The organism is Arthrobacter dokdonellae (genome assembly GCF_003268655.1).
Taxonomy (GTDB): Bacteria; Actinomycetota; Actinomycetes; order Actinomycetales; family Micrococcaceae; genus Specibacter; species Specibacter dokdonellae.
In genome coordinates this window covers 967,088-1,082,430 of the sequence record NZ_CP029642.1, presented here as the reverse complement: position 1 = coordinate 1,082,430, position 115,343 = coordinate 967,088, and the positions used below count along the sequence as shown (strand labels likewise).

Below are 115,343 nucleotides of genomic sequence, written 5' to 3'. Positions count from 1 at the left end.
GGAGATGGCCCGGCAGGACACCGTCATTGCCCGCAAGGTCTGCGAGCTGCTGGACTCGCGGGACCTGGAACTGGTCAATGACATCACCGCCGCCAAGTCCGAGATCAACGCACTGCACAAGGCGGTCTTCTCCGCCATGGGGGCACCGGACTGGGCCGAAACCCCCGCCACCACCGTGGACGTCACCCTAGCCAGCCGCTACTTTGAGCGCTTCGGGGACCACGGCGTTTCCGTTGCCCGCAAGGTCTCCTACCTGGTGACCGGGGAATGGCAGCCCGAGGACTTCCTGGCCGGCTAGGCGCTCGTTGAGCCCGTAGAACTCCGGGTCTCGACGCCCTCGCAGCACTCTCTGCCCGACCACCGGGACGACGGCGGCCGGTGACCTTTCGCTTGAAAGGTCACCGACCGCCGTCGTACTTGTCCCGGTGAGGTTCGAGATAACGACGGTCATTATCTCGAACCTCACCGGGAGGGGCTATTTCTTGCCCTGGTTGGCCACGGCCTGGATGGATGCTGCGGCGGCCTCCGGGTCCAGGTACGTGCCGCCGGGGGTGACGGGGGCGAAGTTCTCATCCAGTTCGTAGACGAGTGGGATGCCCGTGGGGATGTTCAGCCCGGCGATGGCCTCGTCGGAGATGCCGTCCAGGTGCTTGACCAGTGCACGCAGGGAGTTGCCGTGGGCCGTGACCAGGACCGTCTTGCCGCCCTTGAGGTCAGCCTTGATGTCCGACTCCCAGTACGGCATCAGGCGGACCAGGACGTCCTTGAGGCACTCGGTGCGGGGCAGGGCGTCGCCCAGGCCGGCATAGCGGGGGTCGTCGGCCTGCGAGAATTCGCTGTCGTCGGGAAGCGGCGGCGGCGGGGTGTCGTAGCTGCGGCGCCATTCCATGAACTGCTCCTCGCCGAACTCGGCGAGCGTCTGGGCCTTGTCCTTGCCCTGCAGGGCGCCGTAGTGGCGTTCGTTCAGACGCCAGTCGCGCTTGACGTCGATCCAGCCCCGGTCGGCCGCCTCCAGCGCCAGGTTGGCCGTGTTGATGGCCCGCTTCAAGCGCGAGGTGTAGAGGATGTCCGGGAGGAGGTTGTTCTCCACGAGCAGCTCGCCGCCACGCACGGCTTCCTGCCGGCCCTGGTCGTTGAGGTCAACGTCCACCCAGCCGGTGAACAGGTTCTTGGCGTTCCACTCACTGTGGCCGTGGCGGAGCAAAATCAGGGTATAGGTCATGATTTCATCCTAGCGGCCGGGGCTGCGCGGGCCGGAAGCGGTGCGAAATGCTACGCGGACTTTGCAGCTGCGCACGCCTGCCGGCCGGCAGCCAGCCGTGCGCTGCAGCCAGCCGTGCGCTGCAGCCAGCGACGCCGTGAGGCTCGACACCTTTTTTCAGCCGGACGCGGACCGGCATTTACTGTTAGTCAGTGGTTCAACGTGCCCAAAGGGTCGAAACAGCTTCCACCGGCCCTGCACAACGCGTCAACGTTCCGCGTGGTGCCGGCCGGGCGCGCAGCAAACCCTTTGGCAATCCCACCCGCGGCACCACCAACCCAAACCGCCTGCGCCGCGTGGACCGCTGGCTCGCCGGCCCCGAGGCCTGGCGGCTGCGCCGGGACGGCACCGCCGCCGCCGGTCCGCTGGTGGTGGACCTGGGCTACGGCAGCTCCCCCACCACGGCAGTGGAACTCCATCACCGCATCCGCGCTGCGTGCCCCGACGCCCGCGTGACGGGCATTGAAATCGAGCCCGACCGCGTGCGCGCGGCCAAGTCCCTGGAACACGACGGGCTGGACTTCCGGGTGGGCGGCTTTGAAATTCCCGTCCCCGGGCACGCGACAATGGTCCGCGCCTTTAACGTCCTGCGCCAGTATGACGAAGCCGATGTCCGCCTCATTTGGGGCACTGTCTGTTCCCGGCTGACGCCCAACGGCATTTTCGTTGACGGCACCTGCGACGAGATCGGCCGCCGCAGCACGTGGGTGGCGCTGGACGCCTCGGGCCCGCAGAGCCTGACCATCTCCATGCGGTTCGGCGACTTTGAGCTGCCATCCGACGTGGCCGAGCGCCTGCCCAAGGCCCTGATCCACCACAACGTGCCGGGCGAAAGGGTCAACGACTTCCTTCGGGCCCTGGACCAGCATTGGCTGGCGGGTGCGCAACTGGCTCCGTTCGGGAACCGCCAGCGCTGGCTGCTCATGTGCCAGCGGATGTACGACGCCGGCTGGCCCGTGACGCGCGACCCCTCGCGCTGGCGCTTGGGCGAGTTGACGGTGGCCTGGTCGGCCGTGGATCCCCGCCAGGGAGCGGACTCCGGCTAGGAAGCGGATCCAGGCTACGGAGCGGACTCCCGCTAGGGGCGCGAAGCTACCAGGAAGATCCGCGGCTTTGGTTGCCACGGCCGCGTCCGCGGACCTCGGCCAGGGCGGGGCGGACATCCGCCAGATACACGCCGGCCACCGTTGCGCCCGCCATGTTGATGAGCATGAGCATGCCCATGTCCGGCGCGGTGAGGGATGCCGCGGCGGGCAGCAGGTACAAGAAGCCGAAAAACGCTGACACGCCCGTCAGCCCACCCCAAAACTGCTTCGAGCGCTTGTAGACGCGCTGGAAATCAGCCGCCGGGGTGCGCAGGCAGTCGCTCACGGCCCAGATTTGGACGCCAAGGGCCACGGCACCCAGCACCACCAGGATGAAAAAGGTCGCAGCATAGAGGAAGAAGCTCACATCACAAGCCTAGCCGGTGGAGGGGCCGCCCGGCACGCGGCAACAGCAGCAACGGGTCCGGGAGCCGCTCCGGCCGCTTCCTACCGGGCCGCCGCGTCCAGTGCCTGCGCCAGATCGTTCCAGAGGTCCTCGACGTTTTCAATCCCCACGCTCAGGCGCAGCAGGTTCACCGGCACCGACTCGGGCTCGTTGGCGTGGCGTCGTCGGCGTTCAATGAGCGATTCCACGCCGCCGAGCGACGTGGCCGGCGTCCACAGCCGCAGCGCCGCAACCAATGCGTTCGCCGCGGCTTCGCCCCCCGCCACCTCGACGCACAGGATGGAGCCGAACCCCTGCATTTGGGCTTCCGCCCGCTCATGCCCGGGATCGGACTCCAGGCCGGGGAACAAAACCCGCTCAACGCCGTCGTGCACGTCAAGACGCTTGGCCAATACCAGCGCGTTGGCCTGCGCGCGCTCCACGCGCAGCGCCAGGGTGCGCAGTCCGCGCAGCGCCAGCCACGCCTCGAACGGGCCGGCGATGCCGCCGTGGATGGAGCGGTGATGGAGGAGCTTGTGGCGCAGCTCCTCATCCGAGGTGATGAGCGCGCCGAGGATGACGTCGGAATGTCCGGCCAGGTATTTGGTGACCGAGTGGAGGACGATGTCGCTTCCCAGTTCCAGCGGCTTTTGGACCAGGGGCGTGCTGAAGGTGTTGTCCGTGACGACGACGGCGCCCACGGCCTTGGCGGAGCGGCACAGGACGCGGATGTCCGCCACTTCCAGCATCGGGTTGGTGGGGCTTTCCAGCCACAGCATGTCCGCGGCCTTTTCGCCGGCGCCCGTCAGCGCCGCAATGACGCCGTCGTTGTTGGCGATGTCCACGGTGCGCAGCGTGAACAGTCCCTTGTCAGCGAGTTCCTGCGCCATGACCAGGGCGCCCTGGTAGGAGTGCCGCGGCATGACCAGCACGCCGCCCGCTGGAATCAGGGACAGGGCCGCCGACGCTGCGGCCAGCCCGGAACTGAAGACCAGGGCCGGCAGGCTGGCGCCCTCCAGCTCCGCGAGGGCATCCTCCAGCGGGTCCCATGTGGGGTTCGAGTAGCGCCCGTACGCCCTGTCGCCGTCCACGACCTGGCCCGTGCCCACATAAGTGGAGGACAGGACGATGGGCGGGTTGACGGCGGCGTCGTGCTCGCGGGCGGGCCGTCCCGCGGCCACGACCACTGTTTCCGGGCTGAGCTGGCCGGGGTGGGAGGAAGGTTCAAGGGTCATGTCCTCCAGATTAGTGCCCTGGGTCACCGCTGAAGAAACGTCGTGACCCTCCGGTCCGGCACGCGGCCCGTGGCGCCGCCCCGCCCGTGATGGCGCACCCTGTGGATACTGCCGGGAGGCTTCCAGCGTTGGCCGGTAGGCTGGGGTGGTGACTTTCCCACCTGCCGACGCACCCGGACTCTTCATCGCCTTCGAGGGCGGGGACGGGGCCGGAAAATCAACCCAGGCCGCGCTTCTGGCCCAGGCCCTGTCCGACGCCGGACGCACGGTGCTGCGGACCCGTGAGCCGGGCGGCACACCTGTCGGCGAAAAGCTGCGCTCCCTGGTCCTGGACCACGGGCAGGGCGAGATTGACGCCCGCTGCGAGGCCCTGATCTTTGCCGCGGCCCGCGCCGCCCACGCCACCCAGGTCATTGCCCCGGCCGTCGCCCGGGGCGAAGTCGTCATCACGGACCGCTACATTGACTCTTCCATCGCCTACCAGGGCGTCGGACGCGGGCTGGGTGCGGCCGAGGTCCAGCAGCTGAATGTCTGGGCCACGGCCGGGTTGTGGCCCGAGCTGACAGTGCTGCTGGATGTCTCCGCCGAGGAAGGCCGCTGCCGCCGCACGGCAACCGAGGCCGCCGAAGACCGGCTGGAATCGGAACCCGACCACTTTCACGCCGCCATCCGCCAGGCCTTCCTGGACCGTGCGGCGGCACGCCCGGAACGCTACCTGGTGCTTCCGGCCGGCCGGCCGGCCGGCGAGCTCGCCGCAACGGTCCGCACCCGTGTCCTGCAGCTGCTGGCCGCCCGGGAAGCCGGCGCCGCATGAGCGTCTGGGTCGACCTGCAGGGACAGGGGCCGGTGGTGGGACAGCTGCGCCGCGCCGCCCAGTCCAGCAGGCCGACTCACGCCTGGCTGCTCACGGGCCCGCCGGGATCCGGGCGTTCCAACGCCGCCTTGGCCTTTGCCGCCGCGCTGGTCTGCGAGCGCGAGCAGCTGGCGGAGCGCGGGTGCGGCCAGTGCAAGGCCTGCCACACCACGCTGTCCGGCACCAACGCCGACGTGACCTTCATCGCCACCGAAAAGACCACCATCACCATTGAGGAGGCGCGGGAGCTGGTCCGCAAGGCCCACGACAGCCCGTCCTCGTCCCGCTGGCGCGTGATGATTGTGGGCGATGCGGACCGCATGGCCGAGCGCACCACCAACGTCCTGCTCAAAGCCATCGAGGAACCTCCGCCGCGGACCATCTGGATCCTGTGCGCCCCCAGCCCTGCCGACGTCCTGGTCACCATCCGTTCCCGCTGCCGCACGCTGACCCTGCGCCTGCCCCCGGTCGAGGACGTGGCGGCCCTGCTGGTGCGCCGCGACGGCATCGACCCGGACCTGGCCCTGCACGCCGCCCGCGCCGCCCAGAGCCACATCGGGATTGCCCGCCGCCTGGCGTCCGACGCCGGCGCCCGGGAACGGCGCGACACCATAGTCCGGCTGCCGTTTTCCCTGCGCGACGTCTCGGCCGCCGTCCGTGCCGCCGCCAGCCTGCTGGAACTGGCCCAGGCCGAGGCCGCCTCCTCCAACGAGGAACGCGACGTGGCGGAAAAGGCCAAGCTGCTGCTTTCCCTTGGCGCCCCCGAGACGGGGACCCTGCCGCCGCCCATGCGCGCGCAGGTCCGGTCCCTCGAGGAGGACCAGAAGCGCCGCTCCAAGCGCTCGGTCACCGACCAGCTGGACCGGGCGCTGACGGACCTGCTCTCCTTCTACCGGGACGTGCTGGTACTTCAGCTGGCGGCGCAGGGAGGCACCGGCGTCGTGCCTTCCGGCGCAGCGGCGGAGCTGGTCAACGAATCCCTGCGCGAGCACCTGGCCGCGTTTGCCGCCCGAGGCCGCCCCGAGGCGACCCTGGCGCGCATGGACTCGATCAACGCCGTGCGCCGCCGCCTGACCACCACCAACGTCTCCCCGCTCTTGGCCCTTGAAGCCATGGCCGTCAGCCTGCTCTAGCTCCGCAAAGGACCCCCATGCCCCACGCACCCGTACGCCGGCGGCACCGCCTCCGCCTTTCCCTCACCGTTGCCATGGCGGCGGTGGGCGCGCTCCTCCTCAGCTCCTGCGCGTTGCTCGCCCCGGCACAGGACGCGGGAGTTGTTTCCAGCGCACAGGCGTCGGTCATCGGCGACGTGCCGGCGGAACTCAGCAGCTACTACACGCAGGCTGTGACGTGGACGTCGTGCAGCGGCGGCTTCCAGTGCGCCAAGGTCGCGGTGCCGCTGGACTACTCCAATCCGCGGGGCGCGTCGATCAAGCTCGCCGTCACCCGCCTGCCCGCCACCGGTAAACGGCTGGGCGCCCTCTTGACCAACCCCGGCGGGCCCGGCGGGTCCGGTGTGGACATGGTGGTCGGCAGCGCGAAGACGTACTTCTCGCCCAAGATGCGCGCCGCCTACGACATTGTGGGGTTCGACCCGCGCGGGGTGCAGCGTTCCGACCCGGTGAAGTGTCTGGACGACGCGCAGATGGATGCGTCCCGGCAGACATCATACGACCCGTCCACCGCGGCCGGGCTGAAGGCTGCGGAGGCGGAAACCAAGACGCAAACCGAGTTGTGCGTCAAAAACTCCGGCCCCATCCTGGCCCACGTGGACACCGTCAGTTCAGCCCGCGACATGGACATCCTGCGCGCCGTCGTGGGGGACAAGAAACTGAACTACATGGGCTTTTCCTATGGCACGAAACTCGGCGCCACCTACGCGGGCCTGTTCCCGAAGCGCGTGGGCAAGTTCTCGCTCGACGGGGCACTGGACCCGTCCCTGGACATTGACCAGGTGTCCATGGGGCAGGCCGTCGGCTTTGAAAACGCCCTGCACGCATGGGCGAAGAACTGCCTCGACACCAAGGAATGCCCCGTCTCCGGGAGCGTGGACGCCGCGGTGCAGCAGATCCGCGACCTGAACGCGGTGTACACGAAGACGCCGCAGCAGACATCGGAGGGACGCGTGGTGACCGGAACCGAGTTCACCAACGCGGTGGCGTTTGCCATGTACTCCACGGACCTCTGGGAGCCGCTGGCCGGCGCGTTGAAGCAGGCCTTCGCCGGCGATGCCTCCGGCATGCTGATGCTGGCGGACTATGCCTCCGACCGCGGCTCGGACGGCAAGTACAGCTCCAACACGGCGGCGGCGTTCACCGCCATCAACTGCCTGGACTACCCGATGAACTCGGACACCGCCCACATGCGGTCCGACGCTGCTGCCCTGGAGAAGGCCTCCCCCACGTTTGGCGACCTGCTGGCGTACTCCGGGCTGGGCTGCAAGTACTGGCCGTTCCCGGCCACCGGCGCGCCGAAACCGATCGCGGCGCCGGGGGCGGGCCCCATCCTGGTGATTGGCACCACCGGCGACCCGGCCACACCGTACCCGTGGGCGCAGTCGCTGGCCAAGCAGCTGGACTCCGGCGTTTTGGTGACCTGGAAGGGCAACGGACATACCGCCTATGGGCGGGCCAACGCGTGCCTGACCTCCACCGTCGACAAGTACTTCGTGGATGGGACGGTGCCGGCCGCAGGGACCACCTGCTAGAGGGCGCGGTAGGGGCCACGGCCGGGACCACGGCGAGGTCCCGCCAGAGGGACCCGCCGGTAGGGGCCACGGCGGGGGCCTACGGCGCAGCGTGGGGGCCTATGGTTAGGGCCCGCTGCGTCTGGGCCTACGGCGCCGATTTTGTACATGGGGCCGGGCATATTAGAGTTGTTTCTTGTGTTCGGTGAATGACTCCGCAAGGCGTTCTTCGACGATCACAGGCCTCCATAGCTCAGTTGGTAGAGCGTTTCACTCGTAATGAAAAGGTCAACAGTTCGATTCTGTTTGGAGGCTCCACAACCTCTGGAATCCGCGGATTCCAGAGGTTTTTTGCTGCCCGGCGCGCGCTTCATCGCCCACTGTCGCTGAATCACGACACGTTTATCGATCGCGGCACGGTCGCTGAATCGCGGCATGATGGTCGGAGGGTGGCGGCGCAAACGGACACCCGCCGCCCCGCCGCTGCGGCACTTTGCTGACCTGACCCCGTCCAGGATGACGAAATGGATATTTGAGGCTGATTTATCAGCCTCAAATATCCATTTCGTCATCCTGGACGCCCGCGGGGGCCGCCACGGGCACGCCACGGACGCCCGGCGGTGCCGTCACTGAGACGCCTGCTTAGCGGGATCCCCGGCCGGAAACGTCGTTTCCCGCGTGGGTGCGGCTGCCCGGTTCCACCAGCGCGCCCATCTCCTCGGCGGAATGCTGCAGCATCAGGTCCACTTCGGCGCGCGAGGCCTCGTCGTCGGCCGCTTCCTGCAGCGCCGACTTCATGCGAAGCGGCGGTGTCTTGAAGAACAGCGCCAGCACAAACCCCAGCAACACCACCATGAGGGCCACCCAGTAAATGACGATCGTCGAGGCGGTGAAGCCTGTCAGGAACGGCTTGCTCAGGGCCGGATTGGCACCCTTGAGGAACGACGTGTCATTAAGTGCGCTCCCACCAGCCGTTGAAGAACTCGATGCCGACTTGAGCTTCTCCGCAACGGTGGGCGCCACGCTGGTGACCACCTGGGTGCGGACCGCCGGGTCGGAGAAGTCCAGGGGCTTTGTGGGCACCTTGGTCTCCGCCACCGACTGCGGCACACCCTTGGCGACGAGCGCCTTCACTCCTGCCGTGTGGGCAGCCTGCTGCGCACCGGTCTCGATGGGGGTCACCATGTTTGTATAGATCAGGCCCATGATGGCCCTGTTCTCCGGGGCGGTGGCGATGGATGGGGTCAAGGCGGCGTCGAGGGCACCCTCCAGGGTGGGTCCGTCGGAGAGGGAGTTTTGGATGTTCAACGGCATGATCGTGAAGAGCAATGACAGCATGACGGCCGTGCCCAGCGTTCCACCGATCTGGCGGAAGAACGTCGACGCGCTCGTGGCCACGCCCATGTCCCGCAGGCCCACGGAATTCTGGCTCGCGATGGTCAGGGTCTGCATGAGCTGGCCCAGGCCGAGCCCGATCAGCAGCATGCCGACGGCAACAAACCAGAAGCTGGAGTTGTACTTCATGAACGTGAGGTAGAGGAATCCGGCTGACATCAAGCCCGTGCCGAGGATGGGGAACATCCTGTACCTGCCGGTGCGGGCGATCAACTGGCCGCTCCCGATCGAGGCGATCATCAGGCCCAGGATCATGGGCAGCATCTGGAAGCCGCTCTCCGTGGGTGTGGAGCCGAGGACGATCTGCAGGTAGAGCGGGATGGTCATCATGGCACCGAACATGCCAAAGCCCACCAGCACGCCGATGATGGTGGCCATGGAGAACGTGGAGGAATGGAAGAGCTTGATCGGGATCAGCGCGTCGTCCTTCATCCGGACTTCAATGGCGATGAACGCGATCACGCCGACGACGCCGACCACATAGCAGGCGATGGAGGCCGGGCTGCTCCAGCCCCAGGTCTGGCCTTCCTCGGCCACCAGAAGCAACGGCACGAGGGCGACAATGACGGCGGCAGCGCCCCACCAGTCGATGCGCACCGAATGCCGGTCGACCTTGGGCAGGTGCAGGAAGCGAAGCACCATGGCCAGGGCCGCAAGCCCGATGGGCACGTTGATGAGGAACACCCAGCGCCAGCCTGCGATGAACAAAATCTCGTTGGTGCCGGCGAACAGTCCGCCGATGAGCGGGCCAATGACGCTCGAGACGCCAAAGACCGCCAGGAAGTAGCCTTGGTATTTTGCCCGCTCGCGCGGCGCGAGCATGTCGCCCATGATGGCCAGCGGCATTGACATCAGGCCACCGGCGCCGAGCCCTTGAACGGCACGGAACGTGGCAAGTTCAATCATCGACGTCGAGAAGCTGGCCATGACCGATCCGACGATGAAGACGACGATCGCGAATATGAACAGCGGACGCCGCCCGAAGATGTCGGACAGCTTTCCATAAATGGGGGTGCTGATCGTGGAAACGATCAGGTAGGCGGTGGTGACCCAGGCCTGGAGGCTGAGGCCGTGCAGGTCGTCACCGATGGTGCGGATGGCCGTGCCGACCACCGTCTGGTCCAAGGCGGAAAGAAACATTCCCGCCATGAGCCCGAAAATCACGAAGAGGATTTGGCGGTGGTTCATGACGGCGCTGCCGGCGGGACTGGACCCCGATAGGGGCGGTAGAGATTTTTCGCTAGACATGCGTCCTCAAGTGTTTGTGCAGGATGCCGCTGGCATCGGCATCACGGCGGCGTGGACGCAACGAAGAATGTTGCGCAGAGTGGAACGCTACTCCCCTCAACCCGTCCGGGCAATACAGTTACCCCCAGCAACGGTTCTTTTTCGCGCACGGTGAACACGAACCCGGTCCGGCGCGGACCTATCATGGGGCCATGACCGCGAGAGTGCCGCCCCTCCGACCCCGGCATGGTGCTGCCGCACGCGAGCCCAGCCGGGTCCACTGGATGGAGCTGTTCTTCGACCTGGTCTTTGTGGCGTTTGTCGCCCAGCTGGCACACGGCATCCACGGCAATCCCGGTTGGGCCGCGTATGGCGCCTTTGTCCTGTTGTTTTTCCCGGCCTGGTGGGCCTGGGTGAACATCGTCTCGGTGATCAACCTGCTTCCGGGCCTCTCGGCACGCGGACTAGGCGTGGCGATGCTGGCCGGAATGGCCGCCGCCGGCCTCATGGCCGCCGCCGCGCCCGAGGCCTTCGGCGCGAGGGCCTGGGCGTTCTCACTGGCCAATGCCGCCATGCGCGTGGTGTTGCTGGTTCTCTGGCTGTACCAGCACCGCCAAAATTCGGCCGGCGCGCCCCTGCGCATCTGGCTGTACAACGGGGGGACCGCCGGGCTCTGGCTGCTCGCCGCGCTGCTGCCGCTTCACGGGGCCATAGTCCTGTGGGCGGCCGCGATCGCGGTCGAGGTCGCCATGGTGCTGCTGAGCGCGCGCCTGTGGCCCGAACGCGGCATCAGCGGCATCAACATTGAGCACGCTTCAGAGCGGCTGGGTCTCTTTGTGGTCATTGTCCTGGGCGAGTCCATCTTCACGGTCGTCAGCGAACTCTCGTCGGACTGGGGCCGGGGCGGCGGGCTGGCCGCCGGGCTGGGATTCCTGGTGGTGGCCCTGCTCGGCTGGTCCTTCTTCCAATACGGCACCGGCACGGTGAGCGCCGGGTTGGAGCGGCTGCAGTCCCGCGCCGACTACAGCGGAATCCTGCAAACCACGCTTTTCATGCCGTTCCTGCTGGTCGTCGGCGTCACCGCCATGGCGGCGGCGATTGCCACTGCCATCCCGGCGCCCGGGCAGCCCCTGCCGCCTGGCGCCGGCATTGCCTTGGGCGGCGGGCTGGCACTTTTCTACGGCACCAACGCCATGGTTTCGCTCCGCTACGGCCGGCCGCCGCGCACCGTCCTGCCGTGGGCCGTGCCGGGTGTGGTGGCCGCCGCCTTGCTCATTCCGGCAAGCGCCGCGGTGCCAGCCGCCGTCGCGCTGGCCCTCGCGGTGGTGATCCTGCTGGCGCTCACCGGCTACGTGGAGATTCAGCGACGACGGCGGTAGCCGGGTCTCGCCCATGCCCAACGAGGCGGCTCAGCCAGTCAGGCGTCCCAGGGGAAGACGACGCCCTCCCCCACCACCTTCAGCGACAGCTCCGTCCCGGGCCGGGCCAGCATCGCGTTCCAGTGCCGGATGTTGATGATCTCCCCGCCCACGGGCTGGTGCGGATCCACCGGGCCCGTCGGGTCGACCTCGATGGGGGCGAGTTGAATCCGGACGGTGGTTTCGGGGCCGAAGTAGTCGGTGTCCACGACGCGGCCCCGGATCTTCCCGCCCTCGCTGATGCGGATCTGCTCCGGGCGCAGCATGAGGCGTGCCCGGCCCTGCACCGCCGGCCGGCGGACGGGGATGCCCCCCAGCGAGCACAGCGCCAGCGATCCTTCCATCCAGGCCTCCAGGATGACGGCGTCGCCGAGGAATTCCGCCGTCGCCCGGTCCGACGGACGCGTGTACACCACGAAGGGGCTGCCAATCTGGGCCAGCGTGCCGTCGCGCATGACGGCCACCTGGTCGGCGAAGCTGAGCGCCTCGGCCTGGTCGTGCGTGACGAGGATGGTGGTCACCCCGGCGTCGCTGAGCGTCTTGGACACGGCCCGCCGCGTGGCCACCCGCAGCCCGGCGTCGAGCGCGCTGAACGGTTCATCGAGGAGCATCAGCTGCGGCTGGCGGGCCAGCGCCCGGGCCAGGGCCACGCGCTGCTGCTGCCCACCGGAGAGCTGCGACGGCTTCCGCTTCGCGTAGGAGGGATCCATGGAGACCATCTCCAGCAGTTCGGCCACGCGGGGCGCCGCAGCCCTCCCCCGGACAGGCAGCCCGAATCCGATGTTCTGCCCCACGGTCAGGTGCGGAAACAGCGCCCCGTCCTGCGCCACGTAGCCGACGCTGCGTCTGTGCGCCGGCAGCCAGGCGGACGGCCCTGCCACCTCCACCCCGCCCAGGGAGACGCTGCCGGCGTCGGGCGCCTCAAAGCCGGCGATGACGCGCAGCAGCGTGGTCTTGCCGGATCCGGAGGCGCCCACAATCGCCGTCGTGCGCCCCTGCGCGACGGTCAGGTCCACGCCCTTGAGCACTTCCGTGCCGCCAAAGGACTTCCGCGCCCCCGCAACCATGAGGTGGTCGGTGACGTGATGCGGATCCGGCGCGACGGCGGGAACGGGAGACGCTGCCGGTGCCGGCCTGCGTGGTGTTGTCACTGTCCGGCTGCTTTCTTGGATTGGGCAAAAAGAAGATACGTCATCGGGGCGGACAGCACGATCATCAGCAGTGCATACGGCGCGGCGCCGGTGTAGTTGATCTCGCTGCTGAGCGACCAGAACTCCGTGGCCAGCGTGTTGGTGCCGTTGGGCGCCAGCAGCAGCGTGGCCGTCAGCTCGTTCACGATGCCCAGAAACACCAGCGCGGCCCCGCCGGCCGCGGCCGGGGCGGTCAGGCGCAGGGTGACACGCAGGAACGCCACGAGCGGCGGCTTGCCCAGCGCCTGGGCGGCCTCGTCCAGCTCCTTGGGCGCCTGCGCCAGACCGGCCCGCAGGTTGACCAGCGCCCGGGGCATGAACAGGAGCGCGTAGGCCGCCACCAGGACGACGGCGGTCTGGTAGACCGCGGGCACGTTGTGGATGGTGATGGTCACCAGGGCGAGGGCCACGACAATGCCGGGCATGGAGCTGGAAATGTAGTTGGCGCCCTCGAGCAGCTTGGTCACGGGGCCGGGGTGGCGGATCACCAGGAACGCGAGGGGGAACGCCAGGACGGTGGTGGCCAGCGCCCCGGCCAGTCCGTAGCCAAGTGTCTGCAGAAGGGCGTTGGCCAGGTCGCTGCCCGTCCAGATGGCGGGGCCGCCCAGAATGAGCCAGCGGAACACGTGGAAGAGGGGGACCCCCAGCGCCAGCGCGGTCAGGGCGGCCAGGCCCACCTGGCCGGGAATCTCCAGCCAGCCCATCGCCAGGCGCGGAGGGTTGGCCTGCACGCCCGACCCGACCCGGGCGTAGCGGGCGTTGCCGCGCGTCTTCGACTCGCCCAGCAGCAGCAACAGGCAGAACAGCACCAGGACACTGGCCAGCATGTTGGCCGCCGCGCCGTTGAACGTGGACCGGAACTGGTCGTAGATGGCGGTCGTGAAGGTGTCGAACTGGATCATGGCGAAGGCGCCGTATTCGGCCAGCAGGTGCAGGGAGACCAGCAGGGCCCCCCCGGCGGTGGCAAGCCGCAGCTGCGGGAGCACCACCCGGAAGAACACCTTCCACGGGCCCAGGCCCAGCGAGGAGCCGGACTGTTCCAGGGCAGGGTCCATGCGGCTGAGCACGGCGGCCACGGGGATGTACACCAGCGGAAAGTACGACAGCGTGGAGATCAGCACGCCGCCAAACAGCCCGCCCAGGGACGGGACCTCGCTGACCCAGGCGTAACTGTTCACAAACGCCGGGATGGCCAGCGGCGCCGCCAGCAGGACGGACCAGACCCTGTGCCCGCGCAGCCGCGTCCGCTCAACCAGCCACGCCCCCGCCACGCCAAGGACCACGCAAATCGGGACGGTGACCACCACCAGGCCCACCGTGTTGAGCAGGAGCTCACCGACGCGCGGGCGGAAAACCAGCTTTTCAATGGTGTCCCAACCCGCGTTGCCGGTCATGACCACCACGTATGCCAGCGGCAGCAGCGAAAAGGCGGCGATGAGGACGGAAAGGACGACGACGGGCCAAGGGCCGGAGCGTGTGCCCCGGCCCCCAGCAGCGTGGCGCAAGCCGTCTGTGCGCGGCGCGCGTGCCGCCGTCGTCCTTTGTGGAAATACCATCAGTACTAGAGTAGACCGGCCTCGGTCATGAGGTCGGTGACCTTCTGGGAGTTCAGTTTGGCCGCGTCAACCTTCGGCGCGTCCAGGTCCTTCAGCGGAACCAGCTTGGCGTTGGCGGCAACGTCGCTGGCCACCGGGTATTCGAAGGACGTTCCCGTCTGCAGGATGGTCTGGCCGGCCTTGCCCGTGATGAATTCCAGGAACTTCTCAGCGCTGGCCTGGTGCTTGCTGGAGGCCAGCACGCCACCGCCCGAAATGGACACAAACGCGCCGGGGTCCTGGTTCTTGAAGTAGTGCAGGGCCACGTTCTTGGAATTCTCGCCGGTCTTGGCCTGGTCGCCGAACCAGTAGTAGTGGTAGATGACGGCGCCGTCCACCTCGCCGGCATTGACGGCCTTCATGGCGGTGCTGTTGCCCTTATAGGCCTTGGAGTTTTCCTTCATGGCCTTCAGCCACGCCAGCGTGGCATCCTGGCCCTTGATCTCCAACATGGCCGACACAATGGCCTGGAAGTCGGCGCCGGACGGCGACGCGGCCCACTTGCCCTTCCAGGCGGGGTCGGCCAGGTCCATGATCGACTTGGGCAGCTGCGCTTCCGTCAGCTTGGTCTTGTTGTAGGCAAAGACCGTGCTGCGGGCCGCGATCCCGGTCCACTTGTTGGTGGACGGGCGGTATTCGGCAGGCACCTGTGACTGGATCTTGGCGTCGATGCCCGTGAACAGTCCGGCGTTCTCCACCTGCGTCATTGCCGGGGAGTTTTCAGTCAGGAACACGTCCGCCGGCGACTTGGCACCCTCCGCGATGATCTGGTTGCTGAGCTCGGAGTCGTCACCGTTGCGCAGCGTGACCTTGATGCCCGTTTCCTTGGTGAACGCGTCGACCCAAGCCTGGGTGAGTTCCTGGTGCTGGGCGTTGTAGACGGTGATGGCGTCGGTTGCCGAGCCTTGGGCACCCTCTGATGCGGCGGGCGTGGTGCTGCCGCCACACGCGGCGAGTGCGAACACCGACACTCCGGCGATCGCCGTCAGCGCCGTCCGGCTGATCGCAGTCTTGTTGAACCAGGTTTTCATGGGGGCCTTTCGGCAGAGGGAAAATTAGCGAACTTTTATTGATCGTAATGCAACGATAGGGCAGGCTACCCTCACAACACCTAATTTGTGACGCAGCTCTCCCGAATTCCGTTACATTTGTGTGTCCAAAATGGACCGAGTCCAGCTACGGCTGCTTTGATTCCAGCAGTTCCGCGGCCCGGGCGACGTGTTCGTGCACCAGCGCAGCCCTGCGTTCGACGCCGGACACCGCCCCCGCACCGAGCCTCACCATCGCGACGGCCTCCGCTGCGGCGGCAAGCGCATTGCCGGCGCGTGAGAGCTCGCGGTGCACGTCGTTGAGGTAGCCGCCGGTGCCCGTGGGGATTTCCATGCCTTCGCTGGGGGCGATGGCATGCGCCCGGGCGGCAATGCTGCGAACCAGCGGCAGGAGGTCCGCCAGGGCGTCGGCGGTTGGCACCAGGGCCACATAATTATCAGCCGCGTCGTTGCGGGATGCGGCCCCTGGTCCGCCGTCACCTGCCGGCGCGTCACCGGCCGGCGCGTCACCGGCCGGCGCGTCACCTGCCGGGGCGTCACCGGCCGGCGCCGCGCGCATGGACTCCTCCTCGACGCCCTCGAGCATCTGGTGGAACCTGTCCAGGCCGCGGCGGAACCTGTCGTGGGCGCGCCGCCAGACGCCTTTGCCGAGTTCGGCGTCGTCGCGCCCGCCTTGGCGGCCGGCGCCAAAAAGTCCCTTGAGCATGGTGGCCGGCTCCGGTGACGTCAGTGGTTGTGTGGTGGTCAGAGGTACTGGCCCGGACCGCCGGCGTCGGTCTGGCCGGACTGCCCCGGACGCTCCTGCGCCCGTGGGACACGGGCGCGTTGCGGTTCGCCGTTGTCGCCCACCACCACGCCGGGCGCGATCACGGTCCCCGGCGGCAGCTGGCGCATCTGCAGCCGGGCCGCCACCTGCTGGTTGGCCATGGCCTGGGCCGCTATGGCCGTCTGGATGCCGTGGAAGAGGCCCTCCAGCCAGCCGACCAGCTGGGCCTGGGCAATGCGCAGTTCAGCATCCGACGGCGCCCCCGCGTCGGCGAACGGCAGGTTCAGCCGGTGCAGTTCCTCCACCAGGTCCGGCGAGAGCCCGTCCTCGAGTTCGGCGATGGAGCGTTCGTGGATTTCGGCCAGGCGCGCCCGGGCTGCGTCGTCGAGTGGTGCGCTCTTCACCTCGTCGAGCAGCTGCTTGACCATGGTGCCGATGCGCATCACCTTGGCGGGCTGGTCCACCATGTCCGCGACGGTGGACTGCTTCGCCTCCGCCGTGCCGGCCCCGGTCTCCTCCTGGCCGCGCCCGGTCTCCTCCTGGCCGCGCCCGGTCTCCTCCTGGCCGCGCCCGGACGACGCCGCGAATCCGTCGGCGTTGAGAATCCCGTGGACGGATTCGTCGATCAGGTTTCCTTCAGCCGCAGTTCCGGCGGCCTGGATGTGCGCCTTTTCAGTCATACGGCCAGTCTCTCACGACGCCTCCACAAATGTCCGGGCCAACCGGGCCATGGCGGCCGCATGCCAGCCCATTTCCTTGTTGTCCGGGCCGGCCCGGCCCCGGTTTCCGCGGGTCCCATTTTCGTCGAGAGTGCAGCTCTGGTGACCCCGTCAGGCCCGGATTCTCCGAGAGTACGGCTCTGGTGACCAGCGCATCCGCCGGCCCGCCAGAGCCGTACTCTCGGCGCGGAGACCAACGCTTTGGGACGCCCGCGGCCGCGTTCAGCAGCAGCGGCCCTCCGGGTTGTCGTCCTGGCGGTCCGTCTTGTCCCGCCAGAATTCCTTGACGGTCATCGGCGGAGTGGTGCAGCCGGTGCCCTGGTGGTGGTCCAGGTACTTCTCATAGGAGTCCTCCCCCAGGACGCCCTTGAAGTACCTGTTCATGGAGCCCAAAGCTGTTGCGGCCCGCCGCAAGGTCTCCATGGCTAATGGCCCGCCCGCGCGGTTTCCCTGCCGGAGTCCTCCCATTCCTTCATGACGGCCCGTCCGGCCGCCGTCGGTGCAATGCCTGCAGGCGCGAAGATGCGCGAGGCCACGGCCGGATCCTCCATGCTGAGGCCGCCGCCGGCACGGAGCGGGCGGATCGAGACCAAGACCGCCGTCGTGATGCCGATGATGGAGAGCACCACGAAGATGATGGACAGCGTGTCCTGCACCGAGGTGTTGCGGACCACGGCCTCCATGGCCGCCGGATCGGCTGGCGCGTTTGAAGGCATTGTCATGGTGCCTTCCTTGTCAATGGGGGTTGGGGACAGCCCCCCAAGGTAGCAGTGCGCCCCGCCCCACACGGCGGGATGTGGGGCGGGGCACGGCTTCCGTCGACGAACGGCGCCCACCGACCCCGCAGCGGCACACCGCTCCCAACGCCCCCACGCCCCCACGCTCCCACGCTCCCAACGCTCGATCACTTTCGGGGCGATTATCGCCAACGCTCCCTCACCCAGGTGAGGGAGCGTTGGCGATAATCGCCCCGAATCTGCGGGAGCGTCTGAAGGGTGGGGGTCAGGCCAGCGTCTGCCTCCTCGTCATGGGCAGCTTGCCCCTGGTCAGCACCCATGCCGCGGCCGCCCCGAAGAGGGGCACAAGAATCACCAGCGCCCCCATCTGCAGCCACGGCAGCACGACGGGGAAACCGCGTTGCAGGGACAGCACGACGACGGTCGGCACGGCCCCGGCGAACAGGCCCAGGACTGCGCCAAGCAGCGCCGTCATGAGGGTCTGGGAACCTGCAAAGGCCTTCCGAAGCCGGGTGTCGGCGCCAATGCTGGCCAAGGTGGCGTGGTCGTTGCGGCCGTCGGCGAGCGCCAGGCCGGCCGTGATGCCGGCGGCACTGAGCGTGACCAGGGCGCCGCCGCCGACGATGAGCCACAGGATGAGCCCAATGGGGGTGTCGAGTCCCCGCTCTTGGTAGAAGTGGCTGTATCCGCCATAGAACGGTGCCAATGCCGCGTTGACCTTGTCATTTTCGGCCTGGCTGAGCAATTTCGGGGGTGAGACCAGCATGTATTTCTCGCTGACCGGCAGCTTCAGCCTGGACGCGGTCTCCGGAGACACCACGCCGTAGAAGCCAATGTTCTTCTCTGGCGCGTCCACCATGGCCGGCAATGTTTGGGCTGTCAGCGGCTTGTACACGGTGCGCAGATACTGGTGGCCGGTGCTCCCCGGGCCCATGGTGTAACTGGGTTGGTCGTGCGCGTCGTGGCTGATGATCGTGGCGGTGCCGTCCTCGGACAGGTAGATCTCGTTGGTCAGCACCATGCCGCCGTCGTGCAGCATCGCCCGCGCCTCCGGGCTGGGTGCCCTTCCCAAGAGGGCGTTGAGCTCCGCCTCGCCGCCGACGACTATTGGCGGGAGTCCATAGCCGTAGTTGGGCTGGCTCATGGATCCCTTGCACCGCCAGTCGTCGAGGTTGGCCGGCAGGTAGTCCGCGGCGAGCGCGCAACGGTTGGCGGGCGGCTCTGCCAAGTCCCAGTCAATGCACGTGGCCCCCTTGTCCCCGGCTGCCATGTCTTCATAGCAACCATCCGAGCGTTGGACGCCCTTCAGGACGAGTGTTCGCGTTTCCGGGCCCATCTCCTCCACGACGGCTTTCGCCAGAAGACCGGCGTCCACCTTGACCGGGACCGGGGCCATTGGTGTGGCGGAGGCAGTGCCCGGCACTGGGCCATCAGTCGGCTTGAGGTATTCCAATTGCAGGGACGTCTGGTTCTGGTTGTACTGCCACAAGTGCTCGTCGTTCATTTTTTGGGTCATGCTGGCGACGCCCACGATGAGTGCGCCGGCCAAGGTGGCGGCGGCCAGCACGGACGCCACGGCAGGTACCGTCCGGCCGCGGTTGCGGGCCGCGTCCCGTGCCGCCAGCCTCAACGGCACGGGCAACCAGCCAGTGTGCGTCGTCAGGACGGCAATGATCCTGCCGGTAAGGAAAATCAGGCCGGCCACCAAAAGGACTGCTCCGGCAATGATGAGGCCGCCGATGAGCGGGAACAGCTCATGCGATTTCACCGATCCACGGACCAGAAACGCAACAATGCCTGCGGCAACCATGGCCAGTGCCGACAGAAGCAGCAGGCCGGCGCCAATGCGCGGTGTCCACTTGGACGGGACATCCGCCGTGCGCCCTGACTTCAGCGCGGCCAGCGTCGCTTGTTTGGCCACGGCCCGCGCCGGGACCATGGCTGCCACGAGGCCTGCGGCCACGCCCAAAAGGACCAGGCCGACGGCGGGCAGCCACATCAGGTGCAGGCCGGGGAAAATGGCCAGGCCCTTGGTCCGCATCACGAGCACGGTGGCCACCGCGGCCACTGTGCCCAGCACGGCTCCACTGGCGCCTCCGGCCAGGCCCATCCACAGGCCGCCGGCCGTGACCGTGGTGCGGAGCATGCTCCCTTCCGCGCCCGAGGCTGCCAGCAGGGCCAGGTCACGTTGCTGCTTCCGGGCGCCCACGGCGAAGGCCGCACCGGCCAGCAGCCCGACTTCAAGAAGCGCCAGGACACCGATGAGCGCGCCCACGAGTGCATAGCCGGCAATCATTCCTTGGCGCCCGTTGTCATACTGGAACTGCGCGTCCGCCCCGAGTTCGACCTTGCCCGGCGGGTGAAGGATCAGGTCCCGGGACGTGAGCATGACGCCCTTGGCATTGAGGCCCTTGGCGTCGGCCCAGGCCAGCGGCCTCTCGCCCACCAGGTAAGGAATTGCTTCAGAGGCATTCGCCATGACGGCGGCGGGGACCTGGCCGGGCTGCAGGAACACCGTGGACTGCCCGTCTCCCTGGCGCTCGACACGCAAGGTGCCGACCAACTCAAAGGTGCCGGCCGACGTCGTCAGTTTTTCGCCGAGGTGCAGGCCGAAGCGCTTGAGCAGCCCGGGCGTTCCCAGGGCTTCACCGGCGGCGGATGGCGCCCGCCCTTCCAACAGCGTGTATTTGCCCTTGAATGCGGGGTTCAGGGCGTCCGTTACGACGACGTCGAGGGCCACGTGGGCCTTGCCGACAGGGGACGAAAGGTTGACCGTTTGCCAGGGGATGGTCGTGAACCCGGCAGGTACGGCGTCGATCGGGGCGGCCGGCACGAAATTGGGGTCAGCATCACCGTCGCCGCCCCAGCTCCCGGACAGGTCACCCTCGACGGTCTGGACCGCGTGGGAATTTTGTGCGTGCAGAGCGCTCAGTCGGCCCTGCGTCTGACCAAGTTCCATGGCGACGGTTTCGGCGGGCGTGGCCACCATGGACATCCCGGCCGTGGCCGCGAACGACAACCCGAAGATGGGCAGGGCGATCAACGCGACAATCAGCGCCGAGCGGCCCTTGTGCCGGCGGATGTCCCGCCACGCCATGGTCAGCGCCAGCCGAAGGCGCGGCTTTCGGCCCCCCTTGACGGGGGTCAGGTCCAGCGCCACCTCAGTGCGCCGAACCGGTCAGCAGCACCGACGGGTCGTGCTGGGAGGCGGCCTCGTCCACGATGCGCCCGTCCTTCAGGAACACCACGCGGTCCGCCCAGCCGGCATGCCTGGCCTCGTGCGTGACCAGCACGACGGCGGCACCGGCGTCGGCCCGTCCCCGCAGCACCTCCAGGATGCCGTCCCCGGTGGCCGAGTCCAGCGCCCCGGTGGGCTCGTCGGCCAGGATCAGCCGGCGCTGGCCCACGATGGCGCGGGCTATCGCCACGCGCTGCTGCTGGCCGCCGGACATCTGGTCCATGAACCTGTCAGCCAGGTCCTCGATGCCGACCAGGCGCAGCGCGTCGTTCGCCTGGCGGCGGGCCTTGCGTGCCGCGATGCCGTCCAGTTCCCGCGGAAGGGACACGTTTTCGGCCGCCGTCAGCGTGGGCACCAGGTTGAAGTCCTGGAACACGTATCCCACGGCGCGGCGCCGGAGCCGCGCGAGTTCGTTGATGCTCAACCCGCCCAGCGGCGTGCCCTCCACGAAGATCTCGCCACCGGTGGCCTTGTCCAGACCGCCCGCGAGCGTCAGCAGCGACGACTTGCCGGAGCCCGAGGGGCCCATGACGGCCACGAACTCCCCGGCGTTGACGGTCAGGTTCACGTTGCGCAGCGCCGCGACGGCCGTGGCGCCCTCGCCGTAGGTGCGGCTGACGCCTTCCAGCTGGAGGACCTCGCTGCTCATCGGGACACCGCCGGCGTGTGGGTTTCGGAGGCCGCGGCACCGGCCGGCCGGGCCGCCGACGTGCGGGTGCCGGCACCGCGCTTGGCCATCCAGCCCTCGCAGTGGTCCAGCCAGCGCACCTCTGCCTCTGCGGAGAAGATCAGGGAGTCCAGCACCAGCAGCCAGGCGTCGTCACGGCCGCCGGTTCCGGCGGAGCCGGGGCCCGCCGCGGTTGCGGCGCCACGGCGCTGGCGGGTGTAGTCCTGCAGCTGGCGCATCGAGGCGGTCCGCTGGGCCTGCACGACGGCGGTGACGTCAACGCCGTCAAGCGTCAGGGCGAGCGCCAGCTTGATGGCGAGCTCGTTGCGCGGCGGGTTGGCCTGGGCCACTGGCTGCGCGAACCAGCCCATCACCTCGGCGCGCCCTGCGGCAGTGATGCTGTAGACCACGTGGCCCTCGCCGTCGTCCCCTTCTTTTTTCACAAGGGCGTCCCGCTCCAGCCGGTCCAGGGTGGTGTAGACCTGCCCGATGTTCAGCGGCCAGGTGGCGCCCGTCCGCTCCTCAAACTCCCCGCGCAGCTGGTAGCCGTAGCGCGGCCCCTCCTGCAGCAGGGCCAACAGTGAATGCCTGATTGACATGTGAGACTCCCCAAGTTTGGCGCGGGCGCCCCCAATGGCCGGCCGCGACAACGGCATACATACCGCGTATGGCTAACTTTAGCTACGGGGTATGCAATGCGCAAGGGGTCGCTGCCGGGGCTAGTCCCGGGAATTCATGGGGGTTCGGCCTGACGGCCCGATCTCAGGCGTTGCGGGCCGATTCGATAGTGCACATAACGCGGGCTGCCGCCACCCTCGGGAATCGATGGCGCAGATAATGCGGGCTCAAGATGGTCCAACCCGCAGGAGCTGCACCACCGAATATGGCAGGTCGCAGAAGCTGCACCACCGATCTGTACGGGGCTACAGCGTGAGCAGCACCTTTCCCACGTGGGAGCCGGAATCGAAGTATTCGTGCGCCGCGGCGGCCTGCGCGAACGGAAAGGTCTTGTCCACGATGGTCTTGACGGCACCGGAGGCCACCAGCGGCCACACGTTGCTGCGCACGCCCTCCATGATGGTCGATTTTTCCTCCACCGGACGGCCACGCAGCGTGGTGCCGATGATGGCGGCGCGCTTGGCGAGGAGCACGCCCAGGTCCAGTTCCGCCGTCGTTCCCCCTTGCAGACCGATCACCACCAGGCGGCCGTACAGCGCCAGGGCGGAGAGGTTTTGGGCCAGGTACTTTGCGCCGACGACGTCGAGGATCACGTTGGCGCCCCGGCCGTCAGTGTGCTCCCTGACCAGTTCCACAAAGTCTTGGGTGCGGTAGTTGATGGCCGCGTCGGCACCGAGCCAGCCGGTGAGCATGGCGGCCTTCTCGTCGCTGCCGGCCGTGGCGATCACCCGGGCGCCGGCGGACTTGGCGAGCTGGACGGCCATCACTCCGATGCCTCCCGTGCCCCCGTGGACCAGCACGGTCTCTCCTGGCTGCAGCTGGGCGGTCATGAAGAGGTTGGAGTACACGGTGGCGGCAACCTCCGGCAGGGACGCCGCGGTGACCACGTCAACACCGTCCGGGAGCCGGAGCACCTGCCCGGCCGGGACCGCCACCTGCTGCGCGTACCCGCCGCCGGAAAGCAGGGCGACCACCTTGTCCCCGATGGAAAACGGCCGCGTGACGTTGGTGCCGAAGCCGGCGATCCGCCCCGAGACCTCCAGGCCCAGGATGTCCGAGGCGCCGGGCGGCGGCGGGTAGAAGCCGCGGCGCTGCTGGACGTCGGCCCGGTTGATGCCGGCGGCGACGACGTCGATGAGCACCTCGCCCGGTCCGGGGACCGGTGCGGGCACATCCGCCAGGGTCAATACTTCCGGGCCGCCGGCCTGCGGTGCGACTATCGCCTTCATGACTTTCTCCACTTGCTTGGTCCACTGACAAAAACTGTGTTCGAGGGGCGGGCCGCTTTGGTGGCGCCGCCCTGCTTATGAAACACTACTAGCGTAGGGAAGGTTGTCCGAGCGGCCGATGGAGCTGGTCTTGAAAACCAGTGTGCGGTGACCCCGTACCGCGAGTTCGAATCTCGCACCTTCCGCGCAGAAAATAAGGAAAGCGGCCCCGTCACCGGTGCCGCTTTCCTTATTTTCCTGCATCCCACCAGCCCGGCTGAAGTGCCGCTTGCTACTTGGAGACCTTGCCCATCAGGGATGCAACGGGCCGCAGGAAGATCGGCCGGGCCAGGAAGCACGCACCGACCATGGCGGCCAGGGAAACCGCAAAGATGCCAAAGCCCAGCCATCCGGCGTCCTGGCGTGCGGCAAACATGTGGTTCAGGTTCGCCAGCACGCCCGTGGTGAGCACCAGCGCCACGTGCATGATCACGAAGCCCGTGAAGAACACCATGACGGGGAAGTGGATCTTGCGGGCCACCTCAATGGGGTAGGCCTTCTCCAGCGCCGCGTTGCCCTTGGGCCAGGCCGGGCTCATGCGGACACCCGTGATGGCGGCCAGCGGCGCAGCGATGAACACCACGGCAAAGTACGCGAGGACCTGCAGGGCGTTGTAATAGGCCCAGCCGTTCTCCACCGGCCAGTTCAGCGACGCATATTGCAGGCCGGCGCTCAGGGCGTTGGGAATGATGTCCCAGCTGGTGGGCACGATGCGCATCCAGGCACCCGTGGCGAACAACAGCACCACAAAGACGGCGCCGTTGAGCAGCCACAGCACGTCAATGCTCAGGTGGAACCACAGTTCCAGGCTGATCTTGGCCGGCGTGCCCTTCGTCTTCAGCAGCCCCGTGTTTTTCCGCGTCCAGTACGCCTTGGGCCGGGCCGTGGTGCGCACCTGCCAGCCCGAACGGATGATGAGCACCAGGAAGAACGCGTTGAGGAAGTGTTGCCAGCCGAGCCATGCGGGAATGCCCACGGGCGCGTTTGCGGGCAGTTCGCTGTGCCCGGGGTACCGGAGCAGGAAGTCCTGGACAGGCTCCAGCCCGCGGGCCCAGCGGGCGGCCAGCACGACGGCGGCCAGCGCCACCACCGCGATGGCGACCCACTTGAGCAGTCCCGCCCAACGCCTTGGTTCGCCCTGGGATCGGGGTTTGGGCTTCGTCAGCAGCGACACGTCACAGCCTCCCTACACGCCCGCGGGCACGCCGGTGCGGGCTGCAATGGCTTCCCGCAGCTGGGGCAGGACCGTGAACAGGTCCCCGACGATGCCGAAGTCGGCGATGTCGAAGATCGGCGCGTCGGCGTCCTGGTTGATGGCCACGATCCGCCTGGCCGTCTGCATGCCGGCCCGGTGCTGGATGGCGCCGGAGATGCCCACGGCGAGGTACAGCTCGGGCGAGACGCTGACACCTGTCTGGCCGACCTGGCAGCTCTGGGGAACGTAACCGGCGTCGACCGCCGCCCGGGAGGCCCCCAGACCGGCCCCTAGCGTGTCGGCCAGTTCCTCCACCAGCACAAAGTTTTCCTTCGAGCCCAGGCCGCGTCCGCCGGAAACGACAATTTTGGCCGACCGCAGCTCCGGGCGCTCCGATGCGGCGGCGGCAACTTCGGATCTGGTGATGGCGGCGGCGCCCTGCGTGGGGACCTCCAGCCGGCGCACCTCCACCACAGGCGCGGCAACGGCCGGCGCGGGCTCGGCGCCGCTGGAGGAGACGGTGACCAGCGGAATGCCGGCGCCAACGCCGGATTCGGTCACGTAGTTTCCGCCAAACACCGAATGGCTGGCCACGATCCGGCCGCCGTCGTTCGTGACACCCACGGCGTCGACGACCACCGGGTTGCCGGTGCGGGCTGCCAGTCGCCCCATGACCTCGCGCGCCGTCGGGCTCGTGGAGGCCAGCACGGCGGCCGGGGCATGGCTGGCGATGGCGCCGGCCAGCGCCGCCACCGCCGCCGCGGCCACGTGGCTGGTTGACGCAGGGCTCTCCCCGACCACGACCGCCCCGGCCCCCAAGGCCCCCAGTTCCCTGACCAGTTCCTCTGAGGCACCTGCGGGTGCGGCCACGACGGCGACGGGCTCGCCCAGGCGTGCAGCCAGGCTGAGCAGGTGGGCGGTGCTGGAGCGCAGCGATCCGTCCGCTGCCACCTCAATGTTGACAAGAATGTTGCTCATGGCGGGCAGTCCTTTCAGATCAGGTTTTCGGCGCTGAGGTAGGCGGCGAGTTGTGTGGCGGCCGTTCCGTCGTCGACCACCTTGATCCCCACGGTTCGGGCGGGTCTGCGGCTGGAGGCCAGCACGACGTTGCCGTCGGCGTGGCGGGCGGCCGAAAGTCCCACGGCCGCGGCCGTGACCACGGCGACCGGCTTTCGCTTGGCGGTCATGATGCCCTTGAATTTCGGGAAGCGCGCCTCAGCGGAGGCTTCGGTGATGGAGATGACGGCCGGCAGGCCGGCGGCGAGTTCCTGGAGGCTCTCAGAGTCCTGCCGCTGCCCGGATACCGCGCCGGCGCTGATGGCAACGGTGTCCAGGGAACCCAGGAAGGGGTGGCCGAGGAGTTCGGCAACCATGGCCGGCACCACCCCGCCGCGGCCGTCTGTGGATTCATTGCCGGCGACGACCAGGTCAAAGTTTCCGCCCTGCAGGGCGCCCGCCAGCGCCGCAGCCGTGGCCGGGGCGTCGGCGCCCGCGAAGGCGTCGTCAACGAGGTGGATGGCCGAATCGGCGCCCATGGACAACGCCTTGCGCAGCGCTTCCATGGCCGTCCCGGGACCCATGGTGACGGCAACAATTTCCACCGACTTGTCGGCGTCCTTCTCGCGCAGGGCAATTTCCAGTGCGCGTTCGGTGATTTCGTCGGCAACCCGATCGGCGGATGCACGGTCCACGGCGCCTTTCGCCGTGAGGTGTCGGTCTTCCCCCGTGTCGGGGACCTGCTTGATGAGAACTGCAATCTTCATGGGTGTTCCTCCGGCTGGGGCGGCGCTAGGCCGCGGACGTCTCAAGGTCGTGGTTGGTTTCGCCTGTTTCGCCGGCCCTTTGCGCATAGGTGCCGCGGTCAAGGACCACGGCGTCCCCGACCCGAACCTGGAACACGGCGCCGGTTTCGGTCTTCCAGATGCTGGTGGTCAGCTCGTCGCCGGGCACCACGGGCGAGGCGAAGCGGACGCTGAGCGATCCGAAGTTGTCCGGGTCGGACCCGGCCACGTGTTCCAGGACCGCCCGGCCGGCAAAGCCCATGGTGCACAGGCCGTGGAGGATGGGCTTGTCGAATCCCACCATCCGGGCCAGCTGCGGGTCCGAATGCAGCGGGTTCCTGTCGCCGTTGAGACGGTAGAGCAGGGCCTGGTCAAGGGCGGTTCGCTCAACGACGGTGACATCGGCGGGACGCTCGGGCGCGTCCCATGTTTCGGCGGTGCCCTGTGGGCCGCCAAAGCCGCCCTCGCCGCGGATGATCATGGTGGTCACGCTCGTGGCCACCGGTTCGCGGGTCTGTGCATCCAGCAGTTCGGTGCTGAGCTCGATGACAGCGTGCTTGCCCTTGTCATGGACGGCACTCATGCCGCTGACCGGAATGACGGTGCCGCTGCTGTCCAGCGAACGGTGCAGCGTGATCCGCTGTCCGCCGTGCAGGATCTGTGAGAGCTTGAAATCGCCCAGCTCGTCCATGGGCCCGGCCGACGAGCCGAGCAGCACGGCAAACGTGGGCAGGACCTTTTGGGCAATGCCGCGCGAGTTTTCCGTCGTAAAGGCCAGGTCCTTCTTCTGGTCACCGGCGCCGGCACCGACACTGAGCGCGTACAGCAGCGCATCCTTCGACGTCCAGGAGAAGGGCTCGCCCTCGCTCATTTTCCCTATGTTGTGCATGTGGATCGCCACAGCCCTGCTCCTTTCACGGGGACGGACCCCTGTGATTCAGATGACCACCCGGTGGTGGCGCGGATCACTACGTCTTAAATACTATAACGAGATTCTAGTTCTTGTCTATGGCCAGGACGGGTCGCTTCTCCGCTGTGCGGCTCTGGCCGGACGGACGCGCGCGCCCCAAGGCGACCTGCCGGTCCCTGGAAGGGAGGGCCGGCAGGTCGCCTTGGGGCGCAACATGCAGGGGGTCTGTCAGTCGGCGGCCATCACCGGGACTCCCGGCGGTGTGCCACGCCGGTTTGCCCGCTCCTGCGCGGTTTCCGGCGTCCACTGCACTGGATGGCGCTTCAGGAACAGGGCAACCCCAACGGCCAGGACCGCGAACACGAGGACAAAGGCAAAGCTGGCGCTGATGCCCCCCTGCGCCACGATGGTGGTCCTGGGGTCCTGGTAGCTGGCAAGGATGATGGCGCCGACGGCAGTGGCCGTGGACTGGCCGATGTTGCGGACCATCGTGTTGGTGCCGGCCGTTTCCGAGGTGTGGGATTCCGGGATGGCTTCGATGAGCACATTGGGCAGCGCCCCGAAGGTCAGCGAGATGCCGATGCCGTTCAGGGTCATGGCCAGGCAGAACACCACCACGTTCCCGTAGCTGAGAAGGATCATGGGAATGACCGCCGCCATGAGGGCCAGCCCGCCGATGAAGACGGTGCGTGCCCCGAAACGCAAGGCCACCTTGCCCCCCAGCGGCGAGAACAGGTAGCCGACAACAGCGGTCAGGGCGCTGAAGATGCCCGCTGCCGCAGGGGTGAAGCCGAGGCCAAAGCCCAGGGCCGTCGGATACTGCAGGACCATCTGGGTGGGGACAGACATGCCGCCAAGGGGGCCGATGGAAGCGAAAATGGAGGCCGTCATGACGAGGGCGATCTGACGGTTCTTGAACATCCTCAGGTTCACAATGGGAGACTCAACGTGCAGTTCCCACCAAACCCACACGGCCGCGACGACGATGCCGCCGGCGATCAGGCCAAGAAACTCACCGGATCCAAAGCCCGTCTTCGAGACGCCGGAAAGTGCCAGCAGGATGGCGCTGACGGCAATCGGCAGCAAGACGGCGCCAAGGTAGTCGGGCTTCTCCTGGCCCGGGACCAGGGTGTCGCGCGGAATGACGGCCATGACGGCCACCGCGGCCACCCCGGCAAGCACTGCGGAAAAGATGAAGATCAGGTGCCAGGAAGCCACCTGGATCATGAACCCGGCAATGAACGCCCCTCCTGCACCTGCAATCAAGGCCGAGGCGCCGATCATGGCGACGCCCACGGGGATGCGTTCCTTGTCCAGGTGTTCACGGGCCAGGCCAAGGGCCAGGCTCATCAGGGCACCGGCCGTGCCCTGGATCGCGCGGCCCAGGATGACCATGCCCAGGCTGCCGCCGATCAGGGAGACCAGCGAGCCCACGCCCGCGATCATCAGGACGATGATCATGACCTTCCGCCGGCCGTACATGTCGCCAAAGCGCCCGCCCATGACGCCGGCGGAAGCGGAAACCAACAGGTAGGCCGTGACGACCCAGGCGACCGTGCCGGCATCAACGTGGAATTCCTTGATCAGCGTGGGCAGGGTCACGTACATCATGGACAGCTCAAAGGCCGAGACAATTTCGGCCAGGATGAGCACTGTCACCACGGCGGCAAATCCGGGTCGCTTGAGGCTTTGAAGGGTTCCGGAATTCCGGAGGTTAGCTGAAGACATCATTGTCCAGACTTTCGTTTGGGTGCAGAAAAGAAAGTGATTACGCCCCACACGGGTTGGGCAACGGGCGGTAAAACAAACGATCTTTGGGCTCGGCAGGCACTCGAGGGTGTTGAGGGCCCCAATCCCCCGGGGTGCCGCTGAAATGGGCGGCACCCCCGGTCTTGAAACGCTGTCCGGCGTGGCTAGCCGTTCCCGTAGGCGACGGACTTGGTCCAGAAGAACTCCTCCAGCCCCTCCAGGCCGCCCTCATTTCCGGTCCCGGAATGGCCGATCCCGCCAAATGGGCGTTCGGCGACGGCGTTGGGTGCGCCGTTGACCACCACTTCGCCGGTTTCCAGCTGCTCGACCAGCCGGACCGCCCTGCGGGCGTCCGACGTCCAGATACAGCCTGAGAGGCCGTAGTCGGTGTCATTGGCCAGGAACAGGGCGTGGGCCTCGTCCGTGAACCGCGTGACGGCCAGGACGGGGCCGAAGACCTCCTTTTGGGCCAGTTCGCTGGCAGGATCGACGTCGGCCATGACCGTTGGCGGGTAGTAGAACCCCGCGGCCAGGTCGCCAGCCAGCCGGGCGCCGCCGGTGACCACCCGTGCGCCGTCGTTTTGGGCCTGTGCCACCATGGCCTCAATGCGGTCGATGGCACCCTGGTTGATCACGGGCCCGCAGACGGTGTCGGGCTCCTGCGGGTGGCCCACCTTGAAGGACCCGGCGATGGCGGCAACCTTGGCCACGAACTCGTCATGGATGGAGTCTTCCACCAGCAGGCGCGTGGGCAGGGCACAGGCCTGGCCTGTCATGATGCCAAAGGCCATGAACGCCGCATGCAGGGCCGCGGCGTCAAGGTCGGCGTCGGCAAAGACCAGGTTCGCCGACTTGCCGCCCAGCTCCAACACCACGGGCTTGAAAGTTTCGGCGCAGGCCGCGGTGATCTTCCGTGCGGTCTCGGGGCCGCCCGTGAACGTCACCTTCTTCACCAGGGGGTGCGCAACGAGCACGGCACCGGCCTCGGCGCCTCCCGTGACCACGTTGAAGACGCCGTCGGGGATGCCGGCCTCGCGGACCAGGTCGGCGAAGAGCATGGCGCTGAACGGTGTCAATTCACTCGGCTTGACCACCACGGTGTTTCCTGCCGCCAGTGCCGCCGGCACCTTCATGGCCAGCGACATCAACGGTGCGTTCCAGGTGATGACCACCCCGATCACCCCGTAGGGCTGGCGCAGGGTGTGGCCGAAGGAGCCGCCGGCTCCCGCCACGGAGGTGACCCGGCCCAGGGGCAGCTTGTCCGCCCAGCCGCCGTAATAGCGGATCCATTCGGCCGCCGCACCCACCATGGCGCCGGCGGTGGCCTGTGGCGTGCCGTTGTCGGCGGTCGCCAGCGCGGCGAATTCCTCCGTGTGCCCCTCCACGAGGCGGGCCAATTCCAGCAGCGCCCGTGCACGTGTCCCCGCCCGTGTCGCCTTCCACACGGCAAAGGCCTGGTGGGCGGCGTGGACGGCTTCATCGACGTCGTCGACGCCGGCCATCGGGACCGGGGCGTCGAAGGCGCCGGTGGCCGGGTTGACGTGGTGGTGGACGCCCGCGCCGGATGTCCGCGATGCGGCGCCGATGCGCAGGGAGACCTCGGGCAGCGCGCTTTCGGTGGCGAGACCCATCCTAGTTCGCCGCCTCGTAGCGCAACATCGTGATGCCGGCCTCGGGGTAGTCGCAGAACACGGGCCTGACGCGCATGCCGATCTGCAGGTCCTCGTGGGCAATGTTCACCATTTCGGTGGAGAACCGGGGCCCCTCGTCCCACTGCACGACGGCCAGGATCATGGGCCCGGCCGCGGCAAAGTGCGGGGAGACCGGTCGCGTGGTGATCGTGTACGTGTACAACGTCCCGGCGCCGGAAATTTCACGCCATTGCAGGTCGTCGGCCAGGGTGCGCGGTGCCAGCGGGCGAGGGTAGAAGATGTACTCACCCAGGGACGGCGAATACTGGATGCGGATCTTGTGCTCGGCCAGCGCGTCCCAGAACGGCTGGGTCAGCGGGGTGGGAACGGGCAAGGGCTGGTCAAAGACCGGAGGGGTGTGTGTGGTGGTCATGGTGTGTTCCTACTCTCCTTCAAAAATCAGTGCTGTTTGCTCGCTCATGATGCCGCCGTTGCCGGAGACAAAGGCCCTGTTGCAATCGGCAACCTGCGCCTCGCCGGCACGTCCCATGACCTGGCGGGCGCCGTCGATCACGTGGTGCATGCCACCGGCAATGCCGGCCTGGCCGAAGGACAGCTGGCCGCCGGCGGTGTTGACGGGGAAGTCGCCGCGGAAGGTGAGGTCGTGTTCGTTCACGAACTGCATGCCCTTGCCCTTTTCGGCAAAGCCGGCATCCTCCAGGCTCATGAGCACGGTGATGGTGTAGCAGTCGTAGATGGAGACCATGTCCACGTCCTCACGCGTGATGCCAGCCATCGTGAAGGCCTGGTCGGCGGCGTGCACCATGGGCGAATACATCAGGTCCCGGGCGTAGGTGGGCGTCTTGTAGGGCACGCGCTCGCCGAATCCCTTGATCCAGACGGGGCGGTTCTTGGACTTTGCGGCCATGTCCTTGTTGCCGATGACGACGGCGGCGCCGCCCTGGCAGGGCATCACGATTTCCAGCATGTGCAGCGGATCCGCCACCATCGGCGAGGCAAGGACGTCCTGCGCCGTGATCGGCTTGCCGTGGAACACGGCACCGGGAGTGGCGCAGGCGTTGGTGCGCTGGTCCACGGCAATCTTGGCCATGGCCAGTTCGTCATAGCCAAATTCGTGCCCGTACCGCTTGGCGATCTGGGCGTAGGGGCCGTTCTGGCCCAGGTTCGCGTACGGGATCTCAAACTCTGCCTGGGGGGAGCCGTAGCTGTTGGAGGAGGCGCCAAAGAACATCTGGTCTTCCATGACGAACGGGCGGCGCTCGTGGGTGGGGACGTCGTGGGCACCCGGGAAGGTGACGAGAACGGCGTCGCACAGGCCAAGTTCGACGGCGGCCGCGGCCCGCCAGACGGCTGCGGCCGAGCCTGCACCGCCGAGGTCCACGATCTCGGCGAAGTTGGCCTCGATGCCGAGGTATTCGGTGATGGTGGAGGGAACAAACATGCTCGCCTCCCCGATCATCGGGGTCACAATGCCGTTGACATCGGTGGCCTCAAGTCCGGCGTCGTCAAGGGCCGCCTTGGACAGCCTGGCCCACTGTTCCAGGTTGAACGTCTTCTCGCGGGCAAGCTTGCGCTGCGGCGGCAGTTCGTAAAAGCCAAGGATTGCGGCTTCTCCTCGAAGTCCCATGGTGTTCTCCTTTGATGGTTGTGAATGGTGCGGGCGCACCCGTCCAGGGGGCGCCGGGTCAGGATGGTGGTTGTTGCGGGCGGCTAGGGGCCGGGCGGCCCGGGCGGTGCGCCCACGGTGGCGATGCGCAGGCCGATCTCGGGGTGCGCCGTGCCGGCTGCCAGGAGTTCAGGCAGCAGGGCCAACTGCCCGCGGGGGTGCCACGGCCCATCCGCGGGGACGGCCAGGATGGTGTCGATGCCGTGCGGTGGGGGCGGCCCGGCCTGGCCGTCCGCCGTCTGTGTCAGCACCAGCCAGGCGCCCTCGGCCCAGTGGAAGGCCGCAGCCTCGAGATTGTCCCCCACCGGCGTTTCGCCGGCACCGAGCACCCCGCACAGGACGCGCCGGGCCTGCTGAAGGTTGGCAACGGTGCCGTGGATCAGGGGAACCCGAAGGGGTTCCGGGCCGTTTTCCTGCCACGGGCAGGGGGGCCCGCCGATGGTTTCGCCGGTGATGTCCTCAACGCTTTGCGGGGCCTGCACCATTTGGGCCAGGAATCCCAGGCCGGTGTCCCGGGGGTGCAGGAACGCTTCCTTCCATTGGGGATGGTCCAGGCGCAGCAGGATCGGTTTGATCCCGGCCTCCTGCGCGGCGGTGATCGCCGCGTGGATGTCGTGGACCTTGAACGTGATGTGGTGGGGTGCGGCAGCTCCGTTGCCCTCGGAAAGGAAGCGCCGGATAAACGACCGTTCCCCGCTGCCCGGTTCCAAAAGTTCCAGGCGCATGTCTTCGGCAACGGCCAGCTGGCACGGGTTGAACGCTTCCATCCGGAAGCCGCTGGCCCACCGCGCCCCGAGCTCACGGTTCAGGAGGGATCCTGCCGGCGCCCACGCGGGGACCGCGATGGCCAGGTGGTCCAGCTCGTGGGCGCTCATGCCGCCGCCCCGGCGGTCGAGTGGGGGGAGGCTAGGCCTTTTCCGCCTCGAACTGCTCCAGGCGCAGGCCGACCATCTTGACGAACCTGTCCGAGATGCGCAGTGCCTCGTCCATGGTCTTGTCCCCGGACAGCAGCCTGGCCACCAGGTCCATCAGGACGCACCACACCATGGCGGTGATGTCCGCGGCCTCGTCCGCGGGCAGCATCGAGAAGTCCGAAAGGATGGGCTCCTCGAGCACGGCTCCGAGCTGTTGCATCAGCGACGAGACTTCCGGATCGTTCGTTGAGCGCAGCATGAGAATCGCCTTGTAGAAGTTCGGCTGCCTTTCGAATGCGGCCAACGCCATCTGCAGCCGCCGGGAGATGCACTCGATCGTGCCGAGGTTTTCCGCCCAGGTTTGGTCGGCCGAGTTGAACGGGACGCTCCAGTCGTAGACGACGTTCGCGTACAGGTGTTCCTTCGAGCTGAAGTACCTGTACAGGGTGCCCAAGGCGACGTTCGCTTCCGCGGCCACGTCGCGTATCTGGATCGACTCGTACTCGTGGCTGCGCAGCAGCGACTTCGCGGCATCCAGGATCCGTTGCCGCCGCAGCTTCTGGTATGCGGGAAGCTCGGTCCGTTCGCCAGAGAGTAGTCCGGCCATGGTTCGCCTCCTGCTTGAATATCCGGTGGTTTAGCAACGCTACCACCGGGACCCGGGGTGCTTGGCCTGCGCGGCGTTCATCACTGCCGCTTCCAGCGAATCAAGGCGTCAAGGGCCTCGATCTGGTCGCCGGCCACGCGCAAGGGGTTGATTTCCAGCTCCTCAAGCTGCTCCCCGAGGCCGACGGCCACCTGGGATATCCGGAAGATGACCCGGGCCAGTTCGTCCAGGTCCGTTGCGGCATTGCCGCGGAACCCCTTCAGAAGCTCGATTCCCTTCAGGGAGTCGAGCATGCGGCGGATCTCGGCCGGCCCCACGGGCAGCAGCCGCAGTGCGGAGTCCTTGAGGATTTCCACCATGACGCCGCCGAATCCAACGGCGAGGACCAGTCCCCATTGCGGGTCCCGGACAATTCCCACGAGCAGTTCGTTCCCGGCGGCCCGCATGGGCGAGACGGCGACGCCCTGGATGTGGGCGTCCGGGGCCAGGGCGGCGACGGAGGCAACGATGAAGTCGTACGCCTCGGTGACGGCCTCGGCGTCGCGCAGCATGAGCCGGACGCCGCCCACCTCCGTCTTGTGCGCAATGTCCTCGGAGGCGACCTTGAGGACCACGGGGTAGCCCATGCCCTCGGCCGCTGCGACGGCTTCCTCGGCGGAGGTGGCGACGGCGGCGGGAATGTAGGGAACGCCGTGCTCACGCAGGAACGCGCCGGCCTCAATTTCGGTCCAGTGCTCGGCGCCGGCGGGCTTCTCGATCGCTTCGGCCGGCGGCACCACGGGGTCGGTGGCGAGTTCGTCCGAACGCTTGCTCCACCAGGCGCTGCGGGCCACGGCCGGGATGCCGCGGTCAAAGGAGTCCGGGGCATGGGGCAGGCCGTGTTCACGGGCAAAGCCGCGCCCAAACTCGGTGACCTCGGTGGGCAGGAAGCTCATGCCGATGACGGGTTTGGCGGATGAGGTGAGCTGGCGGTGCAGTGCCTCCTGGTTGATCCGTCCCATGTCGGCCATGGCCTGGCTGACCGGCCAGGCACTGTTGATGACGATGAAGTCGAAGTTGTCGTCGTCGATGAAGCACTGGTTGGCCTTGGTGATGATGGTGGGGTCCACGGAAATGTAGCCGGTGGTGTCCATGGGGTTGTTGACGGTGGAGAAGGTGGGCAGGCCGGCATCGTGCAGGGCCCGCACCGTGCGTTCGGCGGGGGCGGGCATTTCCAGTCCGACATCCTCGGCCTTCTCGGCGATCAGTGCGCACATGGCACCGGAGCCGGTCACGACACCCATGCGGTTCCCGGATATCCGCCCGTGGGTTTCCATGATGCCGGCCGTCGCCACCAGGTCCTCGATGTTGTCCACGCGGACCACGCCGAACTGCCTGCAGGCGGCGTCGATGACTTTGTCGTCACCCACCAGCGAGCCGGTGTGGGCGGCGGCCACGCGGGCGGAAGCTTCCCCACGCCCGGCCTTGAACACCACGATCGGCTTGCCGGCCTGTCGGGCGCGTTTGGCCACGGACAAAAAGTGCCCCGGGTTGGAGATTTGCTCGAGGTAGGCGGCAACGACACGGGTGTCCGGGTCGTCGACGAGCATGTCCATGACGTCGATGGCGGTGATCATGGCCTCGTTGCCGACCGTGACGGCCGTGGAACAGCCGACGCCGCGGGAGGCCATGTGCGGGAGCAGGTAGATGGCCAGCGCGCCGGACTGGCTGGCGACGCCGACGCCGCCGGAAACCATGGGCATCTGCGTCATGTGGCTGAACGCGGCCACCTTGGCGTGGGCGTTGACGAAGCCCAGGTTGTTCGGGCCCAGGATGAGCTGCCCGGCTTCGCGGGCCCGCTCCACCAGCCGCGCCTGCAGTGCCTGGCCTTCAGCCCCGGCCTCGCCGAGACCGGAAGCCAGCATGATCAGGTTGCGGATGCCCTTGACGCGGGCCTCTTCCAGAATGGTTTCCAGCGAGTTGGTGCCGGTGAGCACAATGGCCAGGTCCGGCACGGCGGGCAGTTCGGCGATCGAGGTGAACGAGGGCTGCCCGTGGCAATCCTCGCCGCGCCGGTTGACCATGTACAGCTCGCCGTCGAAACCGCCGGAGCGCAGGTTGGAGTGGGTGTAGTGCGACCAGCTGGACTTGGTGTTGGCGCCGATGATCACAATGCTTCGGGGTTCAACAAGTTCACGCAACCGGGCCGGGTCCAGGGTTTCCAATGTGGTGGCCTCGCCTGTCATCGTTGTCATTCGAAAAGGGTTCCTTTCGGTGAAACATAGAGTACTGAAGGATTCTTGGGGCCACCGGGTGCCGGTGGCCCGCCGGCGTCTAGCCCCGGGGCAGTCCGAGGATGCGTTCGGCGATCACGTTGAGCTGGATTTCCACGGTTCCACCGCCGATGAGGACCTGCGGAACTCCGAGCAGCCCCGTCACGGCATCGGCCGGCGACTGGGTAAACAACGTTGCGGGCCCGGCCAGCTGCAGGACCTCCGTGGCGGCCCGCCGTGACAGGCGTGCGTGGGCCACCTTGGCAAGGGAGGAGCCCACGCCCGGCTGGAGTCCGTTGACCTGGCGCAGGGTTTCGCGCAAATTCAGGGCGCCGATGGCCGAGCTGACCGCGACAATGCCGCCAAGGGCCGCAAATGCCTCATCCGCGCTTCCCGTGTAGCCGCCCTCCCGGATGAGCCGGCGCAGGGATTCCTCGGTACCGGCCGAGACGCCGGAGGAGATCTGCGTGCGCTCGTTTTGCAACGTCGTTGCGGTGATGCGCCAGCCTTGGCCCGGCTCCCCCAACAGGTATGCGTCGGGCACGAACACGTCATCAAGGAACACCTCGTTGAACTCGGCGTCACCGGTTGACTGCGTCAGGGGCCTGACGACGACGCCCTTGCTGCGCATGTCCACCAGGAAATAGCTCAGGCCCCTGTGCTTGGGCGCGTCGACGTCGGTGCGCGCCAGGCAGATGCCCCAATCGGCCTCGTGGGCACCGGAAGTCCAGACCTTTTGCCCCTTGAGTTCCCAGCCGCCGTCGATCTTGGCGGCACGGGTGGACAGGCCGGCCAGGTCGGAACCGGCACCGGGCTCGGAGAACAGCTGGCACCAGATGAGCTCCCCGCGCAGCGTGGGCAGCGCGAACTGGTCCTTAACCTCGTCGCTGCCGTAGGCGAGGATCGTGGGCATGGCCCATTCGCCAATCACGGACGAGGGCTGCAGGAGGTCCCGGCGGGCATATTCCTGGGCGATGACGACCTGCTCGGCCGGGCTGGCGCCGAGGCCGTACGGGGCCGGCCAGTGTGGCGCTGCCAGGCCGTTTTCGGCGAGGAAGGTCCGCCGTGTTCCCCGCGTGTTCCAGCGGCCGCCGTCGTGCTCGTTGGCCAGGGCGGCGGCCTCGTCCAGGAGCTTGCCAATGCGCTCGCGGAAGGCTGGGTCCTCATCCGGCAGCTCGATGTCGATGCGGCGGTCCAGCTCCAGCGCCACGCGGCCCAGGGCGGTGGCGCGGGCACGCGCCGGAGCCACCTGGGCGGCAGCGGCAATGGCGCGGCGCAGGTAGAGGTGTGCGTCGTGCTCCCAGGTGTAGCCGATGCCGCCAAAGATCGTGACGGCCTCGGTCAGCGCATCCACCGACGGCACGATCGCGGCCTCAATGGCCGACCCGGCCGCGAGTGCCTGCTGGTCCGGGTCCTGACCCAGGGCCACCAGGGCGGACCAGGCGGCGGCCGTGGCCAGCTCGGAGGCGATGAGCAGGTTCGCGCACTTGTGCTTGACGGCCTGGAAGGAGCCAATGGGCGTGCCGAATTGTTCGCGGATCTTGGCATAGTCGGTGGCGGCTTCCACGGCCCAGCGCATGACGCCGGCCGCCTCGGCGGCGAGCAGGCCTGCCTGCAGGGATTCGACGTGGGCGGCACCGAGACCGGCCAGGACTGCGTCGGCCCCGATGGCCAGCCCGTCCAGCACCAGCGTTCCGGCATCGCGGGTCAGGTCGGTGCACGTGCCGGGGACCTTTGACACGCCCGCGCTTTCGGCATCGACCAGTGCATAGCGGCTGCCCGCCCCGTCGTCGAACCCGATCACGAGCCATTCGGCAGAGAGCAAGGAGGGCACCCCGACACTGCCGTGCAGCGTCCAGCCGTCACCGGCGGCGACGGCCCGGACCGCCGGGTCGGCCATGACGAGGGCACCGGTCGCTCCCCCCGCGAACACGTCCAGCCCTTGCGCGGACGCCTTGCACTCGGCCGCACCCGCCACGGCCGCGCTCGCCAGCATGGTGGCGACGTAGGGGCCGGGAACGAGCCGGCGGCCGAACTCTTCAACCACGACCGCCGTGTCGAGGACGGAGCCGCCCTGTCCGCCGCGCGCCTCGCTGATGTGCAGGGCATGCAGGCCGTTGTCCACGAGCTCCTCCCAGAACGGCGGGCGCCCCCCGGCGCCGTAGGCGTCCAGCCGTTCGCGGGTCTGCAGGATGTCGGCAAACCGGTCTGCGAATTCTGCAACGGCGGCAGCGAGGTCTGTTTGCTCTTCGGCGAGGGACAGTGGCATCAAATCACTCCAAAATCACGGACGGACCGTTCCCGGCAGGGAAGGCAGGACGTCCAGCGGCTCAAACAATAACTGAAACTAGACTCTAGTTTAATTTTGTGACCCATGCAACAACCCTTTTGAAATCTGGTTTCAAAACTTTTCGGCGGCCCCGATGCGGGCGTGAACGGCGGGTGCTTACCACCATTTCCTGTATAAAGGCTGGGTTTCCTTGACCAACACCCTGTGTTCATGGTTGATTCACACCTATGTGTTTGGCTCAAACACGTTCCTGCAGGAGTCCAGGGACCGGCTTTCGGCTTTGGCTGGCTTCCGAGGCAGGCAGTTCATCATCACCGGCAGCACAAAGGTGTGCCAGAATCCGAGAGTTGGAAACATGACGAGCAACACCCTTATGAAGGCGGGACTCGGTGCCTTCGTGGCATTCGGACTCGCCGCGGCCCCGCTGGCGCTTGCGCCGGCGCAGGCCGAGCAAGGATCCGCCACAGCGGACCCCAGCACGACGGCGGCGCTTGCGCCCACAGGAACTCTTCCGGCCGCCGTCACCGCCCAATCCCATGTGGTCATCAACGAGGCCTACCTCAACGGCGGCAGCGCGGGAGCCAGCTACAAGAACAAGTTCGTGGAACTGTACAACCCCACCGAGGCGGACATCAGCCTTGCCGGCTGGTCGCTGCAGTACCGGTCGGGCACCGGACTGGCCGCCCCCAGCAACGTGGCGCCGCTGGCCGGCACCATCAAGGCCAAGGGCTTCTACCTGGTCAACGGCGGTTCCAACGGCGCCAACGGCCGGGACCTGCCGGCCACCGACTACACCGGCACCACCATCAACCCGGCCGCCGGGGCAGGCACCATCATCCTCTCGGACCAGGCCGCGAAGCTGCCGGCAGACCTCCCCACGGGATCGCTGGTTGGCCAGTCCGGCGTCGTCGACGTGCTTGGCTACGGCACGTCCAACACCTATGAGACCGCCGCCGCGACAGCTGCCGGCGTCACCACTTCACTGAACCGCACCGGAGCCGCCGACACGGACAACAACGCCGCCGACTTCACCCGCGACGATCCCACCCCCACCGGCACCGGCGGCGGGGATGAGCCGCCGCCACCCCCACCGGATGCCGGTGACAAGACGATCGCCGAGGTCCAGGGAACAGGCGCCGCGAGCCCGCTTGTCGGCTCCACCGTCACCACCCAGGGCAAGGTCACGGCCGTCTACCCCGACGGCGGCTTCAACGGCTACTTCATCCAGACGCCCGGCACCGGCGGCGATCTGGACCCCGCCACACACAAGTCGTCGGACGGAGTCTTTGTTTACTCGCCCGCCACGGTCCGCAACGTCAAGATCGGGGACCACGTCCGGGTCTTTGGCCTGGTCTCCGAATTTGGTTCGGCACCGGACGCGAACAAGACAACGGAGATCAACGTTGCCGCCGGGGACATGACGCAGCTGGCGGAGCCCGCCCCGGAGGTCAAGGCGACGGTGCTGAAGACGCTGCCGGCGACTGACGCGGAGCGCGAAACCCTTGAGGGCATGCTCGTATCCCCGCAGGGCACCTTCACGATCACCGACAACTACTCGCTGAGCAGCTACGGCGAGATCGGCCTGGCCGCAGGCACGACGGCGCTTGTCCAGCCCACCGCCGTGGCTCCGTACGGCTCGGCGGCCTACGCCGCCGAGGTAGCGGCCAACGCCGCCCGCGGCATCAAGCTCGACGACGGCGCCAGCACCAACTTCTCCACCACCGGCTCCTCCATTCCGCTGCCGTGGCTGGGCGCCGGCACCCCGATGCGGGTCGGCTCGCAGGGCGAGTTCAGCTCGAACGTGATCATGGACAACCGGAACGACGCCTACAAGTTCCAGCCGCTGGAACCGCTGACGGCTGCCAACGCCGCCGCGGTGCAGCCGATCGCCTTTGGAAACTCCCGCGCCGCCACGCCCAGGGACGTGGGCGGGAACCTCAAGGTGGCCTCCTTCAACGTGCAGAACTACTTCCCCACCACGGGCGACCAAGACCCCGCCTGCCAGTTCTACGCCGACCGTGACGGCAACCCCCTCACCGTCAAGGGCGGCTGCCGGCAGCGCGGCGCGGCAAATGCCGAAAACCTCAAGCGCCAGCAGGACAAGATCGTCGCCGGCATCAACGCCTCCGGCGCGGACGTCCTCTCGCTGGAGGAAATTGAAAACTCCGCCAAGTTCGACAAGGACCGCGACAACGCCCTGTCCATCCTCGTGGCTGCGCTGAACGCCGCAGCCCCGGGCACATGGGACTACGCCCGCTCCCCCGCTGTCCGTCCGGCCGTGGCCGATGAAGACGTGATCCGCACAGCCTTCATCTACAAGTTGGCCGTCGCGGAGCCCGTGGGCAATTCGGTGATCCTGGACGATGCGGCCTTCACCGGCATTGCCCGTCAGCCGCTGGCACAGTCGTTCAAGCTTGCCGGCGCCCCGGACGCGTCCAAGGTCCTGTTGATCGTGAACCACTTCAAGTCCAAGGGTTCGGCCCTCCCGGGCGACACCGACCAGGGACAGGGAAACTCCAACCTGGCGCGCACGGCCCAGGCCCGGGCCTTGCTGGCATTCTCCACCACCCAGCAAAAGGCGCAGGGCACCGACAAGGTCATGCTGATGGGCGACTTCAACGCCTACCTGCACGAAGACCCCATCAACGTCCTGACCTCCGCGGGCTACGTGGACCAGGACACCAAGACCACCAAGCACTCCTACAGCTATGGCGGCATGGTCGGATCCCTTGACCACATCCTGGCCTCCCCCGGAGCCGAATCCCTGGTCACCGGCGTGGACATCTGGAACATCAACTCGGCCGAGTCCATCGCCATGGGCTACAGCCGCTACAACAACAACGTCACCAACTTCTACGATGCCTCCCCCTTTGCGGCCTCCGACCACGACCCGGTGGTGGTGGGACTGAAGATGCCCCCGGCGGCCGGAAGCACCCAGGAGGTCAACCTCCTAAACATCAATGACTTCCACGGGCGCATCGACTCCAACACGGTGAAGTTTGCCGGCACCGTGGAGCAGCTGCGTGCGGCTTCGGGCGACGCGAACACGGCATTCCTCTCTGCCGGTGACAACATCGGCGCGAGCCTGTTCGCCTCCGCCTCACAGAACGACCAGCCGACGCTGGACGTGCTGAACGCGCTGGGACTGGCGGCATCCGCCGTCGGAAACCACGAGTTCGACAAGGGCTATGCCGACCTGGACGGGCGGGTCCGCACGGCCGCGAAGTGGGACTACCTGGGCGCCAATGTCTACGCCAAGGGCACCACCACCCCGGTGCTTGACGAGTACAAGGTCCTCAACGTCAACGGCGTGAAGGTGGCCGTCATCGGCGCCATCACGCAGGAGACGCCCGCCCTTGTGACCCCGTCAGGGATCGCCAACCTTGACTTCGGCGACCCCGTCACGGCTGTCAACCGGGTGGCGCAAAAGATCACCGACGGCAAGCTGGCCGATGTCATCGTGGCCGAGTACCACGAGGGTGCCGGCGCCGGCACGCCCGACGGCGCCACGCTGGGTCAGGAAATCGCGGCAGGCGGAGCGTTCGCCGAGATCGTGGACAAGACTTCCCCGTCGGTCAACGCCATCTTTACCGGCCACACGCACAAGCAGTACGCGTGGGATGCACCCATCCCAGGCGTATCCGCGGACGCCGCGCTGAAGACCCGCCCCGTGCTCCAGACCGGCAGCTACGGCGAGTTCATCGGCCAGGTCCGACTGTCCGTGGACGCCACCACCCACCAGGTGAAGTCGTACACGCAGCGCAACGTGGCCCGCACGACGGCCGACGACGCGGCCCTGGTCGGCGCCTACCCGCGCGTGGCCGCCGTCAAGGCCATCACGGACAAGGCCCTGGCCGACGCCAAGGTGGCCGGCAGCGTGCCGGTGGGCCGGATCGCCGCGGACATCACCACGGCACGGACGTTCAACGCCGAGACTGGCCAGTACGTCCGTGACGACCGCGCCAGCGAGTCCACCCTGGGCAACCTGGTGGGCAACGCCCTCCTCGATGCATTGAAGCCGGCGCAAACCGGCGGTGCGGAGATCGGCGTTGTCAATCCCGGCGGCCTTCGCGCGGACCTGCTGTACAGGAATGCGGGCATCCCGGACGGCGTGGTCAGCTACGCGAACGCCAACGCGGTGCTGCCGTTCGTGAACAACCTGTGGACCACCACCCTGACGGGCGCCCAGGTGAAGACCATGCTGGAGCAGCAGTGGCAGACGAACGCGGACGGCAGCATCCCCAGCCGCCCGTTCCTGAACCTTGGCCTGTCCTCCAACATGTCCTACACGTACGACGCCACCCGGAAGCTCGGGGACCACATCACCTCGGTCACCATCAACGGCGCACCGCTGGACATGTCCCGCGGCTACCGCGTGGGCACGTTCAGCTTCCTGGCCACCGGCGGGGACAATTTCCGCGTGTTCACCGAAGGCACCCGCACCAAGGATTCCGGCCTCATCGACCGCGACGCCTGGATCAAGTACCTCGGCGAACAGTCCGCCAAGGCTCCGATTGCCCCCGACTTCGCACGCCGCGGCGTCGAGGTTGAGGGCAACCCCGCCACGGTGGATGCCAAGGGCGCCGTCAGCTTCCAGGTCAACAAGCTGGACCTGACGTCGCTGGGCAGCCCGAAGAACACGGCCGTCAAGGTCGAGTTCACCGATAGCAAGGGCAAGCGCACCGTGGTGGACACGGCGGGCGTGACCAACGGCTCCGCCAAGGTCGCGTTCAAGATGCCGGCGGACGCCCGCACCAGCGGCACCATCGCCATCACGGCGGCCCCGAGCGGGACGACGGTGGAGCTGCCCGTGCGCATCATCAACCCGAATGAGCAGTGCAAGCCCAACCCGGGCAAGAAGGCCTGCGTCTGACGCCGGCCGGCACCTAAAAATCTGACCCGCAGTAGTCGTCGAAAAAACGCGATTTCGAGGCGTTTTTCGACAACTACTGCGGGTCAGCTGCCGTGGTGGGGGCGCTACGCCAGGATGTCCGCGGCGATGGCGTCGGCGTCGAGCACGGTGCGGTAGCCGCTGCGGTATTCCGCATTGGCCTGGGCCGCGATGGCGGTCCCCCACTGGACCGAGGAAAGCTGCAGCCCCAGCGCGTACATCCCGGCAACCGGCAGACCCGCGCCGTCGAGCGGGCGGTATGGCGGCGCGGTGACGTCCAGGCCGCTCGTGACGACGGGCCCGCCGTCGGCCGCCAGCATGACGCGGGGCCGGACCAGCCCGTCGGCCTGCAGGTTGTTCAGCAGCCGGGACGCGGTGCCCTGGATGCGGTTGGCCGGGGCCAGGGCCTCGACCAGGTGCCGGGCGTGCCACGAATCATCCGCCACCCACGGGGACCTGGCGGTGAAGAGTCCGTCGTGGATCCGGAACACGGGGTCCGGGCCGGCAAAGTGGACCACCCCGGCGCGCACCAGCGCGGCCAGCTGCTCCACGCGAAGCGCCGGCGGCCCGCTGGCCAGGCCTTCAACGAACCCTTCAAACCAGCCGCGCAGCTCGCCCAGCCACGACTCCTGGGTGATGCCCCCGTCCGCGACGAGGGACTTGATCACGGCGCGGCCGGCGTTCAGGGCACCAATGGCCATCTTGACCGGGTCGTCCTCGCCGCGGGCCGAGCCGGCGGCGTCGTCGGACAAGTAGGCCAGCACGGCGGCATCCAGCTCGGCCTGCGAGCCGAAGCGATGCTTCCCCCCGGGGCGCAGTGGATGGCGGGACAGCGGCCGGGCCAGGGCAGGAAGGTCCAGGGCGGAGCCCTCGGCCACGTGGCGGGCCTCCAGTGACTTGAGGTTTTCCGCCCAGTCCCGGGCATCGGCGCCGTGCCCGGCGTGCAGCAGCGCTTCCAGCTCCGGCAGCAGGTCCGGGCTCACGGCACCGGGGCTGGTCCGCGCCAGCGTGGTGTAGTACGCCCAGAGCGCGTCACGGTGCAACAGCGGCCAGATGTCATGGTCAAATCCTGCCGTCGCGCCCATGTCGCGGATCCGTGTGACGGCCTCCTCGCACAGGAACCGCAGTTCCACCCCCGCGGGGTAGTTGCTGGCAAGCTCCGCCTTGGCACGGTACGGCGTCCCGCGCCGGGAAGCGCCGACGATGACCGGCTCCCGGCCACTGGCACGGTACACCAGTGCGTCGCCGGGGCCGCGGCCGGTCGCCTCAAAGCGGCCGCCCCGGCCCTCCGTCAGCTGGCCCAAGACGTCAAAAAAGTTCAGCCCCATCCCGCGCACCAGGACGGTTCCACCTGCGGGAAGCTGGTCCCAGTCCACGTCGTTGGGCACGGCCGGCGGCAGGTACGTCAGCCCGTGCCTGCGCGCCTCGTCCCGCAGTTCGCGCTGCGCCGGGCTCAGCCGCGATTCCACATGCCCCAGCGCCAGGACCACGCTGTCCGCGCGCAGGGTGTCCCCGCCGAGGAGTTCGACGCCGTACCCGCCCTGTTCATGGTCCCTCGCCACGCGCTTGGCCTCGTCCGCGTGGACGGTGACCTGGACGCCGTCGGGCAGCTTTTCCAGCAGCCGTGTGAAGCACCAGGACAGGTAGCGGCCATATAGGGCCCGGCTGGGGAAGCCGGTGGAGGCGAGCGCGGCGAGTTCGGTGCGGTCGCCGTCGCTGAGCACAGGGTCCGGCGCAGCGCGCATCTGCTCGCGCCAACCGTCAAAGCTGCAGCCGGCCAGCGGCGCCGCGGCAACGCCCTGGTCCGGGATCAGCGTGGGAAAGAAGGACTGCGTGTTCATCAGGTACAGCCGCGATTGTTCCGTGCGCCAGACGTGGCCCGGTCCCGGCGGGAACGGATCTACCAGGTGAATGTGCAGGGGGCGATGCGGCGATGCGGCATTTCTGGCATCCCGTGCACTTTCCGCCGCCGCCGCGTGCCGAGCCAGCAGCCGTTCCATGACGGACGTGCCGCGGGGACCCGCCCCCACAATGACCACTGCCTGCCCGCCCAAGGAATCCACCCCTTGAGCTTAACTGATGGCCTAGACCGCCGCCGCGGCGCTTCTGCACCGCTGCCTCCGCGGCGGCACTGCGGGACTGCGCCGCGCCGCTGCCTAGGATGGGGCCATGACCCAGCTGAATAGTGACGCCACGGCCCCGTCCACCCCTGCCGCGCAGCCTGCCGGGGCCGTGGTCGAGCCCGCCCGGGCCGGTGTGGCTCAACAGCCCTTTGATGAGAACCTGTGGTTGGAGGACATCCAGGGGGACGCCGCGATGGCGTGGGTCCGGGAGAGGAACGCCCGCACCGACGCCGCCCTGGTGAACCCGGCCTACACCGCGCTGGAGGCTTCCGTGCTGGAGGTGCTCGACTCCAAGGACCGCATTGCCATGGTGTCCAAGCACGGGGACTGGTACTACAACTTTTGGCGGGATGAGGCGAACCCGCGCGGATTGTGGCGGCGCACGGACTGGGACAGCTACGCTTCCGGCAGCCCGGACTGGCAGCTGCTGCTGGACGTTGATGCGCTCAGCGAAGCCGACGGCGCGGAGTGGCTGTGGGCGGGGGCGTCGCTCCTGCGTCCGGCGGCAGGGGAGGAATACCGCCTGGCCATGGTGGCACTCTCCCCCGACGGCGGCGACGCCGTCACGTATCGCGAATTCGACCTGCAGGCGCGCACCTTCGTGCCGGACGGCTTTGAACTGCCGACGGCGAAGACGCGTCTGAGCTGGCTGGATGCGGACACGCTCTATGTGGGGACGGACACGGGTCCCGGCTCCATGACGGCCTCCTCCTATCCGGCGGCTGCACGCGTGTTGCGACGCGGCGAATCGCTGAACCAGCTGGCGGCGAAGGAGCCGCTGTTCTCCGTGCCGCTGGACCACCTCAGCGGCGGGGTTTCGCACAGCAGCACGCCCGGATTTGAGCGCGACGTGGCCTACGACGTCCTGGACTTCTTCAACTCCCGCAGCTACCTGCGGGTGGGGGACAACTGGGTCAACATCGACGTCCCCGACGACATGAACGTCTCGCTGCACAAGGAGTGGCTGCTGCTGCGCCCGCGCACGGACTGGGCCGTTGACGGTGCCGTCCATGCCGCCGGGACGCTGCTGGCCATAGAACTCGATGCGTTCCTGGCCGGCGACCGCGGCGTGCGCACGATCTTCGCGCCCACGGCCGCGCAGTCGCTGCAGTCGTGGAGCTGGACCCGGGACTTCCTGCTGCTGAACCTGCTCGAGGACGTCTCCTCCAAGATCCTGGTGCTGGACCCGGCGCACGGCTGGGCGGCCACCGAGTTGGACGCGTGCCCGGCGCTGCACTCCGTTGACGCTTATGCCGTCGACGACGAGGACGAGGAGTCCGGAAACGACTACTGGCTCGTCGCCACCGGCTTCCTCACCCCGTCCACGGTGTACCGGGGAACGCTGCCGGGCGGCGTGCGGGCAGCGGCGGTGCGGGAGGCGCCGTCGTTCTTCAACGAGGCGCGGTACTCGGTGGAGCAGCACTTCGCCGTGTCCCTGGACGGGACGCGGATCCCGTACTTCCAGGTGGGCCCGAAGGAGTTGGTGCTCGACGGCGGCAACCCCACCCTGCTGGGCGGTTACGGAGGCTTCGAGGTCTCGCGGACGCCGGCGTACAGCGGGGCCGTGGGGCGCAGCTGGCTGGAGCGCCGGGCCGTGGTGGACGGGCTGGAGCGCGGCGGCGTGTACGTGGTGGCGAACATCCGCGGCGGCGGCGAGTACGGGCCGGACTGGCACACGGCGGCGCTTCAGGAAAAGCGGCACAAGGCCTATGAGGACTTTGCCGCCGTGGCCCGCGACCTGGCGGCCCGCGGCGTGGCCCGGCCCGGACACCTGGGCTGCGCGGGCGGCAGCAACGGCGGGCTGCTGGTGGGCAACATGCTCACGCAATACCCTGAACTGTTTGGCGCCGTCTCCTGCGGGGTGCCGCTGCTGGACATGCGCCGGTACACGAAGCTGTCCGCCGGGGCGTCCTGGACTGCCGAGTACGGCGACCCCGACGTGCCGGAGCAGTGGGAGTTCATCAGGACGTTTTCGCCATACCACCTGCTGCATCCCGGGGTCCACTACCCGCCCGCGTTCATCTGGACGGCGACGTCGGATGACCGGGTGGGGCCCGTGCAGGCCCGCAAGATGGCTGCCCGGATGGAATCGCGGGGGATTCCTGTGTGGTTCCACGAGGCGCTGGAGGGCGGGCATGCGGGTGCCGGAAACAATGCCCAGGCGGCCCGGCTGCACACGGCCTCCCACGAATTCCTCTGGCGGGCGCTGACCGGCGGGTTGTAGGAAATGGGTCCCTTGTCCGGCGCGGCCCCCGTTTTGCTTTGTACCCCTTCCACTAGGTAAAGTTTGGGATGCTGGCCGGGGGCTTCTACCCCGGCCAGCGCTGGAGACGTGCCAGAGCGGCCGAATGGGCTTCACTGCTAATGAAGTGTGGGGCACAACTCCACCGGGGGTTCAAATCCCCCCGTCTCCGCTGTAAAAGCGCAGGTCAGAAGGGGGTCGGCGGTAGAAAGTTACCGTCGGCCCCCGATGTGTTACCGCGTCCTGTCAAGGGGTCACTGGGTAGCAATTGGTGAGTGGCAGTGAAAGCGCACGTGGGGACGGGTATTTAGAACCCCAGTACCACAAAATTACACTGTGGTTTTTCCGGCGTGTCTGATTATTTGGGGTGCCAAAAATGTTTGCTGCTACCCGGTCACGGCTGGGATGGTTGACCCATGAGCACAAACAACAGAGACCGGATGCTGGCCCACATTGGCCGGCTCGCACGCCAACGACGCGGAGAGAGGGGCATGGGGCGCGCCCCGTTCGCCTTCGAGGCGGGCATCGGGTCCGATTCAACAGTGAAGACGTTCGAGTTCGGGCGGACTGAGCCGTCGATCCCTACGCAGCTGAAGATGGAGAAGGCGCTGGCCTGGCGGCACGGCGTCATCCATGACGTGTTGGATGCTGCGGAGGCGGGGCAGACTGACCCGTCGGAGATTGACATGGATTACATGGACGGGCGGGAAATTCCCGAGCCGGCGTCACGCGCAGCCGAACTAGACGATCTGGAGTTGTTGACGGAGGTTATCCGGCGCATGGAGGGGTGGCGTGAAATGCTTGCCGAGCCGCGTAACAATGAGCCGGGGAAGGTGCTGTCACCGGTGCCGTCCCGTTGGGATTGCGGGCTGGCGGCGGCACGGGAGATCAAGGACCCGAAGACCCGCAAAAGTTAATGCCGTTTCATTGCCCGAATAGGCCGGTATTGTCAGTGTCCTGGCACACACTTATTCCAGCGTTCCACTGGGGGCCGCTGGGGATTTGTGGGATGTTATGGGCAGGGTCTTATACAAGGACTTAGCAGGGGATCAGTGCGGGTATTTTGACCCGGACAGTGGCGCGGTCGTGGTCGACCCTCGGGCGACGCGGCAGACGCAGCGGAACACGATTGCGCCTGAGGAGATTCACCGGATATTGGGGCATGGGCGGGGCGCCGTCGTTGGCGGTGCAAGTGGCGCGGGAGGTGATGGTGGATCGGTTGACGGCGCGGCGGTTGATTTCTTTGCCTGCGTTGCTGGCAGCGTTTGTGTCGTGTGGGTCGACGGCGGAGAAAGCCCGTGCGTTGGGTGTGTCGGAGAATATTCTGTTGGCGCGGGTGGTGGGTTTGGAGTCGGCGGAGCAGCTGTTCATGGATGTGTGTGCGCGGCGGTGTATCGGCGTCGCGTGGGACGTTTGACCGCGTTACCGTCGGTAACACTTGCTGTCTAACGAAGTGGACACTCTCTAACGTAGTAGACGGTAGTCTTATCGACACCCTACAAAAACCGCGTGTTTTAGGGGTTTCGTGGGGGTCAAATCCCCCCGTCTCCGCATCATCAAGGCCCCCCTGACTGGTTCAGGGGTGCCTTTTGCTCGCCGGCTTCCGGCGGTCGAGCAGCGAGCCCTGCGAGCGAGTCGACACCCCGTGGGCCGAGTCCGGCGCGGGCCGCCGCTGCTGCCGCCGGGTCCCTTCAGCCCCGCGCCTGCACCCCGAATAAACATCGGACCAATAGACTGGGCCCATGGCTGTAACCGACGAGGCAATCACGAAGATCAAGGACATGATCCTCTCCGGCGAGCTGGGCGCCGGGGACCGGCTCCCGCCCGAGAAGGAACTGAGCGAAAAGCTGGGCCTTTCCCGCAGCTCACTGCGCGAGGCCGTCAAGGCCCTGGAAATCATCCGGGTGCTGGACGTGCGCCGCGGGGACGGCACCTATGTGACCAGCCTGGAGCCCAAGCTGCTCACCGAGGCCATGACGTTCATCGTGGACCTGCACCAGGACAAGTCCATCCTGGACATCTTTGAGGTGCGCCGCATCCTGGAACCGGCAGCAGCGGCAATTGCCGCCGGACGCATCACGGCAGACCAGCTTGCCGCCCTGCGCGCCACGATGGCGGACATCAATGACGACACCAGGGTCGAGACCCTCGTCGAGCACGACCTGGTCTTCCACGGCCTCATCGCCGCCGCGGCCAACAACTCCTACCTGGCCAGCGTCCTGGACGGGCTCTCCAGCAGCACCGTCCGGGCCCGCATCTGGCGCGGCCTGACACAGGAAAAGGCCGTGGACCGCACGCTCGCCGAGCACGCGGCCATCATCGAGGCGCTCGAACGCCGGGACGCCGAGCTGGCCCGCGCCCTGCTCACCGTGCACATCAGCGGCGTGGAGCACTGGCTCCGGCAGGCGCTGTAGACCCGTCTGCGGCAAACGCACGACGACGGCCGTCCGGCGCCGCCGGCATGCGAAGCCGGCATCCGGCAGGGACTCCAAACAGGCCGTCACATTGTTGCCCACGTCACAATCACCGCCTAGGCTGGCGGTAGCCGCAGCGTCGCGGCCACCGATGGACGGAAGTTGGATCATGACCCCCAAAATCCATGTGCTCGTGCGGATCGACCATGACAGCGCCAAGGTCCAGGTTCAGGCGCGGGGCGCCGTGACCGGGAGCAACGTCCAAGCGCTCTACGTCGTTGCCAGGCGCGCCAAGTCGCTGATGCCCACGCTGGCCCTGATCCTTGACGTCAGCCACGCCCGGGTCGCCGGGGACGTCCTGGAAGAGCTCCATGCCTGCTCAAAGGAGGGCCGCCTGCCGGTCCGCATCGACCCGCTCCAGACCGATTGCCGGATCAGTGTCCTCGAACCGGACGCACCGCGACTGCTGGCAGCCTAGACGGACGGCTTCGCCCCCGGGGCCTCACCTTGTATAGACCCGCTGCGCCGTGCCGGCCCAGACCTGGCCCCTTTCGGACGCCGACAGTGTTGCCGTGAGGGCGGACATGGTGCCGACGGTGTCCGCGTAGCTCGCCCCGAGCAGGCTGACCGGCCAGTCCCCGCCGAACATGAGCCGGTCGGGTCCGAATGCCTCCAGCGCGGCCGTCCACACACGCTCGAGCGCGGCGGCGGAGAACTCCGTCCCGGCGCAGTGCAGCCCGGAAACTTTCGCGACGGTGTTGGGCAGGGTGGCCAGGGCTCGCAGCTGCCGTTCCCACTCGACCATGTCCGCATCGGAGCCGGCCCGGGGCGGCTTGCCCAGGTGGTCAAGGACCACCGTCAGCCCCGGGAAGTCACGGGCCACCGTGGCCGCCTGGCCCAGATGCCGCGGGAACGCGTCGGGGACGTCAAACGCCAGCCCCGCCGCAGCCAGCAAGCCCAGCGACTGGCGCACGGCGGGACGGTCCAGCACGTCCGGCCGCGGGTCGTCGTGGATGAGCGTGCGGACACCGCAAAAATGCGGGTTCTGGAGCATCGCACCCAACGTGTTTTCGAACGCTGACGGATCCTCCAGCGGCAGCCACCCGACCACACCGGCGATGAAGTCATGCGCCTCCGCAGTTGCCAGCATGGCCTCGGTGTCCGCAGCCGTGTCGTCGGCCTGGACCAGGATGGCCCGCCCCACGCCGGCCGCGGCCAGCGTCTCCCGGGCCTCCTCGGCCGTGAACGTGCGGTACAGCGGCCCGTGCTCCGGCGCAAGCCACGCGTAGCGCCCGTCAGCCAGCTCCCACAGGTGCAGGTGTGCGTCCACGCGCACGACGCCGTCGCCCGCCCCGCGCGCCCGGGGTTCGGCCGCGGGATCAGGCACGGTCCGGCCCCCCGGCTGTCAGCCCTCTTCTAGCCAGTTCGTCCCAGAGCGCGGCGGGGACGGGCTCCGCCATGCGCTCGGCGGTCTGGGTGATCTGGGCGGGGGACGTCGCCCCCACGACCACGGTGCGCACCACTGGGTGGTTCGCGGCGAACTGGAGCGCAGCCGTCGGCAGTTCAACGCCGTAGTCGGCGCAGCACGCGGCCAGCGCGCGGGCCTTGGCCAGGATGTCCGCCGGGGCCGGGGCGTAGTTGTAGTTGGCGGTCTCCGGGACCACGGGGCGGGCCAGCAGCCCCGAGTTGTAGACGCCCACGTTGGCCACGCCCACCCCCCGCTCGGCGCACAGCGGCAGCAGGTCCGCTGCGGCCGGCTGTTCCAGCAGCGTGTACCGGCCGGCCAGCATGACCAGGTCCAGGTCCGCGCCGCGGATGCAGGCGGCGAGCGCGTCGGCGGAGTTCGCGCCGACGCCGATCGCGCGCACGAGCCCCTCTGCCCTCAGCTTTTCCAGTGCCGGCAGCGCCTGGGTGATGCCGGCGTCAAGGTCATAGACGTCGGGGTCGTGGAGGTAGGCGATGTCGATGGTTTCCAGGCCCAGGCGATCCAGCGAGTCCTCGATGCTGCGGCGGATGCCCGCCTCGGACGGGTCCCAGCGGCGCACGGTGTCGGCGGGGACGTCAAAGCCCTCGCTGTCCCTGGCGCCGTCGGGGTTGGCCGCGGGTTCCAGGATGCGCCCCACCTTGGTGGAGATGACAAACTCCCAGCGCGGCTTGGCGGCCAGCACGGCCCCCAGCCGGCGTTCGGACAGGCCCAGCCCGTAGTGCGGCGCCGTGTCAAAATACCTGATGCCCGCGTCCCAGGCGGCACCCAGGGTGGCGGCAGCAACGTCGTCGTCCATGGCGCGGTACAGGTTGCCGATGCCCGCGGCACCGAAGCCCAGCCGGCCCAGGTCGGGGAGGCTCATGGCAGTTCCCACACCTTCGCCAGGCCCATGTCCTCGCCCGAGTAGTCGTCCTCGACCTCGAGCAGCCCAGCCATGACGGCCTGCCAGGCGATGTTGACGGGGTTGGCGGCGAGTTCCCGGCGCATGGCCTGGTAGTCGGCGACCTCCACGACGTGGAAAAGCTCCCGGCCGCTGCGCCAAATGTTCCAGTTCGCCACGCCCGCGGCGCGCAGGGCGGCGTCCAGCTCGTCGCTGATGCGGGCATGGACGGAGTCGTATTCGGATTCCTTGCCCGGCTTGAGCCGGGTGTGCAGGGCGATCGTCTGCATCAGGACTCGCTTTCGTCGTTGAGGAACAGCTCGATGACCGGCACCACAACGTTGGGCCGCTGCACGGGGAGCTTGAGCGTCAGGGTGCCGGCGGGCTGGCCGCCGGGCTGGGTGTTCTGTGCCGCCTGGGACGGATCCAGTGCTTCCATCGTGATCTCGGATCCGTCGTTGAGCAACTGGGCGTAGCCGACCTTTCCGGCGAGCCCGGGCAGGTGCACCACCTTCAGCGGCCAGGCGAAGAGGTGGAGGTAGAGGCGGTTTCCGCGCCGGGTGTAGCGGCAGTCGGCCGGCGGCAGCAGGGACGTGCTTCCCGCACCGCGGATCGAGCGGTCGTGGGCCCGCATCCACTCCCCCATGCCGGCCAGCGCCCCGGCCGCACGGGGGTCGATCTCACCACGGGCGGTGGGACCCACATTCAGCAGCAGGTTCCCGCCCTTGGCGACGCCGTCGATGAGCATGCGCACCAGGAGGTCCACTGACTTGCAGTCCAGGTTGTCGCGGTCATAGCCCCAGCTGCCATTAAGGGTCTGGCACGCCTCCCACGGCACTTCCCTGCCGCCGCTCATCATGGCGCCGGAGGGCTGGTACTGCTCGGGCGTGACGAAGTCGCCGGGCACGTCCAGGCGGTCATTGACGATGATGCCCGGCTGCAGCTCACGGACCATCTCCAGGAGTTTCCCCGAGTCCCAGTCGTCCCGTCCCTTGCCCGGGTAGCGGGCGGCCATGGGGCCCGTCGCATAGGAAAAGTCAAAGAACAGGTAGTCGATCTGGCCGTAGTTGCTCATCAGTTCGCGGACCTGGCCGTGCAGGTAGTCGCGGTACACGGCCATGTCCCGGCCTGCGTTGAGCTCCTCGACATTGGGGGCGTCCCGCAACGGGTGGATGTCGTCGATGGTGAAGTCCGGGTGGTGCCAGTCGATGAGGGAGTGGTAGAAGCCGACGTTGAGCCCGGCTTCACGAAGCGCCTCAACGTACGGGGCAATCAGGTCCCGGCCGGCCGGCGTGTTGGGTGCCTTGTAGTCCGTCAGCTTGGTGTCCCACAGGCAGAATCCTTCGTGGTGCTTGGTGGTCAGCACCACGTACTCCATCCCGGCGGCCTTGGCCTGCCCGGCCCATTCGCGCGGATCGTACAGGTCGGGGTCAAAGTGCTTGAAGTAGGCCTCGTAGTCCCCCACGGACTGGCGTTCAAAGCTCATGACCCATTCGTGCCTGGCGGCCATGGCATACAGCCCCCAGTGCACGAACATTCCGAGCCTGGACTCCGTGAACCAGGGGGCGTGGTCGATGTGGACCTGTGAGGGCATGCGCTTACACCTTTTCCTTGGTGGGGATTGAGCTGGACGTTGCACGGGCGTCCCCGGCCGCGTCGGCGGCCCAGAAGCCGCCGTCGGGGAAGCTGAACTCGGCCAGCGAGGCAGCATGCATTTCGCTGCCGCCGCCGGGCGCGGACGGCGGCCAGTAACACCCGGCGTGGACGTCGATGGGGGTGATGAAGTGTTCGTGGAGGTGGTCGACGAACTCGATCATGCGGTCCTCCTTCCGGCCGGAGACGGCCACGAAGTCGAACATGGACAGGTGCTGGACGGCCTCGCACAGCCCGACGCCACCGGCGTGCGGGCACACCCGCACGCCGAACTTCGCGGCCAGCAGGAGGATGGCGATGTTCTCGTTGACGCCGGCCACGCGGGCGGCGTCGATCTGCAGCACCTGCAGCGCGTCGGCCTGCAGCATCTGCTTGAACACCACGCGGTTTTGCGCGTGCTCGCCGGTGGCCACGGGGATCGGCGCCACGCCTCGGGAGATCGCGGCATGGCCCAGGATGTCGTCCGGGCTCGTCGGCTCCTCGATCCAGGCGATGTCGAACGGTGCCAGGTGGCCCATCCATTCAATGGCCTCGGCCACGTCCCAGCGCTGGTTCGCGTCCACCGCGATCTTGATGTCGGGCCCGACGGCGGCGCGTGCGGTGCGCAGGCGCCGAACGTCATCTGCCAGGTCGGCACCGACCTTGAGCTTGATCTGCGTGAAGCCGTCGGACACGGCTTCCCGGGCCAGGCGCGTGAGCTTTTCGTCGGAATATCCCAGCCAGCCGGGCGTGGTGGTGTAGCCGGGGTAGCCTTCGGCCAACAGGGTGGCGGTGCGTTCGTCTCTGCCGGGCTGCGCGGCGCGCAGGATTTCCAACGCCTCGTCACGGGTCAGTGCGTCGCTGAGGTAGCGGAAGTCAACGAGGTTGACGAGTTCCTCGGGCGTCATGGAGGCCAGCAGCCGCCACAACGGCAGGCCCGCGCGCTTGGCCTTCAGGTCCCACAGCGCGTTGGTCACCGCCCCGATGGCCATGTGCATGACGCCCTTCTCGGGCCCGAGCCAGCGCAGCTGGGAATCGTTGATGAATTCCTTGTACGTGGCCCCCATGTCGGCGAGCAGATCCTCGACGTTGCGGCCCACCAAATACGGCGAGAGCGCCGCAATGGCCGCCGTTTCGACGTCGTTTCCGCGGCCGATCGTGAAGACGAAGCCGTGCCCTTCCAATCCGTCGTCACCGTCCGTCACGACGCGAAGGTATGCCGCCGAGTAGTCCGGGTCCGGATTCATGGCATCCGAGCCGTCCAGTTCGCGCGACGTCGGGAACCGGACGTCGCTGGTCTCCACGGCGATGACTGTGCTCACTGGGGTGCTCCTAAAAATGGTTGCGGGAATTACAACAGGCTTGAACTCAGCTAAACATCTGATGTTTCGCATGTCAATATGGTCATAATTGACGATTAAGTGCCAAGGAGCGGGTATCGTTGCTCAAAAGCTCAGATGTTAGCGGGCCTTTTGGTATCACCTTCGAACCAAGGCCGCCTGTTCGCGGCCGCAGAGGAAAGAAACCCATGAAGATTGCACGTCTTGGCGAGCCGGGACAGGAAGTCCCCGTCGTCATTGTCGCCGATTCCACCGGAGTGGAGCGCACCTATGACGCCCGCCCCCTGACCGCCGAAATCGATGGTGATTTCCTGGCCGGCGACGGGATCACGAAACTGCGCGCCGCCGTCGTCCGCGGAGAACTGCCGGAGTTGGCGGGCGCCGACGCCCTCCGGGTCGGCACCCCGCTGTCCCGGCCCAACACGGTGGTGTGCATCGGCATGAACTACGCCGCGCACGCCGCCGAATCCGGCGCCGAGCCACCCGCCATCCCCGTGGTGTTCCTGAAGCCGAACAGCACCGTGGCCGCCCCGTTTGATGCCTCGCCGATCCCGCCGCTTTCCGCCAAGTACGACTGGGAGGTGGAACTCGGCATCGTCGTCGGGCGCCAGGTCAGCTACCTGGACAGCGTGGAGGCGGCGGCCTCGGCCGTGGCCGGCTACGTGCTCGCCAACGACCTCTCCGAACGCGAATACCAGCTCCCCGGCGCCGCGGGCCAGTGGACCAAGGGCAAGTCGCTGCCTAAGTCGACCCCCATCGGACCCTGGCTGGTCCCGGCCGCCGACGTCGACGCCGGCAACCTGCGCCTGCGCAGCTGGGTCAACGGCGAGCCCCGCCAGGACTCCAACACCTCCGACCTCATCTTCGACGTGCCCACCGTGATCCACCACCTGAGCCAGTACATGGTGCTGGAGCCCGGCGACGTGATCCTCACCGGCACGCCCGAGGGCGTGGCGCTCTCCGGCCGCTTCCCCTACATCCAGGACGGCGACGTCGTGGAGGTCGAGATTGCCGGGCTCGGCCGCCAACGCCAGGAATTCTTCCGAGCAGGAACCACCGCCAAGGAGGCACAATGAGCCAGGACATGAAAGGCCTCACGGCCGTCGTCACGGGCGGGGCCTCCGGCATCGGCGCGGCCATTGCGGCCAAGCTGCAGGGCCAGGGCGCACAGGTTTCAGTCCTTGACCTGAACCCCGCCGACCTCCCCGAAGGCCAGCTGGGCTTCGCCTGCGACGTCTCCGATGACGCTTCCGTGCGCGCCGCCATCGACGGCACGGTCGCCGCCTTTGGCGGCATCGACATCGTCGTCAACAACGCCGGCATCGGCGCACAGGGCACCGTCGAGTCCAACGACGACGAGGAATGGCACCGCGTCTGGGACATCAATGTGGTTGGCATGGTCCGCGTGTCCCGCGCAGCACTGCCGCTGCTGCGCAAGTCCGCCTCCGCCGCGATCGTGAACACCTGCTCCATCGCGGCTACGGCCGGGCTTCCCCAGCGTGCCCTGTACTCGGCCACGAAGGGCGCCGTGCTGTCGCTGACGCAGGCCATGGCTGCCGACCATCTGCGCGAGGGCATTCGGGTGAACTGCGTGAACCCCGGCACGGCGGACACCCCGTGGATCGGGCGCCTGATGGACTCCGCCCCGGATCCCGCGGCTGAGCGTGCGGCGCTGAACGCCCGCCAGCCGCACGGACGCCTGGTCAGCGCCGAGGAGGTGGCCGGTGCCGTCGTGTACCTGGCCAGCCCGCTGTCCGGTTCCACGACCGGCACCTCCATCGCCGTCGACGGCGGCATGCAGGCCCTCCGCCTGCGCCCCGCCGGGCAGTAGCCGCACCGCGGCGGCCCAGTCTGCCGCCGCGGGCCGGGGGAAGCGTCCCCTCAACGGGAGGGTGGTTACCCGGCCTGGGCGAGGACCAGCGGCAGGACCTGCGTGGCGCCGGCCTGGCGGAGGGCGCGGCCGGCGACGGTGATCGTCCAGCGGCTGTCCACGAGGTCGTCGATGAGCAGGACGGGCCCTCCGGGGTAGGCGGTGATGGCGGCGGCCAGCTCGGGGCCCACGCTGAACCTGTCCCAGACACCGGCCAGCCGGTAGGCGCTGTTGCCGCCGCGCTCCCCGGTGGGACCGCCAAACTCGAGCGACAGTTCACCCAGGTAGGGCAGCCGGCCGATCTCGCACATGGCCTGCGCCAGCGAGCGCACAAGCTGCGGCTTGCCCCGCGAGGGCATCGACACGAGCGCCACAGGACGGCCCTGCCCGGCCCAGCGAGCCTGACCCCAGTCGCGCAGCACAGCCACCACGGCCTTCGCCATGGCCGGATCGAGCGGGGCGTCCGCGCCGCCGGCGGCAAACATGGCCCGGAGCGCGTTGCCCCAGCCGAGGTCGGTGAGCCTGGCCAGGGCCCTTCCCGGTGCCACCTGCTCCTCCGGCTTGAGCTTGCCCTTGACCGGCACGCCGAGCCTGTCCATGCCCGTAGGCCACAAGGTCCGTGGATCGACGGGCAGGCCCGCATGGCTCAGTGATTCGCTGGCGGCGGCGACCGCACCGGATCCGATGTCCGTCCGGAACCAGCGTCCGGCACACCCGTCGCAGCGGCCGCAGGGCGCCGCCGTGGAATCGTCCAGGGCCGCGGCCAGGTATTCCATCCGGCAGCCGGTCATCCGCTCGTACTCGACCATCGAGTCTTGCTCATCTACCCGGGCCTGGGCGATGCGCCGGTACCGATCGGCGTCGTAGGTCCATGGCTGCCCGGTGGATTCCCAGCCGCCAGACACACGGCGCACGGCACCGTCCACGCCCAGCACCTTGAGCAGCAGTTCCAGCGGCGTGCGACGCAAGTCCACGCGGGCCTCCAGCGCGGGGGTGGACATGGGCCTGGCCGCCTCCCCCAACGCCTCCAAAACGGCCGTCGCCTTTTCCGCCGAGGGCATGGACGCCGTGGCAAAGTACTGCCAGATCTCCGCGTCCTCCGTGCCGGGAAGCAGCAGGACGTCGGCGTTGGCGCTGCCACGTCCGGCACGGCCCACCTGCTGGTAGTACGCCACCGGGGACGACGGCGCCCCCAGGTGGACCACGAATCCCAGGTCGGGCTTGTCGAACCCCATGCCCAAGGCGCTCGTGGCCACCAATGCCTTGACCTGGTTGTTCTTCAGCGCCTCCTCAAGCGACTCACGGTCCATGGGGTCCGTGCGCCCGGTGTAGGGGCGAACCACATGTCCGGCCTCGGCCAGCAGCCGTGCCGTGTCTTCGGCTGCCGAAACCGTCAACGTGTAGATGATGCCGCTGCCCGGAAGGTCTGCCAGGTGCGTCAGCAGCCACCCCAGGCGGTCGCGGGAATCAGCCAGTCTCAGCACGCCCAGCCGCAGGGACTTGCGTGCCAGGGCTCCACGGATGGTGAATACGCCGGCGCCCAGCTGGTCCTCTATGTCCGCAACCACGCGTGAGTTGGCCGTGGCCGTCGTGGCCAGCACCGGCACCGAGGCGGGCAACTGGGCGATGAGGTCGGCAATGCGGCGGTAGTCCGGGCGGAAGTCGTGGCCCCAGTCGGAAATGCAGTGGGCCTCGTCAATGACCAGCAGGCCCGTGCGCCGGATCAACGTGGGCAGCTGGTTTTCCCGGAAGGACGGGTTGGTCAGGCGCTCCGGCGACACGAGCAGCACATCCACCTCGTCAGCCGCCAGTGCAGCTGAAATCGCGCCCCACTCAGTGGCGTTGGCGGAGTTGATGGCCATGGCCCGCACGCCGGCCCGCCCGGCGGCGGCCACCTGGTCCCGCATCAGGGCCAGCAGCGGCGAGACGATGAGCGTGGGCCCGGCGCCACGGGCGCGTAGAAGCAGCGATGAGACAAAGTACACCGCCGACTTCCCCCAGCCGGTGCGCTGAACCACGAGGGCCCGGCGCCCGGCGTCGACCAGCGCCTCGATGGCCTCAAACTGCCCCTCGTGGAAATTGGCGTCCGCGCGGCCCACCAGCCGGCGAAGGATCTCCAGCGCCTCGGCACGGGTGGTGACAGGCTCGGCCATCCGGACGGCAGTCGGGGGGTTCGTCTCCTGGGAGTACTCGCTAGGTGTCATGCCATCCAGTATCCCAGTGGCCACCGACGCGCAGGTCCGCTGACAGCAGCGGGCCGCCACCCTGTGGACAGCTCGTCGGCGCGAAGACCTGTGGAGGAACCGCTGCTCAGAAGGCCCCGCGGAGGACCTGCATGCAGAGCCTGTGGACAACCGGCCCGGACGGATAGGGCAGCCGGTAGCATGGAGGCGTGACTAGCGCAGAGAATGTACCCGTTGACCTGTCCCTGTCGTTCAAGGCCTACGACGTGCGGGGCATTGTGGGCGAGACCATTACGGCCGCGTCCGTGGAAGCCGTGGGCGCGGCTTTCGTGGACGTGCTCGAACTTGCCGGGCAAACCGTGCTGGTGGGCGGGGACATGCGCCCCTCCTCCCCCGGTTTCTCCCAGGCCTTTGCGGAGGGCGCATCGGGCCGCGGCGCCAACGTGCAGCTGTTGGGGCTGATCTCCACCGATGAACTGTACTTTGCCTGCGGCGCCTTGAAAGCCGCCGGTGCCGTCTTCACGGCCAGCCACAACCCGGCTCAATACAACGGCATGAAAATGGCCAAGGCCGGCGCGGTGCCCGTCTCCTCCGAAACCGGACTGATGGACATCCGGGACTTGGCCCAGAAGTACCTCGCCGACGGCATTCCCGCCGGCGAGAAAGGCACGATCGCCGACACCGACGTCTTGGCAAAGTACGCCGCGTACCTGCGCACCCTGGTGGACCTCTCCGGTTCACGCCCCCTGAAGGTCGTGGTGGACGCCGGCAACGGCATGGCCGGCATGACCACGCCCGCCGTCCTGGGCGACACCCTCCTGCCCGGCCTGCCCTTTGAGATCGTGCCCCTGTATTTTGAGCTGGACGGCACCTTCCCGAACCACCCCGCCAACCCGTTGGAGCCGGCCAACCTGCGCGACTTGAAGGCAGCCGTCGTCGAGCATGGCGCGGACATTGGCCTGGCGTTCGACGGCGACGCGGACCGCTGCTTCGTCATCGACGAGCTCGGCGCGCCCGTCTCGCCGTCGGCCGTCACCGCGCTCGTGGCGCGCCGGGAAATTGCCCGCGCCAAGGCCGGCGGCGAGGAACATCCCGCCGTCATCCACAACCTGATCACCTCCCGCGCGGTGCCCGAACTCATCGCCCACGACGGCGGCCGTGCCGTCCGCACGCGGGTGGGCCACTCGTTCATCAAGGCCACGATGGCTGCCGAGGGAGCCGTGTTTGGCGGGGAGCACTCGGCGCACTACTACTTCCGGGACTTCTTCAACGCGGACACCGGCATGCTCGCCGCCATGCACGTCCTCGCCGCCCTGGGCGAGCAGGACGGACCGCTCTCCGAGCTGGGCCGCGAATACGAGCCTTATGTCTCCAGCGGCGAAATCAACTCCCAGCTGGCCGACGTCCCCGCCGCCGTGGCCCGGGTCCGGGAAGCCTACACGCGCGACGACGTCACCATCGACGAGCTCGACGGCCTCACGTTCACCGCGGCGGACGGGCGCTGGTGGTTCAACCTGCGCGCGTCCAACACCGAACCGTTCCTGCGCCTGAACGCCGAGGCCGTGGACGCCACCACCATGGCGGACATCCGCGACGACGTGCTCGCGCTCGTGCGCCAGTGACTTACACCCTTCCAGGAGCAACGCATGCATGAGAGCACCACCGACGGGCCCGACGGCGGCGCCGTTGACAACGCCGTCGACAAGCAGGTCCGGGACGACCTCAACAAGCTGATCGGCACCGCCCTGGGCGTTGCCGGCGACCAGATCGAAGCCCACGGCGCGTTCGTGCCCGTTGCCCTGGTGGTCGGCAACGACGGCGATATCAGTCTCGTTGCGGTGTCGCCCAACACCGTGGACGGCGAACAGGAGACCGAACTGGACGCGGACGCGATGATCGCCGACCTTTTTGAGGCGCTGGCGCAACAAAAGGACCAGAACCGTGCCGCCGCCGTCGTCTGCGACATCCACCTGCCGGACGATGCCACGGATGCCATCCACGTCATGGCCGAGCACAGCGGCGGCGTGAGCGTCTCCGCCGTCCGACCTTACCGCCAGACGCCGGGCGGATGGGACTTTGGCAACCCCTTCCTGGAGCCCGGGGAAAAGCAGATCTGGGCCTAGACGTTGCGCATCAACGCCTTCTCAGACGTCAGCCTCCGCCTGCTCATGCTGCTCTCCGCCACCTCGGAGCTGCAGACCACCCGTGAGCTGGCGGAACTGGTCGACACCCCCTACAACCACGTGAGCAAGGCCGTGCTGAGGCTGCGGCAGATGGGCATGCTGGTCGCCGTCCGAGGCCGCAGCGGAGGCGTACGCATCTCCGACGAAGGCCTGCAGGCAACGGTGGGCGGCGTCCTGCGCGTCCTGGACGACCGCGCGGATGTCGCCGCGTGCGAGTCCGAAAGCGGCGACTGCCCCCTGGCTCACGGTTGCGGGCTGCGCGGAGCGCTCAACCAGGCCCGCGAGGCATTTTACGCCTCCCTCGACACTGTGACGATTGCCAGCCTCGCCAGGTCCCGGCAGGCCGGCCCCGTCCCCGTGACCTTGCACACACGCCGGGCGGGCTGAACCGCGCCATTCCGCGGATTTTTCTACACATTGTAGAACTCGCCGGACTTGCCGGTCTTAAATGTCGTATTTCAAATGCTACTTTGGGGTTGTCACCACGGATTCCACCCAAGGAGAACAGATGCTTTCGGACAAGTCCCGCCCGTTGATTGAGGCCACCCTCCCGCTCGTCGGGTCCCGCCTCGGCGCCATCACCCCCAACTTTTACCGCCGCATGTTCGCCGCCCACCCGGAACTGCTGAACGGGCTGTTCAGCCGCGCCAACCAAAACAACGGCGAGCAGCAAAAGGCCCTGGCCGGCTCCATCGCCGGCTTCGCCTCCGCCCTCGTGGCCAATCCGGACCTCATCCCCGAGCAGATGCTCAGCCGCATCGCGCACAAGCACACCTCCCTGGGCATCACCGAGGACCAGTACCAGATCGTCTACAAGTACCTCTTCGAGGCCATCGCCGAGGAACTTGCCGACGTCATCACCGCCGAGATCGCCGAAGCCTGGACCGAGGTCTACTGGCTCATGGCCAACGCGCTGGTCAAGATCGAGAAGGGCCTGTACGCGGCCCAGGCCAATGACAAGATGTGGATGCCGTGGACCGTGGTGGAGAAGCACCCTGCCGGCACCGACTGCATGACATTCGTCCTTGAACCGGCGGATGACACTCCCGTCACCGTGGCCCGGCCCGGCCAGTTCGTCTCGGTCAAGGTGGCCCTGCCCGACGGCCTGCTCCAGTGCCGCCAGTACTCGCTCTCCTCCGACGTGGAATCCACCACCCGCCGCGTGTTCACCACCAAGCGCGACGACGGCGGCGAGGTCTCGCCGGTGCTGCACCGGAACGTGCAGGTAGGGGACGTCGTCGAACTTTCCAACCCGTACGGCGACGTGACCCTGGACGACGGCGACGGCCCCGTGGTCTTTGCCACCGCCGGGATCGGCTGCACCCCCTCGGCGTCGGCCCTGCGCCATCTGGCGTCGACTGGGGCGGACCGCGAGGTCATGGTGCTGCACGCCGAGAAGAACCTCGAGGCGTGGGCGCTGCGGGAGCAGATGACCTCCGACGTGGAGACCATTGACGGCGCCCGGCTGCAGCTATGGCTGGAGGAGCCGGCAGAAGGATTCCATAAGGGATTCATGACGCTGGAGGGCCTGGACATCCCGGCCGACGCGTCGATGTACGTGTGCGGCCCGCTGCCCTTCATGAAGGCCATCCGCAGCCAGGCCATCGACGCCGGCATCCCCGCCGCGAAGATCCACTACGAGGTGTTCGGCCCGGACCTCTGGCTCGCCGGCGCAGCTTCCTAGCAAACAAAACTGACCCGCAGTAGTCGTCGAAAAACCTCGCGAAATCGCGTTTTTTCGACAACTACTGCGGGTCAGTTTTGCTTTAAGGGCTGTCAGGCGGTGAAGCGGGCCTTGAGACCGGAGAGTTCCGCGGCCATTTCGGCCGGGAGGGAAGCGCCAAAGCGGGCGTACCACTCGTCAATGCCGGCCAGTTCCTCACTCCACTCGCGCGCATCGACCTTGAGCGCGTCCTCCAAGTCCGACGGCGACACGTCCAATCCCTCCAGGTCCAGGGAGGCGGGGGTGGGGACATAGCCGATGGGCGTCTCGACCGCGTCGGCGGTGCCTTCGATGCGCTCGATGGCCCACTTGAGCACGCGGCTGTTCTCGCCGAAGCCCGGCCACGCGAAGCCACCGGTGGACGTGCGGCGGAACCAGTTGACCAGGAAGATCTTGGGCAGCCGGTCCTGGTTGGCCTTGCCGGAAAGTTCAATCCAGTGCTTGAGGTAGTCGCCGGCGTCGTAGCCGATGAAGGGCAGCATGGCCATCGGGTCGCGGCGGACCACGCCGACGGCGCCGGCGGCGGCGGCCGTGGTCTCCGAGGACAGCGTGGAGCCCATGAAGATGCCGTGCGTCCAGTCGCGGGCCTGCGTCACCAGGGGGATGGTGGTCTTGCGGCGGCCACCGAACAGGATGGCGTTGATCTCCACGCCCTCCGGGGAGAAGTACTCCTTGGAGAGCATGTCCACCTGGTCGATGGGCGTGCAGAAGCGGGAGTTCGGATGCGCGGCCGGGTGCCCGGCCTCCGGGGTCCAGCTGTTGCCCTGCCAGTCGGTCAGGTGCGCGGGAACGTCGTCGGTCATGCCCTCCCACCACACGCCGCCGTCGTCCGTCAGGGCCACGTTGGTGAAGAGGGAGTTGCCCTTGGCAATGGCAGCCATGGCGTTGGGGTTGGTGGACCAGCCGGTTCCGGGTGCCACACCGAACAGCCCGGCCTCCGGATTGACGGCGCGCAGCTCGCCTTCCTTGCCAAACCGCATCCAGTTGATGTCATCGCCGAGGGTCTCGGCCTTCCAGCCGGGGACGGTGGGGTCCAGCAGCGCAAGGTTCGTCTTGCCGCACGCCGACGGGAAAGCGGCGGCCACGTGGTAGCTCTTGTTCTCGGGGCTGGTGAGCTTGAGGATGAGCATGTGCTCGGCCAGCCAGCCCTCGTCACGGGCCATGACCGAGGCGATGCGCAGGGCAAAGCACTTCTTGCCCAGCAGCGCGTTGCCGCCGTAGCCGGAGCCATAGGAGAAAATGGAACGCTCCTCCGGGAAGTGCACAATCCACTTTTCATCACTGCACGGCCACGGCACGTCCTGCTGTCCGGGTTCCAGCGGGGCGCCGACGGAGTGGAGGGCGGGCACAAAAAACGCGTCGGTCTGCTCAATCCTGCGCAGCACGTCGGTGCCGATGCGCGCCATGATGCGCATGGAGGCCACGACGTACGCGGAGTCGGTGATCTCGACGCCGAACTTGGGATCCTCGGCGTCGAGCGGGCCCATGACAAAGGGAATGACGTACATGGTCCGGCCGCGCATGCTGCCGGCGAAGCGGTCCTTCAGGATCCCCTTCATTTCCGCGGGATCCATCCAGTTGTTGGTGAAGCCGGCATCGCGCTCCTTCTCGGAGCAGATGTAGGTGCGCCCCTCGACGCGTGCGACGTCCTTGGGGTCCGAGAACGCCGCGAACGAGTTGGGGAACAGTTCCGGGTTCAACCGGGTCAGCGTCCCGCCTTCCACCAATTCACCCGTGAGCGCCGCATACTCGTCCGCGGACCCGTCAACCCAGTGGATGTCCCGCGGCTGGGTGAGTGCTGCGATTTCCGCGACCCACGCGGCGAGGCCTTCATGGGTGGTCATTGCCTGCTCAACCGAATCCTGCACTGGCGCGTGGCCCATCGTGTATCCCTTCATTGGGTCAGTGGTGTGTCTAAATGCTATGGCCCGAATATCTGCGGCCCCGGGCATTGGACATGGGACGTACCGTGGTACAACGGCTGCAAAACGCCTACATTCCGCGGATTGGCGACAATGTTGCCGGAAGTCAATGTGACACAGATCACCTAGACCGGTCTAGTGCCGCGGAACACTGGCCGTTCGATTTGTACACAAAGCCTTGGACGGGCTAGAGTTATTCACGGCCCAAGGGTCGAAAGCAAAATGAAACTGAATATGCGTGCGTAGCTCAACGGATAGAGCATCTGACTACGGATCAGAAGGTTGGGGGTTCGAATCCCTTCGCGCGCACTCCTTGGAAAGGGTCCCCGGCATCGGCCGCGGGCCCTTTCGCGTTAAAGTCGGCACACCAAGAGCCTTCCCCGCCCGCACAAAAGAATCTGTGTCGCAGCTGTTGGACCAAACCCGGACCAAACGCGGCGTGCCGGATTTGGTCCAACAAGTGCAACACAGTCGGCAGGGGCCGGTCAGTTCTTGGCGACGAATTCGTGGATCTTGTGGCGGATGCCGTCGAAGTGGCGGCTGAGCAGTTCCGACGCCGTGGCTGCATCCTCCGCCACCACGGCGTCGTAGATGGCCCGGTGCTGCGCCGCGGTCATCACCAGGTCCGTGGTGGTGACACCGATTTCCAGGTGGATCTTGCGGTAGACCTTCCAGAACACACTCATGAGGTTCATGAGCAGGTCGTTGCCCAGCGGTTCAAAGAGGAGCCGGTGGAACTCGGCGTCGGCCTCGGTGAAGGTCTCCCCCCGGCCGGCCAGGGTCTCCATCTTGACCACGGCCTGCTCAATGCGCGCCAGGTCCGCTTCGGTTGCCTGCCCGATGCAGCCGCCGATCAGGCCTGATTCGAGCGCCTGCCGGATGTCCACCAGCTGCAGCGCCTCCAGCCCTTCATGCCGCAGCGACAGGCGGCCCCGGAAGGTCAGGCCGTCCGCCAGCGCATCGAAATTGCTGGGGGCTACAAACATGCCGAAGCCGTGCCGGATCTCAATGACGCCCAGGGCCTGGAGCACCTTGAGGGACTCGCGCAGAGTGTTGCGTCCCACGCCGAGGACCTCAGACAGCTCACTCTCGGTGGGCATGGGGTCCCCGGCATCCAGGTCGCGGTCCAGGATCAGCTCCATGATGTCTGCCTGTAGGGCGCGCAGGCGCACCTGGGCACTGAATCGTGCACGCGGGACTATGGTGGAAGTGGCCAACTGGACTCCTTAGTTTGGCGCGGGCCGTGACGTTTCTCACTCTAACGATGAAACGCAGCCCGCGTGATTTACAACATAGAATATCGGATGTCCCATCTCTGGCCCAGCCCCTCCGTGAACGGCGACACAGACGGCGCCACCCAAGGGCCGGCCACGGCCCTTCTACGCACCGCCGCCCAGCGGGACCCGGCGGGTCACGTCTCCCATCGCCGAGACCCCAACGATCCGGCCCGATGGCGCGCCGGGGATTCCGGGCTCCACGCGGCTGATGCGTTGCGAAACCGAGACCGTTCGGCCACTTGACCAATGGCTGTGACGGCAATTACAGTTCATCATAAGCATCGGACGTCCTACATCCGATAACTAGAAAACGAAATGGTGAGTCAACCGAATGAGCAACTCTCTTCAGAACCTGCCTTTGAGCCAGGCCTCGCGCCGCACGTTCCTCAAGGCCGCCGGTGTCCTTGGAACCGCAACCGCATTCACTGCAACCCTCGCCGCCTGCGGCGGCCCGTCGAAGTCGACGAACAAGGGCGCCGCCAACAACGGCACGGTCAATAAGGACCTCTCCATCGAGGCCGGCATCTCCTACTCCCTGTCGACCGGCTTCGACCCGATGAGCTCCTCCGGCGCCACGCCCCTGGCCGCCAACCTGCACATCTTCGAAGGCCTGGTGGAACTCCACCCGGCCACGCGGGAACCCTACAACGCCCTCGCCGCCTCCGACCCGAAGAAGGTTGACGACAAGACCTACCAGGTCACCATCCGCGACGGCGCCAAGTTCCACAACGGCTCCCCCGTCACCACCGACGACGTGGTCTACTCCTTCGAGCGCGTGCTGGACCCGGCGAACGCCGCCCTGTTCGCGCAGTTCATCTTCTTCATCGACTCGGTGAAGAAGGTCGACGCCAAGACCGTCGAGTTCAAGCTCAACACCCCGTTCACCGGCTTTGGCCCGCGCATCTCGGTCGTCAAGGTGGTTCCCAAGGCACTCGCCGAAAAGGACCAGAAGGCCTTTGACGCCAACCCCGTGGGCACCGGCCCGTACAAGTTCGTCTCCGCCGCGAAGGACGACAAGATCGTCTTCGCCCGCAACGACGACTACAACGGCCCCAAGCCCGCCCTGGCCAAGGACATGACCTGGTTCCTGCTGGCCGACGCCAGCGCCCGCGTCACCGCAATGCAGTCCGGCCGTGTCCAGGCCATCGAGGACGTCCCCTACCTGGACGTCGACTCGCTGAAGAACAAGGTCGACGTCGAGTCGGTCCAGTCCTTCGGCCTGATGTTCCTCATGTTCAACCTCAGCCGCGCACCGTTCGACAAGAAGGAAGTCCGCCAGGCCCTGCACTACGCCCTGGACAAGGAATCCATCATCAAGACGGCGATGCTCGGCAACGCCACGGCGGCGAGTTCCTTCTTCCAGGAAGGCAGCCCCAACTACCAAAAGGCTTCCACGGTGTACGGCTACGACGCCGCGAAGGCCAAGTCCCTGCTGGCCGCGGCCGGCGCCTCGAACCTGAAGCTGACGCTCACCACCACCGACACGGCCTGGGTCAAGGACGTTGCCCCGCTGATCAAGAAGAATTGGGACGCGATCGGCGTCAGCACGACGCTGGAGTCCCTTGCCTCCGCCGCCGTGTACGCCCCGGACAAGGTGGGCGGGCTGAACTACGACGTCGTCGCCGCCCCGGGCGACCCGTCGGTCTTCGGCAACGACGCTGACATCCTGCTGAGCTGGTGGTTCCGCGGAGACACCTGGGCCAAGAACCGCTTCGCCTGGAACACCAGCGCCGAGTACAAGCAGGTCCAGACCAAGCTCAACGCCGCCGTCGCCGCCCCCGACGCCGATGCCAAGGCCCTGTACAAGGAGATCGTCGACATCATCGCCGACGCCGTCCCGCTGTACCCGATCTTCCACCGCAAGCTGCCCACCGCCTGGGACGCAAAGAAGCTCAAGGGCTTCGCACCGCTGCCCACGACGGGCGTGTCCTTCATCGGAGTCGGCCGGACCTCCTAGGTCCAGCCCTCATCACAGATCTGCAGGGGCCGTGGCCTCCACGGCCCCTGCAGCCTGAGACCCCCTTCCAATGACGTGGCCACTGTCCCCCGCAAGACCGTGCCGCATTTAAAACCGGAGTAAGTACATTGGCAAACTTTTTGCGACTCCTGGGACGCCGGCTTGCAGCCCTCCCCCTGATGATCCTGGGTGTCACCCTGTTGGTCTTCGTGGTGCTGAAGTTCGCTCCCGGCGACCGTGCCGTTGCCGCACTGGGTGAAGGGGCCTCCCCGGCAGCCCTGGCGCAGTACCGCGCGGCCAACGGGTTCAACGACCCCCTCTTCATCCAATACTTCCGCTACCTGGGCCGGCTGATCACGGGCGACTTTGGTTCAACGCTGCCACCGGCCAAGCCCATCACCGAGGTCATTGCCAGCGCCTTCCCCGTCACCTTGCAGCTGACCTTCCTGGGCGTGCTGATCGCCGTGGTGATCTCCCTGGTCTTCGGCGTCCTGGCGGCGCTGTACCGCGACACCTGGGTCGACCAGGCCATCCGCGTCTTCTCCATCGCCGGCATCGCCACGCCGTCGTTCTGGCTCGGCATCCTGCTCATCCAGTGGTTCGCCCTCGGGAGCAACTCCTGGTTCCCCTCCGGCGGCCTGGCCGACCCCTCCGAGGGCTTCTCCGGATGGCTCAGTTCCATGGTCCTGCCGGCCCTGGCCCTGGCCATCCCCGTCGCCGCGTCGCTTATCCGCGTCGTGCGCACCTCCATGGTGGAGGAACTGGACCGCGACTACGTCCGCACCGCGATCGGCAACGGCGTCCCCTACTTCACGGTCGTCTCCCGCAACGTGCTGCGCAACGCCCTGGTCACCCCGGTGACGGTGCTGGGACTGCGCATCGGCTACCTGCTCGGCGGCGCCGTCGTGATCGAAATGATCTTCTCCCTGCCCGGAATGGGCCAGCAGATCCTCAACGGCATCACCAACTCCGACACCAACCTCGTCCAGGGCGTGGTCCTGGTGATCGCGGTGACGTTCGTGGTCGTGAACATCCTGGTGGACCTGCTCTACCTGCTCATCAACCCCAGAATCAGGACGGTCTAAGCCATGCGTAGCAAACTTGCCGAACGGCTCAGCGCCCCCGGCCTGCGCTTCAAGGCGCTGTCCCTGGGTTCGAAGCTGGCCCTGCTCTTCCTGGTATTCATTGCGGTGGTCGCCATCCTCGCCCCGTGGATCGCCCCGCACAACCCCTTGGCCACGGGCGACCCGGCGCAGCCGCCCAGCGCCGTCCACTGGTTCGGCACCGACAGGATCGGCCGCGACATCCTGTCCCGCCTGCTCTACGGCGCGCAGGCGTCGCTGATGATCGGCCTCGGTTCCGTGGCTCTGGCGATCATCGTTGGCGGCACGCTCGGCTCCCTGGCCGCAACGTCCGCGAAGGCCGTCAATGAGACGATCATGCGCGTCATGGACGTGCTCATGGCCTTTCCCGGCATCGCCCTGGCCGCCGTGCTGCTGTTGGCGTTTGGCAACTCCATTCCCACCATCATCGTCGCCATCGCGATCATCTACATCCCGCAGCTCGCCCGGGTCGTGCGCGCCAATGTCCTGTCGCAGTACGGGGAGGACTATGTCCGCGCCGAGCGCGTCATCGGGGCAGGCCGCGCCTACATCATGGTCAAGCACATCGTGCGCAACATGGCCGCCCCCGTCCTGGTGTTCGCCACGGTCATGGTGGCCGACGCCATCATCCTGGAGGCGTCGCTGTCCTTCCTGGGCGCCGGCATCCAGGACCCCGCCCCCAGCTGGGGCAATGTGATCTCCTACGGGCGCAACCTGGTGCTCTCCGGCGGCTGGTGGGCCACCACCTTCGCCGGCCTGATCATCCTGCTCACCGTCCTGGCGCTGAACATCCTGGCGGAGGGCCTGACCGACGCCATGGTGAACCCGCGCCTGCGCAAGGCTGCCCCCGTGAAGGACGACGACGGGTCGGCCGCCGCCGCCGTCGAGCTGGCCAAGGCCGACGCCGCCGCCCGCGCCGCCATCGAAAACCCGTTCGCGGCGCTGGATGCGGAGCTGCAGCGGCTGCAGGCCGTGGAAACCCGGCGCACCGACCGCCTCCCCCAGGTGGCCGCGGAGGCACGCACCATCCTGGAAGTAAAGGACCTTTCCATCCGGTTCCCGGGCCGCTACGGGGACACCGCCATTGTGGACAAGGTCTCCTTCAGCGTCCGGGAGGGCGAAACCATGGGCCTGGTGGGTGAATCCGGCTGTGGAAAGTCCATCACCTCCCTGGCGGTCATGGGCCTGCTGCCCAAGACCGCGGAAGTCACCGGCTCCATCAAGTTTGACGGCAAGGAACTGCTGGACCCGGCCACCAGGCACAGTTCCAACAAGGCCTACGCGGGCCTGCGCGGCGAGCAGATCGCCATGGTCTACCAGGACGCGCTCAGCTCGCTGAACCCTTCCATGCTGATCAAGGACCAGATGCTCCAGCTGACCCGGCGCAACGGCCGCAAGACGCCGGAGGAACTGCTGGAACTGGTCAAGCTGGACGCGCAGCGCACCCTCAAAAGCTACCCGCACGAACTCTCCGGCGGCCAGCGCCAGCGCGTGCTGATCGCCATGGCGCTTTCCCGCTCGCCCAAGATCGTGGTGGCGGACGAGCCGACCACGGCCCTGGACGTCACGGTGCAGAAGCAGGTGGTGGACCTGCTGAACGAACTGCGCGAGCAGTTGGGCTTCGCCATGGTTTTCGTCAGCCACGACCTGGCCCTGGTGGCCTCCCTGGCGCACAAGATCACCGTCATGTACGCCGGCCAGGTGGTGGAATCGGCCCAGGCCTCCGAGCTGCTGGCCCACCCCACCCACGAATACACCCGCGGCCTGCTCGGCGCCGTGCTCTCCATCGAGTCCGACGCCGTCCGGCTCCACCAGATCCCCGGCACGGTCCCGTCGCCGCGCGAGTTCGCCACGGGCGACAGGTTCGCGGGCCGCTCACAGCGCCCGGACGCCGACCCGGAGCAGCAGCTGGCGTTCGTGCCCGTGATCCGCGGCGGCGTCGCGACGGACCACTACTGGGCCAGCCACGAGCGCGAACCGGAACTCGCCGGCGCAGAAACGGAAGGTGCACGATGAGCAAGCACAGCACGGGTGCCGTCTCCGGCACCCCCGTCATCGAGCTGAAGGACCTGCACGTCCACCACCGGACGCGCTCCGGCGGCCTGTTCAAGCCAAGCTACGTCAAGGCCGTCAACGGCGTGGACTTCACCATCAGCCGCGGGGAAACCGTCGGCATCGTGGGCGAGTCCGGCTGCGGCAAGTCCACGCTGGCCTCCGTCCTGGTGGGCCTGCAGACGCCCACCTCAGGCCAGGTGCTCTTCCGCGGCAAGCCTGCCATCAAGCGCAGCGCAGCCGTGCGGAAGGAGTTTGGGCGGTCCGTGGCCGTGGTCTTCCAGGACCCGTCCACGGCGCTGAATCCGCGCATGACCATCCAGGACATCCTGGTGGACCCGCTGGCCATCCACGGCATCGGCACCGCGGCAAGCAGGCTGGCCAAGGTCCGCGAACTCCTCTCCCTGGTGGGCCTGCCGCAGTCCGCGGCCGAGGTCACCCCGTCGAACGTCTCCGGCGGGCAGCGCCAGCGCGTGGCGATTGCCCGCGCCCTTGCCCTGGACCCGGACATCATCGTCGCGGACGAGCCCACCTCCGCGCTGGACGTGTCCGTCCGGGCCCAGGTGCTCAACCTGCTCTCGGACCTGAAGCGGGAACTGAACCTGGGCATGGTCTTCATCAGCCACGACATTCAGACCGTCCGCTACGTCTCCGACCGCATCTGCGTCATGTACTACGGCCAGATTGTGGAGGAGGGGTCCGCGGAGCAGATCTTCGACCACCCCTCCAACGACTACACGAAGAAGCTGCTGGGCGCGGCGCCGTCGCTCCTGCACCTCTGATCCGCACGCACCTTTTCCTTGTCCATCAATCCCCCTTTTGGAGTAATCACCGTGACAACCGTCGCTTCCCGTTTCCAGGGCGTCATCCCGCCCGTCGTCACCCCCCGCACGTCCGACGGCGCCATCGACGTCCCCTCGCTGGAGAACGTTACCCGCCACCTGCTCGACGGCGGCGTCACCGGCCTGTTCGTCAACGGCTCCTCCGGCGAGGTCACCCACCTGACCAACGACGAGCGCGACACCGTGCTGCGCACCATCGTGGGCGTCAACGCCGGCCAGGTCCCGGTGCTGGCCGGCGCCGTGGAGCAGACGACCAACCGCGTCGTTGAGGAGGCCGCCCGCGCCGTGTCGCTTGGCGCCGACGGCATCGTGGCCACCAGCCAGTACTACGCCATCAGCAACGCCGAGGAAAATGGGCGCCACTTCCGCGCAGTGGCCGCCTCCGTGGACGTCCCGGTGTTCGCCTATGACGTCCCCGTGCGCACCCACTTCAAGCTGCCCACCGACCTGCTCGTCGAGCTCGGCCGCGAAGGCGTCATCGCCGGCGTGAAAGACTCCTCGGGCGACGACGTCTCCTTCCGCCAGCTGGTCATCGCCGCCAAGGAGATCCCGAACTTCGACATCTTCACCGGCCACGAGGTTGTGGTGGACGGGGCCCTGCTGGGCGGGGCACAGGGCGTGGTGCCGGGCCTGGGCAACGTGGACCCGGCCGGCTACCGCCGCCTGTACGACGCCGCCGTGGCCGGCGACTGGGCCAAGGCCGCCGCCGAGCAGGACCGCCTCGCCGACGTCTTCAACATCGTGTACACCCCGAAGGCCGGCCGCGTCTCCGGCAACGCCGCGGGCTTGGGTGCGTTCAAGACGGCCATGATGCTCATGGGCATCATCAAGACCAACGTCATGAGCGTCCCCATGCTCGCGTTGGACGAAGACGAGACCGAGGCCATCAAGGCCGTCCTGGCCCGCACGGGCCTCATCTAGTTCAACTGACCCGCAGTAGATGTCGAAAAACGGCGATTTGCCGGCGATTTTGGACATCTACTGCGGGTCAGTTGTCCGTGGTGACCACTTCTAAAACTTTGAAGGACTTTGCATGCGCTATGTAGTGGGTGTTGACCTGGGCGGGACCAAGACGGCGGCCGGCGTGGTGGGCGAGGACGGCTCCGTGCTGGTGCAAGGCCAGATCCCCACGAAGAACCGCGACGGCGGCGAGGCCATCCTGGATGCCACGGCCGTGCTGGTGCGGTTCCTCATGGACCGCGCCGCCGAGCAGGGCGCAACTGTTGACGCCGTCGGCGTAGGCTCCGCCGGCGTCATCAATGCCGCCGAGGGCACGGTCGTTTCCGCCACCGATGCCATCCTCGACTGGACCGGTACACACATCACGGCGGGACTCCAGGCACGGCTGGGACTGCCGGCCGCCGTCGTCAACGACGTGCACGCCCATGCCCTGGGCGAAGCCTGGCAGGGCGCGGCCGCCGGAACCGCCACGTCGCTCATGGTGGCGTTCGGCACCGGCGTCGGCGGCAGCTTCGTGATCAACGGGCAGCCGCTGCTGGGCCACCACTTTGTGGGCGGGCACGTGGGCCATTTCGCCTCTCCGCTCGCACTGCACCGAGGCGTGCCCCTGCCGTGTTCCTGCGGCCATGCGGGGCACGTGGAAGCGGTTGCCTCCGGACCCGCCGTCCGCGCCGCCTACGTGCGCGAGGGCGGCAGCGCCGGGCTGGCGGACACCCGTGCCGTCTTTGACGCCGCCCGCCTCGGCGACGAACTGGCGCTGTCGGTCATATCCAGGGCCGCCCGCGCCGCAGGCCAGGCCGTGGGCGGACTGGCCAACATTCTCGATCCGGAGGTGGTGGTCATTTCCGGCGGCCTGGCCGACGCCGGCGAACTCTGGTGGCCGGCCATGGAGCGTACGCTGCGGGCCGAGCTGCTGGCACCCCTGGCGGGCGTGCCCGTGGTCCGCGCCTCTCTGGGCAACACCGCCGCTGTGGTGGGCGCCGCTTCCCTCGTCCTATCCCCATTCAGTCACCGTCCCCAGGAGTCACCGTGACACTGAAACTGACAAACCTCGATTCCCTCGCCGGCCAGCTGGTGGTTTCCGCCCAGGCGTACCCGGGCGAGCCCATGCGCGACCCCCGCACAACAGCCCAGGTGGCGGCGTCGGCCGTGATTGGCGGCGCAGCGGCCATCAGGGTCCAGGGCATCGCGGACATCCAGTTCACCCGCGCCGCCGTGGAGGTGCCGGTGATCGGCCTGTGGAAGGACGGGCACGACGGCGTCTTCATCACCCCCACCCTTCAACACGCCCTCTCCTGCGCCAGCGCCGGGGCTCACATTGTCGCCATTGACGGCACCCGCCGCCCGCGGCCGGACGGACTGTCCCTGGCCGAAACCATTGAGGGCATCCACGCCGGGTCCAACGCCCTGGTGATGGCGGACTGCGGCTCCTTCGAGGACGCGGTCGCCGCCGCCGGGGCAGGCGCGGACCTGATCGGCACCACGCTGGCCGGCTACACGGGCGAACGGAGCAAGACCGACGGCCCGGACCTGGAGCTCATTGCACAGATCGCCGCCGCCGGTCTGGGCCGGCCGCTGATTGCCGAGGGCCGCATCCACTCTCCCGCCCAGGCGCGCCAGGCGCTCGACGCCGGTGCCTTCGCGGTCGTCGTGGGCACCGCCATCACGCACCCGGCCACCCTCACGGGCTGGTTCAAGGAAGCCCTCACCGCCTGACCCTCCTTGTACGCGTCAGAAACCGCACAGGCAGCCACCGAATCCGGCTTCCCGTGCGGTTTTTTGGCACGTGCCTCCTTATCGCGCCCCGACTCGGGGCCGGGCGGCCGCCGGTCGTGGAATATGACAGGACGGCTCAACATTCGATTGGTTCGATGCTGAATTTGCACTGACCAGTCAGTTTTGATATTTTGGTCCAGCTCACTAAACCGCCAAAGGAGCGCCTCCCTTGCTCACCGCACGCCAGCTGCACATTGCCGGACGTCACCACACCCTGGTCCCGGCCACCACCCTGGAGGCGCACCGCGGCCAGGTGCTGCTGGTTCAGGCCGACGGACAGGAGCGCCGCACCGCATTGTCGCTGGCACTTGCCGGACGCATGAAGCCGACCACGGGAAGCGTGGTCCTGGGACACCACGAAGGCATGGCCATCCTGCGCAAGCGCAGCGCCATCATCGATTCCCCCGACGTCAACGAACCCGAGAACCACCTGACCGTCCGATCCCTCGTCTCCGAAGACCTGGCGTTGGTGCCGCTGAAATTCCGGGACCGGACCCGGCCGACTGCCTGGCTGGTCAAGCACGGCTTCCGCGACATCCTGGACAAGTGGGTCGAGGAACTGGAACCCGACCGCCTGCTGCACCTCCAGCTGGAACTTGCACTGGCGGACAGGGACGTTGACCTGCTGGTGGTCGACTCCCCCGACCGGCATTCCGCCGAGGACGGCGCCTGGGTGGCACTCCTCGAGCAGGCCGCCGCGGGCAAGATCGGCAAGGACCCCGATGCACACTCGCGCGAACTCATTGTCCTCGGCGTCGTGGGCAGGATCCCGGAAGGCTGGGCAGGCCCGACGGCGGCAGCCGGCCAGGCCATGGAAGCGGCGGCTGGGCCCGTCGACACCCCGGCCGCTGAGCCTGTCGAAACCACGGAACCCGGCGCCCCGGCGGCTGGGCCCGTCGAAACCCGCGACATCCCCGGATCTCGACAGGCTCGATCACCGGAAGAGGCTCGCTCCACGGAGGACACAACGACCGAAGGCGAGGATGTGCAATGACCGTGTTCCGACTGGCGCTTTCCGAACTCAAGCGCATGACCGGCGGACTCCTGCCCAAGCTGACCATCCTGGCACTTGTCATGGTCCCGCTGCTGTACGGGGCGGTCTACCTCTATGCCAACTGGGATCCCTACGGCAACTTGGACCAGCTGACGGCTGCTGTGGTGGTGCAGGACGCGGGCGCCGTGACGAAGGACGGCAAGCAGCTCCACGCCGGGCAGGACGTGGCCAAGAACCTCGTGGAGGGCAAGAAGTTCGACTGGCAATTGGTGGATTCCTCGGACCAGGCTGCCGCCGGAGTTAAATCCGGGACCTACGCCTTCGCGCTGACCATTCCGAAGGACTTCTCCAAGAACCTGGCCTCGCCGGAGGACTTCAACTCCGCCACGCAGGCCATGATGAGCGTGACCACCAACGACGCCAACAACTACCTGCTCACCTCCATCGTGGACAAGGTGGGCGCCCAGGTCCACGATTCCGTGGCGAAGGAGGTGGGCGAACAAACCGCCAACGCGCTGCTGACCGGATACGGCACCATCCATGCCCAGCTGGTGAAGGCCGCGGAGGGGGCGCAGCAGCTGGCCGACGGCGCCGCGGCCCTCGATTCCGGTGTCGCTACACTCAAGACCGGCACCGGTGAACTGGCAACGGGCGCCGGCTCCATGGCAGCCGGGCAGGAAAAGCTTCTGGCGGGCACCAACCAGCTGGTGGCCGGCAGTGCCGCCCTGGACACGGGCCTGGGGCAGCTGGACAGCCGGGCCGCCGCGCTTCCGGCGGACACCAGGAAACTCGCCGACGGCGCCGCCGCCGTGGCGGAAGGAAACGCTACGCTGAACACGAAGGTCCAGAACGCCGTCGGGACCGCCGACCAGCTGGACAGTGCGGCCAAGGCGAACGTCCAGCCCACCCTGGACACGCTGGTGGCCGACGGCGTCGTAACCAAGGACCAAGCCGCCAAGATCAGCACTTCACTCGAGGCTGCGGCCGCCAGCACCCCCGTCACCAGCCTCAAGGAACAACTCGCGACGGACGCCGCAGACATCGCGAAGCTGGCGTCCGGTTCCCAGGCAGTGGCCGACGGCGCCGCCAACCTGGCCGGTGCGACGCCGGCCCTCACCTCCGCGATTTCGCAGGCCCATGCGGGGGCGGCCCAGCTGTCCACCGGCGCGGCCACGCTCTCGATCGGTCAGGGTTCCGCCGTGGACGGCGCCAACCAGCTGGCCGCCGGGGCCAAGAAGGTCGACGACGGCGCAGCCAGCCTCAAGGACGGTTCCGACAAGCTGGCGGCCGGGGCCAAGGACCTTGCCACGCAGCTGCGCAGCGGCGCCGGGTCGGTGCCCAACCCCAACGACAAACAGAAACAAAACGCCGCCGGCGTCATTGCCGATCCCATCCGTGTGGATTCCATTTCCCAGGCAAAGGCCGACAATTACGGTTCCGGGATGGCCCCGTTCTTCCTGGTCCTGGCCCTGTGGATTGGTGCCTTCATGCTGGTCCAGGCAATGCGTCCGCTGGCGTTGCGCGCCCTGGCATCGAACGCGCCCTCGTGGAAGATTGCGGTGGGCGGGTGGCTGCCGTTCGCCGCGGTGTCGACGGTGCAGGCGCTGCTGCTGTACGCCGTCGTGGTGCTGGGGCTGGGGCTGAACCCGAGCCACCCGTGGCTGGCCCTGGGACTTTTGCTGCTGGCGTCCGTTGCCTTTACCGCCCTGATCCAGGGCCTGGTGGCATTGCTGGGAACGCCAGGCAAGTTTGTGGTGCTGATCCTGCTGGTGCTCCAGCTGGTCTCCTCCGGGGGCACCTTCCCCTGGGAGACCACGCCGGAACCGCTGCACCTCATGCACCAGATCCTGCCCATGGGGCACGTGGTGGAGGGCATGCGGCACCTGATTTACGGTGCCGACCTGGCGCCGCTGGTGCCGATTGTGCTGGGCCTGCTCGGCTACACGCTCCTGGGTGGGCTGTTTGCCTGGCTGGCCGTCCGAAGGAACAAGACGTGGACGCTCAAGACGCTGATGCCGGAGATCGCCGTCTAGATGAGCCAGCCCTGTTGCCGTTGATGGCGTGGGTCCCTTAACGTAGCCCGGAGAGTGTCAAACCGGATCAATCAACCATCAAGCCCCCGCGGGGTCGAACTTGCCCACAATGCCCGAGGCCGTCGAATAAGGGATCAGCGGCCCGCGTTGGTGAGGCCGTGGTGGTAGGTGTTGCGGCGTTCGGTGCGGGTGGGGTCGATGCTGTAGGCGGGGGTGTAGTAGGGGGTGCCGTTGACGAGCCTGAGGGTCCAGTGGCCCTGGTGGATCAGGGTGTGGTGATAGGCACACAGTAGACAGCCGTTGGAAATGTTGGTTTCGCCGCCGTCCTGCCACGAGACCACGTGGTGGGCGTCGCACTTGGCTGCGGCGCGGGTGCAGTGCGGGAAGGTACAGCCAATGTCCCGGGCGGCTAGGATCTTGCGTTGGGCGTCGGTAAACAGGCGCTGGGTGCGTCCGACGTTGAGGATGGATGTGCCGTCGCCAAGGATCATGGTGGTCACGTCGGCGTCGCAGAGCTCCGTGGCGAAGAGGGCGAGGTTGTTCGGTCCTGTGTAGGGCAGGAACGCGATCCCGCCCGTGCCCCGTGCGCGGCTGGCCTGGAGGTCGGCTTCTGTGGTGGAGATCAGCAGTTGGGGCTTGAGCCCGCCGTTGACGGGGAGCAGTCCGGTACGGGCAGCGAGCTTGACGGCGTCGATGAGCCCGTCGAGTAGTTGTTGGCCGTTGGTGCGCCTGTCCTGCACGGCCCGGTCGGTGCAGGCCGGGTCGATCGGGTCCAGTCCCTCCAGCTCGTGCGTGGAGCCGGGTTCGGGCACCATGATCCCGTCGACCAGGTGCGGCCACTGGGCGGGCACGCCGGCACCGGGGCATCTGGAGCTGTCGGCGCCGCCCCCCGGGGACGGGTCCACGCCGGGCGCAGCCCAGAACGCGCTGGCGCTGCCGGCCGATTCCTTCCCGCCGCACGGGGCTCCGGCTCCGTCATTGCCGGCGGCGCCGGGGCGTTTCGGCAGGCCGTCATTGCAGGTGGTGCCGGGGCTGTCCGGTGGTCCGTCGCTCCCGGCGCCATCGTGCGTGGCAGCCTCGTTGGCCCCATTGGTGGCGTCATCGGTGGCAGCCTCGGTGGCGTCATTGGTGGCAGCCTCGTTGGCCCCATTGGTGGCGCCATCGGTGGCAGCCTCGTTGGCGTCATTGGTGGCAGCCTCGGTGGCGTTCCCGGCGTTGGCGGGGGTGCCGTGCGTGGTGGTGTCGGCTGATTGGGCCCAATGAGGTGGGGGGCCCTGGGGCGGGGGCCAGGACGTTTCAGGGGTGCTCGTCGGTGCCGGTGGCCGTGCATGGGGAGGTGCGATTGCTGCGGCGACGCCCAGGATGTCCAGGAGATCCGCCTGGCCCGGCAGAACCCCGCCTGCCCGGACCCCGCTTTTGTCGCCGCCGCGGTCAGTGGTCGGGGGCTCAGCCGCGGCGCCGTCGTTGCCGGCGCCGGCGCTGCCCGGCCCGCCGCCCAGGCGGTTTTTGTCCGGCCCGTCCATGGTGGTGTTGAGGGTGTTGATGTCCTTGTGGCGGTTGGGGTTGGTGGCCCAGCCGATCGCGGCCATGAGGGCCTCGTATTGGACGATGGTCAGGTAACCGTCGTAGTGGATGAGGCCGCGGCGGGGGCGGTGGAAGAAGAGGCCCTGCTTGGCGGTCAGCTCGCCCTCGGTGGGCTGCTGACCGTCGGGGTCCAGCAGGTCCAGGGCGCGGGTGGCGACCGGGCGCAGGAAGTCCGGTCCCTCGATGCGGGCGTAGCCGGCCAGGGTCGCCTCAAGCCGGTCGACATCGTCCTGGCCGATGCGCCCGGCCCGGGCCAGATGTGCTGCGTCGCCGACATGGGAGGACGCCATCAGCGCCAGTTCGGCGGAGAGGGCGCCGGAGAAGAACGCGTCGGCCAGCACCGGCTGCGCGGGCGCGGTGGTGGCGGTGGTCAGCGGGTCCGTCACTGGCAGGAATTGCTTGGCCAGGCGAAGCCGGCGGTTCGCCTCGGCGCGGCCCACGCGCAGGGTGGTGGTGAGCAGGTCCGCCGGGGAGGTGGCACCCTCGCCGTCGTAGCGGCCGGCACGGGCCCGGGCGGCCAAGTCACCGGCGGCCTGGACCTGCAGGGCGGCCAGGACCCGGGAGAGCGATTCCAGGTCCCTCGCCCACGCCACGGACTGTGCATCGCTTAGGGAGTCCAGCGCGACGCCGAGCGGGGCGGCCAACAGTTCGGACCCGGCACCGCCTACGGCCCCGGCGTCGGCAGCGGCAGTTCCGCCGGCAGCCGCGGCACTGGCAGTAGTGGCAGTTCCGGCAGCCGCGGCGCTGGCGGCATTCGCGGCACTGGCAGTAGTGGCAGTTCCGGCAGCGGCGGTGAGCGCGGCAGCCAGGGAGAGGAGCCGGTGAACGTGTTCACCTGCGGCCCCTGTCCCCGTGCGGGTTCCGGTCTTGCCCGGCACCCTTGCCGTTGCTTCCATACCCATCACACTACCGACGGCCACTGACATAATTAGAAGAGGAATCCGCAAGTGGAGTAACTTCTAGTACAACACCTCCTGTGGAGGCATCAACCCCCAGAAATCTGGGACGGCCACAGCAGGAGCGCTGCGACGCGGGTACGGGTGAGGGTGAGGGTGCGGCCACCATGGCATTCGAGGCTGAGTTGGCCGTTGAGGGCGTCAAAGACGGATTCGATCCATTGCCGAATGCCTCCGTGTTTACCGACGAGTGCCTACTCGTCCTTGCAGACGGCCCGGATCAGGGCCGTGCCAGGTCTTCTGTGATGAATGGTCCGAAGTCGCGGCCGGCGTAGCCCAGGACGGCCGAGGATGATCAGTCCTTCGTGGATGAGGTGGCGGCCGTGCTCCAGGACGGCTGAGGGGCGTTCGCGAGTCAAACACAACACCCTCCGAGCCACTTTAGACACCCACCCCGTCAACGGCCATGGGACTTACCCATCCAGTGAGGCTCCGGGCCGGCGCGGAAGCCTACCGCGGCACCACAAAATGGGTGACACGCGCATCCTGACCGTCCAGGGTGGCCCAGTCGCCGGAATGTTCAAGCACGGTGAACGCGCTGGTGGGATAGGCGTTCGCCATGTTCATGTAGGCGTCCTGGTCGGAATCACGGGACGCCAGCGTGAGCGCCAGCTCCTGGACGCCGGGCATGTGGGTGATCACCATGAGCGTGGTGACGGTTTCGGGAACATGGTTGACCACGGAGAGCATGCGCCGGGGGCTGGCGGCATAGAGCTCCTGTTCCAGCTTCGGCGTGGGCGCCTTGTCGCCGAGCTGCTCGCACACCCAGGTGCAGGTCTGCCGGGTGCGCAAGGCGGAGGAACACAGGATGAAGTCCGGCACAATCCCGTTTTCCAGAAGCCACCTGCCGGCCAGCGGCGCCTCGGCGTGCCCACGCTGGGCCAGCGGCCGCTCATGGTCGTCAACGCCCAGCGGGAAGGCCGCCTTGGCGTGGCGCATCAGGACCAGCCGCTTGATGTGGTGTTCGCTCATGCTGCAAGTTTAGTGAGGGAAACCCGAAGCACGACGCCGGACGGGCGCCCAGGTGCCCCTCCGGCGTCGTGCTCTGGGGACTAGATGGAGTATTCCGGGGCGGCCCAGACCACGACCTCCGGGTGCTCGTAGAAACGGTAGCCTTCCCCCCGGACCGTGCGAACGGTGTTGGCCAGGCGGCCCAGCTTGGAGCGCAGGCGGCGGATGTGGACGTCGATGGTGCGCTCGTTGGGGATTTCGTCCGCGTTGCCCCAGAGTCCGTCGAGCAGCTCGTCACGGCCCACGGTGCGGGTGCCGTTTTCCACCAGGTAGTTGAGCAGCTCGAATTCCTTGAACGTCAGATTCAGCGTGTCGCCGTCCAGGTGGACTTCACGCCGGGCCAGGTCGATGAGGACGCCCGTGGGGCGCTGCTCCGCGGGGACCGCCGCGCGGACGGGTTCCTGGCGCTGGCGGCCGGCCACGGTGGGATCGCCGAAGGTGGAGCGGACCACGTCCAGGGGGCTGCCCACGGCGTCCGACGGCGCGATGGCCACCGCGGCGTAGCTCTGCGCCTGCGGGACCAGTGACTGCGCGTAGGCGCGGATGTCCTGCGCCAGCTTGGCCAGTGACGTTCCAGCGGCGGCGGCGGTGTCCTCATCGACGCCCACATACAGGACGAAGCCGCGGGCCACGTTGTCGGGGTTCACCCCGCGGAGTGTGTCGCTGCCGGCAATCACGGGCGTCGGCGCAGTCATGGGGGCCGCCTCCGGGGCGGCGCGCAGCCGGGCGGCAGCAGAATCGGGGTCACGGCGGTAGGCGGCCGGGTTGCCGTAGGACGGGTGGTCCTGACCAGCCGGACGAAGCTGCGCCGCCTGGGCTGAGCCTCGGGCGACGGCCTTGGCCGCGTTGCGAACTGAAATGTGGACGTATCCGGATGCGACTGACATGGGAACTACCTCGCTGTATGGCCGTAAGTCACGGCGCGAATGCTTTCCTCGTGTCCTGGAAGGCCAGGACGAATTGCCCGGGTGGGGCTGGCCTTGCGGGCCGAAAATGCCTAGAACTTGGGGTGCGTGCTAGGCCTGCATTCGACAACGACAGTGTTGGCGTGCGCCTGTGTTGTGGGAGGCGGTGGCTGCGGCTGCAGAATTCACTGAGTGGATGTTCACAAATTCAGTGTCCTACGTAATAAATGGAACTCGCAAGTAACAAAGGGGCCAAACGTCCACATTATGAGATATCGACCGCTTTTGTGATCAAGCCAACAGTGTCCAATTTGTCTCACTTTTTGTACGTAAAGCGGTTGATGTCGAACGCATTCCCCATATTGCCGTCGACCGGGTGGGATCGTTCGGTGAAATGCGGTCATTGGATCAATTAGTTCATAAGAGAAACCGAGGGCCGGTCCGGGGCCTGAAAAAGCGGCCGGCCGCGTACAGCTATTGCCCGTGAATCGGTGCTAGAGTCCGCGCTCCGAGCGACTCGCTTCGTCGGGCGGACAGCTTTGGCGGGCTCTCCGGCGTCGAACCCGCGCCATCGGTACTCTGGCGGGCTGTCCGGCGCAGCCGAAACCGCCAGAGCTGTACCTTGGAAGAATTTGCGCACCGCGGATCTCTGCCCTCAACGCCCGTGCCGTGCCCGGCAGCCCGGCCTACCGGTGCAGCGCCTGGGCCACCGCGAACGGCCGCAACGAACGCACTTGGTCGCGGAGCCGGACGTGGTTCCGGCGGTTCATCATGACCAGCGCCACCAGCCCGGAGGCAATCGCCACCACGGCGCCGATCCACAGGGACCAGCGCGCGCCGAACGCGGTGGCAATCCAGCCCACCAGGGGCGCGCCGATCGGGGTCCCGCCCTGCAGCACCACCATGTAGACGGCCAGCACGCGCCCGCGCATGGCGGAGTCGGTGGTCAGCTGGACAGTGGTGTTGCACGCATTCATGAAGGTCAGGGATGCCAGCCCCACCGGCACCAGCGCCAGCGCATACAGGGCATAGCTGGGCATGAACGCTGCGACGGCAACGGTGACGCCAAAGGCCAGTGCCCCGCCCACAATGTAGAGCATCCTCATCTTCTTGCGGCGCGCGGCCAGCAGGGCCGCCGCAAGCGTTCCGACGGCCATGACGGAACCCAGGAGGCCGTATTCGCCCGGGCCGAGGTGGAAGATGGTGGTCGCCATGAGCGCGTTGGTGATCTGGAAATTCATGCCGAAGGTTCCCACCATGAACACCAGACCCATGATCATCATCAGGTCCGGGCGCTGGCGGATGTAGCGGAACCCTTCACGGATCTGGCCCTTGCCGGGGGGGACGCGCACCACGGGCTGCAGTTCCGAGACCCGCATGCGCCAGAGCGAAAAGATCACGGCGGCAAAGCTGGCGGCATTGATAAGGAAGGCCGGGCCCGTGCCGAACAGGGCAATCACCAGGCCGGCCACGCCGGGGCCTGCCAGCCGTGCCAAGTTAAAGGACGCGCTGTTAAGTGCGACGGCGTTGGGCACGTCCTCCTTGGCGACGACTTCGGAGACGAACGCCTGCCGCGACGGCGCGTCGAACGCGCTGGCAACACCGAGCAGGAGGGCCAAAACGTAGACGTGCCACAGCTCCACGGTCCGCGTGACCACCAGCAGTCCCAGCACAAGGGCACACAGGCCCATGGCGGTCTGGGTGCACAGCAGCAGCTTGCGCTTGTTGACGCGGTCGCCCAGCAGGCCGGCAAAGGGGCCGAGGAAGACGATGGGCAGGAACTGCAGGCCTGTGGTGATGCCGGCGGCCGTTCCGGAGTTGTGGGTCAATATGGTCAGGACCAGCCAGTCCTGGGCCACGCGCTGCATCCAGGTGCCGATGTTGGACACCAGCGCCCCCGTCACCCAGAGACGGTAGTTGAACACCTTCAGCGCGCGGAACATGGAATTCATTTGGCGCTCATCTCCTGCAGTATCCGGGCCGCCTCGTGGAGGGTGGCCCGCTCCGCCGGGGACAGGCCCGCGACGCGCTTCGCCAGCCACTGCGTCCGGCGGGACCGGGCCCGCTGCAGGACGGCGGTGCCGGCCCCGGTCACGTGGACAAGCACCTGCCGCCGGTCCTGCGGGTTCTCCCCGCGGGTGACATAACCGGCTGCCTCGAGCCCGTTGACGATCCGGGTCATCGACGGAGCCTGGACCTGTTCGCGCTCGGCCAACTCCCCGACGGTCAGGGGCCCGTTGAGGATGCCCGCCAGGACCGAATATTGGCCAGGGCTGATGTCTCGGGAGGCGGCTTCGGCGCGCAGCCGCCGGGAAGTCCGCATGATGGCCACGCGCAGCTCGGCGGCGAGTGGGGCCGCCCCGGCCGGACGCCTGGCCGCGGCAACCTTCCTCTGTGCCGCCGGGGTGCCGGCCGCCACGTCCGCAGCACCGTGGCCCCCAGCCGCTCGGTCCGCGGCAACGGAAGGCTGGTCCGATGCTGTGATTCGAGGCACAGTGCCGACAGGGGTTTGAGTCATCTTTTGTATCAACCTGGGTCCACTAGGTTACGTATGGTCTGTCATTTAGCATAGGTCATTAGCATTGCTAAGTAAATGTTGCCTTGCCCACGGTCGTTACCAAAATGTGACAAGGGTGTCCGGCTTCTGTAGCGTGGGGTGAGTGCCCGCTGAGCCACCCACGGTTCCTGGGCACAAATGGACGGTTCGCCGAGCTCTGCCGCCGCCCATTTCCCGTTCACTCATGTGGCAGAGACGGGGGACCCAATCTTTGCGGGCCTCCTACCCATGGAAGCCCTTGGGGTTAAGCCGAAAGTCCGTGCAGCAGCTGCTGCCCGCCGCCCGGCCGGATGCTCCCATCCGTTCCCGACAGCTCACCTCGCAGGCGTGGAGAGGCCCTACCCTTATGTCTTCAGCACCACAGCACGGCCGGCGCCGTGCCGAACCCGCACGCAAGCAGTCCCGCCGCGAGACCCTCAAGCAGGAGGCCTCGGCAGCGAAAACCGGTGGGCCCGCACGCCGCATGGCCGTTGTGGCCGTCGCCGCGGCGTTGCTGGCCGGCGGAGGGCTGGCCCAGGCGGCCACCAACAATGTGCCCGGCGGCCTTGCGGCGGCGAGCCTGGTTTCGGGCGCGACGGCCTCGCCGTCGGCCGTTTCCGCCCCGTCGGACATAGCTGTCAGCTTTTCCCACATCGACGTCAGCTCCGTGGCCAAGGCGAAGGCCAAGGCCCCTGCCGTCAAGAGCGAAGCGGACTCCGTCACTCCTGTAGCCAAGCCCGCCGCGGCGCCCGCCAAGCCTGCGGCGCCGGCGCTTGTGGACGATCCCGCGGGCGCGCAGGCGTATGCCGCGGGCCTGCTCAGCGCGAAGGGCTGGGGCGGAGACCAGATGGGCTGCCTGAACCGCCTGTGGACGCAGGAGTCCAGCTGGCTGACGTCGGCGGAAAACGCCTCGAGCGGCGCCTACGGCATCGCCCAGTCGCTGCCGGCCGAAAAGATGGCCAGCACCGGCGCCGACTACCGCACCAACTACAAGACGCAGATCCGCTGGGGACTGACATACATTGAGGGCCGTTACGGCACGCCCTGCGGCGCGTGGGCCCAGGAAGTCGCCGCCGGCTGGTACTGACCGGCACGGGGCTTAACCAACTGTGACGCGGTGGTTGCTGAAAATCCACGGATTATCAGCAACCACCGCGTCACAGTTTTAACCGGCGGCATCGTTACGGCACGCCAGACACGTCCGTCAGTCGACGACCCCGTAGAGGCGGTCGCCGGCGTCGCCTAGGCCTGGCACGATGTAGGACTTCTCATTCAGGCCCTCGTCAATCGAGGCAAGGACCACGTGGACGTTGTCGCGGTCGCCGTGGGCGGCTTCGAGGCGGGCCAGGCCCTCCGGCGCGGCGAGCAGGCAGATGCAGGTGATGTCCGCGGCGCCCCGGTCAAAGAGGAACTTAAACGCCTCAATCAGCGTCCCGCCCGTGGCCAGCATGGGATCCAGCACATACACCTGACGGCCGGTCAGGTCCTCGGGCAACCGCTCGGCGTAGGTGATGGCCTCGAGGGTTTCCTCGTTGCGGGCCATGCCCAGGAAACCGACCTCGGCGGTGGGAAGCAGGCGCGTCATGCCCTCAAGCATGCCCAACCCGGCGCGCAGGATCGGCACCACCAGTGGCGTGGGCTTAACCAGGCCGGTGCCGACCGTGGACGTTACGGGCGTTTCAATGTTGACCGGCTCCACGCGCACTTCGCGGGTTGCCTCGTAGGCCAGCAGGGTCACGAGCTCCTCGGTGAGCAGGCGGAAGATGGGGGACGGGGTGTTCTTGTCCCGCAGGACGGTCAACTTGTGGGCAATCAGCGGATGATCCGCAACCAGTACGCGCATAGATAAAAGCTACCATTGAGCCGTGTCCCCCATGTCTAAATCGCACCCAATCGAGACCCCCGCCACGGCCCTGCATGCCGGGTGGATGGGCGTCGCCCTGGGGGAGGCACGCCGCGCCCTGGAAACGGGGGACGTGCCCATCGGCGCCGTCGTCCTGGGGCCCGACGGCGGCCTGCTGGGGGTGGGGCGCAACGAGCGTGAGGCGCATGGGGACCCCACGGCGCACGCCGAGATGGTGGCCATCCGGGAAGCCGCGCAGCGACTGGGCGGGTGGCGGCTGGAGGGATGCACGCTGGTGGTCACGCTTGAACCGTGCACCATGTGCGCCGGAGCCGTCCTCCTGGCACGGTTGCCGAAGGTGGTTTTCGGTGCTTGGGATGAGAAGGCCGGGGCCGCCGGCTCCGTGTTCGACGTCCTCCGCGAGCGCCGCCTCAACCACTGGGTGGAAGTGTTTCCCGGCGTGCGCCAGAACGAATGCGCGGCGCTGCTGAGGGACTTCTTCGCCACCCACCGCTGACTAACTGTCGGCGTTGTTCAGCGCGTCGATCCGCTTTTGCCTGCTCGACGGCGAGTCCAGGCTGAAGCTGCGGAAGTCGCCCAGGTCGTCGCGGATAAATGCCTGCACCTCCTTGATCCTGTGCGTCACGGCGTTCGTGGGCGCGTTGAAGAGCCAGTGGGCGATGCGTTCCTCGCCGGGATCGTACTGCCACAGGCCGATGATCCGGCCGCGGTCCACGATCGGGTGGTCCGGAAGGTCCGCCTGCAGCGCCAGCCGGGTGCTGCCGAGCTGGCGCCCCTGGTCCTCCTCGGCAAAGTGGTCCGCGGCGTTGCGCCGGAGCAGGAACAGCGAATCACTGCCAGCGAGGAGCTGCACCTGCTCCTCGCGCGGGGCGGTGAAGTTCTCCCGCGCGTCGGCATCCGCGGGCAGCATCCACAGCCCGTCCAGTTCCACGGCCCCGGCCGCGGCGAGCGCCGACTTGGTCTGTGCAACGGTGAACGCCGTGAACCATTGGGTCTGCTTCAGCGCGGCTCCGCCGGTCCAGCCGAGGTAGCGCTCCATGAGCCTGGTGCGCGTCTGCTCCGGCGTCAGCGGTGCCGCCTCCAGGCCCCAGGCAGTGTACGCGTAGCGCTGCTGGTCCAGCCGGCCGTTGACGGGGACGCGCCGGATGCGCCCATCCGCCTGCAGCAGCCCCAGCACGGTGGGCAGCGTGGTGGAGGCGCCTTTCTTCCTGCCGGCCTCGCCTAGGCTCCGCACGGCATCACCCAGCCGGTCCTTGAGCTCCTTGGGGTCCATGGCGCTCCGCCCGTCCGCCCCAGGCGCGACGCCGGAGCCGAGGACCCCGAGCACGGCCACTTCCAGCGCGGCCAGTTCCGCGCGCGGCACCTCCAGCTTGTCCATGAGCTTGGACTGCGCCTCCGCGGCGTCCCGTCCCAGGGCAAGCGCCCACGCGAAGTCGTCCGCGCCCAGCACATAGGTGCAGCCGCGCGCCGTCGGCAGTTCATGGATGCGCAGGGCGGCGACGTCGGCGTCGGCCTGTTCACGCCGGATGCCGGCCCTCGAGAAGAGGGTCAGGTACGGGTTGGCGCCGCCCACGGAGCGCGCCCAGCCCGCGTTGCCAAGGACCTGGCCGGCGTCCCGGTCCGCGAGTGATCCGTCCAAGCCCTGTTTGTGCCAGCTCCAGGCACACTGCGTTCCACTGTCCATGCCCTTATCCTGCCGCATTCGCGTGCTGGCGGCGCTGCGCATTTTTGAACTGACCGCTCCAACCGGTAGTATCTTCCGAGTTGGTGACGTGTCCGAGCGGCCGAAGGTGCAACACTCGAAATGTTGTTCAGGTGAGAGCCTGACGTGGGTTCAAATCCCACCGTCACCGCCAAGGAAAAGGCGTCCACATCGTTGATTTGACAGCGAAGTGGGCGCCTTTTGGCTTTGTAGTTTCAGTCCTGTGAGCGCACTTTGGGCGCAACGTACTGTGATGCGGCGTCGTTGAGCGCGACCGCGACGGCGTCGAGGCCGTCCGGGACCTCATCACGCGCTGTGCGCCCTTGCGCCCAGGCCGACAGCGCAGCACCGAACGCTTCAGGACGGATCAGGTTCTCGCGCCCAGCACGCGCAAAGGCCGCCGCAATCTCCTCGGTGGCCAACCGCACCGGCACGGCCTGCGACGCCGCTGCGCCTCTGGCAGGACGCCCCATCCGGGTCTTCAGTCCTTCCACGTTGTACCCGGCCCTGGCTTCCTCGACCCATCGGTCAATCTCGGCCTCCGTCACCGCCCGTGCAACGTCCTGCTCTGCGGCTAGTCTGACGAAGTGGATCTTGAGAACCTCGTCGAGACGATCCGGCAAAAACACCGCCAGGAAATCTCCGCCCTTCATCACGACTTGTTCAGCGGGAATGGCACATTCTCCGTGGCGGCCCTGGACTCGACCAACCGGAAGTTGCCCGGCGTCGGCCCCGTCCCTTCATTGGTGGACAGGTTCGCGAAACTGACCCTCGTGGCGGACATGGCTTCATTGGCGTTCCTGGAACAGGACCCGAGCCTGGAGGGCAGGGTCGTGACCCTGTCCTTGGCGAGGCGCCTCACGCATACCGTCAAGGCCCCCTGTCGGACGGGGCGGGACGGCCGAACGCATCCACACAGAAAACTCCCAGCAGTCTTCCAGTCACAGTCGGGAAGAACGTCGGAGAATTGAGGCATGTCCCTCCCAATCCATGCCAACGGCCCCGACAAGCTGACCCGCCCCGGCGGCGAACCCATCCGCGCGCTGGTGGTCGACGACGAGCCGTCGCTGGCCGACCTGATGCGCATGGGCCTTGAGCTGGCAGGATGGGACATCGCCGTGGCGCACGACGGCCAGCAGGCCCTCAAGACGGCCCGCTCCTTCCACCCGGACGTCCTGGTCCTCGATGTCATGATGCCCGGCATGGACGGCGTGGAACTGCTGGGCCGCATGCGCACCATCTACCCTGACATCCCGGCCCTGTTCCTCACCGCCAAGGACGCCGTCGCGGACAAGCTCACGGGACTGCACGCCGGCGGCGACGACTACGTGACCAAGCCGTTCAGCATGGAGGAGGTGCTGCTGCGCCTGCACCGCATCGTCCAGCGGGCCGGCGTCACCGCCGTCGACACGGCAGAGCTGCGCGTGGGCGACCTGGTGCTCAACCGGGACACCCGCGAAGTATCCCGTGCCGGCACGGAAATTTCACTCACCAGCACCGAATTTGAGCTGCTCCAGTTCCTCATGGAAAACCCCCGCCACGTCCTCAGCAAGACGCGCATCCTGGACAGGGTCTGGGATTACGACTTCGGCGGGCAGAGCAACATCGTGGAACTGTACATCTCCTACCTGCGCAAGAAGATCGACGCGGACCGTGAACCGATGATCCACACCGTCCGCGGCGCCGGCTACGTGGTCAAGCCATGCACCTGATCCCCAGCCGCACGGCCCTGCGCTCCGCCGCCGCCCACCTGGCCCGGCCGGGCCGGTGGCACCTGCGCACCCGCCTGGTGGCCGTCATGCTGGCCCTCCTCACCGTGATCTGCGTCCTGGTCGGCATGATCAGCTACAGCGCCATGAGCATGTCCCTGAACAGCCAGGTCGACTCGCAGCTGGCGCAGGCCGCCTCACGCTCCCACGACTTCAACCTGTCCGCCCCGTCCGGGCCTGCCAGCGGCAGGCCCGACCCCCTCAACGCCCGCGGCACCGGCGCCGGACAGCTCAACGCCATCATCAGCGGCGGATACCTGGTCACCGGCGGCGTGCTCTCCCCCACCGGCGCCAGGCAGCAGCTCACGAGTAATGACGCGCAACTGCTGGCCGGCCTGCCCACCGCGGGGACGATGGCCGACGAGTCCCTCTCCATCGGCAACTACCGGCTTCAGGCAGTCGCGCTCCCCAACGGCGGCGTCCTGATCACCGGACTGCCGCTGGGCGCCGTCGAACGTACCCTGGCGAAACTGGTGCTGACCATCGTGCTGGTCTCCCTGGCCGGCCTGATCCTCCTTGGCCTCGCCGGCACCATGATCATCCGCCGCAGCATGGCGCCGCTGGAGAAGCTCTCCGCGGTCGCCACCAGGGTGGCGCATCTGCCGCTCGACGCCGGAGAGGTCGCCCTCAGCGTCAGGGTGCCGGACAGTGCGGCGAACCCCGGGACCGAAGTGGGCAATGTGGGGCACGCGTTCAACGCGATGCTGGAGAATGTCTCCCACGCATTGCAGGCCCGCCAGCGCAGCGAGACCAAGGTGCGCCGCTTCGTGGCCGACGCCAGCCACGAACTGCGCACGCCGCTGACCGCCATCCGCGGATACTCCGAGCTGCTGCAGATGACCGAGTCGCTGACCCCGGACGGCAAAACCTCGCTGGGCCGGGTCACTGCCCAGTCGCTGCGCATGGGCCGGCTCGTGGAGGACCTGCTCACGCTCGCCCGGCTGGACGAGGGCCAGCCGCTGGCCCTGCGCACGGCCGACGTCACCCCCATCGCCATGGACGCCGTCAGCGACGTCCGGGTGGGCGCAACGGACCACCACTGGAAGATCGACGTCCCGGACTCCCCGGTCCAGGCCAAGTGCGACGACGGCCAGCTGAAGCAGGTGATGCTGAACCTGCTCTCCAACGCGGCCAAGCACACCCCGCCCGGGACCACGGTGTCCACGCGCGTCAGCCAGGACGCGGACGGAGCGGCGGTGATCACCGTGACCGACGACGGCGCCGGCATCGCCCCCGCCTTCCAGGACGTCATCTTTGACAGGTTTTCCCGTGCCGACACGGCCAGGACCGGGACGCAGGGCAGCACCGGACTGGGTCTGAGCATCGTCGCCGCCATCATGAACGCGCACCACGGCACCGTGAACCTGGCCAGCACGCCCGGCGAAACCACCTTCACGCTGCGGCTGCCGCCCATCCCCGCCGGGCAGGCCACGGGCCCGCTGCCCGCCGTTTCGCCCGCCAAGGAAGTGCCGCCGGCCAAGGACGTGCCGCCGTCGCAGCCGGAATCTACACAGCCGGTGCAGCCGGCCGCATTGCCGGCCACGTCACGGCAAATTCCTGATTGGCTCCTTCCTCGATAAACTGGCGGCTCCGGTTGGTCGAAGGGAGCGGGATGCATCGTCGCACAAACACCCCATTCCGCCTGCTCCGCACCGGACTTCTTGGCGCCACCGCGTTTGGCCTGGCGGCCGGCGCCCACATGCTCGCCGGCGGGACGCTGCCCGGTCCCGGCATCATGACGGCGCTGCTGTCACTGCACGTGCTTTGCTTCACTGCGGCCACCGCCATCCACCTTGGGCTGCCCGCCATGACGGTCCTGCTCGGCGCCAGCCAGCTGGTGCTCCACAAGGCCTTTGACGTCTTGTCCGCTGTCGTCCCGGCGGTTCCCATGGCGCCGGGCATGGGCCACCCGATGTCCATGGCTGGGCAGTCGGCCGCCATGGTCCACGCCGCCGGCGCCAGGGGTGCCGGCGTGGACTCCATGATCCAGGCCGATGCGATGTCCGGCTGGATGGTGCCCGCCCACATCGCCGCCACCCTTCTCACGGCGGTGCTGCTGGCTCAGGGGGAAAGCGCCTTGTGGGCCCTCGCCAGCTGGCTGCGCCCGCTCTGCGGCCCGGCCGCCGTCGTGCGCCCGCTGACCGCCCGGCAGGCGATTCCCAAGGTCCTCCCGGCCCCGCTTCCGCGCCTGCCCTGGCGCAATCTCCGGCCGGACACGCGCCGCGGCCCTCCGCCCCTGGCGGTTGTTTTCGCCTGACACCCTTCGAAAAATCGCGGGGTGTTCCCTCCCGTCATTTTGCGTCGTCCGGCGCGCCCGAAAGGTTTTTTCATGCATTTTTCCCGCACCTTCAAGTCCACGGTCGCACTCGGCGCCACGGCCGGCCTCATGGCCCTGGGGCTCGGCACCGCGTCGGCCCACGTTGAGGCCACGCCCACAGAGACGGCCGCCGGCTCATACTCGCTCGTGACATTCTCCGTGGGACACGGCTGCAAGGGCTCGCCCACCACCAGCGTGAAAATCACGCTGCCGGAAGAGCTGAATTCCGTCACGCCGACGGTCAACCCGAACTGGACCATCAGCGAGTCCACCGAAAAGTTCACCACGCCCAAGACGCTGGCGGACGGCAGCAAGATCACCGCGCGGACCAGCGCCGTCACCTACACGGCCCAAACACCCCTCGACCCCCACCAGCGCGACACGTTCACCCTGTCCCTGAAGGTGCCGAACACGGCGGGGAAGACCCTGTACTTCCCGGCGCTGCAGACCTGCGAAAAGGGCTCCACCGACTGGAAGGACGTCCCCGCTGCCGGGGCGGCCGAGGACAGTGTCTCCAACCCCGCGCCGTCGCTGACGGTCACGGCAGCCACCGCGGCCTCAGGTCACGGCTCGCACGGGACGACGGCGGACGGCAGCTCAAGTAACACCGCGTCGGCCGACATTGGGTCCGCCGGGAACGGCGGCGCCGCCTGGCCGGCCTGGCTCGGTCTCGGTGCCGGACTGGCCGGGCTGGTGCTCGGCGGCGTCGCATTCCTGCGCACCAGCCGCAGGCCCAGCGCGAAATAGCCGGACCGCACCCTTCCGCCGAGGCAGCGGGCAACGTCGAGACTCGTCCACATGGCGGTCTCGACTGGCCCCCGCTGCCTCGGCAGATTCGACGCCGAAGCGGCGGTTCCCGACACTAAACCCGCACCTTGGCGGCGGGGCCGTTTGACTCACGCGGGCAGGGGCGCAAAAGTTGAGCAATGACGTCAGTAGAGAAGCAGTCCCGCGGCCAGACCCCCCGCCGCCACAGCACCACATCAAGGGCGGCCTTCCGCCGCCGCACCGGCGCCGTCATCGGTCTGGCGGCCGTTCTGGGACTGGCGCTGGCCGGCTGCGGGACGCCAAACGGCGGAACCACCACCACGACCGCGGCCGCCACGACCGCAGCCGCCACACCCGCGGCGACGACAGCGGAAGCGTCACCGGCCGCGACGGCCGGGAACACGGCGTCGTCCATGGAAAGCATGGCGCCGGCCCAGGCAGCCACCACGCCGGCGCATGGCGCGTCGCCAGCCCTGTGCACGGCGGCATCCCTGAAGGGGTCGGTGGACGACACCGGCGGCGGCGCGGCGGGGCACATCTACATGAAACTGACCCTGACCAACAAGTCCTCCTCCACATGCATCCTTAACGGCTACCCCGGCGTGTCGCTCGTCAAGGCCGGCACCACCAAGGCCATCGGCGCCCCCGCGGACCGCGACGCCACGGCCCCTTCGAAGGGCCCCATCACGCTCACCCCGGGCAAGGGTGCCACGGCCGTCCTGGCGTACACCCAGGCAGGGAATTACCCGCAGTGCACGCGCGTCCAGGCCGACGACATCATGGTCTACCCGCCCAGCGCCTACGACGAGCTGGTGATCCCCCACCCGCTCACGGCCTGCAGCAACACCGACATCAAACTGCTCAAGATCGGCGCCTTCCAGCCGTAACCGAGGGGACGGAGGTTGGCTTCTCCTCTTTGCTGCGATCCGGCTGGTCCTCCCGCTTGTCCTCCCGGGCAATCTGTCGGACGCCATCCAGCGTTCCGGCCGGATTCACCACGTCGCACATCTGCAGGAGCGGAGCCTTCCAGCAGGAGACTGGACGGTCAACCGGCTGCGGCGTGACCACCGATGCATGGCGCTGGTCCGCTGCCGGCAGGGCTGGGGAACTGGCTGGGGACTTTCCGTGTGCAGGGCCTTCCGGCATGTCCCTATTGGTCGCATTGGCATAAATTGCCAATGTAGGTCGTTGCCGCGCCGAATGCTGTGATCGTCAACTTATGCCCCTCCCGACCCATGCATTGCACGTGACCGGGCTGCCAGAGAGGCCCCGATATGGTCAACGAACTGGTCAAGATCCGAAAAGCATCTCACACTTGATCGTGGGGCTTGAGCGAGAGACTCTGGTGGCCGCCGCTTCGGGTGCGGGATGCCTTATGCGGATGCCCGGGACTTCCATGTCCTCGCACATACGCAACAGTCCGGCACCCACTGAGGGGTGCCGGACTGTTGTCGGGCCGGGCGGAGGATGCCGGGCCGCAGGACGCCTGCTGTACGGTGCGGCTCAGGCCGGATCCGCGGGTGCCTCGACTTCGGGCTGGGGATCCGAGAGGGTCTTCGGGACGGTGTCCTCGAACTGCGGGAGGGCGTTCAGGTACTCCACCACCGAATCCGTGGACTCCACGTCACCGAACTTGTTGTCGATGTCGTAGAGGTTCCACTGCACGACGCCCGGGACACGGTCGCCGATGGTCTCCCTGGGGATGATCGGGCGGAAGCCCTTCGCGATCGCGTCCTCGACGGTGTGGCGCACGCAACCGGCCGCGGTCGCGCCGGTCACAATCAGCGTGTCGATGCGGTTGGAGGTCAGGAAGAGCTCAAGGTTCGTCCCCGGGAACGCCGAGGCGCGGTTCTTCTCGATCACGACCTCGCCCTCTGCGGGCGCGATGCGGTCATCGATCTGCGCCCAGTAGGAATCCGCCGGAAGGGTCTCCGTGGGGATCTTCGAGTACCACAGGCCCATGTCGTTCGTGCCGGAGGTGGCGTCGCGGTTGCGGTACACGTTCGTGGTGTAGAAGACCGGGACGCCCTTGGCGCGCGCGGCCTCGTTGATCCGCTGCACGTTCGGGATGATCGTCTCCATGCCCGGGCAGCTGAACGGGTGGCCCGGACGGGTCCAGGCGTTCGCGAGGTCGATGTGGATGACGGCGGGACGGTTGCCGTAGCCGATCCGGCGCTTGAATCCGCGCTCGTTGTAGATGCTGGTTCCGGCTTCGAACGCTTCTTCCAGCACTGCTGCAAGGCGGGCTTCGATGTCGTTGAACGTCTCTGTCATTTCAGTCATGGTTCTCTCCACTCTTATGGTCGAAAGGTTGCTATACAAGCAACTAAGTTGCTGTAGTAAATACTATAGCGTACGGACTGGCCCAGCACCAGAGGTGCGGAGAAAGTGGGTCTCCATCGGACCCGCCACCAGGCAGGGCGCGGACATCGGAGGGCGTCACTCCTGGACCACCAGTACGGACCGCACGATCGGAACGCAGGAAGCGCCCGTCACCTGCCCGTGCGCCAGGAAGTTCCCGCCCGTTGAAAGATAAGCGGGACCGGTAAAGCGGAAGGTGATCGCGGTGATCGCTGCGCTGCCAGCCAGGATCGACTCTCGGAGCAACAGGTCCGGGCAACCCTTTTGGCGGACCGAATGCCGTTGGTTGAACTCACCGGGTCGACATGGCGCATCACGACACCTCGCATGTTGGTCAAGGTTGAAATGGAGCCTCTTGTTTGTTGCTGAGAAAGCAACTACATTTGTTTCTTAGCGACACCAAAGAGACCTGCATCACAATCGTTCTTCGACTTTTGCGGACCACTACTGGGGTCCACGGCACGTTCAAGGAGATATCACATGCGTCAGGACCTCAACGCCGGGCTGAATGAACGGACCGGGAAGGCCTATGTGGCCGGCACCGGGCAGTGCCACGAACCGGCCTTGAAGCGCCGGGAGGCTGTCGAAGACCAGGGCGTCGGCACCGTCGCCTGGAACCGCTTCAACGCCGGATTCACGCGTCGAGGCTTCGTTCGGTGGCGTTGACCCGCTCTCCAGCGTCACCGAGTACCTGCACGCACCCGCACCACGCAACGCGGCTGCCGGCACCAGCACCGGCACCAGCGCACCACTTCCTTACCCGGCCGACATGCATTCTCCCGGGAAGAGACCGCTGAAACACAACACACGTGCCGTTCACGGCACCCCACTCCGGGAGAAACAATGCAATCTGAGACGTCCTCGTCGCCGGTCCAGTCCAGTCCCGCCACGCTCCGCAAGGTCACCATCGCGGCAGCAGCCGGCACGGTCGTGGAATGGTTTGACTTTGCCATCTACGGTTTCCTCGCGCCCATCATCGCCAAGGTGTTTTTCCCTGACGAAAACCACATCATCGGGCTGTTGCAAACCTTCGCGGTATTCGCCGTCGCCTTTGCCCTTCGCCCGGTGGGAGGGGCATTCTTCGGGATGCTCGGTGACCGGATCGGCCGCAAACGCGTGCTGGCCCTGACGGTCATGCTCATGTCCGGCGCCACCGTGGCCATGGGCATTCTCCCCGGCTACGCAACCATTGGCATCTGGGCCGCCGTGCTGCTGACGCTGGCCCGAAGCCTTCAGGGATTCTCCGCCGGCGGGGAATATGCCGGTGCCGTCACCTATGTGATCGAACACGCGCCACCTAACCAGCGCTCCCGGTACAGCAGCTGGATGCCCGCCGCGACATTTGGCTCCTTCGCCGTCGCCGCCCTGCTGTGCTACCTGCTCACCGCAAACCTCTCCACCGAGGCCATGAACGGATGGGGCTGGCGAATCCCCTTCCTGGTGGCGGGACCCATGGGCCTGGTGGCCTTCTACATCCGGCGCCGGCTCCAGGAAAGCCCGCTGTTTGCTGAAATCGCGGACGACTCCGAGAGCACCCACACCCGACTCGGAACCACCCTGCGCCAGCAGTGGCGCCCCATGCTGACCCTCGGCGGATACATCAGCCTCACCGCCCTGTCCTTCTACACGTTTTCCACGTACATGACCACGTTCCTGCGCGAGGTGGTCCTGCTGCCAGCCGACCAAGTCCTCATGACAAATGTGGCCGCACTGGCCTTTGCCGCTGTCCTGTCCCCAGTGCTGGGCCGGGTGTGCGACAAGGTGGGCCGCAAGGCCATGATGACAGCATCGTCCATCCTCTTGGGCGCCCTCGCGGTGCCCGCCTACCTTCTGGCCAGCCAGGGCGGGCTGGGCAACGCCCTCCTCGGCCAGATCCTGCTCGCCACAGGTGCAGTGGCAGCGAACGTCGTCACCGCCGTCCTGCTCTCCGAAGTCTTCCCGACCGCAGTGCGCTACACCGCCTCCGCGATCACCTACAACGTCAGTTACGCCGTGTTCGGCGGCACGGCGCCGTTCGTAGCGACGTTCCTGATCGCCACCACCGGCAACAAGCTAGCGCCCGCGCTTTACCTGAGCGTCATTGCCGCCGGAGCCCTCATCGCAACGTACCTGATTCCGGAGACTTCCAAGCGCTCCCTGTCCGCCGGGACCCCGACAACCACGGCCGCAAGAACGGCCAGGGCCCGAACACACTAGGGCGCGGCTGCCACCACGCCACCGCGTGGAGCACTCCAATGAAAGGACCTGTGATTCCTTGATCGGTGAAGGCCGTCCACACACCCACGACGAGCCCGCACCATCTCCCACGGACGTTCGGAGCCGGCCTCCCGGCCGGTCCGCCAGTTCCCTGCGGCCAGTCCCGCCGGCGGCAGGTTCCGGTAGCGGCCGGAGCAGGTGAGGCCCGAGGCTTTGACGCCGCGGCCTTCTTGCTCGCAGCCGCGTCGGCCACGTGGCACCGGCCACACCGTCCGGATTGCGGCATATGATGGCCAAAAGAGTGGCGGGAGGCCACGCCGCGCGGAAGGATGCAGATGGCAAGCAGACCCAGGCAGGACAACGGGCAGGTCCAGGGGGCTGCGGCGTCGCTGTTGAATGGCCTTGCCGTCCTGGAGGCCTTTTCCGTTCAAAATCCGGTTCTTGGTGTGACTGAGGTGGCTCAGCGCGTCGGCCTGCACAAGAGCACGGTCTCACGCATTCTTGGCGGCCTGGCGGAAGCTGGATATGTCCAGCGGGATGAGGAGACGGGACGGTATCGGCTCGGGCTGGCCCTCATTGCGTTGTCCGGCCCTTTGCTGGCGGACCTGGATGTCCGCCGTGCTGCGGTTCCGTATTTGGAGGAGTTGACCGAAAGCACCCTGGAGACCAGTGCAATCTCTGTGTGGAATGGTCATGAGGCCATCGTCGTGGAGCAGGTTGCCAGCCCCTATCAGGTCAAACACACTGCCACCATCGGAACCCGGTACAACAAATTCGAGAGTTCCTCGGTGCGGGTCTTCCTGGCGGAGCTGGCGCCTGCCCTCGCCGCCGGACTGATCGAATCCGGGCGGATACTACGCACCGCCGGAGACGGGTTGCCGCTGGACCACACGGCCCACCTGCAGGAAGTCGCCCGTCAGGCATACGCCGTCAATGACGGGTCGACTGCCGAGGAGGAGTTTGGTGTCTCCGCTCCGGTCAGGGATTACCGAGGCAAGGTGGTTGGCTGCGTCACCGCGTCCGCCCCGCGTTCCCGCGTGCACAAGCGCGCCACCGGGGACAGTCTGGTTCAAGCCGTCCAACATGCTGCCGCGGAAATATCGATTCGCCTGGGCTGGTCGGCCCCGAGCTGAGCCACGGGAAGGAATCAAACCTGACCGTCCCCGCCTCGGCACCGAATCGCCCCGGTAAAGCGTACGCAACTTCCCCGCCCCGCCGGTTCACTCACCGCCTGGCCGTGGAAGCGCCGACCGTGTTGCCAACCGGCCGTGCTGGAACCTCCAGGTTCTCCGGAACTGCGCAGTTCCGGAGAACGGCCGCCTGGCCGAGCCAAGTCTTCCGCGCCCTCGGTCCCTACGAGGCCGTGGCCACGACGATCGGCACGCTTTCGGTCCTGCGCCGGCAGGCCGCCAAGGAAAGCGGTCGCAGCCGTGCCCGACCCGCTACGGGCTCTTGTGTGGGAATTCGTTTTGCCTTGGCTGCTGTAGGAAATGGCGGGGGCTGCCTTTCTGGGTAGCCATGTTGCTTTCCTGGGGAGCCCTGGGGGCGGTCAGTGCACTGGCGTGGATTCCCCCGACCGGCTGCCCAGCCGTGCCGACACGCGTTCAGCGGCCTGGAGCACGGCGTCGCGCAGGGTGGACTGGCTCTGCTGGTGCTGTACTCGGGCCCGGGGCGCGCTGGCCGTGATGCAGCCAACGACGGCGCCCCGGTAGTCCCGTACGGGTGCGGAGACACCATACTCCTCGTAGGTGGTCTCGCCGTCATTGACGGCGAATCCGTCGTCCCGCACTCCGGCCAGCTGTCGGTGGACAGGGTCCTCGGGTCCTTGGTAGCCCTCTTGCAGCACAGTCCGGCCGGCCAGAAGGCGGTCGGTCTCCTCGGGTGGCAGTTCGGCGAGGAACACGCGGACCGAGGAACTCGCGAACTTGTTGTACCGGGTTCCAATCGCCGCACTGTGCTTGACCTGGTGTGGGCTGGCCACCTGTTCCACCACGATCGCGTTGGTGCCGTTCCAGACGGCGATCGCGGCCGTCTCAGCGGTGGCTTCGGTGAGTTCTTCCAGGTGGGGCAGGGCGGCGCGGCGGACGCCGAGTTCGGCGAGCAGCGGTCCGGCCAGGCCGATCATCCCGAGTCCGAGCCGGTACCGTCCGGTGTCGTCGTCGCGCTGGACGTATCCGGCTTCGTCCAGGCCGGTGAGCATCCGGGAGACCGTGCTTTTGTGCAGGCCGACGAGTTCGGAGATCTCCGTGACGCCGAGAAGGGATCGCTTGGCGACCGAGAACGCTTCGAGGACCGTTAGACCGTTGAGCAGCGATGCTGCCGCCCCTTGCGGTTTGTCAGTGTTGGTTTGTGGGTCCAGCATCAGTTTTTCCTCTCCAGGCGCTAGTGCAGTCAACCGTAACAGTCATCGTACGATGCTCATTCCGCCTCCGGCCGGAGGGCGGCCCACCGCCGGCTTAGGGCACGCCTCGGCGGCCTCGCGGAGGATTGAGAGGGGAGGCTCCTTGTCCGGGCCCATGAAATGTCCGACAAGGGTTGGCTGCGCCCCTACCTACTTGCCGTATTCGGCTTGGACATAAATCGGGTGCTGCAAAAAAGACCCATCAGCTATTGCATGTTGCTTCGTCGGAAACTAAAGTGCTCAGTAAGCAACAATGTGATCCATGGCACATTGACTTGCGGTCTAACCCCAGCGGACTCCATCCAGGGGTTGGCCTCCTGGCCGATCGGCCCTTGCAGGCTTTCCCTTCAATCCAGTCCTGAGCCTCACTTCTGAAAGGACCCCATTATGAAGCGCATCGGAGTAGACGTCGGCGGCACCTTCACCGACCTGTATTTTTCGGACGACGCACAGCGCATCGCCGTTGTTGAGAAGGTTCCGTCCACCCCGCACGACCCGTCCGAAGGTGTCATCCACGGCATCAATAAGCTCTGTGAGAAGGCAGGTGTCTCGCTGGCGGAGATCGACCAGCTGGTGCACGGGACGACGGTGGCCACGAACACCGCGCTGACGCACACCGGTGCGGAAGTCGGGATGATCACTACCGAAGGTTTCCGGGACATCCTCCACATCGCCCGGCATAAGAAGCCACACAACTTCTCACTGCAGCAGGAGCTTCCCTGGCAGACCAAGCCCCTGATCAAGCGCCGTCACCGGCTCACGGTCAAGGAGCGCATCACCGCGCCGAACGGCGACGTCCTGGTTCCCCTGGACGAGGACGAGGTCCGTGAGCGCGTTCTCGAGTTGAAGGCGGCCGGAGTCGAGGCCATTGCCGTGTGCCTGTTGCATTCGTACCTGAACCCCGCCCATGAGCAGCGGATCGGGCAGATCGTCTCGGAGGAATTCCCCGAGGCCTACCTTTCCCTGTCCAGCGAGATTGTGCCTCTCTACCGCGAATATGAGCGGTTCTCCACCACCGCGCTGAATGCCTATGTCGGGCCGCGGGTCTCTCGCTACCTCCACCGCCTGCAGGAGCAGGCCGAAGGCCTGGGGTACAAGCGGGAGATCCTGCTGATGCAGTCATCCGGCGGCATGGTCCCGATCAAGGAGGCTGCCAAGCGGCCCGTCACACTGATGATGTCCGGACCGGTCGGCGGCCTGATCGGCGGCATGTGGGCCGGCCGCCAGTCCGGCTTTGAAAATGTCGTCACGCTGGACATCGGCGGTACGTCGGCTGACATCGGTGTCGCCTACCAGGGTGAACTGCGCATGCGTCACCTGCTGGACACCAAGATCGGCGATCACCAGGCCATGGTCCCCATGGTCGACATCGACACCATCGGCGCCGGCGGCGGCTCCATCGCTTACGTCGACGCCGGCGGCGTCTTCCGCGTCGGTCCGCAGTCCGCAGGCGCCGTTCCGGGCCCGGTCTGCTACGGCCGCGGAGGGACGGAGCCCACATCGACCGACGCGCAGGTGCTCCTGGGCCGCATGCGGCCCGACCGCGTCTTGGCCGGCTCAGGCATGGACATGGACCTCGAGGGCGCCCGAAAGGCGATGGAAGGCCTGGCAGAAAAGCTGAACATGTCGGTGGACCAGGCAGCCCTCGGCGCCTTGCAGATCCAGAAGTTCGGCATGACCCAGGCGATCGAGCAGAACTCCGTTCGCCGCGGCTACGACCCGCGCGACTTCACCCTAGTCGCTGCCGGCGGTGCCGGCGCACTGTTTGCCTGCGAGATCGCCGCGGAGCTGGAAGTCCCCAAGGTGCTGATCCCGGCCCATCCCGGCATCATCGCCGCCACCGGTCTGCTGGCCACCGACGAAAAGTACGAGTTCGTCGCCACCCGGCGGTTCACGTTCGCCAACGCCGATCCGGCCGCCATCCAGGCCTCCTACGAACAGCTGGAGCGCGAGGCCACCGCCCAACTCGATGCCGAGGAGGTGCCGGCCGAACGGCGCAAACTCGACTGGCTCGCGGACGCGCGTTACGAAGGCCAGGGGTACGAGATCCGCTTCGATGCCCCCGCCGGACCGGTCAACCAGGCCTGGCTGGAAAAGGCCGAGGCGGCCTTCCACGATGCCCACTTCGAGGAGTACGGCCACCGCTTCAAGAACGGCACCGTGGAAGTCATCAACATCCGGGTGGAGGCCAGCGCGGTGATGGACGAGCTGCCCACGCCGGAAGCGACGAAGTCCGGTTCCCTCAAAGAAGCCCTGGTGGAAACCCGCCCGGTGACCTTCGAACAGGATGGCAAACCGGTCACCCTGGACACCGGCTTCTATGACCGCGACAGGATGGGCGTGGGAATCACGTTCTCAGGCCCCGCCGTGATCGAGCAGTACGACTCCACGACCGTCATTCCCCCCGGATTCTCCGGAACGGTGGACCCGGCCGGCAACCTGGTCATCGACTGCCCGGCCGCCACCCAGAGCGCCGAGAAGCTGGCCACCCCGATCCTGATGCGCGTGATCGGCGGCGCCCTGAACTCCGCAGCCAAGGAAATGGCCTCGGTGCTGTTCCGCATGGCCTACTCCTCGATCATCCGCGAGTCCGAGGACCTCGGCGCAGGATTGTTCGACAAGGACGGCAATGTGCTGGCCGAGTCCGACTCCACGCCAATGTTCATGGGCTCCATGCCCAAGATCGTCAAGGGCGTGATCTCCGTCCTCGGCGACGACATCCACGACGGGGACGTCATCCTGCACAACGATCCGTATCTGGGCGCCACGCACTCTCCCGACGTGGCGATCATCGAACCGATCTTCCACGACGGGGAACTCGTCGGCTTCGCCGGCGCGTCAGGCCAGTTGATCGACAACGGCGGTGCGTACTCCGGGCTGATGGTGGACATCCAGGACATCCAGTCCGAAGGCACCATCTTCCGGGCGGTGAAGGTTTACGAGAAGGGCGTCCGCCAGGAATCGCTGATCCGGCATATCCTCAACAACACCCGGACACCCACCTCCAACGAAGGCGACTTCCAGGCGATGATCGCCGCCTGCGAGTTGGCCAAGTCCCGCTACACCGCCCTCATTGAGCGCTATGGTTTCGGCGCCGTGCGCGACGCCGGCCAGAGTTGGATCGACTACTCCGAGCGGATGCTGCGCCAGGAGATCGCCAAGATCCCGGACGGCGTCTATGAGACGGAGGTCGGCTACCTGGACGACGACGGCCGTAACTACGGCAAGAAGCTGCCAATCGTCGTGAAGGTGATCGTCGAGGGCGACGAAATCACATACGACCTCACCGGGTCCTCCGAACAGGTGCCGACCGCCTACAACTGTGCCTTCGAGGGCACGACGGTCTCCGCGTTCACGTTCATCACCCGGATGATGTTCCTGGACGAGGTCGCCTTCCCGGTGTTCGTGCCCCAGAACGAGGGCATGCTCAAGCCGTTGAAGGTGATCGCCCCGGAGGGCACGATCTTCAACCCGAAGTACCCGGCCGCGACCTTCTCTCGCTTCTCGCAGGTGCAGCGGGCCGTCGACCTGGCCCTGCGGGCCCTGGCCCCCGTCATCCCCGAGCGGGTCACAGCCGGCAACTCCGCCCACATCCACTTTATTTCCTACTCCGGATGGGATGAGAAGCAGGGCGAGTACTGGGTCTACCTCGAGGTCAACGAGGGCTCCTATGGCGGCCGCGCCACCAGCGACGGGCCGGACTCCGTGGACAACCTCATCGCCAACACCCGCAACAACCCGATCGAGGAGCTCGAATGGCGGTTCCCGATGCGCACCGACCGCTACGAGCTGCGTTCCGAGCCGGCGGCTGCCGGCGAGTTCAGGGGCGGCATCGGCATCGTCCGGGAGAACACGTTCCTGACCGACACCGCGATTACCTGCGAGGGTGAACGCCACGAGTCGGACGTGCCGTGGGGCGCCTTCGGCGGCCATGAAGGCCTCAACGGCTCGCTCGTGAAAAACGTCGGGCGGGAGGGCGAGGAGTCCTGGCCGTCCAAGGTCACCGGACGTCAGCTGCGGGCAGGCGACTCCCTCCAGATCACCGTGCCCAGCGGGGGCGGCTTCGGCGACCCTCACAAGCGGGACCCGCTGAAGGTCTTGGAAGACGTGTTGGACGGCTTTACGACCGCCGAGGCGGCCGCCCGGGACTACGGCGTGGTCCTCACGGAGGTCAGGGGCAAGCTCACCGTCGACCCCGACGCCACCGCGGAACGCCGCGATGTTTTGGTCGCCGCGCTCAGCACCACGAGCTGATCCAGCAGCAGTGAAGGGGAGGTCTGGAGGCCGGCTGGCAACTCCGGCCTCCAGACCTCCCCTTCGTTCCGCACCCACCTCATCGCCCACCTAGCCCCGTGAATTAGGAACCGTCATGTCCACAGTCCCAAGCTTCAAATTCGTCGAGTCTGATGTCATGCCCAAAGACGTCCGGCTGGCCACCTGGATTTGCTTCTTCGCCTGGACCTTCGCCGTCTATGACTTCGTCCTGTTCGGCAACCTCCTGCCGAAGCTGGCCGCAGACCTCGGCTTGAACACTGCCCAATCCACGGGTATCAATACGTGGGTGACCGCCGGCACTGCACTCGTGGCCTTCGCGATCGGCCCGATCGTCGACCGGATCGGCCGCCGCAAAGGCATCCTGATTGCCGTCGCCGGTGCCGCCGTCGCCTCCTTGCTGACCGCCACTGTCGGCTGGGTTGTGGGCATCGCCGCCGGCCTGGGACTTGTCTTTCTCATCCTCGTGCGGTCACTGGCCGGCCTCGGCTACGCCGAGCAAGCCATCAACGCTGCCTACCTCAGCGAAATGTTCGCCCACAGCCACAGCGATCCCGCCAGGGCCCGCCGCCGCGGCCTGATCTACTCGCTCGTCCAATCCGGCTGGCCGGTCGGCTCCGTGCTGGCTGCCGGCTCCGTCTACCTGCTGTTCCCCATCGGCGGGTGGGCGCTCTGCTTCGCCGTGGCCGCAATCCCCGCCGTCTTCATCATCATCGCCGGACGTTGGCTCAAGGAGAGCCCCCAATTCGGCCACCGCCACCAAATTGACAAGATGATGAAGGACGGCCGGGTGGAGGAGGCGCGGCAGCTCGGGAACAAATACGGAATCGACGTCTCGGAGAAGGCAAGCCCGCTCGTCTCGGTCTTCCGGGGGGAATCGCTGAGGTCCACCCTGACGATCGGCGGGGCCTTTCTCCTGAACTGGCTGGGCGTCCTCGCATTCTCGATCCTCGGCACGTCGCTGCTTTCGGCACCGGACGGAAAGGACGTGCCATTCAGCAACGCGCTGCTGATCCTTATCATCTCCAATGCGACCGCCTTCGCCGGCTACCTGTTCCACGGCTGGTTGGGCGACCGGATCGGCCGGCGTAACGCGATCGGTATCGGCTGGATCCTGTGTGCCGTCTCTTTCTTCAGCATGCTCCAGGCACCGAACGGGAACTTCCCTCTCATCATCGGCCTGTACAGCGCCGGGCTGTTCTTCCTCATCGGCCCCTTCTCCGCCCTGCTGTTCTTCACCGGCGAGAGCTTCCCGGTCCACACCCGGGCAACGGGCAGCTCCATCATCAACTCCTCAGGCCAAGTCGGGGCGATCATCGGCGGACTGTTGATCACCGCCACACTGGCCGCCGGCGGCAGCTGGATCAACGTCGGCCTCTGGTGGGGCGTCATCCCCATCCTCGCCTCCGGACTGCTCATCTTCGCCGCCCGGAACGTCGACCCCAGCAAGGTCCGCAAGGACTGACCATCCAGAAATCCCGCACCCCGGACGCCATCCGCCCGGCGAGAACTCCTGACCACGGAGAGCTCTCGCCGGGCGGATGGCATTCAATCCCTGAGCGCACTGGACCCTGGTCCGCTGGCACCCGGCCCCCAAGAGGCCCCAAGAGGCCCCCGGGCGCCTATGAAGTCCAGCCGGCCGGCGGCGACATTTCCTCGCCTGCCGCCCGGAAGGCCGCCGAGCCGTCATCGGCAGGGTCCTTCATGAGGCAATGGAGCCGCGACGACCCGCGTGCCCGCGCCGCAACTGGGACTCGGCGCGACTTGTGCCGCTGAGCTGGCCTGGACGACACACGCGTGGGCTGCGCCGTTAGCGCTCCCAGAAGTTCGGCGGCTCCGCGGCGTCAAACTCCTCAAAGCTGCCGATGAAGGCCGGGTCGCTGTCCTGGACCTCGCGGCGCCGGCCGTGCCGGAGCACGTAGAGCCTGTTGGCGGCGAAGGCCAGGGCCGCCGCGGCCAGGATGTGCAGCGCCCCGCCCCACACATCGGCGTGGATGAAGAGGGCCAAAAGGCCCGTCAGCGCCACTCCGCCGCCGGTCGTCACCAGCAATCGCAACCGCTCGAAAACGCCGTATGTGACCACCGAGCCGCCGAGCACCAGCCACGGCCCGCAGCCGTGAAGGAACGGAATCATGGCAAACAGCAGCACGCCGGCCAGTGTGCCGCCTGCCAGATAGAGGTAGTCCTTGCGCGGCGCCAGCCACCACGACGGGTTCCGCCACAGCCAGAACGCCACGACGACTGCGGCCGGCAGGATGCCGACGGCGAACACTCCGGGGACGGCCCCGTTTCCCGCCCGGACCATCATGCTCGCGGCTCCGCCGGCAAGAAACAGGACCGACAAACAAAGAAGGGGAACCCAGTTGTTGCCCACATGCCGTGTCTGCACCGCGCCTTGCCTTCCCACCGGACCCACAAACTCCCTTCAGGACGCCGGTCCGGGCACCCGCACACGCCGTGGAACAGCAAGGGCAACCGTTGCCACTCCTACCGCTAGATTACAGCTCCGCCATGACACTTTTAGGCCCAATTCAAGGCCCTGCATGAATCGTTATCCTCTCGCATCAATGTCACTACCGTGGGGCATGATGGACCCGTGAGAACAAATTCCGCCCGCGGGGCCATGGACCTGTTCGCGGCGCCCACCCGCGAATGGTTTCTGGGTGCCTTCGGAGCACCCACCCCGGCCCAGTCCGGTGCGTGGGAAGCCATTGCCGGCGGCGCCCACTCGCTGGTGGTTGCCCCCACGGGTTCGGGCAAGACCCTGGCCGCGTTCCTGTGGGCCCTGGACGGGCTGGCCGCCCGGAACGGCAGCGCCGCCCGGAACGGCACCGCGAAGGAGACCACGCAGGTCCTTTACATCTCCCCGCTGAAGGCCCTGGGCGTGGACGTGGAACGCAACCTTCGGGCGCCTCTGATCGGCATTGCGCAGACCGCCAAGAGGCTCGGCGTGGAGGCGCCGCATGCCAGCGTGGGCGTGCGCTCGGGCGACACCCCGGCCAACGAGCGCCGGCGGCTGCTCAGCCACCCGCCGGACATCCTGATCACCACCCCGGAGTCCCTGTTCCTCATGCTCACCTCCAAGGCCCGGGAGACGCTGGCCGGCGTGCACACCGTCATCATCGACGAGGTCCACGCCGTGGCAGGCACCAAGCGCGGGGCCCACCTGGCGCTGTCCCTCGAACGCCTCGACGACCTCCTGGAGCGGCCCGCGCAGCGGATCGGGCTGTCCGCCACCGTGGAGCCGCGCGAGACGGTGGCCCGCTTCCTCGGGGGCAGCGCGCCGGTGACCATTGTGGCCCCGCCTTCGATGAAGAACTGGAACCTGACGCTCACCGTGCCGGTGGAGGACATGACGGAGCTGCCGGCGCTGGCCTCCGCCCACGACCTCGGACCTGCCTCCGGCCTGCAGCCCAACGCCTCCATCTGGCCGCACGTGGAAGAGAAGATCGTCGACCACGTGCTGGCGAACAAGTCCACCATCGTCTTCGCCAACTCCCGACGGCTCGCCGAACGGCTCACCGGCCGGCTGAACGAGATCTACAGCGAGCGCCTGGAACTGGCCGCGTCCGACGCCGTTGCCCCCGACACGGAACCGTGGCGGACCGCGCCGTCCCCGGCCGGTCCGGGCACCCGCGTGCCGCCGGACACCGGGGCAACCGGTCCGGCGTCGTACCAAGCGCAGCCGCCGCCCCAGCCGCCCCAGCCGGCCAGGCTCCCGGCCGAAATGATGGCCCAGGCCGGCTCCACGGCAGGCGCGCCCACCGTGCTGGCGAAGGCCCACCACGGCTCGGTGTCCAAGGAGCAGCGCGCACTGATCGAAGACGACCTCAAGTCCGGGCGGCTCCGCTGCGTGGTGGCGACGTCGAGCCTGGAGCTGGGCATCGACATGGGTGCCGTGGACCTGGTCATCCAGGTGGAATCGCCGCCGTCGGTGGCCAGCGGGCTGCAGCGGGTGGGGCGCGCCGGCCACCAGGTGGGCGAAATTTCGCAGGGCATCCTGTTTCCGAAGCACCGCGCGGACCTGCTGCATTCGGCCGTGACGGTGGAGCGCATGCTGGCGGGCCGTATTGAACCGCTCTTTGTGCCGGCCAATCCGCTGGACATCCTGGCGCAGCAGACCGTGGCCGCCACCGCGCTGGGCGCCATCGACGTGGACGAGTGGTTCGACACGGTCCGGCGCAGCGCCCCGTTCTCCGCGCTCCCGCGCTCCGCCTACGACGCCACCCTGGACCTGCTGGCCGGGCGCTACCCGTCCGACGAATTCGCCGAACTGCGCCCGCGCATCGTCTGGGACCGGGTGGGCGGGACCATCACGGGGCGGCCCGGCGCGCAGCGGCTGGCGGTGACCTCCGGCGGGACCATCCCGGACCGGGGGCTCTTCGGCGTGTTCATTATCGGCTCCGACGGGGACGGTGCTTCGACGGGCCCAACCACCGGCAAGACCGCCAAGGGCGGGCGGCGCGTGGGCGAACTCGACGAGGAGATGGTCTACGAATCCCGCGTGGGCGACGTCTTTGCGCTCGGCGCCACCAGCTGGAAGATCGAGGACATCACCTTCGACCGCGTGCTGGTCTCCCCGGCGTTCGGACAGCCGGGCAAACTGCCGTTCTGGAAGGGCGACTCCCTGGGCCGGCCCGTGGAACTGGGCCGGGCGCTGGGCGCGTTCATCCGCGAGGTCAGCGCCGCACCGCGCGGGGAGGCGTTGGCACGGTGCCGGGCCACCGGCCTGGATGCGTGGGCCGCGAACAACCTGCTGGGCTATTTGAACGAGCAAAAGGCGGCCACATTCCAGGTCCCCGACGACCGGACGCTCATGGTCGAGCGCTTCCACGACGAGCTCGGTGACTGGCGTGTGGTCCTGCACAGCCCCTTCGGCATGCCCGTCCACGCGCCCTGGGCGCTGGCCGTGGCCGCCCGGCTGCACGAACGCTACGGACTGGACGGCTCCGCCATGGCGTCCGACGACGGCATTGTGCTCCGCGTGCCCCTCATGGACGACGAACCTCCCGGGGCCGAGCTGTTCCTCTTTGAGCCCGACGAACTGGACGGCATCGTCACGGCGGAGGTGGGTGGTTCCGCCCTGTTTGCCAGCCGCTTCCGGGAATGCGCCGCCCGCGCCCTGCTCCTGCCCCGGCAGAATCCGGGCAAGCGGTCCCCGCTGTGGCAGCAGCGCCAGCGCTCCGCCCAGCTGCTGGACGTCGCCAGGAAATACCCGCAGTTCCCGATCGTGCTGGAAACCGTCCGCGAATGCCTGCAGGACGTCTACGACCTTCCCGCGCTGAAGGACATCGCTGCGTCCATCGAGCGGCGTGAACTGCGGATCGTGGAAACCACGACGGCGCAGCCCTCCCCCTTCGCCCGGTCCCTGCTGTTCGGCTACGTTGCCTCCTTCCTGTACGAAGGCGACTCCCCGCTGGCCGAGCGCCGCGCCGCCGCGCTGTCCCTGGACCCGGCCCTGCTGGACGAGCTGCTGGGCCGGGCGGAACTGCGCGAACTGCTGGACCCGAAGGTCATCGCCGCCACCGAGGCGGAACTCCAGCGGCTCCCGGGCGACGGCCGGGACACGGACCGGCGGGCCCGCGGGCTGGAGGGCGTCGCGGACCTGCTGCGGCTGCTCGGCCCGCTGACCGTCGATGAGGTTGCGTTGCGGCTGGTTCCCGGCGCGGACGCCGGGGCCGCGGGGCACCTGGCCGACCTCGTGGCCGCCAACCGGGCACTGCGGGTCAACATGGCCGGCGAGGAACGCTTTGCCGCCATCGAAGACTCCGCCCGGCTTCGCGACGCGCTGGGCATCCCGCTGCCCATGGGCGTGCCGCTCGCGTTCATTGAGCCCGTGGCCGACCCCCTCGGCGACCTGCTGGGCCGGCATGCCCGCACACACGGTCCGTTCACCGCCGCGGAAGTGGCGGCACGGCTGGGGCTGGGCGTCGCCGTCGTCCATTCAGGGCTGGCACGGCTGGCGGCCGACAAGCGTGTCACCGAGGGCGAGTTTTTGCCCAACCGTGCCGAGACCGGCGTTCCGGAGTGGTGCGGCGTCGAGGTGCTGCGGCGGCTGCGCCGGCGGTCCCTGGCCGCCCTGCGCGCGGAGGTGGAACCGGTGGATCCGGCCACGTTTGGGCGCTTCCTGCCGGCCTGGCAGCACGTCTCCGAGGCCTCCGGAGCGCCCGCGCTGCGCGGCCTGGACGGCCTGCTGACGGTGGTGGACCAGCTGGCGGGCGTGCCGATTCCGGCGTCGGCGTGGGAGCCGCTGGTGCTGTCGCAGCGCGTGGCCGACTACCGCCCGGCCATGCTGGACGAGCTCACGGCCACCGGCGAGGTGCTGCTCTCCGGCACCGGCGCCCTGGGTGGCAGCGACGGCTGGCTGAGCCTGCACCTGGCCGAATCCGCCGAACTCACGCTGAACCGGCCGGCCGACTTTGCCGAAACCGGGCTGGCCGCCCGCGTGCTTTCCGGCCTGTCCGGAGGAGGCGCCTACTTCTTCCACCAGCTGCGTGAAATGTCGGCCGGCGGCCCGGACGATGTTCCCGGCGACGACGAACTCACCGCGGCCCTGTGGGAACTGTTTTGGGCCGGCCTGATCAGCAACGACACCTTCGCCCCCGTGCGCGCGCTGCTGGCTGGCGGCCATTCGGCGCACCGGCAGCGCCCGGCGCCTTCGCGCCTCCGGCCTGCCCGGGCGGGGCGCTATGGGCGGCTGCCGGGCAGGGCAGCGTTGGCGCAGCGCGGCGCGCCGCCGCTGGGCGCGGGGCGGTGGAGCCTGCTCCCGGCGCAGGGGCCAGCCGGCGCGGAAGGGAAACCGGACGCCGCCCAAAACACGCTGCGCAGCCATGCCCTGGCCGAGCTGTTTCTGGACCGGTACGGGGTGGTGACGCGCGGTTCCGTCATGGCCGCCGGGCTGCCCGGCGGGTTCGGCCTGATGTACAAGGTCCTGGCCCGCCTGGAGGAGACAGGCAGGTGCCGGCGCGGGTATTTCATCGAACATCTGGGGGCGGCGCAGTTCGCGGTTCCCGCCACGGTGGACCGGTTGCGCGCGTTTAGCGAGGATGCCGCCGCCGGCCCGCGGCCGCCCCGGGCCCTGGCGCTTGCCGCCACGGACCCCGCCAATCCTTACGGCGCCGCGCTGGCGTGGCCGCCACTGGAGTCGGGGCACCGCCCGGGCCGGAAGGCCGGCGCGCTGGTGGTGATGGTCGACGGCGCCCTGGTCCTGTATGTGGAGCGCGGCGGCAAGACGCTGTTGTGCTTCAGCGGGCACGAAGCCTCCGTGGCGCTCGCTGCCCGCGCCTTGGTGCAGGTCGTCAAGCGTGGGGGCGCGGACAAGCTGGCGATGGAGAAGGTCAACGGGGCCGGGATCCTGGACACGCCGCTGGCTGCCGCCCTGCTCGACGCCGGCGCCTACAGTTCGCCGTCCGGGGTGCGGATCCGTGCCTGAAGCCGCCGTCGAGCCGGCCCACGCGGGCGAACGCACACGCCCACGTGCCGTGGAGATGAAGCTGCCGCACGCCGTCGAGGTTCGAGATAATCCCCACACCCTCCCACCACTCGCAAGCTCGCGGCGGGTCCCTCGGGCGCGTGGGCCCATCTCAGGATGTCGTGATCTCCAGCGGGGCGGGGCGTGGTTATCTCCAACCTCAACGAAGGAGGGCGGGCGTGCCTGAGGGCGACAGCGTCTGGCGGCAGGCCCGCGACCTCAACGCGGCCCTCGGCGGCCAGGTCCTGTCCGGGTGCGACTTCCGTGTGCCGTCGCTGGCCACCGTGGACTTCACCGGCCGCACGGTGCAGTCGGTCACCTCCCGCGGCAAGCACCTCATGATGCTGCTGCCCGGTCCGTCACCGGACCAGCCCGATGCCGTGATCCATTCGCACCTGGCCATGGAGGGCCACTGGGACATATACGTCTCCGGGAATACGGCCGGGGCGCGCCACGGCACGGCACCCAAATGGCGCCGCCCGGCGCACACGGCGAGGGCCGTTCTCTCCACCGCCCGGGCGGTGGCCGTCGGGTTCTCACTGGCCACGCTGGAAGTCCTCTCGGTGGCGGAGGCGGAAACCGCCGTCGCACATCTGGGACCGGACCTGCTGGGGCCGGACTGGGACGCGGAGGAGGCCTTGCGGAGGCTGCGTTCAGCTCCGCAGCGACCCGTCGGCCTGGCGCTTTTGGACCAGCGGAACCTGGCCGGGATCGGCAACATCTACCGCAACGAGCTCTGCTTTTTGGGCGGCGTGCACCCGGGGACCCCCGTGGCGGCCGCGACCGGGATGCCGCGGATCGTGGACCTGGCCAAACGGCTGCTGGAGGCCAACAAGGACCGGTTCCGCAGCACTACCGGCGGGCCCGCGCGGGGCGACGCCGCGGTGTGGGTGTATGGGCTGGCGGGGAAGCCGTGCAAGAGGTGCGGCTCCTTGATCCGGCACGCGAAACAGGGCGACCCCGAGTTTCCCTTGCGGGCCCCGCGGGACATTTACTGGTGTCCGCGCTGCCAGCCTGTGGAACGCTGAGGTCACCCGTCCGGCTGGGCGGCCGGATCCGGGAGCTGCGTCGAGGTCCGCGCGGCGGCCGCGGGATCACGCAGGAAGGCCGACAGCACGAGGGCCACGGCAGGCAGGGCTATCAACACCACGAGCGCAAAGTGCAGGGTTGACCTGTCCGCGAGCGTGCCCAGCACCGGGTTGAACAGGCCTCCCACGGTGACGGCAAGGCCCACCGTGACACCGCTGGCCGTGCCGACCCGGTTGGGAAGGTAATTCTGCCCCAGGATGACAAAGACGCTGAACGGCACAAACACGCCCAGCCCGGTCAGCGCCACAAAGACGAAGGCGACATGCCATTCCGGAGCCAGGACCAGGCCCACCATGGCGGGGATGCAGAAGGCAAAGCCATAGCGGATGGAAATGAGCGGCCCGAACCGGTCCGCCAGCCAGCCGCCCAGCAGCGTCCCCACTGCGCCCGAGGCCAGGAACACCGTCAGGGCGGCCCCGCCCACAACTTCGGAGGCGCCCAGCCCGTGGATGAAATAGAGGGCAAGGAAGGAGCTCAGCCCGAAAAAGACGATGGAACGCACCACGACGACGGACGTGAGCTTGAGGAATTCCGGCCAGTTGTCACGGCCCGAGGGCATGCTGGACGGATGCGGCGCGTCCGCGGGCCCGTCGAGCACCGGGCGGAGCCATTTCACCAGGATCGACGCCATGACGAGCGCGGGCAGAACCAGGAGGGCGGTGCCGCGCAGTCCCAGCCACAGCAGGACCGGCGTCGCCAGGAGCGTCCCGAGCGCGAAGCCCACGTTGCCGCCCAGGGCGAAGACGCTCATGCCGCGGTTGCTGTCCCCGGACGCGCGCCGCGCCGCGCTGGCTGCCGAGGGGTGGAATGCCGCGATGCCGATGCCGGAGATGGCGACCATCACCCAGGTCACTGCATAGCCGGGGAACCATCCGGCGGCCCCGACGCCGAGCGCCGCCAAGGTCATTCCGGCCGGTACGAGCCAGCGCCGGGGCTTGCGGTCGCTCCACACGCCGAAGGCAGGCTGGACCACGGAGGACAGCATGGTGGCCGCCAGCGTCAGCCCCGCCACCGCCGCGTAGCTGTAGTGGCGTTCGGAGACGAAGAAGGGCAGCATGGCCGGGACCGCGCCCTGATAGAGGTCGTCGACCATGTGGGCCGAGGACATCATGGCAACACCGCGCCGGTTCACTTTTGCACCCCCTCGTCAGGTCCATCGGCCGTGACATAGCCGCAGAGGCGGCACCGGCCGTCACGATCGACTTTACCCCGGCCCGGGCAGGCACCGGGCGGGCGTGCGTGCCCCGGGCGGCCGTGGTCCGGGCGTTCAGGAACGCTGGGTACCCTTGAAGGGTGATGAAATCCCCCCTTCCCGTCCGCAACGGGGTCAATGCGACGCGCATGCGGATGCCGGAGGACGGCCCGTGGGCCACCGCGATGGAGTACGTGCTGGACAAGTTCAACCACGTCGACCCGGCGGGCATTGTGGACCGTTTTGTCCGCGGCGAGGTCAAGGCCCTCGGCGGCGAGGTGGTCACCCCGCAGACCCCGTTGCACGAGCACGTGTTCATTTGGTACTACCGCGAGCTGCCCGTGGAGAAGCGGCTGCCCGTGGAACTGTCCATCCTGCACCAGGACGAGAACCTGGTGGTGGTGGACAAGCCCCATTTCCTGCCCACCACGCCCGGCGGCATGTACGTGCAGGAATCGGCCCTTGTCCGCCTGCGCGTGCTGCTGGACCTGCCGGACCTGGTGCCGATCCACCGCCTGGACCGCATGACGGCCGGCGTCCTGCTGTTTTCGGCCAATCCGGAAACCCGCGGCACGTACCAGCTGCTCTTTGAAAAGCG

General features: G+C 67.7%; 89 protein-coding genes, 5 tRNA genes, 1 pseudogene and 1 riboswitch (2 of these 96 running past the window's edge). Of the genes and pseudogenes, 46 read left to right on the top strand and 49 right to left on the bottom strand.

The features are described 5' to 3' along the window. Window positions 1–298: the 3' portion of a phosphate signaling complex protein PhoU gene (phoU, locus tag DMB86_RS04905; RefSeq protein ID WP_113716808.1), read on the top strand. 365 nt of this gene lie to the left of the window's left edge; the window shows 298 of its 663 coding nt (coding positions 366–663); its start codon lies off the left edge, out of view; its stop codon occupies window positions 296–298. 177 nt (window positions 299–475) lie between these two features. Here phoU and DMB86_RS04900 read toward each other — a convergent pair whose 3' ends face one another. Next, a complete protein-coding gene (locus DMB86_RS04900) occupies window positions 476–1,222 on the bottom strand; it encodes a phosphoglyceromutase (protein ID WP_113716807.1) in 747 nt (248 codons plus the stop codon). A gap of 191 nt (window positions 1,223–1,413) precedes the next feature. On the opposite strand from DMB86_RS04900, the gene DMB86_RS04895 reads away from it, so the two are divergent. Further along, complete coding sequence (locus DMB86_RS04895; RefSeq protein ID WP_113716806.1) at window positions 1,414–2,307, top strand: class I SAM-dependent methyltransferase; 894 nt, start codon at window positions 1,414–1,416, stop codon at window positions 2,305–2,307. Between the two features lie 46 nt (window positions 2,308–2,353). Here DMB86_RS04895 and DMB86_RS04890 read toward each other — a convergent pair whose 3' ends face one another. Together DMB86_RS04890 and DMB86_RS04885 are read right to left on the bottom strand one after the other, a co-directional pair. Beyond that, window positions 2,354–2,713: a DUF2516 family protein gene (locus DMB86_RS04890; protein WP_113716805.1), complete on the bottom strand. Its 360-nt coding sequence runs from the start codon at window positions 2,711–2,713 to the stop codon at window positions 2,354–2,356. Between the two features lie 80 nt (window positions 2,714–2,793). After that, window positions 2,794–3,966 (bottom strand): trans-sulfuration enzyme family protein, encoded by a 1,173-nt coding sequence (locus DMB86_RS04885; RefSeq protein WP_113716804.1) that lies wholly within the window; start codon window positions 3,964–3,966, stop codon window positions 2,794–2,796. 148 nt (window positions 3,967–4,114) lie between these two features. Between DMB86_RS04885 and tmk the strand changes: the two genes are divergently transcribed. The 4 genes from tmk (at window position 4,115) to DMB86_RS04865 (ending at window position 7,823) form a co-directional block, all read left to right on the top strand. Next, complete coding sequence (tmk, locus tag DMB86_RS04880; RefSeq protein WP_113716803.1) at window positions 4,115–4,780, top strand: dTMP kinase; 666 nt, start codon at window positions 4,115–4,117, stop codon at window positions 4,778–4,780. Further along, entirely contained in the window at window positions 4,777–5,952 is a 1,176-nt protein-coding gene (locus DMB86_RS04875; RefSeq protein WP_113716802.1) for a DNA polymerase III subunit delta', read from the top strand. Before tmk ends, DMB86_RS04875 begins: the two co-directional genes overlap by 4 nt. A 17-nt stretch (window positions 5,953–5,969) precedes the next feature. Beyond that, window positions 5,970–7,526, top strand: a complete 1,557-nt coding sequence (locus DMB86_RS04870; RefSeq protein WP_113716801.1) for an alpha/beta hydrolase — start codon at window positions 5,970–5,972, stop codon at window positions 7,524–7,526. A gap of 221 nt (window positions 7,527–7,747) precedes the next feature. Continuing rightward, window positions 7,748–7,823: transfer RNA gene (locus DMB86_RS04865), tRNA-Thr, on the top strand. A 324-nt stretch (window positions 7,824–8,147) separates the two neighbouring features. Here the strand turns inward: DMB86_RS04865 and DMB86_RS04860 are convergent. After that, a complete protein-coding gene (locus DMB86_RS04860; protein WP_171814367.1) occupies window positions 8,148–10,088 on the bottom strand; it encodes an MDR family MFS transporter in 1,941 nt (646 codons plus the stop codon). Between the two features lie 251 nt (window positions 10,089–10,339). On the opposite strand from DMB86_RS04860, the gene DMB86_RS04855 reads away from it, so the two are divergent. Then, window positions 10,340–11,506: a low temperature requirement protein A gene (locus DMB86_RS04855; RefSeq protein WP_171814366.1), complete on the top strand. Its 1,167-nt coding sequence runs from the start codon at window positions 10,340–10,342 to the stop codon at window positions 11,504–11,506. A gap of 38 nt (window positions 11,507–11,544) precedes the next feature. Here the strand turns inward: DMB86_RS04855 and DMB86_RS04850 are convergent, their stop codons facing one another. From DMB86_RS04850 to DMB86_RS04800, 11 genes are all read right to left on the bottom strand, one after another. Further along, window positions 11,545–12,696: an ABC transporter ATP-binding protein gene (locus DMB86_RS04850; protein ID WP_418202301.1), complete on the bottom strand. Its 1,152-nt coding sequence runs from the start codon at window positions 12,694–12,696 to the stop codon at window positions 11,545–11,547. Next, a complete protein-coding gene (locus tag DMB86_RS04845; RefSeq protein ID WP_113716797.1) occupies window positions 12,693–14,291 on the bottom strand; it encodes an ABC transporter permease in 1,599 nt (532 codons plus the stop codon). The genes DMB86_RS04850 and DMB86_RS04845 overlap by 4 nt, the downstream gene beginning before the upstream one ends. Window positions 14,292–14,296: 5 nt before the next feature. Continuing rightward, on the bottom strand, window positions 14,297–15,361 hold the full coding sequence (locus DMB86_RS04840; RefSeq protein ID WP_113716796.1) for an iron ABC transporter substrate-binding protein: 1,065 nt from the start codon (window positions 15,359–15,361) through the stop codon (window positions 14,297–14,299). Between the two features lie 145 nt (window positions 15,362–15,506). Then, window positions 15,507–15,938, bottom strand: a complete 432-nt coding sequence (locus DMB86_RS04835) for a hypothetical protein (RefSeq protein WP_227878700.1) — start codon at window positions 15,936–15,938, stop codon at window positions 15,507–15,509. Between the two features lie 185 nt (window positions 15,939–16,123). Then, window positions 16,124–16,825 carry a bacterial proteasome activator family protein gene (locus DMB86_RS04830; RefSeq protein ID WP_113716794.1) on the bottom strand — a complete coding sequence of 234 codons (702 nt, stop codon included), beginning with the start codon at window positions 16,823–16,825 and terminating at the stop codon, window positions 16,124–16,126. Window positions 16,826–17,086: 261 nt separating this feature from the next. Beyond that, complete coding sequence (locus tag DMB86_RS04825) at window positions 17,087–17,248, bottom strand: YbdD/YjiX family protein (protein WP_236783351.1); 162 nt, start codon at window positions 17,246–17,248, stop codon at window positions 17,087–17,089. Between the two features lie 41 nt (window positions 17,249–17,289). Beyond that, a complete protein-coding gene (locus tag DMB86_RS04820; protein WP_113716792.1) occupies window positions 17,290–17,586 on the bottom strand; it encodes a hypothetical protein in 297 nt (98 codons plus the stop codon). 280 nt (window positions 17,587–17,866) lie between these two features. Further along, entirely contained in the window at window positions 17,867–20,698 is a 2,832-nt protein-coding gene (locus DMB86_RS04815) for an ABC transporter permease family protein (RefSeq protein ID WP_129545466.1), read from the bottom strand. A 64-nt stretch (window positions 20,699–20,762) separates the two neighbouring features. Continuing rightward, complete coding sequence (locus DMB86_RS04810) at window positions 20,763–21,488, bottom strand: ABC transporter ATP-binding protein (protein ID WP_113716790.1); 726 nt, start codon at window positions 21,486–21,488, stop codon at window positions 20,763–20,765. Continuing rightward, window positions 21,485–22,105: a PadR family transcriptional regulator gene (locus tag DMB86_RS04805; protein WP_113716789.1), complete on the bottom strand. Its 621-nt coding sequence runs from the start codon at window positions 22,103–22,105 to the stop codon at window positions 21,485–21,487. Before DMB86_RS04805 ends, DMB86_RS04810 begins: the two co-directional genes overlap by 4 nt. 324 nt (window positions 22,106–22,429) lie before the next feature. After that, on the bottom strand, window positions 22,430–23,413 hold the full coding sequence (locus tag DMB86_RS04800; RefSeq protein ID WP_113716788.1) for an NAD(P)H-quinone oxidoreductase: 984 nt from the start codon (window positions 23,411–23,413) through the stop codon (window positions 22,430–22,432). A 97-nt stretch (window positions 23,414–23,510) separates the two neighbouring features. Between DMB86_RS04800 and DMB86_RS04795 the strand changes: the two genes are divergently transcribed. Then, window positions 23,511–23,598 (top strand) — tRNA-Ser (locus DMB86_RS04795). A gap of 86 nt (window positions 23,599–23,684) precedes the next feature. Here DMB86_RS04795 and DMB86_RS04790 read toward each other — a convergent pair. From DMB86_RS04790 to DMB86_RS04735, 12 genes are all read right to left on the bottom strand, one after another. Further along, entirely contained in the window at window positions 23,685–24,566 is an 882-nt protein-coding gene (locus DMB86_RS04790; RefSeq protein ID WP_113719339.1) for a cytochrome b/b6 domain-containing protein, read from the bottom strand. Window positions 24,567–24,638: 72 nt separating this feature from the next. Beyond that, entirely contained in the window at window positions 24,639–25,625 is a 987-nt protein-coding gene (locus DMB86_RS04785; RefSeq protein ID WP_113716787.1) for an electron transfer flavoprotein subunit alpha/FixB family protein, read from the bottom strand. A gap of 14 nt (window positions 25,626–25,639) precedes the next feature. Next, window positions 25,640–26,410: an electron transfer flavoprotein subunit beta/FixA family protein gene (locus tag DMB86_RS04780; RefSeq protein ID WP_113716786.1), complete on the bottom strand. Its 771-nt coding sequence runs from the start codon at window positions 26,408–26,410 to the stop codon at window positions 25,640–25,642. Window positions 26,411–26,435: 25 nt separating this feature from the next. Further along, window positions 26,436–27,299, bottom strand: a complete 864-nt coding sequence (locus DMB86_RS04775) for a MaoC family dehydratase (RefSeq protein ID WP_171814365.1) — start codon at window positions 27,297–27,299, stop codon at window positions 26,436–26,438. 267 nt (window positions 27,300–27,566) lie between these two features. Next, window positions 27,567–29,069, bottom strand: coding sequence for an MFS transporter (locus tag DMB86_RS04770; RefSeq protein ID WP_113716784.1), 1,503 nt, complete (start codon window positions 29,067–29,069; stop codon window positions 27,567–27,569). Between the two features lie 182 nt (window positions 29,070–29,251). Next, window positions 29,252–30,718 carry an aldehyde dehydrogenase family protein gene (locus DMB86_RS04765; protein ID WP_113716783.1) on the bottom strand — a complete coding sequence of 489 codons (1,467 nt, stop codon included), beginning with the start codon at window positions 30,716–30,718 and terminating at the stop codon, window positions 29,252–29,254. A 1-nt stretch (window position 30,719) separates the two neighbouring features. After that, window positions 30,720–31,151 (bottom strand): Zn-ribbon domain-containing OB-fold protein, encoded by a 432-nt coding sequence (locus tag DMB86_RS04760; protein ID WP_113716782.1) that lies wholly within the window; start codon window positions 31,149–31,151, stop codon window positions 30,720–30,722. A gap of 9 nt (window positions 31,152–31,160) precedes the next feature. Beyond that, complete coding sequence (locus DMB86_RS04755; protein WP_113716781.1) at window positions 31,161–32,366, bottom strand: thiolase family protein; 1,206 nt, start codon at window positions 32,364–32,366, stop codon at window positions 31,161–31,163. An 83-nt stretch (window positions 32,367–32,449) separates the two neighbouring features. Next, window positions 32,450–33,280 carry a VOC family protein gene (locus DMB86_RS04750; RefSeq protein WP_113716780.1) on the bottom strand — a complete coding sequence of 277 codons (831 nt, stop codon included), beginning with the start codon at window positions 33,278–33,280 and terminating at the stop codon, window positions 32,450–32,452. 31 nt (window positions 33,281–33,311) lie between these two features. Then, window positions 33,312–33,926 carry a TetR/AcrR family transcriptional regulator gene (locus tag DMB86_RS04745; protein WP_113716779.1) on the bottom strand — a complete coding sequence of 205 codons (615 nt, stop codon included), beginning with the start codon at window positions 33,924–33,926 and terminating at the stop codon, window positions 33,312–33,314. An 80-nt stretch (window positions 33,927–34,006) separates the two neighbouring features. Next, window positions 34,007–36,160 (bottom strand): acetate--CoA ligase family protein, encoded by a 2,154-nt coding sequence (locus DMB86_RS04740; protein WP_113716778.1) that lies wholly within the window; start codon window positions 36,158–36,160, stop codon window positions 34,007–34,009. A gap of 79 nt (window positions 36,161–36,239) precedes the next feature. Further along, window positions 36,240–38,447, bottom strand: a complete 2,208-nt coding sequence (locus DMB86_RS04735) for an acyl-CoA dehydrogenase (RefSeq protein WP_113716777.1) — start codon at window positions 38,445–38,447, stop codon at window positions 36,240–36,242. A 376-nt stretch (window positions 38,448–38,823) separates the two neighbouring features. Between DMB86_RS04735 and DMB86_RS04730 the strand changes: the two genes are divergently transcribed. Next, a complete protein-coding gene (locus DMB86_RS04730; RefSeq protein WP_227878601.1) occupies window positions 38,824–43,341 on the top strand; it encodes an ExeM/NucH family extracellular endonuclease in 4,518 nt (1,505 codons plus the stop codon). A gap of 104 nt (window positions 43,342–43,445) precedes the next feature. On the opposite strand, the gene DMB86_RS04725 is transcribed toward DMB86_RS04730, so the two are convergent. Then, window positions 43,446–45,422: an FAD/NAD(P)-binding protein gene (locus DMB86_RS04725; protein ID WP_227878600.1), complete on the bottom strand. Its 1,977-nt coding sequence runs from the start codon at window positions 45,420–45,422 to the stop codon at window positions 43,446–43,448. Window positions 45,423–45,528: 106 nt separating this feature from the next. Here DMB86_RS04725 and DMB86_RS04720 point away from each other — a divergent pair, with 106 nt between their 5' ends. From DMB86_RS04720 to DMB86_RS04695, 5 genes are all read left to right on the top strand, one after another. Next, window positions 45,529–47,706 (top strand): prolyl oligopeptidase family serine peptidase, encoded by a 2,178-nt coding sequence (locus tag DMB86_RS04720; protein ID WP_113716775.1) that lies wholly within the window; start codon window positions 45,529–45,531, stop codon window positions 47,704–47,706. A gap of 102 nt (window positions 47,707–47,808) precedes the next feature. Further along, window positions 47,809–47,896: transfer RNA gene (locus tag DMB86_RS04715), tRNA-Ser, on the top strand. Between the two features lie 244 nt (window positions 47,897–48,140). After that, a complete protein-coding gene (locus tag DMB86_RS04710) occupies window positions 48,141–48,641 on the top strand; it encodes a helix-turn-helix domain-containing protein (RefSeq protein WP_129545464.1) in 501 nt (166 codons plus the stop codon). A gap of 825 nt (window positions 48,642–49,466) precedes the next feature. Continuing rightward, window positions 49,467–50,138: a FadR/GntR family transcriptional regulator gene (locus DMB86_RS04700; protein WP_113716772.1), complete on the top strand. Its 672-nt coding sequence runs from the start codon at window positions 49,467–49,469 to the stop codon at window positions 50,136–50,138. A gap of 169 nt (window positions 50,139–50,307) precedes the next feature. Next, entirely contained in the window at window positions 50,308–50,616 is a 309-nt protein-coding gene (locus DMB86_RS04695) for a hypothetical protein (protein ID WP_113716771.1), read from the top strand. A gap of 24 nt (window positions 50,617–50,640) precedes the next feature. Here DMB86_RS04695 and DMB86_RS04690 read toward each other — a convergent pair whose 3' ends face one another. From DMB86_RS04690 to DMB86_RS04670, 5 genes are read right to left on the bottom strand one after another with little or no spacing between them, the layout of a single operon-like run. Further along, complete coding sequence (locus DMB86_RS04690) at window positions 50,641–51,525, bottom strand: amidohydrolase family protein (RefSeq protein WP_227878599.1); 885 nt, start codon at window positions 51,523–51,525, stop codon at window positions 50,641–50,643. After that, window positions 51,518–52,486 carry an aldo/keto reductase gene (locus DMB86_RS04685; protein ID WP_113716770.1) on the bottom strand — a complete coding sequence of 323 codons (969 nt, stop codon included), beginning with the start codon at window positions 52,484–52,486 and terminating at the stop codon, window positions 51,518–51,520. Before DMB86_RS04685 ends, DMB86_RS04690 begins: the two co-directional genes overlap by 8 nt. Beyond that, window positions 52,483–52,794 carry an L-rhamnose mutarotase gene (locus DMB86_RS04680; RefSeq protein ID WP_113716769.1) on the bottom strand — a complete coding sequence of 104 codons (312 nt, stop codon included), beginning with the start codon at window positions 52,792–52,794 and terminating at the stop codon, window positions 52,483–52,485. Before DMB86_RS04680 ends, DMB86_RS04685 begins: the two co-directional genes overlap by 4 nt. Then, window positions 52,794–54,098, bottom strand: coding sequence for an alpha-L-fucosidase (locus DMB86_RS04675; protein ID WP_113716768.1), 1,305 nt, complete (start codon window positions 54,096–54,098; stop codon window positions 52,794–52,796). The genes DMB86_RS04680 and DMB86_RS04675 overlap by 1 nt, the downstream gene beginning before the upstream one ends. Window positions 54,099–54,102: 4 nt before the next feature. Next, window positions 54,103–55,458 (bottom strand): L-fuconate dehydratase, encoded by a 1,356-nt coding sequence (locus DMB86_RS04670; protein ID WP_113716767.1) that lies wholly within the window; start codon window positions 55,456–55,458, stop codon window positions 54,103–54,105. 206 nt (window positions 55,459–55,664) lie between these two features. On the opposite strand from DMB86_RS04670, the gene DMB86_RS04665 reads away from it, so the two are divergent. Both DMB86_RS04665 and DMB86_RS04660 read left to right on the top strand, forming a co-directional pair. After that, window positions 55,665–56,552: a fumarylacetoacetate hydrolase family protein gene (locus DMB86_RS04665; protein ID WP_113716766.1), complete on the top strand. Its 888-nt coding sequence runs from the start codon at window positions 55,665–55,667 to the stop codon at window positions 56,550–56,552. Then, window positions 56,549–57,307 carry an SDR family NAD(P)-dependent oxidoreductase gene (locus DMB86_RS04660; protein WP_113716765.1) on the top strand — a complete coding sequence of 253 codons (759 nt, stop codon included), beginning with the start codon at window positions 56,549–56,551 and terminating at the stop codon, window positions 57,305–57,307. The genes DMB86_RS04665 and DMB86_RS04660 overlap by 4 nt, the downstream gene beginning before the upstream one ends. A gap of 65 nt (window positions 57,308–57,372) precedes the next feature. Here the strand turns inward: DMB86_RS04660 and DMB86_RS04655 are convergent, their stop codons facing one another. Continuing rightward, entirely contained in the window at window positions 57,373–59,499 is a 2,127-nt protein-coding gene (locus tag DMB86_RS04655; protein WP_171814584.1) for a RecQ family ATP-dependent DNA helicase, read from the bottom strand. Between the two features lie 239 nt (window positions 59,500–59,738). Here DMB86_RS04655 and DMB86_RS04650 point away from each other — a divergent pair, with 239 nt between their 5' ends. The 4 genes from DMB86_RS04650 to DMB86_RS04635 all read left to right on the top strand — a co-directional run bounded on the left by DMB86_RS04650 (window position 59,739) and on the right by DMB86_RS04635 (window position 63,396). Next, the gene (locus tag DMB86_RS04650) at window positions 59,739–61,151 is read left to right on the top strand and encodes a phosphomannomutase/phosphoglucomutase (protein WP_113716763.1); all 1,413 of its coding nucleotides are present in this window, start codon (window positions 59,739–59,741) and stop codon (window positions 61,149–61,151) included. A 24-nt stretch (window positions 61,152–61,175) separates the two neighbouring features. After that, complete coding sequence (locus tag DMB86_RS04645; protein ID WP_113716762.1) at window positions 61,176–61,652, top strand: hypothetical protein; 477 nt, start codon at window positions 61,176–61,178, stop codon at window positions 61,650–61,652. A gap of 3 nt (window positions 61,653–61,655) precedes the next feature. Further along, entirely contained in the window at window positions 61,656–62,099 is a 444-nt protein-coding gene (locus DMB86_RS04640; protein ID WP_113716761.1) for an RrF2 family transcriptional regulator, read from the top strand. Between the two features lie 121 nt (window positions 62,100–62,220). Then, window positions 62,221–63,396: a globin domain-containing protein gene (locus DMB86_RS04635; RefSeq protein ID WP_113716760.1), complete on the top strand. Its 1,176-nt coding sequence runs from the start codon at window positions 62,221–62,223 to the stop codon at window positions 63,394–63,396. A 92-nt stretch (window positions 63,397–63,488) separates the two neighbouring features. Here DMB86_RS04635 and DMB86_RS04630 read toward each other — a convergent pair whose 3' ends face one another. Continuing rightward, on the bottom strand, window positions 63,489–65,318 hold the full coding sequence (locus DMB86_RS04630) for a phosphoenolpyruvate carboxykinase (GTP) (RefSeq protein WP_113716759.1): 1,830 nt from the start codon (window positions 65,316–65,318) through the stop codon (window positions 63,489–63,491). A gap of 275 nt (window positions 65,319–65,593) precedes the next feature. Between DMB86_RS04630 and DMB86_RS04625 the strand changes: the two genes are divergently transcribed. Then, window positions 65,594–65,666: transfer RNA gene (locus DMB86_RS04625), tRNA-Arg, on the top strand. Between the two features lie 176 nt (window positions 65,667–65,842). Here DMB86_RS04625 and DMB86_RS04620 read toward each other — a convergent pair. Beyond that, entirely contained in the window at window positions 65,843–66,574 is a 732-nt protein-coding gene (locus tag DMB86_RS04620) for a FadR/GntR family transcriptional regulator (RefSeq protein WP_113716758.1), read from the bottom strand. 391 nt (window positions 66,575–66,965) lie between these two features. On the opposite strand from DMB86_RS04620, the gene DMB86_RS04615 reads away from it, so the two are divergent. From DMB86_RS04615 to DMB86_RS04575, 9 genes are all read left to right on the top strand, one after another. Further along, window positions 66,966–68,591 carry an ABC transporter substrate-binding protein gene (locus tag DMB86_RS04615; RefSeq protein WP_113716757.1) on the top strand — a complete coding sequence of 542 codons (1,626 nt, stop codon included), beginning with the start codon at window positions 66,966–66,968 and terminating at the stop codon, window positions 68,589–68,591. A gap of 179 nt (window positions 68,592–68,770) precedes the next feature. Next, a complete protein-coding gene (locus tag DMB86_RS04610) occupies window positions 68,771–69,676 on the top strand; it encodes an ABC transporter permease (RefSeq protein ID WP_241392091.1) in 906 nt (301 codons plus the stop codon). 3 nt (window positions 69,677–69,679) lie between these two features. Then, window positions 69,680–71,710 (top strand): dipeptide/oligopeptide/nickel ABC transporter permease/ATP-binding protein, encoded by a 2,031-nt coding sequence (locus tag DMB86_RS04605; RefSeq protein ID WP_113716755.1) that lies wholly within the window; start codon window positions 69,680–69,682, stop codon window positions 71,708–71,710. Next, window positions 71,707–72,528, top strand: coding sequence for an ATP-binding cassette domain-containing protein (locus tag DMB86_RS04600; protein WP_113716754.1), 822 nt, complete (start codon window positions 71,707–71,709; stop codon window positions 72,526–72,528). The genes DMB86_RS04605 and DMB86_RS04600 overlap by 4 nt, the downstream gene beginning before the upstream one ends. Window positions 72,529–72,579: 51 nt before the next feature. Further along, window positions 72,580–73,509 (top strand): dihydrodipicolinate synthase family protein, encoded by a 930-nt coding sequence (locus tag DMB86_RS04595; protein WP_113716753.1) that lies wholly within the window; start codon window positions 72,580–72,582, stop codon window positions 73,507–73,509. A 112-nt stretch (window positions 73,510–73,621) separates the two neighbouring features. Further along, on the top strand, window positions 73,622–74,581 hold the full coding sequence (locus tag DMB86_RS04590; RefSeq protein WP_113716752.1) for an ROK family protein: 960 nt from the start codon (window positions 73,622–73,624) through the stop codon (window positions 74,579–74,581). Continuing rightward, window positions 74,578–75,264 (top strand): N-acetylmannosamine-6-phosphate 2-epimerase, encoded by a 687-nt coding sequence (locus DMB86_RS04585; RefSeq protein WP_113716751.1) that lies wholly within the window; start codon window positions 74,578–74,580, stop codon window positions 75,262–75,264. Before DMB86_RS04590 ends, DMB86_RS04585 begins: the two co-directional genes overlap by 4 nt. A 229-nt stretch (window positions 75,265–75,493) precedes the next feature. Further along, window positions 75,494–76,318 (top strand): ABC transporter ATP-binding protein, encoded by an 825-nt coding sequence (locus DMB86_RS04580; protein ID WP_113716750.1) that lies wholly within the window; start codon window positions 75,494–75,496, stop codon window positions 76,316–76,318. Then, window positions 76,315–78,351: a YhgE/Pip family protein gene (locus DMB86_RS04575; RefSeq protein ID WP_113716749.1), complete on the top strand. Its 2,037-nt coding sequence runs from the start codon at window positions 76,315–76,317 to the stop codon at window positions 78,349–78,351. Before DMB86_RS04580 ends, DMB86_RS04575 begins: the two co-directional genes overlap by 4 nt. A gap of 134 nt (window positions 78,352–78,485) precedes the next feature. Here DMB86_RS04575 and DMB86_RS04570 read toward each other — a convergent pair whose 3' ends face one another. The 6 genes and pseudogenes from DMB86_RS04570 to DMB86_RS04550 all read right to left on the bottom strand — a co-directional run bounded on the left by DMB86_RS04570 (window position 78,486) and on the right by DMB86_RS04550 (window position 85,325). Further along, window positions 78,486–80,831, bottom strand: a complete 2,346-nt coding sequence (locus DMB86_RS04570; protein ID WP_129545463.1) for an HNH endonuclease signature motif containing protein — start codon at window positions 80,829–80,831, stop codon at window positions 78,486–78,488. A 116-nt stretch (window positions 80,832–80,947) separates the two neighbouring features. Then, window positions 80,948–81,061: pseudogene (locus DMB86_RS21725) on the bottom strand (IS982 family transposase); the annotation flags it as partial. 280 nt (window positions 81,062–81,341) lie between these two features. Then, entirely contained in the window at window positions 81,342–81,863 is a 522-nt protein-coding gene (locus DMB86_RS04565) for a SixA phosphatase family protein (RefSeq protein ID WP_113716747.1), read from the bottom strand. Between the two features lie 80 nt (window positions 81,864–81,943). Further along, on the bottom strand, window positions 81,944–82,789 hold the full coding sequence (locus DMB86_RS04560; RefSeq protein ID WP_113716746.1) for a winged helix-turn-helix domain-containing protein: 846 nt from the start codon (window positions 82,787–82,789) through the stop codon (window positions 81,944–81,946). A gap of 704 nt (window positions 82,790–83,493) precedes the next feature. Further along, the gene (locus DMB86_RS04555; protein WP_227878598.1) at window positions 83,494–84,759 is read right to left on the bottom strand and encodes an MFS transporter; all 1,266 of its coding nucleotides are present in this window, start codon (window positions 84,757–84,759) and stop codon (window positions 83,494–83,496) included. Continuing rightward, complete coding sequence (locus DMB86_RS04550) at window positions 84,756–85,325, bottom strand: MarR family winged helix-turn-helix transcriptional regulator (protein WP_113716745.1); 570 nt, start codon at window positions 85,323–85,325, stop codon at window positions 84,756–84,758. Before DMB86_RS04550 ends, DMB86_RS04555 begins: the two co-directional genes overlap by 4 nt. A gap of 193 nt (window positions 85,326–85,518) precedes the next feature. Further along, a riboswitch (cyclic di-AMP (ydaO/yuaA leader) is annotated at window positions 85,519–85,704 on the top strand. A gap of 6 nt (window positions 85,705–85,710) precedes the next feature. Here DMB86_RS04550 and DMB86_RS04545 point away from each other — a divergent pair. Next, the gene (locus DMB86_RS04545) at window positions 85,711–86,430 is read left to right on the top strand and encodes an aggregation-promoting factor C-terminal-like domain-containing protein (protein WP_113716744.1); all 720 of its coding nucleotides are present in this window, start codon (window positions 85,711–85,713) and stop codon (window positions 86,428–86,430) included. A gap of 117 nt (window positions 86,431–86,547) precedes the next feature. On the opposite strand, the gene upp is transcribed toward DMB86_RS04545, so the two are convergent. Then, window positions 86,548–87,186, bottom strand: coding sequence for a uracil phosphoribosyltransferase (upp, locus tag DMB86_RS04540; protein ID WP_113716743.1), 639 nt, complete (start codon window positions 87,184–87,186; stop codon window positions 86,548–86,550). Window positions 87,187–87,217: 31 nt separating this feature from the next. On the opposite strand from upp, the gene tadA reads away from it, so the two are divergent. Then, complete coding sequence (tadA, locus tag DMB86_RS04535; RefSeq protein ID WP_113716742.1) at window positions 87,218–87,703, top strand: tRNA adenosine(34) deaminase TadA; 486 nt, start codon at window positions 87,218–87,220, stop codon at window positions 87,701–87,703. On the opposite strand, the gene DMB86_RS04530 is transcribed toward tadA, so the two are convergent. Beyond that, entirely contained in the window at window positions 87,704–88,891 is a 1,188-nt protein-coding gene (locus tag DMB86_RS04530; RefSeq protein WP_227878597.1) for a DNA glycosylase AlkZ-like family protein, read from the bottom strand. 82 nt (window positions 88,892–88,973) lie between these two features. Here DMB86_RS04530 and DMB86_RS04525 point away from each other — a divergent pair. Then, a tRNA-Ser gene (locus tag DMB86_RS04525) sits at window positions 88,974–89,063 on the top strand. Window positions 89,064–89,124: 61 nt separating this feature from the next. On the opposite strand, the gene DMB86_RS20860 is transcribed toward DMB86_RS04525, so the two are convergent. Then, window positions 89,125–89,562 carry a hypothetical protein gene (locus tag DMB86_RS20860; protein ID WP_227878596.1) on the bottom strand — a complete coding sequence of 146 codons (438 nt, stop codon included), beginning with the start codon at window positions 89,560–89,562 and terminating at the stop codon, window positions 89,125–89,127. 321 nt (window positions 89,563–89,883) lie between these two features. On the opposite strand from DMB86_RS20860, the gene DMB86_RS04510 reads away from it, so the two are divergent. The 5 genes from DMB86_RS04510 (at window position 89,884) to DMB86_RS04490 (ending at window position 94,650) form a co-directional block, all read left to right on the top strand. Next, a complete protein-coding gene (locus tag DMB86_RS04510) occupies window positions 89,884–90,621 on the top strand; it encodes a response regulator transcription factor (RefSeq protein ID WP_113716739.1) in 738 nt (245 codons plus the stop codon). After that, window positions 90,612–92,258: a sensor histidine kinase gene (locus DMB86_RS04505; protein WP_113716738.1), complete on the top strand. Its 1,647-nt coding sequence runs from the start codon at window positions 90,612–90,614 to the stop codon at window positions 92,256–92,258. Before DMB86_RS04510 ends, DMB86_RS04505 begins: the two co-directional genes overlap by 10 nt. A 32-nt stretch (window positions 92,259–92,290) precedes the next feature. Beyond that, entirely contained in the window at window positions 92,291–92,935 is a 645-nt protein-coding gene (locus DMB86_RS04500; protein WP_113716737.1) for a hypothetical protein, read from the top strand. Between the two features lie 72 nt (window positions 92,936–93,007). Beyond that, on the top strand, window positions 93,008–93,742 hold the full coding sequence (locus DMB86_RS04495) for a YcnI family copper-binding membrane protein (protein WP_113716736.1): 735 nt from the start codon (window positions 93,008–93,010) through the stop codon (window positions 93,740–93,742). A 179-nt stretch (window positions 93,743–93,921) separates the two neighbouring features. Next, on the top strand, window positions 93,922–94,650 hold the full coding sequence (locus DMB86_RS04490) for a DUF4232 domain-containing protein (protein WP_113716735.1): 729 nt from the start codon (window positions 93,922–93,924) through the stop codon (window positions 94,648–94,650). Window positions 94,651–95,266: 616 nt separating this feature from the next. Here the strand turns inward: DMB86_RS04490 and DMB86_RS04485 are convergent. After that, complete coding sequence (locus DMB86_RS04485; protein WP_113716734.1) at window positions 95,267–96,046, bottom strand: N-carbamoylsarcosine amidohydrolase; 780 nt, start codon at window positions 96,044–96,046, stop codon at window positions 95,267–95,269. 558 nt (window positions 96,047–96,604) lie between these two features. On the opposite strand from DMB86_RS04485, the gene DMB86_RS04480 reads away from it, so the two are divergent. The 3 genes from DMB86_RS04480 to DMB86_RS04470 all read left to right on the top strand — a co-directional run bounded on the left by DMB86_RS04480 (window position 96,605) and on the right by DMB86_RS04470 (window position 99,453). Further along, window positions 96,605–96,790: a hypothetical protein gene (locus DMB86_RS04480; protein ID WP_113716733.1), complete on the top strand. Its 186-nt coding sequence runs from the start codon at window positions 96,605–96,607 to the stop codon at window positions 96,788–96,790. Between the two features lie 177 nt (window positions 96,791–96,967). After that, window positions 96,968–98,320: an MFS transporter gene (locus DMB86_RS04475; RefSeq protein WP_113716732.1), complete on the top strand. Its 1,353-nt coding sequence runs from the start codon at window positions 96,968–96,970 to the stop codon at window positions 98,318–98,320. A gap of 335 nt (window positions 98,321–98,655) precedes the next feature. Next, window positions 98,656–99,453, top strand: coding sequence for an IclR family transcriptional regulator (locus DMB86_RS04470; RefSeq protein WP_227878595.1), 798 nt, complete (start codon window positions 98,656–98,658; stop codon window positions 99,451–99,453). Between the two features lie 416 nt (window positions 99,454–99,869). On the opposite strand, the gene DMB86_RS04465 is transcribed toward DMB86_RS04470, so the two are convergent. Continuing rightward, window positions 99,870–100,682: an IclR family transcriptional regulator gene (locus DMB86_RS04465; RefSeq protein ID WP_113716730.1), complete on the bottom strand. Its 813-nt coding sequence runs from the start codon at window positions 100,680–100,682 to the stop codon at window positions 99,870–99,872. Between the two features lie 426 nt (window positions 100,683–101,108). Between DMB86_RS04465 and DMB86_RS04460 the strand changes: the two genes are divergently transcribed. Then, complete coding sequence (locus DMB86_RS04460) at window positions 101,109–104,975, top strand: hydantoinase B/oxoprolinase family protein (RefSeq protein WP_113716729.1); 3,867 nt, start codon at window positions 101,109–101,111, stop codon at window positions 104,973–104,975. Between the two features lie 115 nt (window positions 104,976–105,090). Beyond that, entirely contained in the window at window positions 105,091–106,458 is a 1,368-nt protein-coding gene (locus tag DMB86_RS04455) for an MFS transporter (RefSeq protein WP_113716728.1), read from the top strand. Between the two features lie 345 nt (window positions 106,459–106,803). Here DMB86_RS04455 and DMB86_RS04450 read toward each other — a convergent pair whose 3' ends face one another. Next, window positions 106,804–107,382, bottom strand: a complete 579-nt coding sequence (locus DMB86_RS04450) for a hypothetical protein (RefSeq protein ID WP_129545462.1) — start codon at window positions 107,380–107,382, stop codon at window positions 106,804–106,806. Window positions 107,383–107,616: 234 nt separating this feature from the next. Between DMB86_RS04450 and DMB86_RS04445 the strand changes: the two genes are divergently transcribed. Both DMB86_RS04445 and DMB86_RS04440 read left to right on the top strand, forming a co-directional pair. Then, a complete protein-coding gene (locus tag DMB86_RS04445; RefSeq protein WP_113716726.1) occupies window positions 107,617–112,425 on the top strand; it encodes an Lhr family helicase in 4,809 nt (1,602 codons plus the stop codon). A gap of 218 nt (window positions 112,426–112,643) precedes the next feature. Further along, window positions 112,644–113,492 carry a DNA-formamidopyrimidine glycosylase family protein gene (locus tag DMB86_RS04440; RefSeq protein WP_113716725.1) on the top strand — a complete coding sequence of 283 codons (849 nt, stop codon included), beginning with the start codon at window positions 112,644–112,646 and terminating at the stop codon, window positions 113,490–113,492. Window positions 113,493–113,494: 2 nt separating this feature from the next. Here DMB86_RS04440 and DMB86_RS04435 read toward each other — a convergent pair whose 3' ends face one another. Then, a complete protein-coding gene (locus DMB86_RS04435; RefSeq protein WP_227878594.1) occupies window positions 113,495–114,685 on the bottom strand; it encodes an MFS transporter in 1,191 nt (396 codons plus the stop codon). Between the two features lie 164 nt (window positions 114,686–114,849). Here DMB86_RS04435 and DMB86_RS04430 point away from each other — a divergent pair, with 164 nt between their 5' ends. Then, a protein-coding gene (locus DMB86_RS04430) for a pseudouridine synthase (RefSeq protein WP_113716724.1) crosses the window boundary here: on the top strand, window positions 114,850–115,343 show its 5' portion. The gene runs 433 nt beyond the window's last position; 494 of the gene's 927 nt are visible here — the first part of the coding sequence; the start codon lies at window positions 114,850–114,852; the stop codon falls past the right edge of the window.

What these genes read in the sequence shown, in the direction of transcription:
- DMB86_RS04900 (WP_113716807.1), bottom strand. Translation starts at nt 1,222, where the DNA reads ATGACCTATACCCTGATTTTGCTCCGCCACGGCCACAGTGAGTGGAAC.
- DMB86_RS04885 (WP_113716804.1), bottom strand. Translation starts at nt 3,966, where the DNA reads ATGACCCTTGAACCTTCCTCCCACCCCGGCCAGCTCAGCCCGGAAACA.
- DMB86_RS04875 (WP_113716802.1), top strand. Translation starts at nt 4,777, where the DNA reads ATGAGCGTCTGGGTCGACCTGCAGGGACAGGGGCCGGTGGTGGGACAG.
- DMB86_RS04870 (WP_113716801.1), top strand. Translation starts at nt 5,970, where the DNA reads ATGCCCCACGCACCCGTACGCCGGCGGCACCGCCTCCGCCTTTCCCTC.
- DMB86_RS04860 (WP_171814367.1), bottom strand. Translation starts at nt 10,088, where the DNA reads ATGAACCACCGCCAAATCCTCTTCGTGATTTTCGGGCTCATGGCGGGA.
- DMB86_RS04855 (WP_171814366.1), top strand. Translation starts at nt 10,340, where the DNA reads ATGACCGCGAGAGTGCCGCCCCTCCGACCCCGGCATGGTGCTGCCGCA.
- DMB86_RS04845 (WP_113716797.1), bottom strand. Translation starts at nt 14,291, where the DNA reads ATGGTATTTCCACAAAGGACGACGGCGGCACGCGCGCCGCGCACAGAC.
- DMB86_RS04840 (WP_113716796.1), bottom strand. Translation starts at nt 15,361, where the DNA reads ATGAAAACCTGGTTCAACAAGACTGCGATCAGCCGGACGGCGCTGACG.
- DMB86_RS04835 (WP_227878700.1), bottom strand. Translation starts at nt 15,938, where the DNA reads ATGCGCGCGGCGCCGGCCGGTGACGCCCCGGCAGGTGACGCGCCGGCC.
- DMB86_RS04830 (WP_113716794.1), bottom strand. Translation starts at nt 16,825, where the DNA reads ATGACTGAAAAGGCGCACATCCAGGCCGCCGGAACTGCGGCTGAAGGA.
- DMB86_RS04825 (WP_236783351.1), bottom strand. Translation starts at nt 17,248, where the DNA reads ATGAACAGGTACTTCAAGGGCGTCCTGGGGGAGGACTCCTATGAGAAG.
- DMB86_RS04820 (WP_113716792.1), bottom strand. Translation starts at nt 17,586, where the DNA reads ATGACAATGCCTTCAAACGCGCCAGCCGATCCGGCGGCCATGGAGGCC.
- DMB86_RS04815 (WP_129545466.1), bottom strand. Translation starts at nt 20,698, where the DNA reads ATGGCGTGGCGGGACATCCGCCGGCACAAGGGCCGCTCGGCGCTGATT.
- DMB86_RS04810 (WP_113716790.1), bottom strand. Translation starts at nt 21,488, where the DNA reads ATGAGCAGCGAGGTCCTCCAGCTGGAAGGCGTCAGCCGCACCTACGGC.
- DMB86_RS04805 (WP_113716789.1), bottom strand. Translation starts at nt 22,105, where the DNA reads ATGTCAATCAGGCATTCACTGTTGGCCCTGCTGCAGGAGGGGCCGCGC.
- DMB86_RS04800 (WP_113716788.1), bottom strand. Translation starts at nt 23,413, where the DNA reads ATGAAGGCGATAGTCGCACCGCAGGCCGGCGGCCCGGAAGTATTGACC.
- DMB86_RS04785 (WP_113716787.1), bottom strand. Translation starts at nt 25,625, where the DNA reads ATGAGCAACATTCTTGTCAACATTGAGGTGGCAGCGGACGGATCGCTG.
- DMB86_RS04780 (WP_113716786.1), bottom strand. Translation starts at nt 26,410, where the DNA reads ATGAAGATTGCAGTTCTCATCAAGCAGGTCCCCGACACGGGGGAAGAC.
- DMB86_RS04775 (WP_171814365.1), bottom strand. Translation starts at nt 27,299, where the DNA reads ATGAGCGAGGGCGAGCCCTTCTCCTGGACGTCGAAGGATGCGCTGCTG.
- DMB86_RS04770 (WP_113716784.1), bottom strand. Translation starts at nt 29,069, where the DNA reads ATGATGTCTTCAGCTAACCTCCGGAATTCCGGAACCCTTCAAAGCCTC.
- DMB86_RS04765 (WP_113716783.1), bottom strand. Translation starts at nt 30,718, where the DNA reads ATGGGTCTCGCCACCGAAAGCGCGCTGCCCGAGGTCTCCCTGCGCATC.
- DMB86_RS04760 (WP_113716782.1), bottom strand. Translation starts at nt 31,151, where the DNA reads ATGACCACCACACACACCCCTCCGGTCTTTGACCAGCCCTTGCCCGTT.
- DMB86_RS04755 (WP_113716781.1), bottom strand. Translation starts at nt 32,366, where the DNA reads ATGGGACTTCGAGGAGAAGCCGCAATCCTTGGCTTTTACGAACTGCCG.
- DMB86_RS04750 (WP_113716780.1), bottom strand. Translation starts at nt 33,280, where the DNA reads ATGAGCGCCCACGAGCTGGACCACCTGGCCATCGCGGTCCCCGCGTGG.
- DMB86_RS04745 (WP_113716779.1), bottom strand. Translation starts at nt 33,926, where the DNA reads ATGGCCGGACTACTCTCTGGCGAACGGACCGAGCTTCCCGCATACCAG.
- DMB86_RS04740 (WP_113716778.1), bottom strand. Translation starts at nt 36,160, where the DNA reads ATGACAACGATGACAGGCGAGGCCACCACATTGGAAACCCTGGACCCG.
- DMB86_RS04735 (WP_113716777.1), bottom strand. Translation starts at nt 38,447, where the DNA reads ATGCCACTGTCCCTCGCCGAAGAGCAAACAGACCTCGCTGCCGCCGTT.
- DMB86_RS04730 (WP_227878601.1), top strand. Translation starts at nt 38,824, where the DNA reads ATGACGAGCAACACCCTTATGAAGGCGGGACTCGGTGCCTTCGTGGCA.
- DMB86_RS04720 (WP_113716775.1), top strand. Translation starts at nt 45,529, where the DNA reads ATGACCCAGCTGAATAGTGACGCCACGGCCCCGTCCACCCCTGCCGCG.
- DMB86_RS04710 (WP_129545464.1), top strand. Translation starts at nt 48,141, where the DNA reads ATGAGCACAAACAACAGAGACCGGATGCTGGCCCACATTGGCCGGCTC.
- DMB86_RS04700 (WP_113716772.1), top strand. Translation starts at nt 49,467, where the DNA reads ATGGCTGTAACCGACGAGGCAATCACGAAGATCAAGGACATGATCCTC.
- DMB86_RS04695 (WP_113716771.1), top strand. Translation starts at nt 50,308, where the DNA reads ATGACCCCCAAAATCCATGTGCTCGTGCGGATCGACCATGACAGCGCC.
- DMB86_RS04685 (WP_113716770.1), bottom strand. Translation starts at nt 52,486, where the DNA reads ATGAGCCTCCCCGACCTGGGCCGGCTGGGCTTCGGTGCCGCGGGCATC.
- DMB86_RS04680 (WP_113716769.1), bottom strand. Translation starts at nt 52,794, where the DNA reads ATGCAGACGATCGCCCTGCACACCCGGCTCAAGCCGGGCAAGGAATCC.
- DMB86_RS04675 (WP_113716768.1), bottom strand. Translation starts at nt 54,098, where the DNA reads ATGCCCTCACAGGTCCACATCGACCACGCCCCCTGGTTCACGGAGTCC.
- DMB86_RS04665 (WP_113716766.1), top strand. Translation starts at nt 55,665, where the DNA reads ATGAAGATTGCACGTCTTGGCGAGCCGGGACAGGAAGTCCCCGTCGTC.
- DMB86_RS04660 (WP_113716765.1), top strand. Translation starts at nt 56,549, where the DNA reads ATGAGCCAGGACATGAAAGGCCTCACGGCCGTCGTCACGGGCGGGGCC.
- DMB86_RS04655 (WP_171814584.1), bottom strand. Translation starts at nt 59,499, where the DNA reads ATGGCCGAGCCTGTCACCACCCGTGCCGAGGCGCTGGAGATCCTTCGC.
- DMB86_RS04645 (WP_113716762.1), top strand. Translation starts at nt 61,176, where the DNA reads ATGCATGAGAGCACCACCGACGGGCCCGACGGCGGCGCCGTTGACAAC.
- DMB86_RS04635 (WP_113716760.1), top strand. Translation starts at nt 62,221, where the DNA reads ATGCTTTCGGACAAGTCCCGCCCGTTGATTGAGGCCACCCTCCCGCTC.
- DMB86_RS04630 (WP_113716759.1), bottom strand. Translation starts at nt 65,318, where the DNA reads ATGGGCCACGCGCCAGTGCAGGATTCGGTTGAGCAGGCAATGACCACC.
- DMB86_RS04615 (WP_113716757.1), top strand. Translation starts at nt 66,966, where the DNA reads ATGAGCAACTCTCTTCAGAACCTGCCTTTGAGCCAGGCCTCGCGCCGC.
- DMB86_RS04610 (WP_241392091.1), top strand. Translation starts at nt 68,771, where the DNA reads ATGATCCTGGGTGTCACCCTGTTGGTCTTCGTGGTGCTGAAGTTCGCT.
- DMB86_RS04605 (WP_113716755.1), top strand. Translation starts at nt 69,680, where the DNA reads ATGCGTAGCAAACTTGCCGAACGGCTCAGCGCCCCCGGCCTGCGCTTC.
- DMB86_RS04600 (WP_113716754.1), top strand. Translation starts at nt 71,707, where the DNA reads ATGAGCAAGCACAGCACGGGTGCCGTCTCCGGCACCCCCGTCATCGAG.
- DMB86_RS04590 (WP_113716752.1), top strand. Translation starts at nt 73,622, where the DNA reads ATGCGCTATGTAGTGGGTGTTGACCTGGGCGGGACCAAGACGGCGGCC.
- DMB86_RS04575 (WP_113716749.1), top strand. Translation starts at nt 76,315, where the DNA reads ATGACCGTGTTCCGACTGGCGCTTTCCGAACTCAAGCGCATGACCGGC.
- DMB86_RS04570 (WP_129545463.1), bottom strand. Translation starts at nt 80,831, where the DNA reads ATGGAAGCAACGGCAAGGGTGCCGGGCAAGACCGGAACCCGCACGGGG.
- DMB86_RS04565 (WP_113716747.1), bottom strand. Translation starts at nt 81,863, where the DNA reads ATGAGCGAACACCACATCAAGCGGCTGGTCCTGATGCGCCACGCCAAG.
- DMB86_RS04560 (WP_113716746.1), bottom strand. Translation starts at nt 82,789, where the DNA reads ATGTCAGTCGCATCCGGATACGTCCACATTTCAGTTCGCAACGCGGCC.
- DMB86_RS04555 (WP_227878598.1), bottom strand. Translation starts at nt 84,759, where the DNA reads ATGAATTCCATGTTCCGCGCGCTGAAGGTGTTCAACTACCGTCTCTGG.
- DMB86_RS04550 (WP_113716745.1), bottom strand. Translation starts at nt 85,325, where the DNA reads ATGACTCAAACCCCTGTCGGCACTGTGCCTCGAATCACAGCATCGGAC.
- DMB86_RS04545 (WP_113716744.1), top strand. Translation starts at nt 85,711, where the DNA reads ATGTCTTCAGCACCACAGCACGGCCGGCGCCGTGCCGAACCCGCACGC.
- upp (WP_113716743.1), bottom strand. Translation starts at nt 87,186, where the DNA reads ATGCGCGTACTGGTTGCGGATCATCCGCTGATTGCCCACAAGTTGACC.
- tadA (WP_113716742.1), top strand. Translation starts at nt 87,218, where the DNA reads ATGTCTAAATCGCACCCAATCGAGACCCCCGCCACGGCCCTGCATGCC.
- DMB86_RS04530 (WP_227878597.1), bottom strand. Translation starts at nt 88,891, where the DNA reads ATGGACAGTGGAACGCAGTGTGCCTGGAGCTGGCACAAACAGGGCTTG.
- DMB86_RS20860 (WP_227878596.1), bottom strand. Translation starts at nt 89,562, where the DNA reads ATGAAGGGCGGAGATTTCCTGGCGGTGTTTTTGCCGGATCGTCTCGAC.
- DMB86_RS04510 (WP_113716739.1), top strand. Translation starts at nt 89,884, where the DNA reads ATGTCCCTCCCAATCCATGCCAACGGCCCCGACAAGCTGACCCGCCCC.
- DMB86_RS04505 (WP_113716738.1), top strand. Translation starts at nt 90,612, where the DNA reads ATGCACCTGATCCCCAGCCGCACGGCCCTGCGCTCCGCCGCCGCCCAC.
- DMB86_RS04500 (WP_113716737.1), top strand. Translation starts at nt 92,291, where the DNA reads ATGCATCGTCGCACAAACACCCCATTCCGCCTGCTCCGCACCGGACTT.
- DMB86_RS04495 (WP_113716736.1), top strand. Translation starts at nt 93,008, where the DNA reads ATGCATTTTTCCCGCACCTTCAAGTCCACGGTCGCACTCGGCGCCACG.
- DMB86_RS04490 (WP_113716735.1), top strand. Translation starts at nt 93,922, where the DNA reads ATGACGTCAGTAGAGAAGCAGTCCCGCGGCCAGACCCCCCGCCGCCAC.
- DMB86_RS04485 (WP_113716734.1), bottom strand. Translation starts at nt 96,046, where the DNA reads ATGACTGAAATGACAGAGACGTTCAACGACATCGAAGCCCGCCTTGCA.
- DMB86_RS04480 (WP_113716733.1), top strand. Translation starts at nt 96,605, where the DNA reads ATGCGTCAGGACCTCAACGCCGGGCTGAATGAACGGACCGGGAAGGCC.
- DMB86_RS04475 (WP_113716732.1), top strand. Translation starts at nt 96,968, where the DNA reads ATGCAATCTGAGACGTCCTCGTCGCCGGTCCAGTCCAGTCCCGCCACG.
- DMB86_RS04470 (WP_227878595.1), top strand. Translation starts at nt 98,656, where the DNA reads ATGGCAAGCAGACCCAGGCAGGACAACGGGCAGGTCCAGGGGGCTGCG.
- DMB86_RS04465 (WP_113716730.1), bottom strand. Translation starts at nt 100,682, where the DNA reads ATGCTGGACCCACAAACCAACACTGACAAACCGCAAGGGGCGGCAGCA.
- DMB86_RS04460 (WP_113716729.1), top strand. Translation starts at nt 101,109, where the DNA reads ATGAAGCGCATCGGAGTAGACGTCGGCGGCACCTTCACCGACCTGTAT.
- DMB86_RS04455 (WP_113716728.1), top strand. Translation starts at nt 105,091, where the DNA reads ATGTCCACAGTCCCAAGCTTCAAATTCGTCGAGTCTGATGTCATGCCC.
- DMB86_RS04445 (WP_113716726.1), top strand. Translation starts at nt 107,617, where the DNA reads ATGGACCTGTTCGCGGCGCCCACCCGCGAATGGTTTCTGGGTGCCTTC.